The 115,343-nt window shown below is 40.9% G+C and carries 79 protein-coding genes and 1 pseudogene (2 of these 80 only partly in view); 61 read left to right on the top strand and 19 right to left on the bottom strand.

The genetic code is table 11. The features are described from left to right. From VXM68_RS20635 to VXM68_RS20605, 7 genes are all read left to right on the top strand, one after another. On the top strand, positions 1-484 hold the end of the coding sequence (locus VXM68_RS20635) for a glycoside hydrolase N-terminal domain-containing protein (protein WP_367209860.1). The gene continues 1,973 nt to the left of window position 1, outside the view; 484 of the gene's 2,457 nt are visible here — the last part of the coding sequence; its start codon lies beyond the left edge, outside the window; the stop codon is at positions 482-484. 28 nt (positions 485-512) lie between these two features. Further along, positions 513-2,072, top strand: a complete 1,560-nt coding sequence (locus tag VXM68_RS20630; RefSeq protein WP_367209859.1) for a glycoside hydrolase 43 family protein — start codon at positions 513-515, stop codon at positions 2,070-2,072. Positions 2,073-2,078: 6 nt separating this feature from the next. Next, positions 2,079-3,455: a glycoside hydrolase family 43 protein gene (locus VXM68_RS20625; RefSeq protein WP_367209858.1), complete on the top strand. Its 1,377-nt coding sequence runs from the start codon at positions 2,079-2,081 to the stop codon at positions 3,453-3,455. Between the two features lie 132 nt (positions 3,456-3,587). Then, entirely contained in the window at positions 3,588-5,651 is a 2,064-nt protein-coding gene (locus VXM68_RS20620) for a hypothetical protein (protein WP_293954444.1), read from the top strand. Positions 5,652-5,970: 319 nt separating this feature from the next. Continuing rightward, positions 5,971-7,383, top strand: a complete 1,413-nt coding sequence (locus VXM68_RS20615; RefSeq protein WP_367209857.1) for an MFS transporter — start codon at positions 5,971-5,973, stop codon at positions 7,381-7,383. Positions 7,384-7,397: 14 nt separating this feature from the next. Then, positions 7,398-8,549 (top strand): endo-1,4-beta-xylanase, encoded by a 1,152-nt coding sequence (locus tag VXM68_RS20610; RefSeq protein ID WP_367209856.1) that lies wholly within the window; start codon positions 7,398-7,400, stop codon positions 8,547-8,549. A 5-nt stretch (positions 8,550-8,554) separates the two neighbouring features. Beyond that, on the top strand, positions 8,555-9,526 hold the full coding sequence (locus tag VXM68_RS20605; protein ID WP_293954450.1) for a glycoside hydrolase family 43 protein: 972 nt from the start codon (positions 8,555-8,557) through the stop codon (positions 9,524-9,526). 17 nt (positions 9,527-9,543) lie between these two features. Here the strand turns inward: VXM68_RS20605 and VXM68_RS20600 are convergent, their stop codons facing one another. Then, positions 9,544-10,407 carry an AraC family transcriptional regulator gene (locus tag VXM68_RS20600; protein WP_367209855.1) on the bottom strand — a complete coding sequence of 288 codons (864 nt, stop codon included), beginning with the start codon at positions 10,405-10,407 and terminating at the stop codon, positions 9,544-9,546. Positions 10,408-10,801: 394 nt separating this feature from the next. Here VXM68_RS20600 and VXM68_RS20595 point away from each other — a divergent pair, with 394 nt between their 5' ends. Further along, a complete protein-coding gene (locus VXM68_RS20595) occupies positions 10,802-11,818 on the top strand; it encodes a zinc-binding alcohol dehydrogenase family protein (RefSeq protein WP_293954454.1) in 1,017 nt (338 codons plus the stop codon). Between the two features lie 175 nt (positions 11,819-11,993). Here VXM68_RS20595 and VXM68_RS20590 read toward each other — a convergent pair whose 3' ends face one another. Continuing rightward, the gene (locus VXM68_RS20590) at positions 11,994-12,125 is read right to left on the bottom strand and encodes a hypothetical protein (RefSeq protein ID WP_293954456.1); all 132 of its coding nucleotides are present in this window, start codon (positions 12,123-12,125) and stop codon (positions 11,994-11,996) included. A gap of 271 nt (positions 12,126-12,396) precedes the next feature. On the opposite strand from VXM68_RS20590, the gene VXM68_RS20585 reads away from it, so the two are divergent. Continuing rightward, a complete protein-coding gene (locus VXM68_RS20585; RefSeq protein WP_209574955.1) occupies positions 12,397-12,570 on the top strand; it encodes a hypothetical protein in 174 nt (57 codons plus the stop codon). A 41-nt stretch (positions 12,571-12,611) separates the two neighbouring features. Here the strand turns inward: VXM68_RS20585 and VXM68_RS20580 are convergent, their stop codons facing one another. Next, positions 12,612-13,370 carry a TIGR03915 family putative DNA repair protein gene (locus VXM68_RS20580; protein ID WP_367209854.1) on the bottom strand — a complete coding sequence of 253 codons (759 nt, stop codon included), beginning with the start codon at positions 13,368-13,370 and terminating at the stop codon, positions 12,612-12,614. Next, complete coding sequence (locus VXM68_RS20575; protein ID WP_367209853.1) at positions 13,370-14,623, bottom strand: putative DNA modification/repair radical SAM protein; 1,254 nt, start codon at positions 14,621-14,623, stop codon at positions 13,370-13,372. The genes VXM68_RS20580 and VXM68_RS20575 overlap by 1 nt, the downstream gene beginning before the upstream one ends. A 178-nt stretch (positions 14,624-14,801) precedes the next feature. On the opposite strand from VXM68_RS20575, the gene VXM68_RS20570 reads away from it, so the two are divergent. After that, entirely contained in the window at positions 14,802-15,308 is a 507-nt protein-coding gene (locus tag VXM68_RS20570; protein WP_367209852.1) for a pyridoxamine 5'-phosphate oxidase family protein, read from the top strand. A gap of 85 nt (positions 15,309-15,393) precedes the next feature. Here the strand turns inward: VXM68_RS20570 and VXM68_RS20565 are convergent, their stop codons facing one another. Beyond that, the gene (locus VXM68_RS20565; protein WP_112376008.1) at positions 15,394-15,546 is read right to left on the bottom strand and encodes a lmo0937 family membrane protein; all 153 of its coding nucleotides are present in this window, start codon (positions 15,544-15,546) and stop codon (positions 15,394-15,396) included. A 115-nt stretch (positions 15,547-15,661) separates the two neighbouring features. Continuing rightward, a pseudogene (locus VXM68_RS20560) lies at positions 15,662-15,730 on the bottom strand (hypothetical protein); the annotation flags it as partial. Positions 15,731-16,045: 315 nt separating this feature from the next. Here VXM68_RS20560 and VXM68_RS20555 point away from each other — a divergent pair. Further along, the gene (locus VXM68_RS20555) at positions 16,046-16,495 is read left to right on the top strand and encodes a protein-disulfide reductase DsbD domain-containing protein (protein ID WP_367209851.1); all 450 of its coding nucleotides are present in this window, start codon (positions 16,046-16,048) and stop codon (positions 16,493-16,495) included. Between the two features lie 164 nt (positions 16,496-16,659). Then, positions 16,660-17,346: a class I SAM-dependent methyltransferase gene (locus VXM68_RS20550; RefSeq protein WP_367209850.1), complete on the top strand. Its 687-nt coding sequence runs from the start codon at positions 16,660-16,662 to the stop codon at positions 17,344-17,346. A gap of 132 nt (positions 17,347-17,478) precedes the next feature. On the opposite strand, the gene VXM68_RS20545 is transcribed toward VXM68_RS20550, so the two are convergent. Next, entirely contained in the window at positions 17,479-19,770 is a 2,292-nt protein-coding gene (locus tag VXM68_RS20545) for a family 20 glycosylhydrolase (RefSeq protein ID WP_367209849.1), read from the bottom strand. A 338-nt stretch (positions 19,771-20,108) separates the two neighbouring features. On the opposite strand from VXM68_RS20545, the gene VXM68_RS20540 reads away from it, so the two are divergent. The 17 genes from VXM68_RS20540 to VXM68_RS20460 all read left to right on the top strand — a co-directional run bounded on the left by VXM68_RS20540 (position 20,109) and on the right by VXM68_RS20460 (position 51,055). Beyond that, the gene (locus tag VXM68_RS20540; protein WP_367209848.1) at positions 20,109-24,125 is read left to right on the top strand and encodes a two-component regulator propeller domain-containing protein; all 4,017 of its coding nucleotides are present in this window, start codon (positions 20,109-20,111) and stop codon (positions 24,123-24,125) included. 253 nt (positions 24,126-24,378) lie between these two features. Next, positions 24,379-27,471 carry a SusC/RagA family TonB-linked outer membrane protein gene (locus VXM68_RS20535; protein WP_367209847.1) on the top strand — a complete coding sequence of 1,031 codons (3,093 nt, stop codon included), beginning with the start codon at positions 24,379-24,381 and terminating at the stop codon, positions 27,469-27,471. Between the two features lie 15 nt (positions 27,472-27,486). Next, positions 27,487-29,202 (top strand): RagB/SusD family nutrient uptake outer membrane protein, encoded by a 1,716-nt coding sequence (locus VXM68_RS20530; protein WP_293954474.1) that lies wholly within the window; start codon positions 27,487-27,489, stop codon positions 29,200-29,202. A 339-nt stretch (positions 29,203-29,541) separates the two neighbouring features. Next, the gene (locus VXM68_RS20525) at positions 29,542-32,664 is read left to right on the top strand and encodes a TonB-dependent receptor (protein WP_294182886.1); all 3,123 of its coding nucleotides are present in this window, start codon (positions 29,542-29,544) and stop codon (positions 32,662-32,664) included. Position 32,665: 1 nt separating this feature from the next. Next, positions 32,666-34,513: a RagB/SusD family nutrient uptake outer membrane protein gene (locus tag VXM68_RS20520; RefSeq protein WP_367209846.1), complete on the top strand. Its 1,848-nt coding sequence runs from the start codon at positions 32,666-32,668 to the stop codon at positions 34,511-34,513. Between the two features lie 12 nt (positions 34,514-34,525). Continuing rightward, a complete protein-coding gene (locus VXM68_RS20515; RefSeq protein WP_294182882.1) occupies positions 34,526-35,203 on the top strand; it encodes a DUF3823 domain-containing protein in 678 nt (225 codons plus the stop codon). Between the two features lie 120 nt (positions 35,204-35,323). Continuing rightward, on the top strand, positions 35,324-37,237 hold the full coding sequence (locus VXM68_RS20510; RefSeq protein WP_367209845.1) for a family 43 glycosylhydrolase: 1,914 nt from the start codon (positions 35,324-35,326) through the stop codon (positions 37,235-37,237). 29 nt (positions 37,238-37,266) lie between these two features. Further along, positions 37,267-39,765 carry a sugar-binding domain-containing protein gene (locus tag VXM68_RS20505; protein ID WP_367209844.1) on the top strand — a complete coding sequence of 833 codons (2,499 nt, stop codon included), beginning with the start codon at positions 37,267-37,269 and terminating at the stop codon, positions 39,763-39,765. Positions 39,766-40,016: 251 nt separating this feature from the next. Beyond that, positions 40,017-40,808, top strand: a complete 792-nt coding sequence (locus tag VXM68_RS20500; protein WP_367209843.1) for an alpha/beta hydrolase — start codon at positions 40,017-40,019, stop codon at positions 40,806-40,808. A gap of 127 nt (positions 40,809-40,935) precedes the next feature. Next, complete coding sequence (locus tag VXM68_RS20495) at positions 40,936-42,786, top strand: FAD-dependent oxidoreductase (protein WP_367209842.1); 1,851 nt, start codon at positions 40,936-40,938, stop codon at positions 42,784-42,786. A gap of 24 nt (positions 42,787-42,810) precedes the next feature. Next, positions 42,811-44,238 carry a DUF5009 domain-containing protein gene (locus VXM68_RS20490; RefSeq protein ID WP_367209841.1) on the top strand — a complete coding sequence of 476 codons (1,428 nt, stop codon included), beginning with the start codon at positions 42,811-42,813 and terminating at the stop codon, positions 44,236-44,238. Position 44,239: 1 nt separating this feature from the next. After that, the gene (locus tag VXM68_RS20485; RefSeq protein ID WP_294182872.1) at positions 44,240-45,556 is read left to right on the top strand and encodes an MFS transporter; all 1,317 of its coding nucleotides are present in this window, start codon (positions 44,240-44,242) and stop codon (positions 45,554-45,556) included. 145 nt (positions 45,557-45,701) lie between these two features. Continuing rightward, the gene (locus tag VXM68_RS20480) at positions 45,702-46,250 is read left to right on the top strand and encodes a GDSL-type esterase/lipase family protein (protein ID WP_367209840.1); all 549 of its coding nucleotides are present in this window, start codon (positions 45,702-45,704) and stop codon (positions 46,248-46,250) included. Further along, positions 46,247-46,966: a GDSL-type esterase/lipase family protein gene (locus VXM68_RS20475; protein ID WP_294182868.1), complete on the top strand. Its 720-nt coding sequence runs from the start codon at positions 46,247-46,249 to the stop codon at positions 46,964-46,966. Before VXM68_RS20480 ends, VXM68_RS20475 begins: the two co-directional genes overlap by 4 nt. Further along, positions 46,963-47,901 carry a DUF4434 domain-containing protein gene (locus VXM68_RS20470; RefSeq protein WP_294182866.1) on the top strand — a complete coding sequence of 313 codons (939 nt, stop codon included), beginning with the start codon at positions 46,963-46,965 and terminating at the stop codon, positions 47,899-47,901. The genes VXM68_RS20475 and VXM68_RS20470 overlap by 4 nt, the downstream gene beginning before the upstream one ends. Positions 47,902-48,036: 135 nt before the next feature. Next, complete coding sequence (locus tag VXM68_RS20465) at positions 48,037-49,203, top strand: AGE family epimerase/isomerase (RefSeq protein ID WP_294182864.1); 1,167 nt, start codon at positions 48,037-48,039, stop codon at positions 49,201-49,203. Between the two features lie 10 nt (positions 49,204-49,213). Continuing rightward, positions 49,214-51,055, top strand: a complete 1,842-nt coding sequence (locus tag VXM68_RS20460; RefSeq protein ID WP_293954495.1) for a carbon starvation protein A — start codon at positions 49,214-49,216, stop codon at positions 51,053-51,055. Between the two features lie 37 nt (positions 51,056-51,092). On the opposite strand, the gene VXM68_RS20455 is transcribed toward VXM68_RS20460, so the two are convergent. Beyond that, positions 51,093-52,322 carry an ROK family protein gene (locus VXM68_RS20455; RefSeq protein ID WP_367209839.1) on the bottom strand — a complete coding sequence of 410 codons (1,230 nt, stop codon included), beginning with the start codon at positions 52,320-52,322 and terminating at the stop codon, positions 51,093-51,095. Between the two features lie 313 nt (positions 52,323-52,635). Here VXM68_RS20455 and VXM68_RS20450 point away from each other — a divergent pair, with 313 nt between their 5' ends. From VXM68_RS20450 to VXM68_RS20425, 6 genes are all read left to right on the top strand, one after another. Beyond that, on the top strand, positions 52,636-55,845 hold the full coding sequence (locus VXM68_RS20450; RefSeq protein ID WP_367209838.1) for a SusC/RagA family TonB-linked outer membrane protein: 3,210 nt from the start codon (positions 52,636-52,638) through the stop codon (positions 55,843-55,845). Positions 55,846-55,868: 23 nt separating this feature from the next. Continuing rightward, positions 55,869-57,572, top strand: coding sequence for a RagB/SusD family nutrient uptake outer membrane protein (locus tag VXM68_RS20445; protein ID WP_367209837.1), 1,704 nt, complete (start codon positions 55,869-55,871; stop codon positions 57,570-57,572). An 18-nt stretch (positions 57,573-57,590) separates the two neighbouring features. After that, positions 57,591-59,258 (top strand): DUF5018 domain-containing protein, encoded by a 1,668-nt coding sequence (locus tag VXM68_RS20440; RefSeq protein WP_367209836.1) that lies wholly within the window; start codon positions 57,591-57,593, stop codon positions 59,256-59,258. A gap of 71 nt (positions 59,259-59,329) precedes the next feature. Beyond that, on the top strand, positions 59,330-60,520 hold the full coding sequence (locus VXM68_RS20435) for a copper amine oxidase (protein ID WP_293954505.1): 1,191 nt from the start codon (positions 59,330-59,332) through the stop codon (positions 60,518-60,520). Beyond that, a complete protein-coding gene (locus VXM68_RS20430; RefSeq protein ID WP_294182855.1) occupies positions 60,520-61,395 on the top strand; it encodes a hypothetical protein in 876 nt (291 codons plus the stop codon). The genes VXM68_RS20435 and VXM68_RS20430 overlap by 1 nt, the downstream gene beginning before the upstream one ends. A gap of 937 nt (positions 61,396-62,332) precedes the next feature. Next, positions 62,333-63,289 (top strand): hypothetical protein, encoded by a 957-nt coding sequence (locus tag VXM68_RS20425; protein WP_367209835.1) that lies wholly within the window; start codon positions 62,333-62,335, stop codon positions 63,287-63,289. Here VXM68_RS20425 and VXM68_RS20420 read toward each other — a convergent pair. The 5 genes from VXM68_RS20420 to VXM68_RS20400 all read right to left on the bottom strand — a co-directional run bounded on the left by VXM68_RS20420 (position 63,222) and on the right by VXM68_RS20400 (position 69,862). Continuing rightward, positions 63,222-64,220: an alpha/beta hydrolase family protein gene (locus tag VXM68_RS20420; protein WP_367209834.1), complete on the bottom strand. Its 999-nt coding sequence runs from the start codon at positions 64,218-64,220 to the stop codon at positions 63,222-63,224. The two genes, VXM68_RS20425 and VXM68_RS20420, sit on opposite strands and share 68 nt — an antisense overlap. 69 nt (positions 64,221-64,289) lie before the next feature. After that, positions 64,290-65,171 (bottom strand): AraC family transcriptional regulator, encoded by an 882-nt coding sequence (locus tag VXM68_RS20415; RefSeq protein ID WP_293954541.1) that lies wholly within the window; start codon positions 65,169-65,171, stop codon positions 64,290-64,292. 288 nt (positions 65,172-65,459) lie between these two features. Next, complete coding sequence (locus VXM68_RS20410) at positions 65,460-67,991, bottom strand: TonB-dependent receptor (RefSeq protein ID WP_367209833.1); 2,532 nt, start codon at positions 67,989-67,991, stop codon at positions 65,460-65,462. A 151-nt stretch (positions 67,992-68,142) separates the two neighbouring features. Then, on the bottom strand, positions 68,143-68,832 hold the full coding sequence (locus VXM68_RS20405; RefSeq protein WP_367209832.1) for a LytR/AlgR family response regulator transcription factor: 690 nt from the start codon (positions 68,830-68,832) through the stop codon (positions 68,143-68,145). Further along, a complete protein-coding gene (locus VXM68_RS20400; RefSeq protein ID WP_367209831.1) occupies positions 68,822-69,862 on the bottom strand; it encodes a sensor histidine kinase in 1,041 nt (346 codons plus the stop codon). The genes VXM68_RS20405 and VXM68_RS20400 overlap by 11 nt, the downstream gene beginning before the upstream one ends. Before the next feature lie 396 nt (positions 69,863-70,258). Between VXM68_RS20400 and VXM68_RS20395 the strand changes: the two genes are divergently transcribed. Both VXM68_RS20395 and VXM68_RS20390 read left to right on the top strand, forming a co-directional pair. Beyond that, positions 70,259-71,245, top strand: a complete 987-nt coding sequence (locus VXM68_RS20395) for a Gfo/Idh/MocA family protein (RefSeq protein ID WP_367209830.1) — start codon at positions 70,259-70,261, stop codon at positions 71,243-71,245. A 247-nt stretch (positions 71,246-71,492) separates the two neighbouring features. Continuing rightward, entirely contained in the window at positions 71,493-72,776 is a 1,284-nt protein-coding gene (locus tag VXM68_RS20390) for a Gfo/Idh/MocA family protein (protein WP_367209829.1), read from the top strand. A 179-nt stretch (positions 72,777-72,955) separates the two neighbouring features. Here VXM68_RS20390 and VXM68_RS20385 read toward each other — a convergent pair whose 3' ends face one another. Next, positions 72,956-73,822, bottom strand: a complete 867-nt coding sequence (locus tag VXM68_RS20385) for a cold-shock protein (RefSeq protein ID WP_293954557.1) — start codon at positions 73,820-73,822, stop codon at positions 72,956-72,958. A 206-nt stretch (positions 73,823-74,028) separates the two neighbouring features. Here VXM68_RS20385 and VXM68_RS20380 point away from each other — a divergent pair, with 206 nt between their 5' ends. From VXM68_RS20380 to VXM68_RS20340, 9 genes are all read left to right on the top strand, one after another. Then, positions 74,029-74,754, top strand: coding sequence for a response regulator transcription factor (locus tag VXM68_RS20380; RefSeq protein ID WP_293954560.1), 726 nt, complete (start codon positions 74,029-74,031; stop codon positions 74,752-74,754). Positions 74,755-74,764: 10 nt separating this feature from the next. Beyond that, complete coding sequence (locus VXM68_RS20375) at positions 74,765-76,123, top strand: ATP-binding protein (RefSeq protein WP_367209828.1); 1,359 nt, start codon at positions 74,765-74,767, stop codon at positions 76,121-76,123. A gap of 126 nt (positions 76,124-76,249) precedes the next feature. Then, positions 76,250-76,735, top strand: a complete 486-nt coding sequence (locus VXM68_RS20370; protein WP_294182838.1) for a hypothetical protein — start codon at positions 76,250-76,252, stop codon at positions 76,733-76,735. A 67-nt stretch (positions 76,736-76,802) separates the two neighbouring features. Next, positions 76,803-77,804: an ABC transporter transmembrane domain-containing protein gene (locus tag VXM68_RS20365; protein WP_367209827.1), complete on the top strand. Its 1,002-nt coding sequence runs from the start codon at positions 76,803-76,805 to the stop codon at positions 77,802-77,804. After that, positions 77,794-79,155, top strand: coding sequence for an HlyD family efflux transporter periplasmic adaptor subunit (locus VXM68_RS20360; protein WP_294182834.1), 1,362 nt, complete (start codon positions 77,794-77,796; stop codon positions 79,153-79,155). The genes VXM68_RS20365 and VXM68_RS20360 overlap by 11 nt, the downstream gene beginning before the upstream one ends. A gap of 7 nt (positions 79,156-79,162) precedes the next feature. Continuing rightward, positions 79,163-80,593, top strand: a complete 1,431-nt coding sequence (locus VXM68_RS20355) for a TolC family protein (protein ID WP_294182832.1) — start codon at positions 79,163-79,165, stop codon at positions 80,591-80,593. Positions 80,594-80,740: 147 nt separating this feature from the next. Next, positions 80,741-81,259, top strand: a complete 519-nt coding sequence (locus VXM68_RS20350) for a hypothetical protein (RefSeq protein ID WP_293954570.1) — start codon at positions 80,741-80,743, stop codon at positions 81,257-81,259. Then, entirely contained in the window at positions 81,246-81,746 is a 501-nt protein-coding gene (locus tag VXM68_RS20345) for a hypothetical protein (protein WP_293954572.1), read from the top strand. Before VXM68_RS20350 ends, VXM68_RS20345 begins: the two co-directional genes overlap by 14 nt. Then, entirely contained in the window at positions 81,730-82,479 is a 750-nt protein-coding gene (locus tag VXM68_RS20340) for a YoaK family protein (RefSeq protein WP_294182829.1), read from the top strand. Before VXM68_RS20345 ends, VXM68_RS20340 begins: the two co-directional genes overlap by 17 nt. 8 nt (positions 82,480-82,487) lie before the next feature. Here VXM68_RS20340 and VXM68_RS20335 read toward each other — a convergent pair whose 3' ends face one another. Then, positions 82,488-84,998 (bottom strand): kelch repeat-containing protein, encoded by a 2,511-nt coding sequence (locus VXM68_RS20335; RefSeq protein WP_367209826.1) that lies wholly within the window; start codon positions 84,996-84,998, stop codon positions 82,488-82,490. Between the two features lie 363 nt (positions 84,999-85,361). Between VXM68_RS20335 and VXM68_RS20330 the strand changes: the two genes are divergently transcribed. The 5 genes from VXM68_RS20330 (at position 85,362) to VXM68_RS20310 (ending at position 95,576) form a co-directional block, all read left to right on the top strand. Beyond that, a complete protein-coding gene (locus VXM68_RS20330; protein ID WP_367209825.1) occupies positions 85,362-86,819 on the top strand; it encodes a glycoside hydrolase family 76 protein in 1,458 nt (485 codons plus the stop codon). A gap of 125 nt (positions 86,820-86,944) precedes the next feature. After that, positions 86,945-90,124, top strand: coding sequence for a SusC/RagA family TonB-linked outer membrane protein (locus VXM68_RS20325; protein ID WP_367209824.1), 3,180 nt, complete (start codon positions 86,945-86,947; stop codon positions 90,122-90,124). Between the two features lie 105 nt (positions 90,125-90,229). Beyond that, on the top strand, positions 90,230-92,290 hold the full coding sequence (locus VXM68_RS20320) for a RagB/SusD family nutrient uptake outer membrane protein (RefSeq protein ID WP_294182821.1): 2,061 nt from the start codon (positions 90,230-90,232) through the stop codon (positions 92,288-92,290). A gap of 156 nt (positions 92,291-92,446) precedes the next feature. Next, on the top strand, positions 92,447-93,259 hold the full coding sequence (locus VXM68_RS20315) for a DUF3823 domain-containing protein (RefSeq protein ID WP_293954583.1): 813 nt from the start codon (positions 92,447-92,449) through the stop codon (positions 93,257-93,259). A 139-nt stretch (positions 93,260-93,398) separates the two neighbouring features. After that, positions 93,399-95,576: a hypothetical protein gene (locus VXM68_RS20310; protein ID WP_294182819.1), complete on the top strand. Its 2,178-nt coding sequence runs from the start codon at positions 93,399-93,401 to the stop codon at positions 95,574-95,576. 234 nt (positions 95,577-95,810) lie between these two features. Here VXM68_RS20310 and VXM68_RS20305 read toward each other — a convergent pair whose 3' ends face one another. Both VXM68_RS20305 and VXM68_RS20300 read right to left on the bottom strand, forming a co-directional pair. Beyond that, positions 95,811-96,578, bottom strand: a complete 768-nt coding sequence (locus VXM68_RS20305) for a response regulator (protein ID WP_293954587.1) — start codon at positions 96,576-96,578, stop codon at positions 95,811-95,813. Between the two features lie 2 nt (positions 96,579-96,580). Further along, complete coding sequence (locus VXM68_RS20300) at positions 96,581-99,736, bottom strand: two-component regulator propeller domain-containing protein (RefSeq protein ID WP_294182817.1); 3,156 nt, start codon at positions 99,734-99,736, stop codon at positions 96,581-96,583. A 176-nt stretch (positions 99,737-99,912) separates the two neighbouring features. Between VXM68_RS20300 and VXM68_RS20295 the strand changes: the two genes are divergently transcribed. The 5 genes from VXM68_RS20295 to VXM68_RS20275 all read left to right on the top strand — a co-directional run bounded on the left by VXM68_RS20295 (position 99,913) and on the right by VXM68_RS20275 (position 108,909). After that, positions 99,913-101,073: an aldose epimerase family protein gene (locus VXM68_RS20295; protein ID WP_367209823.1), complete on the top strand. Its 1,161-nt coding sequence runs from the start codon at positions 99,913-99,915 to the stop codon at positions 101,071-101,073. A 200-nt stretch (positions 101,074-101,273) separates the two neighbouring features. After that, on the top strand, positions 101,274-103,319 hold the full coding sequence (locus VXM68_RS20290) for a beta-L-arabinofuranosidase domain-containing protein (protein ID WP_367209822.1): 2,046 nt from the start codon (positions 101,274-101,276) through the stop codon (positions 103,317-103,319). A gap of 38 nt (positions 103,320-103,357) precedes the next feature. After that, positions 103,358-105,202 carry a glycoside hydrolase family 2 protein gene (locus VXM68_RS20285; RefSeq protein ID WP_367209821.1) on the top strand — a complete coding sequence of 615 codons (1,845 nt, stop codon included), beginning with the start codon at positions 103,358-103,360 and terminating at the stop codon, positions 105,200-105,202. A 90-nt stretch (positions 105,203-105,292) separates the two neighbouring features. Further along, the gene (locus VXM68_RS20280; protein WP_367209820.1) at positions 105,293-107,767 is read left to right on the top strand and encodes a DUF4965 domain-containing protein; all 2,475 of its coding nucleotides are present in this window, start codon (positions 105,293-105,295) and stop codon (positions 107,765-107,767) included. 41 nt (positions 107,768-107,808) lie between these two features. Continuing rightward, positions 107,809-108,909, top strand: coding sequence for a family 43 glycosylhydrolase (locus tag VXM68_RS20275; RefSeq protein ID WP_367209819.1), 1,101 nt, complete (start codon positions 107,809-107,811; stop codon positions 108,907-108,909). A 147-nt stretch (positions 108,910-109,056) separates the two neighbouring features. Here the strand turns inward: VXM68_RS20275 and VXM68_RS20270 are convergent, their stop codons facing one another. Continuing rightward, on the bottom strand, positions 109,057-109,998 hold the full coding sequence (locus VXM68_RS20270) for an alpha/beta fold hydrolase (protein WP_294182805.1): 942 nt from the start codon (positions 109,996-109,998) through the stop codon (positions 109,057-109,059). A 319-nt stretch (positions 109,999-110,317) separates the two neighbouring features. Between VXM68_RS20270 and VXM68_RS20265 the strand changes: the two genes are divergently transcribed. The 5 genes from VXM68_RS20265 to katG all read left to right on the top strand — a co-directional run bounded on the left by VXM68_RS20265 (position 110,318) and on the right by katG (position 114,866). Continuing rightward, positions 110,318-110,875: an RNA polymerase sigma factor gene (locus tag VXM68_RS20265; protein WP_293954602.1), complete on the top strand. Its 558-nt coding sequence runs from the start codon at positions 110,318-110,320 to the stop codon at positions 110,873-110,875. A 12-nt stretch (positions 110,876-110,887) separates the two neighbouring features. Continuing rightward, positions 110,888-111,226 (top strand): hypothetical protein, encoded by a 339-nt coding sequence (locus tag VXM68_RS20260; RefSeq protein ID WP_075993453.1) that lies wholly within the window; start codon positions 110,888-110,890, stop codon positions 111,224-111,226. Between the two features lie 200 nt (positions 111,227-111,426). Beyond that, positions 111,427-111,750: a hypothetical protein gene (locus tag VXM68_RS20255; RefSeq protein WP_294182801.1), complete on the top strand. Its 324-nt coding sequence runs from the start codon at positions 111,427-111,429 to the stop codon at positions 111,748-111,750. A 79-nt stretch (positions 111,751-111,829) separates the two neighbouring features. Next, positions 111,830-112,285, top strand: coding sequence for an Hsp20/alpha crystallin family protein (locus tag VXM68_RS20250; RefSeq protein ID WP_312330508.1), 456 nt, complete (start codon positions 111,830-111,832; stop codon positions 112,283-112,285). Between the two features lie 301 nt (positions 112,286-112,586). After that, on the top strand, positions 112,587-114,866 hold the full coding sequence (katG, locus tag VXM68_RS20245; RefSeq protein ID WP_367209818.1) for a catalase/peroxidase HPI: 2,280 nt from the start codon (positions 112,587-112,589) through the stop codon (positions 114,864-114,866). 98 nt (positions 114,867-114,964) lie between these two features. On the opposite strand, the gene VXM68_RS20240 is transcribed toward katG, so the two are convergent. Next, on the bottom strand, positions 114,965-115,343 hold the 3' portion of the coding sequence (locus tag VXM68_RS20240) for a DUF1572 family protein (RefSeq protein ID WP_367209817.1). It continues 200 nt past the right edge of the window; 379 of the gene's 579 nt are visible here — the last part of the coding sequence; its start codon lies off the right edge, out of view; the stop codon is at positions 114,965-114,967.

Raw genomic sequence — 115,343 nt, 5'->3', positions numbered from 1 at the left:
TTCTGATGAAAAACATCCAGATGGACGTACCTATCCTAATCTTTTTACAGCACATCCCCCATTTCAGATAGATGGTAATTTTGGGCTAACAGCAGGTGTGGCAGAAATGCTGATCCAAAGTCACGATGGTGCTGTTCATCTTCTGCCAGCGATTCCCGATCGATGGGGCGACGGATGGGTAAAAGGCATAAACGCACGTGGGGGATTTGAAATTGAAATGCAGTGGAAAAAAGGAACGATAAAGGAAGTCAGGATATTTTCTGCTTTAGGTGGCATGTTGCGGCTTCGTACAGCTTCGGCATTGGAAGGGTCTGGAATTCAACTCGCAAAAGGTCATCTGAGCAATGCTCTTCTTGCTTCAATACGAACACCAAAACCTATCCAGTCAGCTGAATCACATCTGAAAGGAATTAAATTACCACACTATTACGAATACGACGTGCTGACCGTACCCGGGGAATACTACACTTTTACGGCTTACTGAATTCCTGTGACCATTTAATTATTTTATTATGTTAAGAATTAAAATTAGTGCTTTTGTCTGTGGCTTTATGATCCTGTTTTTGGATTCATTAGCGCAGCAAGCCCGTAATCCAATCATCTTTGCCGATGTACCCGATATGTCCATGATACGCGTTGGTGATACCTATTACATGAGCAGCACCACCATGCACATGAGCCCTGGGGTTCCGATAATGAAATCCAAAGATCTCGTCAATTGGACTTTGGTTAATTATGTGTATGATCGCCTTGGAGATCAGGATGAACTCAATTTGTCGAATCAGAAGAATGCGTATGGGCACGGTTCTTGGGCAAGCAGTTTACGCTTTCATGATGGACAGTACTATGTAAGTACATTTTCTTCCAATACAGGTAAAACACATGTCTATCGCGCGGCAGATATTGAGGAAGGAAATTGGGTTTCTACCGAGTTTAGTCCAATGATGCATGATCATAGTTTATTCATTGACCAAGGAAAAAATTATATGATCTGGGGTAGCGGACGGATCCATATTGCTGAATTGTCGCCCGACTTTTCAGGCATTAAAGCTGGGACAGAACGCGTGTTAATAGATGATGCTTCTTTACCTGCTAAGCCTAATGAAGGTAAAGTGGGGCTGCCTGCTGAGGGGTCCCAAATGTTTAAGATCAATGGTTTTTATTACCTTTTTAATATTTCATGGCCCGCTGGAGGAATGCGCACGGTCATTGTCCATCGGGCAAGTCAACTGGAAGGTCCGTATGAAGGGAAAGTGGTTTTGCAGGATCAAGGTGTGGCCCAAGGGGGGCTGATTGATATGCCGGACGGCAAATGGTATGCGTATCTGTTTCAGGATTATGGCGCTGTAGGACGTATTCCATTTTTGGTCCCTGTCACATGGGAAGATGGGTGGCCCGTGCTCGGTATCGGCGGAAAAGTGCCGGCTGCCTTAAATCTACCTGTAAATAAAAGTTTAATTCCCGGAATCGTTAACTCCGATGATTTTGACCGGATACCCGGAGATAAGCCTCTTCCTCTGGTGTGGCAGTGGAACCATAATCCAGACAATAATCTATGGTCTGTCACAGCGCGAACGGGTTTTCTGAGAATGCATACTCGCGATCTTACCGATGATTTTCTCTCGGCCAAAAACACCCTTACCCAGCGTACCGTCGGGCCGACTTGCAGTGCCGCTATTGCTATAGAGGTTGCTAACATGAAAGATGGTGATTTTGCAGGCCTATCGCTATTGCAAAAAAATTATGGGTTAGTTGGTGTCCGTATGGAAGGAAATACAAAATCATTGGTGATGATCAATGCGACGACAGGCGTACCGCAAGAGGTGGCTACGGTTGGCCTCAAACAGCAGCGCATCTATCTTAAAGCAAGCTGTGACTTTACAAACAAAAGAGATCTCGCTCAATTTTTTTATAGTACCGATGGGCGCAATTGGAACAGGATAGGCAATGAGTTAAAAATGAGTTATACCATTCCTCATTTTATGGGCTATCGGTTCGGACTATTCAACTATGCGGCTAAAGCCGCTGGTGGCTATGTAGATTTTGATTATTTTCATTTGACGGCAAATTAAGATGATATGATGAAACGTTTTTTTATACAATCCCAATTCGGATTTTTGATCTTATTCTTGGTTATGGTGGGTAAATTAAGGGCACAAAACCCCATTGTTCAGACTGCTTACACTGCGGATCCCGCCCCTCTGGTGTATAACAACCGACTTTATCTGTATACTACACAAGATGAAGAAGAATCCACCTGGTTTAACATGAACAATTGGCGTGTGTATTCAACCGATGATATGGTAAATTGGACCGATCATGGTGCAATTCTTTCTTATACAGATTTTGAATGGGCAAAAGGGGATGCTTGGGCGGCCCAATGTGTTGAAAAAAATGGTAAATTTTATCTTTATGTACCTGTCATTTCCAAAGTGAACAATCGAGGTGCGATTGGCGTTGCTGTCGGAGATAGCCCATTGGGACCATTTTACGATCCTCTTGGAAAACCATTACTGCAAACCGAATGGGGAGATATCGACCCTACAGTGTTTATTGATGATGACGGCCAAGCTCATATGTATTGGGGTAATCCCCAGCTGAAATATGTTAAGCTGAATGAAGATATGATCTCCTATAAAGGTGATATTGTTGAGGTTCCCATGACTGCAGCATCGTTCGGAAAGAGGGAAGGAGACCCGAAACGACCTACGACCTATGAGGAAGGGCCTTGGTTGTATAAAAGAAATAGTTTGTATTATCTTTTTTGGCCGGGAGGTCCTTTGCCTGAATTTATTGGTTATTCCACAAGTGATAAAGCTGAGGGACCTTGGAAGTACGGGGGTATAATCATGCCTGCGGAAGGAAAAGCCTTTACAAATCATCCTGGCGTTGTCGATTTTAAAGGGAAAACCTATTTCTTTTACCATAATGGTGCCTTACCTGGAGGGGGGGGCTTTACCCGATCTGTCGCTGTTCAGGAACTGAATTTTAATCCAGACGGCAGTATAGATCCGATGAAAATGACGAGCGGAATTACTCAAGCGACCGGCAAAGTGAATCCCTATGAACTTCATCAGGCTGAAACGATCGCTTGGTCCGAACACGTTAAATCCTACCAAAATAAAAAGGTGGGTGTTTTTATAAAGGCAAAAAAAGATGGCGCTTTCACCTGTGTGAAGAATGTTGACTTTGGCGCGAAGGGAGCGCGTAATTTTCTTGCACGGGTAGGAACTACTCATAATGGAGGTATCCGTATGGAAGTACGCTCGGGAGCGGTTGATGGAGCGTTGTTAGCTACGATACAGGTGCCCATGACGGGAGGAGATGACAGATGGACTACAGTTGAGACTGCGCTGTCGGATAAAGTATCGGGACTACACGATCTATATTTTGTTTTTAAAGGTAAGGCACCATCGAATATCCTGTTTTTCGATTGCTGGAAATTTGGGAGGTAAGATAGTAACGTGACGCAAAGTAATTTGAGCCAATAGAAAAAATGCAACAGCATACAAGATATCTCAGCGATTTAAAAAAATTAATTTACTCAATTTATGAAGGGACTAAATATTATCTTAAAAAAACGGACAATGGTATTTTTATTATCCGTTACAGGAATTTTATCAGCATCAACAGCACTTGGACAGCAACAAAATCACCTCAACGATCCTAGTAAGGGCTTTGTGCACCAGTCTATAGGAAATCCTTACCTACCGCTATGGGAGCATCTTCCGGATGGCGAACCCCGTGTTTTCGAAGATCCTGACCAGCCCGGGAAATATCGTGCTTACATCATTGGTTCCCATGACTTACGTTTTAGCAGTTATTGTGGGCCTGACATTAGAATGTGGTCAGCTCCTATTGAAAATTTGAGCAGCTGGCGGGATGAGGGTGCTATTTTTACTTACGCGATCGATGGTAAATGGGATGTGATGTACGCGCCAGATCTTGTTGAGGTTAAGCGAAAAGATGGAAAAAAGGATTACTACTTGTTTCCCCATAGCAGGGGTGAGGGTCGTGAAGCAATGGTTGTTAAAGGCGATAGGCCTAATGGACCCTTTAAACCTATCAATCTGACTGAAGATGGCAAGCGTACTTTGCCTGGAAGTATCTTAGGATTTGATCCTGCCATTTATATCGAATACGTTACGGACCCTCAAGATCCTGATTTTGAGATTGGATTCCGGGCATATGGTTTTTGGGGATTCCAACGCTCGATGGCTGCACAATTGGATCAGAAAACAATGTATTCGTTGAGGCCCGGTACAAAGGTGATTAATTATTTATTGCCAGCAAGTGCGCGATATGGCGAATTACGCGATCCAAAAGGAACTTCCTATCCTCATATTTTCGAAGGTGAGGATTTGGGAACCTTTAATTTTTTCGAAGCATCATCCATTCGTAAAGTGGGAAACAAGTATGTTTCGGTATATAGTGGTTACTCCGGCCCGGAATATGGTGTAGGAAGTTCAAATTCAACTTTGCGTTATGCGGTAGCGGACTCACCATTAGGACCATGGAAGAGCGGTGGCGTTTTAGTCGATTCACGCGCGCCAGTGTTAAACAAGGATGGATCTGCTATCGAAACGAGTAATGCCGGTCATAACACACATGGTAGTATCGAACTGATCAATGGACAATGGTATGTATTTTACCATAGACCACCACGCGGATTTGGTTTTGCACGTCAGGCGGTGGTTGAACCTATCAAAGTATCTTGGGATGAGAAAAGTGTCAAAGATGGTGGAATGGTGTCCTTAAGAGCGTTCGATCCTTTTCAAGAAAATTTGACTATTAAAGATAAACAGGGCAAAGAGTATAAAGGTGCAGAGGTGACATCGGAAGGATTTCATTTTTATGGATTAAATCCCTATCAGTATTATTCGGCTGGATATGCTTGCTACCTTTCTGATATCAGTTTGCAACAGGATTCATGGGATGTATGGGATAATCATATGCCGGTGACAAATATGAAAAACGGAAATATTGCAGGTTTTAAATATTTCGGATTTGGAGGTTTAGATCAGGATAAGTTTGGATTGAAAGCTTTTGAGGGGACTAAAATTGGAAATCAAACTGCTTTTAATGTGTTTATTACCCCAAAAACAAAAGCTGCATTTAAGGTCAACGTGTGGTTAGATGGCCCGTGGGATAACGAAACCTGGAAAGGTAAGCGAATTGCCCAAATTTCTGTTCCAGCGAATTCTGTGGCAGAAGTCAAGCAATTCACCGTCGACGTATCCAAATTTGTAGATCAATTGGACGGTAAACACGCGTTATTTTTGGTTGCTGAGGGTGAGGAAGGAAAGCCGCTTTTCGATTTTATAGGCCTCGGATTTAGTTCAAAAGACAAAAAAATTGAACGTCCAATACCACCTTCGGTCACCATTACAGTAAATGGGACCAAACTAGCTTTACCATCCATCCCTGTGCGATCTACGAATGAGAACGGTATTATCGGTTATCATGTTTATGAAGTTTCCTTTCCGATGAAAGCAAAGGGTAAAAACATGCCTCTGGTAAAAGCGACTGCTGATAATCCTGAAGTTAAGATTAAAGTGAACCAAGCCACTTCGTCGACAGGTTACGCTCAAGTTGATTGCGTTTATAGGGGGCAAACCAAAAGCTATGTGGTAAAATATACTGAGAATTAAACAATAAAAGCTAAGCAGCTTAATAGCAAGTGGAAATGGGCTGTCCAAAAAAGTTTGGGCAGCCTATATTTTTCATGTTATCTAATACATTACCCTATCATTGCTGCTATCTGCATATTGACAGTTAGATTTGTTTTTAAGAAAGTTCTTTTTTAGAATAACGACTTAGTAATCACGATGACGATTTCTTTCGGTTTATTCTTTGTTAAGCGTGATTTTTAAACATTTTTATTGGAATATAAAACATTTGTAATGGGTAATGAAAAAAAGCTACTTGTAATTTTACTATTGTAATACAACTAATCGAATAACCAATTATATGGACCAAAATAGGACAGAAGTGAAGCCTTTCAAAGGTTTTTACAAGCTTTCAACGAAGCAGCGCGTAGGGTTTGGTGCTGGGGATCTCGCACAGAATCTCATTTACCAGACTGTTTCAATGTATCTACTGATTTTTTATACCAATGTTTATGGGATCTCTGCAGCTTCTGCGGGAGTGATGTTTCTCATTGTTCGAATTGTCGATGTACTTTGGGATCCCATTGTGGGCGCATTTGTTGATAAAAGAAACCCTCGAATGGGAAAGTATAGGTCTTATTTGGTGCTGGGAGGAATTCCTTTAACAGGATTTGCAATTTTGTGTTTTTGGAATGGCTTTTCGGGATCTTTAACCTATGCTTATATCACCTATGTTGGTTTATCGATGTTGTACACATTGGTGAATGTTCCGTATGGTGCCTTAAATGCCTCCTTGACCAGAGATACGGATGAGGTTACAAAACTAACGTCTACACGTATGTTTATGGCGAACGTGGGGGGGCTGGCCGTTGGATATGGCGTACCACTCGTCGTAAAGTATTTCTCTCCAGATGGAAAGATAAACTCGAAAGATTCTGCCGAAGCCTGGTTTACAACGATGCTGATTTATGCTTTAGTTGGATTAGTGCTTTTAATCTTTTGCTTTTCACAAACAAAAGAACGTGTCATTATGGATGAGAAAGATACAGATAATGTCCAGGTTTCCGACCTGTGGCGAGAATTTAAGCATAATCGCCCTTTGCGTATTTTGGCATTTTTTTTCATTACTGCATTTGCTATGATGGCAATCGGAAACTCGGCAGGATCATACTACATGATTTATAATGTACATGCTCCAGATATGTTACCATATTTTATGGCATTAGGATCTTTGCCTGCTTTTATTTTTATGCCTTTAGTGCCAGCGATCAAACGCGCAATTGGTAAAAAGCAGATGTTCTATGTTTTCCTGACTATTGCAATCCTAGGAATGCTGATGCTATATGTCATTTCATCCAATGAAAGCCTCAAAGGAAATATTGTTTTGGTATTGACTGCTCAGTTTATCAAATCGACTGGAGTAATTGTCGCAACGGGATATATGTGGGCGCTCGTTCCTGAGGTCATTTCCTATGGCGAATATAAAACTGGGAAGCGTATTTCTGGTATTGTCAATGCACTTACCGGTATTTTTTACAAAGCTGGGATGGCTCTTGGGGGTGTGGTACCGGGGCTGGTGTTGGCATATGTTAACTTTGATAAAGATAATGCAACAGTCCAGTCAGCACGTGCTGAAATGGGAATTCTATGGTTGGTAGCCATTATTCCAGCGATACTCTTGCTAGTGGCCATGTATGTTATTTCCAAATACGAACTGGACGATAGGACTATTGATGCGATCAATCAGGACATAGAGTCTAGACATACTTATTAATTAAAAAATAAATCATGAAGATGTTAAAAACTATTGTTGTGGCTGTAGCGGCCTTACTATCAAATCTATCTGCTTCAGCTGCTTTGCAAAAACTGAAGCTGGCACCTGATTCGTTGACTTTGAAGGATGCATTTGAAGGTAAGTTTTTTATAGGAACGGCTTTAAACCTTGATCAAATCTGGGAGCGGGATGCTGCCGCAGTAGCGGTCGTCAAAAAACATTTCAATTCCATTGTAGCGGAAAATTGTATGAAAAGTATGTTCCTGCAGCCGCAGGAAGGCGTGTTCGATTTTAAAGATGCGGATCGTTTCGTATTGTTTGGAGAAAAAAATAAAATGCAGATTATTGGGCATACGCTCATCTGGCATTCCCAAACACCAGATTGGTTTTTTGTGGATAAAAATGGGAAAGAGGTGACCCGAGAGGTACTTATAGCACGCATGCAAAAGCATATTCATACCGTAGTATCACGCTATAAAGGACGGGTGCACGGATGGGATGTGGTGAACGAGGCCATATTGGATAATGGAGAGTGGCGCAAAAGTAAATTTTACGATATTATTGGTCCTCAGTTTATTGAATTGGCATTTAAATTTGCACATGAGGCAGATCCAAATGCGGAGTTATATTATAATGATTATTCAACCGCCGTTCCTGAAAAAAGAAAGGGCATTATTAAAATGATTCGTCAAGTAAAAGCAGCGGGTGGTCGCGTTAGCGGAATTGGTATGCAAGAGCACAATGCACTGGATAATCCACCTATTGATGAGGTCGAAAAAACTATACTCGGATTTGCGGGACTTGATGCGAAAGTAATGGTTACTGAAATGGATATTTCGGTTTTGCCGCATGCTCGACCTAATATGGGCGCCGAAATTGGAGAGCAATATGCTTATACCAAGGAGATGAATCCATACGAAAAAGGGCTGCCGGCAGCGAAAATGGATGAGTTGGGGAGGCGATACGTAGCGTTCTTTAAATTATACCTCAAACATAAGGATAAAATATCGCGTGTGACGTTGTGGGGTGTTGGTGACGGAGATTCATGGAAGAATGGTTGGCCTATTCCGGGACGTACAGACTATCCATTATTATTTGACCGGAATTATCAGCCTAAGCCCTTTTTAAAAGATATCACTTCATTAACACAAAAAAAAAAGAAATAGTAAGCATGAATAAGAGCAAGTATTTGTATCCCAAAGATTATATGGCTGATCCATCAGCACATGTTTTTGAAAATAAAATTTACATTTATCCCTCTCATGATCGAGAAAGTGGAATACCGGAAAATGACAATGGAGACCATTTCGATATGCAGGATTACCACGTATTTTCTCTGGAGGATATTCAGGGGGATGTGGTTGATCATGGTAAGGTGTTAGATGTAAAAGACATTCCTTGGGCTGGTCGTCAGCTTTGGGATTCAGATGTGACGGAGAAAAACGGAAAGTACTATATGTATTTTTCCATGAAGGATAAAAATGATGTTTTCAGGCTTGGTGTCGCTGTTGCAAGTCAGCCCTATGGGCCATTTGTTCCACAGGAGCATCCAATTAAGGGTAGTTATAGTATTGATCCTTGTGCATTTAAAGATACTACCGGAGCGTATTATCTATATTTTGGTGGTATTTGGGGGGGGCAGCTCCAATTCTATCGAAATAATAAGATTATATCACCCAATGAATTGCCTCAAGATCACGAAGATGCTTTGTCTCCAAAAGTTGTGAAGCTGTCTGCTGATATGCTTGAATTTTCGGAAGAGCCAAAGGATCTTGTTATTTTGGATAAAAATGGCATCCCATTGAAACATGGTGATACGGAAAAGCGATTTTTTGAAGCTTCTTGGATGCACAAATATCGAGGGAAATACTATTTTTCCTACTCTACTGGAGATAGTCATTTAATCTGTTATGCCACTGGAGACAATCCATATGGTCCATTTACCTATCAGGGTGTAATTCTATCACCAGTGGTCGGTTGGACCACGCATCATAGTATCTTGGAATTCAAAGGTAAATGGTATCTATTTTATCATGATTCAGTTCCCTCAGGAGGAAAGACCTGGTTGAGAAGCATGAAAGTTATTGAGTTAACATATGATGAGAACGGTCACATGATAACAATTGATGGATTGTCGTCGTAGATGATTTGAAGCACGATTTATCTACCTATTCGGCGTTTGTAACTCATGGGTGTTTCACCTGTGAATTTTTTAAATAGTCGATTGAAGTAAGAGATATTTTCGAAACCTAATTTAAAGCACAATTGTTGGATATTATCTTCATCGATTAACATCATCAATTGTGCTTTTTCTATTTTCTTTTGATTGATGTAATGTACAGGTGTGGCATTCATGTGTTTCTTGAAGAGTCGGATAAGGTGATCTTTGGATATAAAAATCAGATTGGCAAGTTGTTCTATAGCGATCGGATGATGGATATTTTCGTCGATGTAATCAAGTACACGCAAAAGCCGTTTTTCCACCTGTGGTATTTTGTTCGATGCTTCGGCCAGAAATCGGCTCATTAATAAATGAATGATCGCTTGGTTTTCGGCTGCTCTGGCGATAGGTGACGCCGTTTGCAGCGCCATGTTTTTCATTAATTCTGTTGAATTATCATACCCTTTCGGATCATACATTTTTAACTCACGACCTGGATTTAACTCGTAGAGATGCTGAATGACTGTAGCTAACAGCTGATCTGATTTGATTTCCTTCGGGAAAGAGTAGCGGTCGAAAATACTCGATCTTAGCGCTGGATTTTCATAGATATGGATATAGTAGAGTGATAGTTTAGCGGAACAAGCGTAGCTATGTTGGATATATGCAGGTGTGAGATAGAGATGTCCCGGCCGAAGTTTGATGGTTTCGTCCGCTAAAATTATGGATGCTTCTCCTTCACACACATAATGTATCCGCGCAAACGGACTCTGAATATCTTTGAAATTCCAATTCGCCTGATGTTCCGCATAGCCAATGTTCAATAGTGTAAAATCAAGTTTATTATTTTCGTTATTTATCATCACCCGAAGAAGAAATAGTTAGCTACAATATTAGTCGTTTTCTTAAAAAGAATAGCGTTTTTAAAGTGAAAATATTGATAATGTTATAGTTCATTTATCTGTATATGAAGTTTTTTTTCATATTTATTTTTTAAAAATAGCATTTAAGTGTTTGATATCTAGCTTGCAAATTTTTTACATTCTCTGCTAATAGTACGCTAGTGAATCCTTGCGCTTGGATCGATATTGTGTCATTTTTTATCGTTAATGGAGTTTCTTTATCCGTTCTATATAATTATTTTTGGCTATATCATAGTATCAAAGATCTCAAGACAGTAAATCTCTTCAGTTTGATCTTGAGCTTTGTTGTGATAAATAACAATAGCAATGCTATTTAAATTGATGCCATTTATAAATGAAAGCTATAAAAATAGTAAAAGAGGGATCTGTGGAAATCACGGAAATTCCTCAGCCTTCCCTTAAGGATGGACATGTCCTTTTAAAAATAGATTATGTTGGTTTCTGCGGCTCTGATCTGAATACATTTCGGGGTTTAAATCCATTAGTTCAGCTACCAGTTATACCTGGACATGAAATTGGGGCAACGGTAGTTGAATTGGGGACGAATGTTGGAACTGATATTAAGATTGGTACTAGAGTTACGGTAAATCCGTATTCGAACTGCGGTATTTGTACTGCATGTAAAAATAATAGACCTAATGCCTGCCGCTACAATGAAACGATGGGCGTACAGCGCGACGGTGCCATGACAGAATACCTTGTCGTGCCCATTCAAAAGGTCATTGTGGGTGGCCAACTATCGTCAAAAGAATTGGCCTTGGTGGAACCTATGAGCGTAGGCTTCCACGCCGTAGATCGGGCCGATGTCACCGACAGCGATGTCGTATTGGTGTTGGGATGTGGCATGATCGGAGTTGGGGCGATTGTTCGGTCTGCTTTACGGGGTGCCACCGTTATAGCAGTTGACGTGAGTAAAGAAAAACTTGAGTTGGCTAAAAGTCTCGGAGCGACATTTACCATCAATAGCGCTGAGGAAGACTTGGCGGCTAGTTTGGATAAATTGACGCACGCCATGGGGGCTGACGTAGTTATTGAAGCCGTAGGACGCAAGGAAACCTATTTAGCGGCGATTGATGCCGCTGCGTATACAGGCCGGGTTATCTATATCGGTTATGCAAAAGAAGCTATTCCTTTTGATACACAGTTTTTTGTCAAAAAAGAATTGGATATCAGAGGTTCACGTAATGCTACAGCAAAAGATTTTGCAGCGGTAATGCATTATTTGAAAATGAAAAAGTGCCCAATAGAGCAACTTATAACAGGAGTGTATCGCGTAGAAGATGCGCAGTTAGCTTTAACATCATGGCTAAGCGATCCTGGACGTGTTTTTAGGCTTTTAATTGAATTTTAAAATTCATATACGTTATTGTCAATGACCGAACAATAGTACGACTCATCATGGCTATGCCCAAAAATGGAGCAATAATTACTTTATAAAAAATGCGAAAAGCCTTTTTCATATCGCTGGAAAAGGCTTTGACTTAAATCTCTTATCCGTTCATAACTGATGCGGGGGAGATCCAAACTTATTTTTTCTTTCTGGATTTTTTTTCTTCTTCAGCAGGCAAATCTAAAATAGCCATCAATAGTAGATAATAGCCTTTTTCTAATCCCATTTTTTGTGCTTTTTGGTCGATAGTGTCCATATCTTTATTCAATTATTGTTTCTTAACTAATTTCTATTTTATTAATTAGAATCAAACGCTGTACCCAAAATCCGTTATCCATATGCTATCCGTATTTTTAAGGGGTAAATTGCGTAAAGTTTTCACTTTTTAACAAAAAAATACGTGTAATGTGGGTATTAAATTCAATCAAATTATAAGTTAGACCCGAGTTTGCGGTAATAATAACCCGAACATGTTTGCTGTAAAACATTTTCATGTGAATATTGTCTTTAATACAGATTAATAATTAAAACAGATATTTATGAAAAAGATAATTCCATTTGCGCTGATGTCAAGTTTATTGGTGCTCGTATCAAGTTGTGCAGCGATTGAAGGTATATTTAAAGCCGGCGTATGGTCTGGTATTCTATTGGTTGTCGTAGTTGTTGCTCTTGTAATCTGGTTGGTAAGCAAATTGTTTGGTGGATCAAGATAATGATGATTATTTGATCTCTAATCCTTTACTTGCTTAGAAAGCTATGTCTTTTCTACTAAATATTTCCAGTAGCGTTTCGGAACATGCCTTAAATGAAGTTTCAGATTTTTACGTGATTCAATGGTTGTACTCTTAAAGTAGGTTTTCCAAAGATGCTGATAAGCCTTTTCTTGAGGATCGAGATCCACTTCTATCTGATATGGATCTCGAATTTCATCATTTTCATTTGGAGATACTTCGACGATAGTATTTCCATCATAGTGAAAGCCATAATTTCGTTTTAAATCATAAATTAACCAACATTGGTTTGCGAATCGATTTTTAAAGAATTGTACAACAAGTGGAATCACATTGAAATCGGGCTCTACAACGGCAGTATACAGATGGTCATTAGATTTGACAAACCGTATAAATGCTTTCATACGGTGCCGTTCCCGATTGATTTTCTTAATTGATTGATGCAAACGAAGTATAGGGGGATAACCATAATTATGTATATCCAATTGTTTTTTGCGAAATAGTTCTACTATCAGCCGAAATCCATTGAGCCATTCGATATCATTATCGGACAGGAAATTATGGTAGAAAAAAATCGTACTTTGCTTTCCAATTATTTTTTCCATCCCTGTGAGAATGCGTATCGCTTTCTTATTATCTGTTGGAATCAGCCGTTTTTCCGAAAAAAGAACAATTTCCGTCGCTTTTCCTGTTTTAGGAACACTATCAAACTCTTTCCTTTCAAACGCCTCAAATACACAACACAGATAACCGGAATAACTGCCGTCAAAAATATAGTCCATTAGAATAAAGTTAATTGGCTATTCGGACCTTTTATTTGCGATTGGGGAATATGTTCCAGAATGCATTTTCTGATCTTTTCCGGATAGTGAAAGCCCGCAGTGATCAATGTGTCCTGACATAGCATAAAATATTTCGCTCGATTATAAGCTATTCCAATTTTTTGAACTTGATATTCTTTTAATTTGCCAAATTTCCGTGCCTGTATTATTTTTCTAGCGGATTGTCTTCCTATCCCCGGAATTCTTATGATCCAGCTATATGTAGCGGTGTTTATGTCGATAGGGAAGAATTGAGGGTTGCGAAGAGCCCAAGCAAGTTTAGGATCTATTTCCAGATCGAGGTCCTGATGTTTACTATTAAGGATTTCATGAAGCGAAAAGCCATAAAATCTAATTAACCAATCTGTTTGATAAAGTCTATTTTCACGAACCAGAGGTGGAGCTGTACCAATTTGAGGAAGGTTGGAGTCCGTTGCGTTAATAGGAATGTAACCCGAATAATACACCCTTTTCAGGTTATAATCTTTATAGAATGTATTTGCAGCCTCCATAATTTGGAAATCACTTTCTGGTGTTGCTCCAATAACCATTTGAGTACTTTGTCCTGCCGGTACAAATAAAGGTATTTTTTTATTGGTTTTTCTGTCCTGCTGAACATTTTGGATTTCATTTTTAATTATTGTCAGCGGTTCGCGAACAGATTGATGATCCTTCTCGGGAGCGACAAGTTTTAGTCCTGCTTCAGTAGGTATTTCGAGATTTACACTCATACGGTCAACATAAAGACCTGCTTCCTTTAACAAAGATTCACTTGCTCCAGGAATAGCCTTCAGATGAATATAACCATTAAACCGCTCTTCAGTTCGAAGCTTCTTGACCACTAACATTAAGCGTTCCATGGTATAATCTGCAGATTTAAAAATACCAGAACTTAAAAAAAGTCCCTCAATATAATTTCGACGGTAGAAATTCATCGTCAATTCGACAACTTCCTTGACCGAAAATGCTGCTCGCTGTACATCATTGCTACGCCGACTCACACAAAAGGAGCAATCGTAAATGCAAAAGTTAGTCATTAAGATTTTTAGAAGGGAAACACAGCGTCCATCTTCAGTATACGTATGGCAGATGCCACTTGCTGACGAATCACCTAAACCACCATTATTTTTTCGCTTACTTCCACTTGAGCTGCAGCTGACATCATATTTAGCTGCATCCGCTAGTATTTGTAGTTTATCGTCAAATCCAAACATAATCAATCCATCCTTTTTACATCTGTAAAAATACTAATATTATTAGTAAAATAGCCGCGTAGAAGTACGTGTTTTAATTTAAAAATATCCTACCCTTTTAGTTAAGATATATTGCTTGAATTTGGTTAAATCGAAAACGATTTAGGGGGGCATGTTGTTCTTTATTAAAAATAATATTATGGCAGAGAATAATTTAAGCGATAAAGACGCTTTAGCAAAGCTAAAAGAAATCGTTGATAAGATTGACGTAGGTACAGTATGCTCTTTTCCACAAGATTCGGACTATCCACATGGTGTCCCTATGAGTAGACAAGAGGTTGATGAAGAAGGTAACATTTGGTACATCTGTTCAGCAGAAAGCGAAACATTTACAAATCTTTCACAAGATTCAAGAGTTTCTTTGTTTTATGCAGATCCTGGGAATTATACCTTTCTCAGTATAAATGGCGATGCGAGTCTTTCCCGGGATCAAGAAAGGATAGATCGTTATTGGAATAAGATGATGGAGGGATGGTTTGAGAAAGGGAAAGAGGATCCAAATATTCAATTGTTTAAAGTTACTCCTCAAGAAGCTCATTACTGGGATTCAAATTCAAATATGATTGTTAACCTGTTCAAAATGCTTAAAGCGAAAGTAACAGGCGAGACAGAAGATATAGGTAAAGAGGGAGATCTCAATCTATAGTGTGCTCATATCAAATGTATAAAAAGGCTCCTCAATATTGAATTTTGAGGAGCCTTTTCTGTGACTTGAGCAACGTCCCAACCCGTTACGCATTTCCTTTAATAACACGAAGGAGAACTGCTATGATAGCAATGACCAATAGTATATGGATTAGTCCCCCGCCAACAAAGCCGCCGAAAAAGCTGATCGCCCATATGAGTACCAAAATAACTGCAATAGTATATAATAAATTTCCCATAGTAATAAATATATATGTTTATTGAATAACAATATTTATCGAACGATGGTTTACTATATTTAATCTTTTTAATCGTTAACTGCATCCTACTATTTGTTATTTATTTGTGTTTTTTTCATTTACGGATTTTTTCGGTTGCATTTTGATATGGCGAAGCGGTATTAAATTGTATCAAGCGGAATAAGGTCCATTTGCGCTACCACATTACTCCTTAGAGTGTCCTGATCGGCAAAGCGTATGATCTAGCCTGAGCTATTGTTTGATGCATATTGTTTTTTTGAACTTATTATTGAAATTGAGAAAATTGCACGGTTATAAATGAAAATAATGCGGTATATAGCGTTATTTTTTGAAAAATTTATCGCTTAAATGAGATATGGTTGTGTTTTATTCTGTTTATAACGAATATTGATGTGCGTATTTAGGTTCAGGCTCTTGTAGTGAGTATACTGGACAGATGTACTGCCAATGAAATAATAAACTTAAAAATTCATAAAAGATGAAAAAGATTTTAATTTTAGTAGCCCTGGTTATGTTTTCCGTTACGGGTGCTTTTGCTCAGATTCATAAATCCGTTAAATGGACTGTGGCCAGTAAAAAACTCAATAACAAGGAAGCAATTATTTACGTTAAGGCGACTATCCAAAATGGTTGGCACATCTATTCCCAACATGTGAAAGATGGCGGTCCGATACCAACTTCCTTTAATTTCAGTAAAGCTACTGATTATGCGCTAGTCGGAAATACAGCTGAACCAAAACCCAAGATCAAACATGAAGAGGTTTTCAAAATGGATGTAGGGTATTTTACCAATGAAGTTATCTTTCAACAAAAAGTTTCTCTTATTAAAGGAGCTGCGACAGTAAAAGTTACTGTGGAATGGCAAGCTTGTGATGCTTCACAATGCCTTCCTCCAGATGAATACGCTTTTGCTGTAACGGTCAAATAGCCTAAAGCAATTCAAATTTAAAGCAATTGCATGCTTCACCTACCACTATGGATGACTATGAGTAAATATTATTTAGAATTATTTTAAATAGTTATCTTTGCTTCTATTGAAACAAGATAGGGTATATCTCTACTTATGTAAGTTAAACGATTATTTTTATTATCATGAATACAATAGAACTGTTTGAAAATGAACGTGCAAGTGGCTATGATCAATTTGTTGAAACCTGGATCCCCAATTACCATTATTTTTTAGATCAGCTGCCTAAGCTCCTCCGAGAAACCGAAAATAAGGATTTATTGGTGGTCGGATGTGGCACAGGAAATGAAATAGAACGTTTTGTTGACACAGCAGAATCTTGGACAATAACGGGGGTAGATCCGTCACCGGAGATGATTAGTCAGGCTCTGGAAAAATTTGAAGCGGACGAAAATGTTCATCTTGTCGAAGGTGTGGTAGGTGATTTGGACGAAGAGAAGCAATATGGTGCTGCGACACTTTTACTTGTATTACACTTTTTAGAAGACAATGGCCAAAAATTGGCTATGCTCCAAGATATTTCCAAGAGAATGATGTCACAAGCACCCTTGTTATTATTAGATATTACGGGCAATAAGGAGCAGATTCAACAAAACTTGCGAATGTTGAGACTTCTTCTGCCCGGTGGGATAGATGAAACACAGGTCGCTCAAAGATTGCGAAGAATCGAGCATGAATTGTCGCATGTCTCGGAAGAACGATTAGCCGAGCTCTGTGAAGAAGCTGGATTTGAACCTCCTGTTCGATTCTTTCAATCGTCAATTTATATGGGGTGGATAATCCGAAAAAAAGATATTATTTCCTTTTCGTAGCAAAGGGATTGAAGGAAAGCCCCGCATTCATATAAAATGAAGGTTCGGGGCTTGCTTCTTATACATAAAAAAATCCCCAGTGCTATTAACTTCACTGGGGATAATGCTACTTTAAATTGTATATCGATTTTACTAATCTTTCTGATGGAAAAAGGATGCTTTGGGAATATCGATCACCGGTGAATCTTTCACGCTATATTGAAGTTTTAAGGTGAATCCTCCGCCTGCTTCGATGAAATCTACAGCAATTGGATGGTAGCCGGCTTCTAACGCAATCTGTCCACTTTTCATAATTGGTGCATGCTGTCCATCATTATCAACGACAAGCTGATCATGTATCCGCAGGACACCACCATCATCACAAGTGAAGTAGAAATTATAGATTCCTTTTTCTTTGACATAAAGGTATCCTCTTATTTTTGCACCAAAAGAAGGTATTTTGATGGTATCGCTTAGTGCTACATTGCTGATTACTTCGTGGCGTACTTCGGGACCGGCAATAGCAGATGTATTAGCAAAAGTTCCATTAAAAAAAGTTGCTTTAAGGCCTGGTATCAATGTTGTTTCATCCACTCTCACACTTTTTTTCCAGGTATCATACTTAAAATTAATTTGGTAGAGTTCACTTTTTGCTCCTGAAGACGAGATTGTTGCAAATCGAATCGGACCTTCTTTTTTTACAACGAGCGAATCTTTCAGTGCGGGGCTCTGCTGGGTCGGAAGACTACCGTCGGTGGTATAGTGTATCGGATTTTGAGGAAGTTCATTCGCGACCTTTAATATAGATTGTCCGTCAACAATCACCTGTGTTTCGGCAAAACCTTCGAGGTCTGGCATGCGATAGCGCAAACCCATTTTGTCCCAGAGTCCAAAGTGGGAAATTACACGATTTCTATAGCTATCGTATAAAGGTTTGTTGGTCCATACGCGTTCAGATAGCGCACTTAAACGCGGGAGAATCATAAACTCTAATCGCGCAGTGGAGGGGATCATTTCTGTCCATATATTGGCCTGAGCACCTTGTATTAAATGTGCTTTTTGGTTGGATATATCCGAAGGAACCACACTCATATTGTACACAGCATCTAGGCTGCTACTATTTGGAAGATAATCAAAATAGAGCGGATTGGTGGGCGTCATAATAACCCTGTGCCCACGGTTCACAGCCTCCTTAGGTGCATTTTTTTCCCAGCCACGCCAGTACATAACCATCATGCTAGTGTCTGAGCTGCCGTCCAATATTTCATCCCAGCCGATGCTCTGTTTATTTTTTGAACGGATAAAATTGTTTACCCGTTTGACGAAATAGCTCTGAAGATCATGTAAATTGGCAATTTGTTTTTCTTCCATAAAAGCTTTAGCAGCAGCCGATTTTGCCCAAGAATCTTTCTCTACTTCATCGGCACCGATATGAATGTAAGGGGAGGGGAATAGTTCAATGATTTCACTGAGCACATGTTCAACAAAAGTATAACTGCTTTCTTTCCAGGGGCTGATCGGTACGGAGAATTGTTTTCCCCAGCCGGCGGTTTGGCTGTCTAACAGCAGTTCGGGATAGGCTTTTGTAGCCACCATCATATGCCCTGGCATATCTATTTCGGGAATGATTTCTATTTGTCTGCGCTGCGCATAAGCGACAATGTCTCTGATGTCCTGTTGGGTATAAAATCCCCCATACTCTTCTTTTCCGTTTCTTGTGCGGATCAATTCCTTGGGCAAATTAAAGTCTGGATTTTCTTTGGCCTTTGCAAAGCAGGCAGAATCTTGGTTGTTATACGTTCTCCAGGCACCATCTTCGGTAAGTTTAGGGTACTTCTTAATTTCGATCCGCCAACCCTGATCGTCCGTCAAGTGCAGATGGAATTTGTTGAACTTGTAGCTTGCAATTAGATCGATAAATTTATATAGATACTCTTTTGGAAAAAAATGGCGGGCAACATCGAGTTCGACTCCGCGCCATTGAAACGCAGGCTGATCTTTCACTGTAATATATGGAAGAGCCAATTTAGCTGTTGTGCCCGAAAGTAAATATAATTGCTGAATGGTCTGTAAGCCGTAAAATGCTCCTTTTTCCGAAGCAGCAATGATCTGAATACCTTTTTGATCTATTTTCAATTCATAGGCCTCATCGGAGAGTCCTTGACCTTTGATCAATTGCAGCGAAGCGCTAGCCTGCTTAACGCTTTTTTTATTCAATTTCCCGAATAGCGCATGGTCGATCCATCCTGATAAAGATTGAGAAGATAAAGCTGGATCGATGTAGTAACCCAATTCTTGCCCCTTTAGCTGAAAAAGACCAGGATTGGATGCTAATTGTTGAGGAAATGGAATGAGTTGCGGAACAGTAGTTTTGTTTTGCGCAAAGTTTGTCGTCGGCAAGTATAGGGCGCAGGACATTAGAATGGTTGATAGAATTTTATTCATAAATTGTAATCTTTTGTAATCCACAAGTATGTTAGAATGAGCTGCAATATACCAATATTTCAGGTATTCGATCGCAAAACGCTTCTTTTACTGCTGCGAATTCAATTCATTTGTATTTATAAATGTTTAACCGACATTTATGAATAATATAGTATATTTAGCGCTGAAATAACCTTTGGACGAGGAAATATTGTGTAATACACCTTATTTTTGATATTTTAACCTGTTTGCTAATTTGATAATGAGCTGTTTGCTGTCTGGGCGCAGTGTATCTCAATTGAAAGTAAACTGTGGTTAAATGTGGAGTTAGATTTTATGGTGTTGTGAATGTTGTATCTATGAAAAATTTGCTAGTTGTCGTTATTTTTCTGTGGCACTTGAGCCAAGTTTTTGCGCAGCCTAGTCGCGCCCATTTTTTTTCTATTCAAGATGGTCTGACCAATCAACAGGTATTGGACCTTGCTCATGATGATGAAGGATTTATGTGGATAGCGACAGAGCTTGGCTTAAATCGATTTGCGGGCAAAGCATTTAGGAGCTATTACGCTTCGGAGAAACCAGATGGATTGTCTGTCAATAGTAATGAAATCAATACCTTACTGTACGATAATAAAAAAGTTTTTATAGGTACGCGTGCCAATGGGCTCAATGTCCTCGATCTGAAGACCAATAAATTCAGTTATTATACACACGATTCGAATAATCCGAAGTCTATCGCTACCAACGATATTACCGATATGATCAAAGGTTCGGACGGCAATCTATGGCTGGCAACTTACCATCAGGGATTACAGCATTTTGACATCACAAAGAAAGAATTTCGCTGTTTCAATAAAAAGAGCTTCCCTGGTCTTCCCGAAAATAGTATTTGGTCATTGGCTGAAGATAGAAAAAGGATACTCTATATTGGTCATGTAAATGAAGGGGTCACCATATTTAATCCTATTAATCAATTTTCCAAAAGATTGACTGTTCAAAATACCAAAGGGCAACTGCCCGACAACGAAGTGAAAGCCCTGTTTTGTGATCGTTTCGATAACATTTGGATAGGCACCCGAAGAGGCCTTGCTGTCTATTGTCCTTCAACAGGTGAAACTATGCATATACCATTGGCAGGAGCATCAAAAAATGGAAATGAACCATTTGTATATACGATTGAGGAAATTGGAAATACAATTTGGATCGGCGCCGAATCATCTCAGCTTTTTCTTTTTCAACCAGCATATGGTTTTGATCAGCAAATCTCGGGCGTTAAAGAGTTGAAAACTATCGATTTGGGAAAGGGTAATAATGCAATGGTCCAACGTATTGCAGCAGATCGATTTGGGAATGTTTGGCTGGGCTTGTATGGCGGCGGTGTCGGCGTTATAAATCACATTCACCCTTTTTTTAATGTATTCCCCGAAGAAAATATGCTGCCTGATCGTCTAGCAACAGTAAGTAATATAATCGTTCGCAATAGCCAAACAATTTGGTTGACAACAGAAGGATCGGGTATCATTGAGATGGGTACAGATGGTCGTTTGAACAAACAGATAACGCATAAGGACGGCAGTCCGGACGATTATATATTGACTGCTTTTAGCGATCACAATGAACATGTTTGGGCAGGTTTACGCAAAGGTGGAGTAGCTGTTAGATATGCTGGCTCGTCCACATGGCATGAAATTGATCTTGGAGAGCGCGTGACAGAAGTCCGTGCAATTTACGAAGATCACCGCGGAGGAATTTGGATTGCTGGATATCAAGGTATATTTATATATGATCCAATAAAACATACTGTAGAAAAAGTGCTGATTAATAACCCAATGTTAGGTGACTATGCCCCTAGGGCGCTAGTCGAGGACGGGCAGCATAATATGTGGGTAGGTACCTATGGACAAGGCCTCTATATCTACAACAGCAATCATCAATTAATTCGAAGAATGGATAGTGAGCATGGGTTACGAAATAATACCATCAACTATCTCTTGCGTGATAGGAATAATAACATTTGGGTGGCAACAAACCAAGGTTTGGCATTACAGGAGTCTCAGAAAAAAATTGGAGACTTAAAAATATTGTCCGTTCCTGGCGGCAATGCCTGGCTGTTTGTCAATGGCCTAGCGGAGGATCAGAATGGTCACATCTGGTGTTCGACGAAGTCTGGAATGCTCAGGTTCTTACCTTTAGAAAATCGCTTTCTACAATATGATCAGTCATTTGGCCTACCACTTGGCGGGTTTATTAATGGTAGCGTGGGAAAAGATTTGAAGAATAGGCTGTTCTTTGGAATGCAAGACGGAATATGTTATTTTGATCCGAATGAGATCCCCTCAAATCTTCCGTTATCGCCTGTCCGGGTAAGCCGATTTATTGTTTTTCGATCCGGTGAGTCGAATACCCAACAAGACGAGTATCCCTCGCCTAAAAATGAGATTAACCTCAACTATAAGGAGAATAGCTTTCGTGTCGAACTTGCCGTAATGGATGTCGCATTGGATGGATTGGTTGAATTCAGTTATCAACTGCAAGGACTCAATAATGATTGGATCTTCCTTGGGAATGAAACGAATCTAGATTTTCGGAATATTCCATATGGGGATCATGAATTGTTGATCCGGACACGGATGAAGAATGGGCAATGGTCCAAGACATACCAGCGACTGCTTATTAAGATTGCACCGCCGATATATTTAAGTTTAGGCGCTAAAATCGTTTATTTAATTCTGATACTGCTTATCGTTTATACACTCATTTTCTTTTACTTCAAAAGAATGAAAGCAGAAACCGAATTGAAACTCAAAGAGAGGCAGCATCAACAGGATGAGCAGCTGCACTCGGAGCGGATGAATTTTTATACGCGAATTACCCATGAGCTCCGCACACCATTGACACTTATTTTAGGGCCGTTGGATGATTTATCACAGGAAGGGGGACTGTCCGCAAAAAATAAAAGTTTGGTTCAGACTGTACAGAAAAGTGCGAATAGACTTTTTACGTTGGTTAACCAGCTGCTGGAGTTTCGCAAAGTGGAATCACAATTTAAACCTTTGGTACTCGAATCCGGATCTTTACGTGACTTGCTCAACGACATTATTCATAAATATAAAACACTAAACAATAAGCCGCAGCTCCAAATATTATCGGATTTTCCAGAAGTTGAAACTCGTACGCTGTTTGATGCCGAAATTATGCAATTGATTATCGATAATCTTTTATCAAACGCCTATAAATATACAGATTCAGGTTATATCAGATTGAGTCTAATATATGAGGAAACCAATCTTGCCAACTGGGCGGTATTAACGGTAGAAGATACTGGTTGTGGTATTCCTGCTAAGGATATTGAACGAATTTTTGAAAAATTTTATCAAATCTCCAAGGTTGGAGTTCAAGGTACAGGAATAGGTTTAGCTTTAGTTAAGGAGTTAACAGCAATCCACCAAGGAAAGATAGGCGTAGTCAGTAAGGAAGGTGTCGGAACAACAGTGTCAGTTCGATTTTTATTAAATCGAGTGGTCGCCAAAAAATCTGAAGAGCCGGCGTCAAATGTGGAAGAAAGTCGTCCGTCGCTTGATCCTATTCGTCCGCTTATACTCTTGGTTGAGGATGATGTGGATTTGAGCGAGTACCTGGTGAAGGTGTTAAGCAATCATTATGATGTACAGACGGCCGAGAATGGGGCTACAGGTTTTGAGCGTGCTCAAGCTGTCGTTCCTGATTTAGTGTTAAGTGATGTCATGATGCCCGATATGGACGGGTTTGTTTTGGCAGAAAAGCTCAAAGCAGAGCGGGTGACAAGTCATATCCCAATTATTTTATTAACTGCAAGAGATACCGATGTGGATAGACAACGTGGTTATGAGCTTGGGATTGATTCTTATCTGACTAAGCCCATTGGGAGTATGTTATTGTTGAAACGTATTGAAAATCTTCTGCAGAAGCAAAAAACAATGAATGCCGTTGTATTGCAAAAGTTAAAATCGGATAATCCGTCGGAATTAAAAGGGGAAATGATTGAGAAAGATGATTTATGGCGTGAGAATACATTCGTTCAGGATTTTATCACTATTGTAGAAGAGCATATGCAGGATGAAGTTTTGGACGCCGCTACGCTAGCAGAACGGATGCATATGAGCCAGTCCACACTGTATCGGAAACTTAAAGGGATTACAGGGAAAAATATCAATCAACTGGTACGTAAGATCCGGATACATAAGGCAGCCGAACTGCTTCGTTCCGGAAATCACAATGTGACTGAAGTTTCCTTCTTGGTCGGTATCAATAGCGCTATTTATTTTCGTCAATGTTTTAAAGAAGAATTTGGTAAACTTCCGTCCGAATACCAAAAATCAGATGGAAAGGGGAAATAACTTCCATTAGCCAAAAAATACGCTCTTGGTGATTTTAATCAGCGATTTTGACCGAATATTATATGTTTTTTGACGGATTTATATATGTTTTGGTGCGGTAAAACTCGCTAAGTTTGGCTTATAATTCAATTATAAATCTTGGGAGGAAGGGCAGCGATGCCGCTGATATAACCACTATAAACCATGGTGTGACATCTTTTTGTCTTTTCTAACCTGATTATATTTTTTACTGTTTAATTAGCATAATTACTTTATGAACAACCTAAAAATTGTTTCTCTTTATACCTTGTTGAGCGTTGCGCCAACATTGGTATATGCACAGCAAGGGAAAATTACGGGGCAGGTTTTGAACAAATCAAACGAACCGATTCTTGGCGCAAGTGTTATCGTTGAAGGGGCGGGTAAAGGGACCAAGACAGACATGTCCGGTAAGTTTGAACTCAATGCCAATAAAGGTATTCTCGTCGTATCATTTGTCGGGTATAAAACTTTAAAAATTCCATTGGATGGAAAATCAACTTTAACTATTCAGTTAGAACGTGATGAACATGTATTGGAAGATGTCGTCGTTGTAGGTTACGGTACGCAACGAAAGGCCACGTTAACGGGCTCCATTTCAGAAGTAAAGGGAAAAGATCTCGTAAAAAGTCCCCAGCCAAATCTGTCCAACTCATTAGCCGGAAGATTTTCGGGAGTGGTGATCAACAATCGTAGTGGAGAGCCTGGATATGATGGTTCATCAATCACGGTGCGGGGCCAAGCGACAACGGGTAGTAATGATGTGCTGGTTGTTGTTGACGGAGTGCCGGGGCAGATCGGAGGTCTGGAGCGCCTAGACCCAAACGATATCGAAAGTATTTCGGTGCTAAAAGATGCTTCCGCTGCAATATACGGTAATAGGGCTGCTAACGGAGTAATTTTAGTAACCACCAAACGCGGAAAGAGTGGTAAGCCATCCATCACCTATAGCGGAAACCTTGGATTTAGTTCGCCAACGAGATTGCCCAAAATGGCGGATGCCGCAACATATGCGCTATTGCGGAACGAAATCGCTTATGGTAACAGCTCTTCAGGTGGAATGAACCAAATCTATTCAGACGAGCAGATTCAAAAATTTAGGGATGGATCGGATCCTTTATTGTATCCGAATACCAACTGGGCTGATGTCGCGCTGAAAAATACCGCCTTACAAAGTCAACAAAATCTATCTATTGCTGGAGGGACGGAGGATGTCCGCTATTTTATGTCCTTAGGCTCGGTCTATCAAGACGGGATCTACAAAAAAGGTGTCACGAAATATAAGCAATATAATTTTAGAACAAATCTGGAGGCCAATATAACCGATCGATTTAAGGTTGGCCTATCGCTTTCGGGCAGACAAGAAGACCGCAAATTCCCGATTGCGTCGGCTGGAGATATTTTCCGTTCGATCTACCGTGCTTACCCTACAGTTAGTGCATATTATCCGAATGGCTTGCCTACACGGGGCATCGAAGGCTCTAATCCAGCTTTAATGGTGACAGATATAGGTGGCACCGTGGTCAATCCCAAGCAGGTGTTTAACGGTATCCTCAAAGCGAGTTATCAACTTCCTTGGGTAGAAGGATTATCTGTAGATGGTTTTCTTTCAGTAGATAAATCCACTAATTTCAGTAAGAATTTTAGTGTTCCGTATGTTTTAAATAATTACAATCAAGAGAAAAATAGCTATGAGGAGTCGATTGTTGGCGGAAACAACAATAAAGCTACACTAACTGAGTCGCATACGAACGAGTCGTTGATTACAAGTAATATTAAGTTGAATTTTGAACGGAAATTCGGAGATCACGCCATAAGTGCCTTTGTGGGATATGAGCAGAGTAAACGACATTTGGAGTATTTTGACGCACAGCGTTTCAATTATCTGTCTACGCAATTGCCCGAATTATCCCAAGGTGGAGCTGCTGCTACAGATTATCTCAACTCGGGATATAGCAACAATTACACTCGTCAAAGTGTTATTAGCCGTATAGCGTATAATTATAGCGAAAAGTATTTGTTTGAGGGACAGCTCAGGGCTGATGGTTCGTCAATTTTTCCTTCAAACAAGCGTTGGGGTTACTTCCCTTCCGTATCCGCTGGATGGCGAATCAGCAAAGAAGATTGGTTTTCCGACAAGATTGGATTCTTAGATGACTTAAAACTGAGAGCTTCCTACGGTAGCCTTGGAAACGATAATGTGGATGCATTCCAATATTTTGATAATTATACACTCGTAGGAAATGGCCTAGTCGCTCTTTTAGATGAGAAAAGCCAGATCGAGCCGAATGTTAAATTAGCGAAATTAGCCAATCCTGATATCACTTGGGAAGTATCGAAGAAACTTGACGTTGGACTAAATGCACAATTTCTTAAAAATTTCACACTAGAGGCCATCTATTTCAAACAAAAGAGATCAGATATTCTGACCGAACGAAATGCATCGATTCCGGGAGTTTCAGGTATTGTCAATCCCTATAAAGAGAGCAGTTCCAAACCATTAGTCCCTTCGGAGAATATTGGCAAGGTGAATAGCGAAGGATTTGAAGGAACTTTGTCTTATCAAAAACCGGGAGAATTTAGCTGGGGAATGTCGGGTAATTTTACCTTTGCTAAGAGTAAAATTATCTTCATTGACGAGGCAAGCGGAACGTTAGATTACCAACGTCAGACAGGACGACCTTTGGGAACTTATCTGCTCTATAATGCGATTGGATTAAATAGAACTGAGGCGGATCTTAAAGGATCTCCGCAAGCTCCCGGTGCGCAAATAGGCGATTTAATTTTCGAGGATTATAATCAGGACGGTAAGATCACCGCAGATGATATGCTGCGGACAAAGTATGGAAATATACCACAGATCACCTATGGTTTTAGCTTAAATGCGGCTTATAAAAACTTTGATGCAGCAGTATTATTTTCTGGACAGGCCAGGGTTAGCCAACATGTACTTCCCGAATCTGGTACGGTAGGGAACTTCTACAGCAGTTGGGCCGACAATCGATTTAATCCATTTAATAACCCGAATGGCACATATCCAATGGTTCCCGAACGTGCTTCTTCGGCGGTCAGCGGAGGCTTGTATGGAAATAACTTTTGGTTGAATAATGCTTCCTTCCTACGCTTAAAAAATGTCGAAATAGGATATACCCTGCCACATGAGGTTCTTTCTCGATGGAAACTGGGTGGACTGCGCTTCTACGCGAATGGATTCAATCTGTTGACTTGGACAAAAGTGAAGGATTATGATCCTGAGGGAAGTAGCGGAAGCGGACAATTTTATCCGCAGCAACGAATTATTAATGTAGGTGTAAATTTAAAATTCTAAGGAGGAACACAACAGATGAAATCTTTAAGTAAATATTTTCTGCCCTTGGCTTTGGGAACGACTATCTTTTCAGCTTGCAACAAAAATTTGTTGGACGTTACAGCAACTGATCGTATTTCTACAGAAGCGATTGAAACAGATACAGCCGTTTTAGAAGCTTTTGTCATCAATAGATATATTGGTGAGAAAATAATATCCAATGAGGCAGATGGTACTAATCCGGGCTTCGGTCGCGGATTTGAATATGCCCTGTGGTCTTCCCTGACCGACGAATCCATGTATACGAATGATGATAATACCTGGCTTATTACCCGAGGACAATTGTCTCCAGAAAATTTGGGTGCTGCCGGATCGCTTTGGGGGCGTAGCTACCGAAGTATCCGTGAGTGCAATTACGCTAAAAAAGTCTTGGCTAATATACAGATGAGTACATTGCATAAGCGCCAATTGGAAGGTGAGATCCAATTTATAAGAGCATTTAGGTACCATGATCTCATTCGAAATTTTGGACGCGTTGTGTTGGTGGGAGATACAGTATATGGATTGAAGGATGATCTGACCAAAGCAAGTCTTTTTGAAAGAAAATCCATGCAAGAAGGTATGGATTATGTAATCAAGGAATTGAATGAAGCGATTGAAAAGCTGCCTGCTGAAAATAACGACAAAACCTGGGTCACTGGGCGGGCCACAAAGGCTGCAGCTATGGCTTTAAAAGCGAGATTACTTTTGTATGCTGCAAGTCCATTGTATAATGTAGGAACCTGGGCAGCCGCTGCCCAGGCAGCGCAGGAGGTGATCGCCCTTAATAAGTACAAGCTATACACGGGCGGATACCAATCGTTGTTTTTAACAGATCGAAATCCAGAAACTATTTTTGCAAGATACTACACCAAAAATGCCAATCACGTGCACCTCGAAATTGCCAACGGACCGAATGGCTATGGCGGATGGGGCGGAAATACACCATACCAAAACTTGGTCGATGCCTATGAGATGAAAAATGGAAAAGCCCCTTTCAATGAGGACGGCAGCGTAAACTCGGCTTCAGGTTACGATCCGAAAAATCCTTATGTTAACCGCGACCCCCGTTTTGACGCGACTATTTTATACAATGGCGCTTTATACAGGGGTAGAGCCGTGGAAACATTTATACCAAAAGGGCAAGATAGTCCGCAAGGAACTGACAATTGGAATACTTCTAAAACAGGGTACTATCTGCGGAAATTTATGAACGATGCTTATCCGCTTCAAAATCCTTGGGGTAATGCGGGATTTCAACCTTGGAATTACTTCCGCTATGCGGAAGTCCTTTTGAATTTTGCAGAAGCAGCAAATGAAGCTTATGGTCCAGATGTGTTGCCTGCTGGTGGTAGCTTAACAGCGAGACAGGCTTTAAATTTGGTTAGAACACGGCCATCTGTCGATATGCCCGAAATTCCTATAGGTCAGTCAAAAGATGAATTTAGAAAGCAAGTGCGTTACGAGCGCAGAGTAGAGTTAGCGTTTGAAGAGCATCGTTTTTACGATGTCAGAAGATGGAAGATTGCGATGGTAACAGAAAATATCCCCGCTTATGGCGTTACTATAGATAAAAATAGTGAGGGTTTTACGTATACGCGCAAGGAAGCGCTTTCAGGACGCCGATTTGAAGAAAAGCACTATTGGCTACCGATTCCACGGTCTGAGATATTATCGTCAAATGGACAATTGGAGCAAAATCCTGGCTATTAATTATTTGTTTCAGTAAGTTAATCATCCTCTTGGTTCTGTAAGAAGAATCAAGAGGATATTTTTTATATATATTATAACAAGATTAGCTTTTTCAAAATAGAAAATATGCATTAGGTGGATTACGAAGTTGGTTTTGACCGAAAATTATATGTTTTTTGACGGATTTGTATATGATGTTGTACTGAAAAGTCGGCTAAGTTTGAACTATAAATCCAATTATAAATCTAGATAAGGGTGGCAACGATGCAAAGGAAATAACCAAAGTAAACTGTAGTTTACCATCATTTTGTCTTGTCTGACTAGATTGTATTATTTACTGTTTAATTCGTATTTAAATTTATGAAAAACTTAAAGATTGCTTCTTTTTACACCATGTTGAGCGTGATGCCGACATTGCTGTATGCGCAGGAGAAGGTTACAGGACAAGTTTTCAACAAAGCAAACGAGCCTATCGTTGGCGCCAGCGTACTCATTCTTGAGGGGGGGAAAGGTACCTCAACAGACAAATCGGGGAAATTTGAGCTGAATGCTAACAAAGGAACGCTCGTAGTGTCATTTGTTGGATATAAAACTCGTCGAGTTCCATTGGATGGAACAACAAATTTAAAAATCCAGCTTGAGGCAGATGAAAATGTATTGGAGGATGTTGTCGTTGTAGGCTATGGTAAACAGTCCAAGCGTAATATTACGGGGGCGGTAAGCAACATTAAATCGGAGGATATTGTACGTTCATCATCGACAACAACTGCAGGGGCTCTGGCGGGAAAGGTGCAGGGGATCTCAGTGCGCGCCAAAGACGCGCGTCCCGGTCGTGGTGCAGCGATCGAAATCCGAAATATGGGCTCGCCTTTATATGTAATTGATGGGGTTGCTTATGGAGGTCAGGAAGGTACTGATTGGGTTGGTACACAGAATGGCTCCGGAGCAGACATCTTTAACTCGCTAAATCTCGAAGATATTGAGAGTATTTCCATTTTGAAAGATGCCGCGGCAGCGGTATATGGATTCCGTGCTTCTAAAGGTGTTGTATTGATTACGACCAAAAAAGGAGCAAAAGGAGAAAGTGCAAAAATCAATATTAACGGCTACCAAGGCTGGCAAAATTTGACACGTTTTCCCACTATGGCAAACGCGAAACAATACACACGTGGATTGGTTGAGGCCGCACAGAATGAAAACCGCGACCCGAAGACGATTTATACACCCGAGGAGTTAGCAAAATGGCAGGCAGGGACAGAGCCTGGTTACCAAGGCTATGATTACTATGACATGGTGATCCGTAAGAATATTCCACAGCGATACATCAATGCCAATGTAACCGGTGGAAGTGAAAAATCAAATTATTTCCTGTCATTGGGCCACCTCAATCAGGATGCAATGATCAAGGATTTCAATTATAAGCGGACCAATTTCCAGGCCAATATGGAAGCTGAGGTACTCAAAGGACTTACAGTAGGGACGCAGATTTCAGGACGACATGAAGGAACACAGGATGTAGGCTTACCAGGGGGCGATGGATATTTTTCGTCTATTCTGGCCATAATGAAAAATAGACCGACTGTAGGCCCCTATGCAAATGACAATCCGGAGTATATCAATCATACCAATGATTTTCCCTATAATCCGGCGCTCTTTAGCCGCGATATTGCCGGTTATAAGGACAATAAATACCTTGCTGGAAATGTAAATCTCTTTGCAGCCTATAAGACAAATTTTGGTTTGTCGGCAAAAGGAACTGTTTCTTACAATTATACCAACAATAAATTTGAAGGCTTCCAATATACCTATGATGTATATCGGTACGAAAATAATGCCTATAAGCGTACTGGTGGAAGTGATGCTGGCTGGCGTTACGATACCACGAGGGAGATTGTTTCCCGTTTTGCGCAGTTCCAGATCGATTACAACAAGCAGATCGGCGATCACACTTTTGCAGGAATGCTGGGCTATGAGCGTTCAGATTGGGACCGGACATATAAGGCATTGGGCGCAAATCCTTCAAACAATTATATTCCGTTGTTAAGATTGTCGGAGCTCAATAGTTTGGCCGATGAATGGGCTTACGAGGCTCGGGCTGGATATATTGGCCGTATTAACTACAACTACAAGGGCAAGTATCTTTTGGAAGTCCTGGGCCGTTATGATGGGTCCTTTAAATATTATGAAGGTAAACGCTGGGGATTGTTTCCAGGCGCATCGGTAGGTTGGCGTATCTCGGATGAAGGATTCTTTAAACCCTTAAAATCCGTCGTTAGTGACCTTAAAATCCGTGGTTCGATCGGACAAACAGGATTAGAAGAGGGGGTGGGGATGCATGATTACCTTGCCGGATATAATTGGGCGGCTGGAAGTGCTGTCTTAGACGGAGCCTATGTGCCCGGGGTACAGCCCAGAGGTTTGCCAGTTCGTAACCTCTCTTGGGTTAAAAACACCAATTATAACATGGGTATAGATGCGACGCTGCTGAAAAATAAGCTAACATTGACGGCAGATATCTTTAAAATTATCCGTACTGGTTATCCTGGCAAACGATACGATGTCCTATTACCAGCTGAAATCGGTTATGATCTTCCTAATGAAAACCTCGGCAAGAACGGTTATTATGGCGCAGAGGGTATCATTACCTATACCGATAAGATCGGTGAGCTTAATTATACTGTCAGTGGAAACATGACTTATTCACGTTATCGTGACCTAGAAACCTATAAACCCCGTTTCAGTAATTCGTGGAATGAATACCGTAACTCGATCGAAGACCGCTGGGGTGGAGTATGGTGGGGATATCAGGTCGTCGGAAGATTTCAATCAGAAGAAGAGATCCGCAACCATCCGATCAATAATGATGGTCAGAACAATAGGACACAGCTCCCCGGTGATTTAATTTATAAAGATGTGAACGGTGATGGTATTATCAATGCTATGGATCAACGTCCAATCGGGTATCCGACGGGGTGGGCACCGATGATGAGTTTTGGTGGGCACATTGGCCTCGACTGGAAAGGCATCAACTTGAATATTGATCTGGCCGGTGGTGCGATGCAATCTTGGTTTCAGGATTATGAATTACGTAATGCCTTCCACGGTGGGGGGAACTCTCCAGCCTACCTCCTGGAAGACAGATGGCATCGCAAAGATCCTTATGATCCGAATAGCGAGTGGATTCCAGGGCGCTATCCTGCGATTCGTAACGGCAACTCGGGTCCCAATAGTGAAAATAGTGATTTTTGGTTGACCAATGTTCGTTATCTGCGTGTCCGCAACCTGGAGGTTGGATACAATCTGCCAAAGGCATGGATTCAAAAGGTAAAGGCCGAAAAAATACGGTTCTATATCAACGCTTCAAATTTGATTTCGTTTGACAATGTCAAGGACTACCAGATTGATCCTGAGATCGAAGCGAGGGCAGCAGTAGTATATCCACAGCAAAGGGTATTTATGGTTGGATTTAATATGACTTTTTAACATGAAACTACGATTTAAACTTACATATATAGGCATTGCTTTATTTACTTTGTGCTCGTTGAATAGCTGTAAGCATGACGATTGGTTCGATAGGGATTCAAAGTCATTGATTACAGATGCACAGCTTTGGAATGATCCGAAGCTGTTAAATTCACTTGTGGCCAATTATTACGACAGAATGCCGACTTTGCATGGTGTCTTTAATACGGGAGGAATGACTGAGTTGGACGATGCGATGTGGTCGGGACATCGCGATCAAAACTGGCGTAATGATTCCCAATTTGGCGACGACTATGGTCGGTATTGGGATTATGGACTGATTCGTGATCTGAATCTTTCCCTAGAAAATATCGATCAGTTCAGTACACAATTGTCTGATGCACAACGCAAGCAGTATAAAGCCGAAATACGCTTTATCCGCGCCTTTGTTTACTTCGAACTCGTCAAACGCATGGGTGGAGTTCCGATTGTCACTACACAACTTATCTATGATTTTAGCGGTGACCCTACGCCGTTACAGGTGGCGCGTGCCAAAGAACATGAAGTGTACGATTTCATTTATAAAGAACTGGAAGAGATTAAGGATGATCTTGATGCTTTTAAAGACAGCAGGACTCGAGCTAACAGGTATACACTACTGGCGCTGGAAAGCCGTGCGATGCTCTATGCCGGATCGATTGCGAAATACAACAATCTGATGGCCTCACCGATCACGACAGCCGGAGGAGAAATAGGTATTCCGGCTAATATGGCTACGGAGTATTATACCAAGTCGCTGAAAGCTTCCAAGGAACTTATGAGTGGTCCGTTTGCACTATATAACGACAATCCGGACAAAGGGGCCAATTTTTACGATATGCTCAATAAAAAAACTGGTAAAGAAGTCATCTTTGCTAAAGACTTTGCAGTGAGCTTAAAAGTTCACCGTTTTGCCTATGACAATATTGTTAGAAGTTTGACCGAAGATAATGAATCATCATCGACAATTTCGCCTTCATTGAGCTTAGTAGAAAGCTTTAATTACTTAGATGGCAGCAAAGGTACACTTCACGATAAAACTGCTGGAGGAGCTTATATTGCCTATCAAAATATCAGTGATATTTTTGCAAATAAAGATGCCCGTTTATATGGCACAGTGATTTATCCGGGAACGTCTTTCAAAAGCCGCGATGTCAGTATTCAAGCAGGCGTGGCCGTTTGGGAAAATGGCGCTTACCAATTTACGACATCCCCTGTACTGGGAAAAAATTATGAAACTGGAGGTTTATGGACTGGATTTGACGGTCCGCTTTATGATGCACAGGATGTAAGTAATACAGGTTTCTATATTCGGAAATTTGTCAGTGATGCGCCGGCGGCCAGCACACGCGGTACGTCCGCTGCTAACTGGTGGCCATGGTTTCGTCTTGGTGAAATTTATCTCAATGCATCAGAAGCTGCATTTGAGCTAGGGCAAACAGGTGATGCAACAACTTATGTCAATAAACTGCGCGAGCGTGCAGGATTTGCAGCGAATAGTGTTAGTAATCTGACCATGGATATTATCCGTAATGAACGCCGCGTTGAACTTGCTTTCGAAGATCATCGTTACTATGATCTCAAAAGGTGGCGTATGGCACATTTAGTTTGGGACGGATCTGAAAATGATCGCAACGCTGTTGTGTATGGACTTTATGCTTATCGTGTAGTGCGTCCAGGGCATCCAGATGACGGTAAATATATCTATGAGCGGGTAAGACCAGCTCGGTTCAGAAAGGCACGCTTTTTCCGTATGGCTAATTATTATGCTTCCATTAGTCAGGATGTCATTAATAAAAATCCCAAAATTGTTAGAAATCCATTCCATTAATCTACTTGTATCATGAAAATAAATTTTTTAAGCTTATTGGTCGCTTTTGCATGCCTAGTCATTGTGGGATGCGAATATGACAATTTTGAAGCACCCAAGTCAACACTTTCAGGCCGTGTTGTTTACGAAGGCAAAGCGATTGGTGTTCGAAATAATGGACCTCAATTGGAATTATGGCAAGATGGATATCCACTCCGGTCTAAGATAAATGTCTACTTCGATCAGGATGGAACTTTTTCTGCGAGTTTATTTGATGGAACTTACAAATTGGTCCGAATGGGAGATTCTCCTTGGTTACAACAAGCAACAGATACAATCATCGTACAGGTGAAAGGCAATACAACAATAGATCTGCCCGTAACACCTTATTTCACGGTGATAAACGAATCATATCAAAAACATAGTAACAGAATTACTGCTAACTTTACAATTAACAGAATCGTTGGGACGGCAAATTTGGGTGCTGTATGTCTCTACTTAGGGAAATCGGTATTAACGGATCAAGTGCGACAAGAACTTCGGGTAGAGGCTAACTTGGCTAACGTCACTTTTGATCAACCAATAAGTATCGTCGGAGAGTTGCCGGACAATTTGAAAAACCTCGATTATGTGTTTGCTAGAATCGGTGTCAAGTCGACAGTGTCCGGAGAATACTATTATACTGCAGTTCAAAAGATACCTTTAAAATAGGTGCTGATGATAGGTCAGATCGTGATTACGAAGCCATGGGATAAATTCCCATGGCATTTAGAGGTACAAAAATACAGAGACGCACAATAGGTTAATGCTTATATATTCAACTAAACTTTCATGAAAAAAAACAAAATTTCAATCTTAGTTATCTTATTTTTTATACATGCTGCATGCGGTGTTTTTGCACAGACTTATCGGGGCGGCCCAGCAGAAAAAGATTTTGCGGGTTACCTCTTCGCTTATTTTAAAGGGAACGCTGTAGCTGATGAGGCTGTGTGTTTTGCCATTAGCACTGATGGCTATACGTATCGAGCTCTAAACGATAATCAACCCATCTTAGATTCAAAGCTTATTAGCAAAACTGGTGGTGTACGAGACCCACATATTCTTCGTTGCCACGATGGAAAAACATTTTATATGGTACTGACTGACATGACTTCCTCCAAAGGCTGGGATTCCAACCGCGGAATGGTCTTGTTAAAGTCCCAAGACCTCGTGCATTGGTCGCATCAAATAATCGATATTCAGCAGCGCTTTAAAGGCCAGGAAGCCTTGAAAAGGGTTTGGGCACCACAGACAATATTTGATCCTTCGGTAGGGAAATATATGGTGTATTGGTCTATGCAATATGGAAACGATCCCGATATCATTTATTACGCTTACGCAAATAAGGAATTTACCGATTTTGAGTCCGATCCAAAAGTACTTTTTCTGCCGAAAAACGGTAAATCTTGTATTGACGGCGATATTATTGAAAAGAATGGTCTCTTCTACCTCTTTTACAAAACCGAAGGACATGGCAATGGTATCAAACTGGCGATAACAGATTCACTTACGTCAGGAAGATGGATTGAACAGCCAGGATATAAACAGCAGACAAACGATGCTGTGGAAGGATCTAGTGTCTTTAAGATCAATCAGTCAGATAAATACATCCTGATGTATGATGTATATGGCAAAGGAAAATATCAATTTTGTATCTCTGATGATTTGGATCGTTTTAAAGTGATTGATCATGAAATTGATATGGATTTCCATCCAAGACATGGTACCATTATCCCTGTTTCCAGGCAAGAACTGCTTGATCTGACTAGCAAATGGGGGAAACCAAAAGACATTCAATTCACTTTTAGAAAGAATCCGGTTTTGGATGGTTTTTATGCCGATCCAGATGTACTTTATTCCAATAAAACCAAAAAATACTACATTTACCCGACAAGCGATGGTTTTGACGGTTGGGGCGGCTATTATTTTAAGACCTTTTCGTCCCCAGACCTCAGCAAGTGGAAAGACGAGGGGGTGATTTTGGACTTGAAAAAAGATGTTGCCTGGGGCCCTAGAAATGCCTGGGCGCCAACGATTACAGAAAAGAAAGTTAAGAACGACTATAAATACTATTATTATTTCACGGCGGCGCAAAAGATAGGCGTTGCGGTAGCAGATTTGCCGACAGGGCCTTTTAAGGATTCGGGAAGGCCATTGATAGATTTTAAACCTGAAGGTGTAAAAGGTGGTCAGGAGATAGATCCCGCAGCGTTTAACGATCCAAAATCTGGTAAAAGCTATTTATATTGGGGAAATGGCTATCTAGCGGTAGCTGAGCTCAACAAGGATATGGTTAGCATCAAGAAAAACACGCTAAAAGTCATAACTCCCGATAAGACGTTTCGCGAAGGTGCATATGTAGTCTACCGTAAAGGTCGCTATTATTTCTTTTGGTCAGAAGACGATACTCGGAGTGAAAATTATCGGGTACGTTATGGAACCGCCTCTTCCCCCGATGGGCCAATCACTGTTCCCGAAAATAATCTAGTCTTACAAAAAGATCCCGCAAAGGGGATATATGGAACTGGACATAATTCTATTCTGCAGATTCCAGGGAAAGATGAATGGTATATTGTTTACCATCGTTTTAATTATCCCAAGGGTATCGATATGGGTGACGCTGCAGGATTTAATCGCGAGGTGTGTATGGATCGGTTGTATTTTGACGATGAGGGCCATGTAATACCAGTAGTTCCCACACTTTAATCACTAAACCTAATGTAAATATAAATAAAATGAAAAGAATAATAAGAAAGTTGGCTGTCTTAGCAATCTCCAGTTATATAGGTCTCCATACCCTATATGCACAGCCGGGGTTTGGCATCGCCGAACGTGTAAACTCAGACTGGCGCTTCCATTTGGGAGATATGGAGATAAAAGCGGGAACGGAAATGGATCGCGCTGGATGGCAGCAGGTGAGTTTGCCGCATGATTGGAGTGTGAAATACCCGTTAAGTCCTAATTTAGCCAGCGCAACAGGATATTTGCCCGGCGGCATAGGATGGTACCGAAAACAATTGACGATACCCGCAGAAGATCAGGGTAAAAAGATTTTTATCTATTTTGAGGGAGTGTACAACCGAAGTGAAGTTTTTGTCAATGGTAAATCTGTTGGCAAAAGGCCCAATGGTTATGTGTCCTTTTCTTACGATATTACGCCATACATTGAATTTGGCAAAGAAAATACCATAGCCGTTAGGGTAGACCATAGCCAAAGCGCCGATTCGCGGTGGTATACAGGGTCTGGGATCTATCGGGATGTATGGATTGTTAAGGCCAATCCGATGCATATCGACCAATGGGGCGTGTACGCCTATCCAGAAATAAAAGGTGAAAAGGGAATTTTAAATACCGAAGTAACTGTGGTCAATAGCGCTTCCGCATCTTCTGCAATTGCAGTCGAGCAGCAGTTGGTTGACATGACAGGGCGTATTGTCGCAAAAAAAACACAGAAAGTACAAATCGGAGCCAGTGATAAGGCAACCGTACAACAGCAGTTGACCGTGTCGAACCCCAAACTATGGAGTTTGGATCAACCCCAACAATATACTTTACGGACAATTGTGACGCAAAATGGCCAGCAGATCGATCAGTCGGAGGTGAAGACCGGTTTCAGAGCATTCACGTTCGATGCGAACAAAGGGTTTGCTTTAAATGGAGAGTGGATGAAGGTAAAAGGAGTGTGTTTGCACCACGACGCAGGCGTATTGGGCGCTGAAGTGTATCCAGAAGTATGGCGTCGACGTCTCCTAACCTTAAAATCACTGGGAGTCAATGCTATTCGTACAAGCCATAATCCGCAGGCATCTTCGTTGTATGCACTATGTGACGAGCTTGGTCTTTTGGTGATGGACGAAGCGTTTGACGAATGGGAATTTCCAAAAAGAAAATGGTTGCAGGGGTGGAATTTTGGTACGCCCGGCTTTCAAGGATCATACGATTTTTTTGAATCTTGGGGAGAGCAGGATCTTGCCGACATGGTCAAAAGAGATCGGAATCACCTTTCAATTTTTGCGTGGAGTATAGGCAATGAAGTGGATTATCCAAATGATCCTTATTCACATCCTATTCTTAACGGAGAAAAGAAAGAGGGTGGCTTTACACAAGCTTCGTATGGGGGCTACAAAAAGGATGCACCCGATGCGATGCGGTTGGGTGATATTGCCAAACGCTTGGTCGCGGTTGTAAAAAAATACGATAAAAGTAGAGCGGTTACGGCAGGGCTTGCAGGTGTAGCAATGTCTAACGAAACCGCCTATCCAGGTGCACTTGACATCGCTGGATACAATTATACAGAAAGCCGCTATCAACTGGATCACAAACGCTTTCCCGAACGCGTCATTTTCGGCAGCGAAAATAGGCATGATCTTTCTGCTTGGTTAGCAGTACGTGACAATGCGCATATTTTTGGTCAATTTCTATGGACTGGGATCGATTATCTCGGCGAATCTGGACGTTGGCCTTCCCGTGGATTCTATTCAGGACTGCTAGATTTTGCGGGATTTGTCAAACCGAGAGGTTATTATCGCCAATCGCTGTGGTCGGACAAACCCATGGCTTACTTAGGTACTTATCCATTGAAGGGAGGGGCAGGAGCAACCGATGTGTGGTCGGCATTGGAGTCGGAGGAAGGACAGCGAAAGAATGAAGCCCCTTCTATGGACGCTTGGCCAATTTGGAATTATCAAGAGGGACAACAAATTCGCGTCGTTTGCTACACCAATAGTGCGCAGGCACGATTAGAACTCAATGGTAAGCTTGTTGGCGAAGAAAAGAAATATGATGAGAAAACAGGTATTATCTTTTGGGATATTCCCTATACTTCGGGCAAATTGGAAGTTGTGGGTTTCGACAATCATAAAAAGGAGATCATCCGTCATGCAATACAGTCAACTCAACGGCCAACGGCGATTCATGCCACCGTACTAGGAGAGCAAGACATAAAATCGGGCGCAATCATTCAAATTGCCTTACAGTTGGTAGATGCCAACGATGATCCCGTAATACTATCAGAAGATGAAATAACCTGCGACCTCATTGGAAATGCACGATTGCTGGGAATGGAAGCAGGAAATAATGCCGACATGGGCGATTATACAGATAACAAACAGCGGGTATATCATGGTAAAATGATTGCTTATGTTCAAGCATTGGGTCAATCTGGCGATAAAGTCGATATAAGGTTCACATCACCGTGGTTAAAAACGGCAACTATACAGTGTCTGATAAAATAAGGATATAATAAATAACTAGAAATGTGAATTTGAGCTATTTTAATTAGCTTTTCAAATCTTAAATAAAAAGAGAGCATTGGAAATTTTTCCAATGCTCTTTTTATTTAACCTGAATTGATAAATGGACTTCGTTATAAAATAGCGTAATATGATAATATTAAATAAAAAAAATTATTAAATACTTTTTTTATTGTAAATTTTATTATTAATTTAGCTTCACTATAAATCTAAAGACTGACTCAATTATATCCATGCGTTTAATCATATGCCTTTTATGTGTCGTTGGTACAATGTTGGCCAAAGGACAAGAGCTTTATACGTTACAGTCTGCTCATCTTTTTGGAGTAGATTCCGGCTACGTCTATATACCAAAGATGAAGCCGGACAACCGTGCCTTACCTGTTGTATATGTGCTGCACAGTCATGGGGCAAATTATAAAAGTCTTTCAAAATTTTTCGATTTTCAGGCATTGAGCGATCAATATGGCTTTGTGGTGGTATGCCCTGACGGTCTTCGGACGAGCTGGTTCTTAGACAGTCCACAAAAAGGCGGAGCACAATTTGGTCGGTTCCTGACAGGGGAATTAATGCCTTACATACAGGGCAAATATCATACGGATCGGGACAACTCATTTATTACGGGTGTGAGTATGGGGGGGCATGGTGCACTTTGGCTCTTTTTTAACTATCCATCATTTTTTAAAAGTGCTGGTAGCAGTTCGGGAGTTGTCAATCTGAGACATTCGGCTTTCAAGAAGACAAGTCTAGCCCAACATTTAGGTCAATACAGCGATCAAAATCCATTATTCGATCGTTTTAGTGTCATCCATAATGTCCATAAGATCGCTGGGAGTGAAAAGACATTTATTTTTGATTGTGGTACTGAAGATTATCTATATGGGGCCAATAAGTCCCTTCGGGATAGTTGTGATGTACTCAAGATCAAAGCGACTTATATTGCGCAACCCGGCGCTCATACCTCTGGCTACTGGGCCAAAACCATTCCGGTTCATTTCGCTTATTTTAATCGTCTGATCCATTAATCGATAACCTATATGTTTCATTCACCTTATACTGATCCTTTAGTCCGACAACAAAATAATGTATCTCTGGTCCTTAAACCGGTATTTGGTGCGTATTTTTTAAATTATTTACTGCAATTAACTTCATATGAATTGGTTTAAATCTTTTTTTTCTATTTTATTGATTTCTGTCACACTCTCCTCGCAGGGGCAGGCTGTTGCTTCATACGATGTCTTGATTGTGGGAGGGGGAGCAAGTGGTGTTTCTGCGGCTTTGCAAGCTGCCCGTTTGGGAAGTAAGGTCCTTATGGTGGAAGAGACAAGCTGGTTGGGTGGTATGCTCACTGCCGCTGGGGTCTCCGCTATTGATGGTAACCATCGTATGCCTTCGGGAATATGGGGCGAATTTAGGGCAGAACTTTATGCTTATTATGGTGGTCCAAAGGCAGTGGAAACAGGCTGGGTAAGCAATACGCTATTTGAGCCTTCGGTCGGTAATCGCTTGTTAAAAAAGATGGTTGGAGCCGAAAAAAATATTGCCGTTTGGTATAAAAGTACCCTCTTAGACCTGAAAAAACAGCCTAAAGGCTGGACCGTTGCCATTGAACAGGAAGGGAAAAAGAAAACCGTAAACGCTTCTATTCTAGTCGATGCGACGGAATTGGGGGATCTCTTGCCGCGTGCGGGTGTTGCTTACAGCATCGGTATGGATAGCCGCTACGATACGAAAGAAGAATTTGCTCCCGAAAAGGCCAATTCAATAATTCAAGACCTTACTTATGTCGCTATCCTGAAAGACTATGGTGCCGATCCAAAGAGATTGCTAAAGAAACCTCAAGGTTATGATCCTAAAGAGTTTGAACATGCCTGTGATGTTAAAGATCCTGCTTCACACAGCAATACGCCTATCATCAATTGTGATCAAATGATTACCTATGGCAAATTGCCAAATGGAAAATACATGATAAACTGGCCTAAAGACGGAAATGATATCTACCTGAATATTATCGAGATGTCGCCAAAGGCGAGGGCGGTGGAATTGCAAAAGGCGAAAGATCATACCTTACGATTTGTATATCATCTTCAAAGTCAGCTGGGTTTTAAAAACTTGGGGCTTGCCGATGATGAATATGATACGGCCGATAAACTTCCCTTTATTGCTTATCATCGCGAGTCTAGACGTGCTAAAGGCTTGGTGCAGCTTACATTGCCTTATGTGCAGAGTCCTTATCAGCAGGAGCTGCCTTTGTACCGCACAGGTGGGATAGTAGGCGATTATACCATCGATCATCATCACCTGAAGAACCCGGATGCACCCAAAATTGATTTTGTTAAGATTCGGGTACCATCCTACAATGTACCCCTTGGAAGTTTGATTCCTGAGAAAATAGCGGATTTTATTGTTGCTGAAAAAAGCATCAGTGTGAGCAATATTGTGGCTGGGGCCACCCGCCTTCAGCCAGTTGTATTGGGTATTGGTCAAGCTGCTGGAGTGCTGGCGGCGCTGTCTGCAAAACAAGGTGTTACGCCCAAAGATCTTTCATTAAGGGAGGTCCAGCAAGTACTTTTGGACCATCATGCCTATCTCATGCCCTTTATCGATGTTGATCCAAAAGATAGTCGTTTTCAGGCAATCCAACGTGTTGGAGCAACCGGGATTCTTAAAGGAAAAGGGGTGCCCTACAAATGGGCCAATCAGACTTGGTTCTATCCCGAACACCGCATAAGCGAAGTAGACCTGATCGTCGGTATGCGTAGTTATTATCCATCGGCCGATAAAGTCGCTGGCTCGGGTGCCGATGTCACAGCAGAATTTTTTGCGGCTCTATTGCTCCAGGTCGACCCCACTTTGAATAAAGATAAAATCTGGTCCGTCATTGCAGCAAAAGAAAATCAAGTGTTAACACGGGCTCAAGTGGCGGTTGTGTTGGATCATATCCTAAAGCCGTTTGAACGGCCGGTGGATTTTACCGGCCAATTTATAGCAACAAAAAATTGATTTCCGAACGCATAGAAAAACGAGATGATACCAATTTTACCAAATTCTACAACGACTCCACAGCAGCGAAACGATAGTTTGGATGTTCTGCGGGGAATTGCTATCCTTTTAATGGTGCTTTCATCGAGCATTTCATTTGGAAACCTTCCTGCTTGGATGTACCATGCACAGGTGCCCCCGCCCAAACATGTATTTGATCCCAGTATAGCAGGTATAACCTGGGTAGATCTGGTTTTTCCGATTTTCCTTTTTACGATGGGGGCGGCCATCCCATTGGCTATGCGGAAAAAAGTGGCTAACCTAAACGCTTTGCCTATCGCGGGTACAATTTTTAAGCGTTTTGTTGCTTTATTCTTTTTCGCCTTATTTTCTTTTTATATGCGCGCTTGGGTTATGAGTGGAGAGCCTGCTGCGTCACAGTATATCTTGTCAATCGTGGGGTTTGTCCTGCTCTTTACACTCTATGCCGATTTAAAGTCGTATTTACCGATGCGGACCGCGAGACTTGTTCACATAGTGGCCCTGTTGCTATCTGTAGGGATGCTATATCTGTTGTATGCACAAACGGATAGATTTACCCTCCAGAAGACAGATATTATTATTCTGGTACTGGCCAATATGGCTTTGTTTGGAACGCTGTGGTGGTGGCTGACGGCAAAATCCATCTGGTTACGTATGGCGATTTTACCATTTATTATGGGCGTTTTTTTGGGATCCAAAGAAGTCGGTAGTATCAACGAATTTATCTACAAACTCAGCCCTGCGACTTGGCTTTATCAATTTTATTACCTCAAATACCTCTTTATTATCCTTCCGGCTACAGTTGTCGGCGAGTGGATTATTGCTGATACGTCGTTGGCCGACAAACCCAGGATGCAGCGGTCTCAACTGGCATTACAAGGCTTGCTCTGTGCACTTCTAATTGGGCTGAATGTCTTCAATCTATACATGCGCTATCTCGATATCAATATGGGAGTTACCCTGATGTTGATCTTTTCGCTATGCTTCTGTTCAGGTGTTTTTCGGAAGGCCGAAGTACTGACACTGCAGGCAAAAATGGCTGTGCTCGGAAGCTATCTGCTTTTTTTAGGACTGATCTTCGAAGCGTATGAGGGGGGGATAAAAAAGGATTATTCCACATACAGCTATTATTTTGTCTGTACGGGCTTAGCCTGTTATGCGCTAACAATGCTGTGTTGTATCGAGAAACTTGCTTTTGGAAAATCGCTGTTTCGAGGTATAGCACTGGTTGGTAGAAATCCGATGGTCGCCTATACCGCAGGAAATCTATTGTTGATCCCACTATTGGCGCTTACGGGACTACAGAGCGCTCTTGATCAGATGGGGGCACAGGGTGTTTTTGGGGGAGTGATGCGCGGTGTATTATTCACTGGAATCGTGGCGCTGTTGACGATCTTCAGCAGCCGGTTAAAACTTTATTGGAAGTCATAAAATGAATGAATTATTAGAACAAACGGTGGAGCTTCGCAAAGGGCGTAAGGCACTTCCGCCTATTTTTTGGATCTCCACAACGTGGTTTGCCATGGGGCTACCTTTTGTTGCCCTTTCGGGTGCGAGCTCCATTATGTATAAAAATTTGGGGGTATCGGACGCACAGATTGCTTTTTGGACCTCATTGATTATGCTGCCCTGGACAATAAAACCCTTATGGGGCCCTTTTTTGGAGCTGTATAAGACCAAGAAATTTTTTGTCTATACCACGCAGATACTCACGGGGCTACTCTTTGGTCTGCTTGGTCTTACGCTACAGTTGGATCATTTCTTTAGCTTCTCCATTGCCTTATTGACACTGATCGCATTCAGTGGCTCCACACATGATACCGCAGCCGACGGGGTATATTTGAATGAACTGAATGCAAAACAACAGGCAAAATATGTCGGCTGGCAAGGTGCCTTCTATAATGTGGCCAAAGTTTTTTCTGGCGGCGTACTCGTTTATTTGGCGGGGCAATTGGAGCAGGAAATCGGCATTAAATCCGCGTGGATGGTGGTGATGTTTGCTTATGGATTTATTATGTTGGGGATAGGACTGTACAGCATACGTGCTTTACCTGCTCACGATGAAGCCCCCAAATCCACTTCTTTAAAGGAGGGAACGGATACGCTTAAAGACGTTATCATAACTTTTTTTCAGAAAAAGAATATTTGGTTTAGTTTGCTTTTTATTGTCTTTTATCGTTTTGCTGAAGGGCAGGCCATTAAGATCACCCCCTTATTTTTTAAAGCGCAACGTACCGAAGGTGGCCTTGGCCTGAGTACTTCGGAAATTGGATTGCTTTATGGTGTATTTGGTGCCATAGCTTTTGTGTTGGGGTCGATTGTCGCAGGGCACTTTGTATCCAAAAAGGGCTTAGACCGGAGGACACTTATGATCCTTTGTGCCTTCTTTAATGTTCCATTTGTAGCTTATGCATTTCTTGCCATCACATTGCCGACGAACCTTTATCTCATAGCTGCTGCTGTCGCCATCGAGTACTTTGGATATGGTTTTGGCTTTATCGGAATTATTCTTTTTATCATGCAAAATATTGCCCCAGGCAAATATAAGATGGCACACTACGCTTTCGGAAGTGGACTTGTTAATCTGGGGTTTATGATTCCTTCGATGATCAGCGGCTGGCTGAGTGATCATTTGGGCTATAAAGAATTTTTTATCTGGGTGTTGATTTCTACTATTCCAGCCTTTTTGGTTTCCTGGTGGGTGCCATTGCGAAAACCCGAAAAAGAGCATACCGACGAAAATAATTAATGCATATGAACAGACTTTCTTATAGGAACTGGAAGGCCCTATTGTTGCCTTTTTTTTACCGGCATTGACTTTAGCGCAATCAAAGGGTATTGATTCTACGTTTGATAATCAGCATTATCGCGCAAGGCTTGAGTTTTTTAAAGCGATGCCCAATCAGAAGGACGAAATCGTTTTCCTTGGCAATAGCATTACCGAAGGTGGAAAATGGCAAGAAATCCTCCAGCGGAAGCATGTGATCAATCGTGGGATTAGCGGCGATGTGACTTACGGTATTTTAGCACGACTAGACGAGATATTAGCGTCCAGACCACGAAAAATATTTCTGCTCTGTGGGGTGAACGACATGAAAAGAGGAATACCACTTTCCATTATTTCAACGAATATAGAGCGGATAATAAAGCAGGTTAAAAAGCAGTCGCCAAATACAGCGCTTTTTGTGCAGGGACTTCTACCTGTGAATGAATCTTTACTGCCAAAAATCTATGAAGAGGTTCGGAATGACAAGATCGTGCTATTGAACAAAGCTTTGAAAGAATTGTGTACGGCACATCAAGTTCGTTTTGTAGACTTACAGCCGATATTGGTAGATGGTAAAGGGGAACTAAAAGCTGAGCTAACAATTGATGGCTTACATCTGAAGCAAGCCACCTATTTAATTTGGGCCAATTATTTAAAACAGCAAAAACTATTATGAGATCATTGGAATTTTTTAAGCGGTATCGTGTTTTCCAAGGTTGCTTCCTCATTGGAATATGTCTATTGGTATTTTCCCAGTCCCTCTCAGCTCAGGAGACTAAAATAGATAGCAGTTACGCCAACTGGTATTATCAACAACGAATGGCCTATTTCGAACAAAGTCCAACAATTAAAGGAGCAATCGTGTTTTTGGGAAATAGTATTACTGAACGGGCAGAATGGCAGGAATTGCTTGCAGATTCAAGATATCCTGTACTGAACAGGGGGATAGGCGGAGATAATTCGTTTGGGATTCTTGCGCGTATAGATGAGGTGTTGCGCGGACGTCCACGGGCAATTTTTCTGATGGATGGCATTAATGACCAATTCCGAAAGCTTCCGCAGGAAGTGTCGGTCAATAACTACAAGCGTATCATTAAACGAATAAAAAAGATCTCACCAAAGACCCTTATCTATCTTCAGAGTGCTTTACCGATCAATGAAGAACGAACAAAAGAGCCTTATACAAAAGGTAGAAATGTGTTGGTTCCGATCTTAAATGAAAAACTAAGACAGCTTGCAGCAGATGAAAATATCCCATTTGTTGATCTCTGCCCACTTTTTCAGGACAATGAGGGAAAACTTAACGCAATTTACTCAGCTGATGGTGTGCATCTGATACCCAGTGCCTATATAAAATGGGTACAATTATTAAAAGAAAAGAAATATTTATGAGAATTACAGGAACATTTATTGACGAGATTTCCCACGATATTCCGCACCAGAATTGGGGTCCGGAAGAGTGGGATCGGGATTTTGCATATATGAAGGCAATTGGTATAGACACTGTTATTATGATTCGCAGTGGCTATCGTAAATTTATAACCTATCCATCGGCTTATCTGATGGACAAATATGGCTGTTTTAAACCATCGTTGGATCTTGTAGAGCTTTATCTGCAGCTTGCAGACAAGTACGACATGAAATTCTATTTTGGACTTTATGACAGCGGTATTTATTGGGATACAGGAGATCTGAGTCACGAAATCGATGCCAATCAATATGTAATTGAAGAGGTTTGGGCTAAATATGGGCATTATAAAAGCTTCGGTGGATGGTATATCAGTACGGAAATCAGCCGTAAAACGAAAGGGGCTGTTCATGCTTTTCGTACACTTGGGTTACAGTGCAAGGCCGTCAGTGGGGGCTTGCCGACATTTATATCGCCCTGGATTGATGGGAAAAAAGCTGTGCTTGCCGCTTCTCCCGAGCTTAGTAAAGCCGATGCAGTTTCGGTATTGGAACACGAACGGGAATGGGGCGAAATTTTTGAAGGTATACAAGGAGCTGTCGATGCAGTGGCCTTTCAGGATGGACACATTGATTACGATGAGCTTCCCGATTTCTTTGAGGTCAATAAGAAATTGGCTGATAAATATGGTATGGCCTGTTGGACGAATGCCGAATCTTTTGACCGGGATATGCCGATCAAATTTTTGCCGATCAAGTTTGATAAACTAAGACTAAAACTTGAGGCTGCAGCAAAGGCGGGTTATGATAAGGCTATTACTTTCGAATTTGCTCACTTTATGAGTCCACAGTCCGCTTATTTACAGGCAGGACACCTTTACAATCGGTATCGGGAATATGCCTTGAACCACAATTGGTGATAGGGATCGCGTGTTTACAGCACGCGAAATGACGACAAAAGCAATCTCGAAGAAGTCAGAGAACAAGAAATAGCATTATTGATAAGAGTAGGCCAGAGATTTTAAATGGCCTTTAAAGAGCAAATTCATTTATACATGAATCATTATAGTACAATTTATAAAGACGAATTATTTAATCATATTCTTCCTTTCTGGACGGAGCATTCGCTCGATAGGGAGTATGGGGGCTATTTTACCTGTCTGGATAGAAGAGGTGGAGTTTTTGATACGGATAAGTTTATGTGGCTGCAGGGGCGGCAAGTTTGGCTCTTTTCGAGTATTTACAACAAAATTGAAACACGGTCATCCTGGTTGGATATTGCAGTTCATGGTGCCAGCTTTATGGAAAAACATGGACGTGACGAAGAGGGAAACTGGTATTTTTCGCTTGATCGACAAGGGAAGGCACTTGTGCGGCCCTATAATATTTTTTCCGATTGCTTTGCTGCAATGGGATTTGGTGCCCTGTATACAGCAACCCAGGAGCAGCGTTACGCGGAAATTGCGCAAGACACCTTTCATAATATATTGAAACGTCGAACACATACCAAGGGCATATACGATAAGGCTGTTCCAGGGACACGTCCATCAAAGAACTTTGCTTTGCCTATGATCTTGAGCAATCTCTCCATCGAACTGGAGCATTTATTGGAACCTAACCTGGTGCAGGAATTGATTGAGGATATCGTGGTGGAGGTAATGCATGTATTTTATAAAGAGGAGCAGGGGCTTGTCTTTGAAAATGTAAGTCCCAATGGTTCATTGCTGGATAGTTTTGAAGGAAGATTGCTCAATCCGGGACATGCGATAGAGGCCATGTGGTTTATGATGGATCTGGGAGAAAGATTGCAGCGACCAGCGTTGATTGAAAAAGCCATGCGTATTGGTCTTCGTATGTTGGAGCATGGATGGGATGAGAAATATGGAGGTATATTCTACTTTATGGATGCGCAGGGTAAACCGACCCAGCAGTTGGAATGGGACCAGAAGTTATGGTGGGTGCACTGTGAAACACTGGTATGTATGGCGAAAGCTTGGGTACTAACGGGAAATGAAGAGGCTAAACGTTGGTTCGAACGGGTTCATGAATATACCTGGACGCATTTTAGGGACCCCGAACATGGCGAATGGTTTGGCTACCTCAATCGAAGAGGTGAGGTATTGCTCGATCTCAAAGGCGGAAAATGGAAGGGATGCTTTCATGTACCTCGTGCCTTATGGAAGGTATATGAGGTGTTTGAAAAAGCAAAAATAATCGTGTAACTTAACTGGTATGGATGCTCTCAATGGAATAAATGCGTTGACCTTAGTTTTCGCAGCGATATTGATCTTTGCGATCGCGTATCGTTTTTATGGCTTGTTTTTAGCAAATAAGCTGCTCAGGTTGAATGGAAGTCGCCAGACACCGGCGGTGGAGTTTGCTGATGGCCATGATTATGTGAAAACCGATAAAAAAGTGTTGTTTGGCCATCATTTCGCTGCGATAGCTGCGGCAGGACCACTAGTTGGTCCAGTTCTCGCGGCACAGTTTGGTTATCTGCCGGGCGCTCTGTGGATATTAATTGGTTGTGTATTAGGTGGCGGTGTGCACGATATGGTCGTGCTTTTCGCTTCTGTACGACATAAAGGCGAAAGTTTGGCAACCATTGCCTCCAAGGAGGTCAGTAAACCTATTGGCACTATTGCTGGTATCGCCGTACTTTTTATTTTGATCCTAACGTTGGCCGGATTATCGCTGGCCTGTATCAGTGCAATGCACGAGGCACCATGGTCTTTATTTACGATTGTACTGACAATGCCCATTGCTATTTTAATGGGCTTGATGATGCGCTATCGGGAGGGCTCGGTGACCTTGGCGAGTATCATTGGTGGTATCTTGCTTATTGCAGGTATTATAGCCGGTCATCACCTGATGCAGGTTCCAACTTTTCACGCACTTTTCAACTGGGATGTGAAAACGATCTCTATCGGTATTGCTGTATATGGTTTCTTCGCTTCAGTATTGCCCATCTGGCTATTATTGGTTCCGAGAGATTACCTGTCGACCTATCTCAAAATAGGTACAATTATTATGCTGACGGTAGGAATATTTTTTGTTGCACCAACAATTCAGATGCCCGCTTTGACCTCATTTATCCATGGTGGCGGACCTGTAATTTCAGGACCTGTCTTGCCCTTTATCTTTATTGTGATTGCCTGTGGAGCCATATCAGGGTTCCACGCTATTATCGCAACCGGGACGACGCCCAAAATGATCGGTAATGAACGTGAGATCTTGTTTGTGGGGTATGGCGCCATGCTTGTTGAGGGCTTTGTTGCCTTGATGGCCTTGATTGCAGCTTGTACGTTGATGCCTGGTGATTATTTTGCAATCAATACGCCGGTAGCCGATTATGCACAGTTTCTAGCGCAGCACCCCCATCTTTCAGCTGTGGATTTACCACATTTTATAGACAGAATAGGTGTAGATCTGCACGGTAGGACGGGCGGGGCAGTGTCGTTGGCTGTAGGGATGGCTCATATCTTCGATAAGGTTCCTTTTATGAACGATATAATGGCCTATTGGTATAATTTCGCTATCATGTTTGAAGCTGTTTTTATTCTTACGGCGATTGATGCAGGTACCAGGGTGGGACGTTTTTTTCTACAGGAAATGCTTGGAACTGTTTTTCCTAAATTTAGCGATAAAAACTGGAAACCAGGTGTATGGATTTGCAGTGCCCTGTTTACGTTTTCCTGGGGATATTTGGTTTATACCGGTAACGTAAGTAGCATTTGGCCATTATTTGGTATTAGCAATCAGCTCTTGGCAGCCTGTGGTCTGATTGTATGTACAACGATGCTCATCCGGATGAATAGACGAAAATATGTCTTGTTTGCAGCCGTTCCCGGTGTCTTTATGGCCGTGATTACATTTTGGGCCGGCTATCTTCAGGTGGTACAAGGATATGTGCCTAAAGGACAGTACCTACTGGCGGGTTTGGCCGTAGCAGCGATGTCATTGATGGCGATTGTATTTATCGGAACGTTTAAGAAGTGGATATACCTTGCACAAAGGAAAGAGCAGGTGAAAGATCAATATGGAGAGGTTGTGAAGGAGATTGTAGAAAGATAAAGTAGCGTGGATTTCAGTGAAATCCACGCCTTATGTCTTAATCGATAATAGAAAGCAGACGGTCCCGAATGAGAAGGCAAGCTCCAAAGGCCGCAAGTTTTTCCCCATTATTTGAATAAGCAAGTTTGGTGTCCTTGTTGACAATGGATAATGAAAACTTATTGACTGCATTTTTCAGCGGTAACATCAGGTATTCCTCACTCTTGGCTAAAATACCACCTACGATGATGATTTCTGGATTGAAAATATTGATCAATGTAGCAAGTCCACGACCTAATTTTTCCCCAAGTTCATTGATCAACTCAATAGCGAGATTGTCATCTTTTTTTGCAGCAGCGATAATATCGCTGAGCCGGATATCTTCCAGATCATTGAATTTTTTTGTTAGGATGCTCGTTGCGCCATTTTGCAGTGCTGCTATTACACGGTTTCTAAGTGCAAAACCAGATGCTTCCGTTTCGAGGCAACCCTTTTTTCCGCAGCGACAGATGATATCGTTGTCAAAAATGGGAATATGTCCAAATTCACCCGAGAAACCCGATTTCCCATAATAGATCTTTCCGTTGATTAAAATACCCAATCCGATACCGTTGTCTACATTGACAAAGAGTGCATCTTTCTCGTCCTTTAAAATTCCACTCGAAAACTCGCCATACGCAAGCGCCTTGCTGTCGTTTTCAAGATAGGTGCGCAATTGCAGCTCCTGCTCAAAATATTTCGATAGGGGATCTTCATAAAAATTAAAATAACTGTAGGAATAACCTGTTCGGTAGTTAATGCGACCAGATAAGTTGATGCCGACACCCAATATTTTATCTTTTTGAATATGATGTGTGGCAATAAACTGGTTGATCTCTCGACAAATATTTTGAAGTGATTCCTGATTATTTTCCAAACGATGGGAAATTTCCTCTTGTGTGGCAATAATGTCTTTCTTCATATCCATTACCACGATACTAAGATGATCATGGCTTACCTGAACGCCAACAAAAAAAGCTGCATTTGCAAGTAAGCCGTAAGAATTTGGTTTCCTACCAATTCCCGAAGTCGACTTTCCATTATCCTGGACCAGCGCATCTTCTATAAGTTCATTAATAGATTCATTAATTTTTGGAATACTGATGTTAAATTCCTTGCTCAATTCAGGAATAGTTGAAGGCCCCTTAGTCGCAAAAAAGGTCAAAATCTCCTTTTTAAGCAAAATATTTTTATAGGCTACACCGCTATAGCTTGCATCATGTAAGTCACTCAAGAATTTTATACTCATAACTGTGTTACGTTAACTTCTGGGTAAATATAGTAAATATATCATCACGTTAAATTAAGTTTGTGTTTTTTCTTCTTTATTAGCCTCTAATTAATAAAAAAAATTAGAAATAATTTGAATATTTAAAATTTTATTTCTTATTTAGCGTTGTATAAATAATATACCTAATTATTGTAAACCAAAATATGTTGCCTTGCCCCGTGTCAGAACGTTGTGTGTTTTATCCAAAGAAAAACGTCTGATCATGGTTTAGGTAACCGAGTGACCATAAATACTATTTTTTAACATAACACTATTTTTTCATTCCTAAATTATGAAACCAACACATGTAAAACGCAGGTATCTTTTTAAGGCATTGGGATTACTTATTGTTTTTATGCAATCCGCAATAAGCTTTGCTCAATCCATTGTAAATGGTACCATACGAAATCGCGATGAACAGCCTATTTCTGGGGCGACGGTTAAAGTAGTGGGCACTTCTGTAACAACACGTACAGATCAAAAAGGGAGTTTTACCGTGCAGGTAGACCAACTTCCGGCTGAACTTCAGGTTAGTTATATCGGCTATTTGTCGCAGTCGCGGAAGATCACAGTTGCCGGTACACAAAGTTTTGTTTTGCAGTCCGATGAACGTCAGATTGACGAGGTCGTTGTTGTGGCTTATGGTACGCAAAAGAAGAACAACGTTGTTGGTTCTGTCGTACAGATCGGAGGTGATCAGCTCAAGAAAGCCCCGTCGATGAATTTGACCAATGCACTTGTCGGACGTGTTCCCGGATTGACAGCATTACAACAATCAGGACGCCCGGGGGCAGATAATGCGACCTTGTATCTGCGCGGAGTTGGAACTTACGGCGGTAATCGAAGTCCTTTGGTGATTGTCGATGATATCGAAAGACCGCTTTCTACCTTGGCTTATCTGGACCCAAGTGAGATAGAAACGATTTCCTTTTTAAAGGATGCAGTTTCCACGGCCGCTTATGGTGTACAGGCCGCCAATGGTATTATATTGGTTAAAACAAAAAATGGGCGAAAGGAACAGACCAAAGTAACCTATGACTTTGGATACAGCATTGGCCAAAATACCCGCTTTCCAAAATTCCTCAATGGACCGGATTATATGAACTGGTATAATAAAGGAACAGAACTGGACAATGATTTTCTCCGCAATACGAAGCAAACTGAATCACCTTACATCTACACGCAGGAACTCATCGATGCTGTGGCAAATGGAACTAATACCAATCCGTTATTTGGGAATACAGACTGGATTGGCCTATTGGCAGATAATAATAGCTATTCGCAACATCATGCTGCTACAATTTCTGGTGGAGCGAGCAAAACGCAGTATTTTGCTTCGGTCAGCCACATGAACCAGGACGGGGTGATCGACAATACCAATTTTAAACGCTACAATATCCGTACAAACCTTAAAAGTGAACTTAATGAATACCTGACGGTTGGTTTGAACATTGGTTTGCGTAATCAAAATACCAATTTACCCGGTATTTCACCCGATAACTCGGCCTATATGAATCCATTTTACCAAGCTGTTCGGATGCTGCCAAATTTGCCTATGTATGCCCCAAATGGACTCCCGGTAGCATATCAGGCCGGAGCAGGATGGGTCAACCCAATTGCTTCGGTTGCAAATTCAGGATACCAGAAGCTCAAAAGCAATATCTTTCAGGGAACAGCAAACATTGATTTTAAAGTTCCGGGAGTAAAAGGTTTGCTGGCAAAAGTTCAGGGCGCATACGACTATAATTCGGATGAATCCAAATCTTGGCTGACACCGTATCCGACGATGGGAAGACAGCGGGACCAGGTTGCAGGCGACTTTGTGGCCATGACCACTTTGCCTGGAATCACGAAGACTTCTCTTCGTCAGAGCTTTGCTGCAAGCTATCGCAGCACCTGGCAGGCCAGTTTAAATTACAACCGCACTTTTGGTGATCATAGCATCGGTGTATTAGGTTTATATGAATATGCAAAAACTCATGGTAATCAATTTGGTGCCGGCGCAAGTAATTTTCCAATCAGTATTATTCAGGAAATAAACTATGGTTCGGCTTCCCAGGAAGACATTATCAAGTCTACAGGTTCCAGTGATGCAGAATCTGCACGGGCGGGATTTGTGACACGGCTGAATTATGCTTTCCGCGATCGTTATTTGGTGGAGTTGGTGTCGCGTTGGGACGCCTCCGCTAACTTTGCCAAGGAAAACCGCTGGAAATCTTTTCCGGCCATTGGATTGGGCTGGGTTGTCTCAAATGAGTCCTTCTTTAAGGAAGCTGTCCCTTTTGCAGATTTCCTTAAAGTAAAAGGGTCTATTGGGCGTACGGGCAACGATCGTGCACAAGTGGGTAGTTTCCCTTACATTAATACCCTTTCGCAAAATACAACACCAGTCATTGTCATAGACGGCAAACCGGTCAAAGCCTTATATACCAATGCACCTCAAAACCCACTATTGAAATGGGAAGAATCCACCACATCCAATGTTGGATTTGAATCACGGTTTTTAAATGGAAAATTTGGTTTTGATTTCGAATGGTTCTACCGTTATACTTCCGGTATTCTGGGACAGGTAGGAAACCTTTATCCAGCGTCGATGGGTGGTTATTTTCCGAGTTTGGCCAATATCGGCGAAGTTGATAATCGCGGTTTTGATGCTCAATTGCGTTATAACGACCGTTTTGGTGAATTCAAACTGGGCGTAACCGGCAATATTAACTGGGCGAAAAACAGGTATCTGAAACTGGATGAAGCGAACGGTATCCCTTCTTGGCAGAGTCTCATTGGCAAACCTATCGGAACAAAAATTGGATTTGTCAAAGAGGGGATGGTACAGACCTGGGAGGAAGCACGCAATACACCTTCACCAAGTTCGGGATTTATGGCGCCCGGTTTTTTCAAATTTAAAGATTTGAATGGCGACGGCCGGATTACCCGAACAGATGATATGACCTATATCGGACGCTCCAATGTACCTGAATTAACATTCGGTTTGAATTTCGATATGGCTTATAAAGGCTTCGACTTTTCAGCATTGTTGCAAGGTGCTGCACGTGTTGATGTTACCCTAGCAGGAGCTTACGAAGGATCGTCAGGAACTTCAGGGGTAGAGGATAATACACCTTTTACGCGACCTTTTTATAATTATGGAAACTCCCCTTATTTCTTGGTTGAAAACTCATGGCGCGAAGACAATCCGAATGGCGAATTTCCACGTATGAGTGCCTATAAAGCAACAGGTATGTCGACGAACAATGCAAATGCCAATTCAGGATGGATCAGAAAAGGAGATTATCTGCGGCTTAAATCCGTGCAGTTGGGCTACACTTTCCCGAAAGGATTGCTGAATGCAGCGAAGATTGAATATGTACGCGTGTTTGCTTCGGGCTCAAACCTTTTCACATGGGATTACTTGAAATACCTCGATCCCGAAATGCCAAATGTCAATAATGGATTTTATCCGCAGCAACGGATTTTTGAATTTGGTTTAAGCGTTACTTTTTAATCTCCTAAAAATTATTATTACAGATGAAAACAACTCTATATACCAGCTGTCGGCAGCTTTCATTTTTAGGCCTGTTGTTTATGGCGTTGCAAGGTTGTTCTGTCGATCTAATTCCACAGGACCGGATCGCAGAAGAGAAAGTATGGGCTGACCCCAATTCGGCCGAACTATATGTGTCGGGTATCTATGCTGAATTTAAAAAATTCCAGTTTGGTCAATTTCCCAATTTAGGCTATGACAATGCAATGGATGCTTTAGCCGATGGAATGAAATTTACCTCAAATACGGCTGGGAATGGTACCGTCAATATTCTTGTATCCAACTCAAACCAGTTTTCTTCCGCAAGTGTGGGCCTGAATTATTGGGCGAGCGGATATGAACGTATCCGTCGTATCAATGAAATGATCAATGGGATTAACACCAAGTCCAGCCTTTCCGATGCTCAAAAACAGGTTTATGAGGCTGAGGGCAGGTTCGTGAGAGCATATGCTTATTTCTGGCTGGTAAAGATCCATGGAAGCGTGATTCTATTCAAGAGTATGGATCAGTATACTGAAAAAGATCACGAACGCTCGAGTGAGGAAGCCGTTTATGATTTTATCCTGGAGGATCTCCAATATGCGGTGGATCATCTTCCGCTCAACAATCTTGCTGGCCGGGCTACCCAGGGCGCGGCCTATACCTTGATGGCACGTGTAGGACTGTATGCAGGCTCTATTGCTAAATATGATCTCAAGCAGTTCAATCAGGATCCTTTGACGGGCATTTCACAGGCGAGGAGCGCGGAGTATTTTAAAAAATCAGCCGATGCAGCGCAAAAAGTCATCGATATGGCTAATGGGGGACTCTATGCCTTGGACGATAATTTTGCAAGCATTTTTACCAATAAAAATACAAAGGAAGCAATCTTTCGAATAGATTTTGCAGCACCTGATGTCACGCATCAATACGACCTGGGCTATGCCCCACCTCGAGATGCTCCGGGTAATACATTGGTTTATGGTGTGCCAACGGCTGAATTGGTCAATGAATTTGAAATGGCTGACGGATCCAAATTCTCCTGGCAGAATGCTGCGCAGGCAGTGGCTCCCTATACAAATCGTGAACCTCGTTTCTATGCGACGATCTTGTACAATGGTGCAACCTGGAAAGGAAGAACACTGAATACGTCGACGACCGATGCGATAGAAGGATTTACAACATTTGGCGCGAGTGGCGACCCCAAACGTACCGTTACGGGATACTATGTACGCAAAATGCTTGATCCTACAAATACCACATTCGTTCAAAATAAGAGTACACAAAGCTGGATCGAAATGCGCTATGCAGAGGTCTTGTTGATTATGGCGGAAGCGAAAGCGCAATTGGGCGATTTTGCGACTGCAACTACCTACATCAATCAGCTTCGCCAGAAGCGTGGACTTAATGCCCTTAGTCTTGCCAACAATAATCAGGCAATGGCTGCAGTGGAGCACGAGCGCAAAGTTGAACTGGCTTTTGAGGGACATCGTTTCTGGGATTTGCGCCGTTGGAGAAAAGCTCACCTCCTGTTGGATAATGTGAAGTTTACAGGGCATAAGATCAGTCCGAACGCAACAGGATTAACGTATGAAGTTGTCTCAGCAGACGCAACCGAAAGAAGTTTCAGTACAAAATTATATTATCTGCCCATACCTGAAAATGAAGTGCAGCTGAACAGCGCTTTGACTCAAATTAAAGGTTGGTAAAAACATGAAAGACTAGCAATGGACAAAATAAAATTTTACAGTTTATGGGCCTGTGCGATCCTTTTGGGAGGATGTCAAAAACCTAATTATCTGGAGCGGAATGTGAAAAATCAATTGATGGATTTTTACGCTACGATTGATGGGAAAGGGCAAGATCGGCTCTTCTTGAGTACGATCAGCAATGATACGGTGTATTTGCACGTAGATTATTATTATCCGATCGATTCGGACAATGAAGTAGATCTTTCGCGACTGATGTTACGCGCTTCCGTTCCGGCTGATGCCCAGGTGACGCCGGGATTAAATGGATTTACAGACTTGACGGCACCCAAGAAAATTACTGTCACCGCGGGAAACGGTGACGCAAAGGATTATGTGGTTATTGCCGAGAAGAAAGGCAATACAGATATTTCAGGAATCAAAATTACATTTAAAGATAGCGAACAAAAGGAAAATGAGGTTGAGGGGATCTTAAATGGGAATACGGTGACGTTTTATGTGGTGCCGGGTATGGATCTTTCACAATCTACGCTGAGTTACGTTATTAATAAACATTCCAGTGGTTCTATAGCAAGCGGAGCTCAGGTCAATTTAGCAAACGGTGCAGAAGTACCACTGACGATTTCTGGAGCCGGAAATATCAAGCGGCAGCTCAAATTGGTTGTCAAAGAACCTGTCAAACTTGAAAAAGGGGTGGGCATTAACCGGCGCTTGTTCCTGAAGAAAGCGGCAGACTTGGGCTTCACTGCAAATAGTGAAACGTCCTGTTTTGTGAGTGGCGACTACTTGGTGATTGTGAGCCGGACTTCACCATCTGTATTTAAGGTATACAACCGTTTCACAGGAGCTTATTCCCATAACCTAACAAATCCTTTCCCGGCAGGTCGTTTGATCTTCCAAGGCGTGAGCGATGAAAAAGGACGATTTATGTTAGGAACTTATACGCCGAATGGACAGAGCTTTGTGCTGTACAAATACAGAGATGTTTTTGATACCAGTCCTGCCAAGCTATTGGATCTACCTTATAGCAAACCTGCTGCGGTAGCTGCCGGCGATGGCAATATCGGTCGTAAACTTAACTGGGTAGGGGATTTGGACGGAAACGGTCAGTTACTCGCTTCGGTTGCAACCAGTCGTTACCTCCTGCGTTGGACAGTCGAAAATGGCCAGATAAAATCTACCGCTGCCGATGTCCTGGAATATAAGGATGGTGCGACATCATTGGGCTTCCTTCCGGAATATCTTCCTTTAGGGGTCGGCGCTAACGCCGAACTGATCGCGAGCACTAACGCCGAACTTGCTTATGTTTCGGGAAGTACCTGGGGGCGGCTAGCAGCATTCCCGGCAATTACCGGTACTGCTATGAATGGTGGTATCGCCTTTCAGCGTTTTAACAACGCAGATATTTTGGCTCAGGTCAAATTGTTCGGAAGCAATGAGATTGGTCAGATGTATGTTTATGATATTAGCGATCGAGCCCGCATTGGTACCACACTGAGTTCACCGACCTATAACCAATTACGTGTTTATGAGTCCGAGCTGTTTACTGGCGGTACCAATGGTAATGCAACCAGCGACATCTGTATGGGAACTTCAGAAAATGGACAAAGGCTTCAGGTGTATATGTTGACGACCTTTGGTTATCTCGTTGCGCAGGAGTTTACAATTTATGCCGATTCAAATTAAAATAATCGTTCCTTCACGCAGCTTGTGTTGCAGTGGAGGAACATTGTATTCATTCGTAAAAAAATAAAATTATGAACAAGCACATCAAAACAAGCTTATTGTTGATGTTAGGTTTAGTTTCGTGTAAAGTTGGATTTGCACAAAAAAATGATTTAAGTAGCGTGTCCAAAAAGATTGTAAGCGCAAATAAAGGCGATATCGTCTTATTGGAGGATTTTCTAAAAACGGACTTTCCCAAGTTGCCTTACACAAAGACCGTATTACCGGGGCCGCAGTATATCATATCTGATGATCCCGAGTATATCCGTGTTCCGGAAGCCATTGCACTACAGGAGACGGTTGATCCCGGAGCAGTTAGGTTGTATGTCTATAACGTCAATGGTGTTAAAGAACCTCAAAAAATGCCCCGTAAGATTTCGGCGGTCATAAAAAACCTGGGGCATGAAAATATGCATTTTCGCATGTTGAAGTATGCTTCACAAAAACCGAGTTCAAACTATTTTGAAATTGGAAAGAAAGGGCTTGAGGACTACTTTTTATCTGCTGTAAACAATCAGGTGAAAGTGCTTAAACCGGGGGAAGTGATGGCTATCGATGAAAAACTGGAAAAACAGCTGGTACAATACGATGAACTTGTCCATGGATTCTATGAATTTGTGGTAGACCAGCCGGCGCAGATTGCTGTCATACAATTTGCTCCAAATGAGTCTGGCCCAAAAGTGTTTCCGCGGATAAAGACGTTGATTCCACATAGTCACGCAAACGCTGGGCGTGGTATTTTTCCAATTTCCAATTATCAGATTAATCCGAAAGATACGCTTGATACCAAAAAAGGAGCAGTGCAGCTGATTGTTGCCGACGGACAGGGCGATCCATGGATCACGGGAACGATTGGTGCGAAAAAGGAATTTGCCAAGAATGCCGGAAACTACGGTGTGCTGTATAAAACAAAGATTAAATGGAAGAGTACAGACGGAAAAGGATTGGCTTTGGTCAGCTGGAACAGTCGATCTGGTGACAACCAATGGTGTGGTGGTATGGGGCTGACAATGGAACTTGTGGGGCAAGATGGTCAAAAGACAGTGATGCAATATCCCAAAAATGCGCTGATTACAAAAGGTTATCCAGAGGCAATTCTCATCGAAACTTATTGGCCCGACCCGAAGAAGGAAATACAGGAAATAGAATTTACCTATTCTCCTCCGGGAGCTTCCTGCCTACCGACCCCATTAATTTTTGTACCTATTGATCCGAAGAAATAATGAAACACATACTCTTACTTTTTTTACTAGGCCTGACCGCCTGCAGTGCAAAAAATGAATTTGTTAAACCAGAATTTCCGGTCGTAGGTGATGATGGAAATGAGTATCTCAAAAATGAGGTGCGTCCGGCTTCTTCAAAAGCTTGTTTTCAAGGAGCCTACTATCGAAAAGTCGTTTCCAGTACAGATGTTTGGGTCGGCATTAAGGCCGAAGTTACCTTACCAAAGATGGAATTTGATCCGGCGCGGTTGAACCCGAGCAAACCCAAGCAATACTTGGATAATCCCTCCGTTTATATGGGCGGTAACATGGGGGGACAGGAAACGGATATTGGTCTTACCTGGGAAGTTATTAAAGATGAAAAAGGAAATGTGACTGAAGATAGACGGGCTTTCAGACCATTTTTACGAAGAGCTGCACATGGCTCTGGCCAGGCAAGTCTTTATCAAAATGCACCCGCACAGGACGAATATTATTGGTATCCTGGAGAAAAGGTGCTGATGACATTGGAAATTGTTGGTCCGGGTATGTTAAAATTTGCTATACAGGGTAACGGCAAGAAATATGAAGCTACGTTTGAAAGTGCTGGATATACCCTGGGTGGATTGGGTGAGTTTAAGCGGGTGAACGCTATCGATCAGGTGGCCAATGAAGGCAAACCTGTACAGGCAACAAAAACGAAAGTATTGGAAGCAATTTGGTCCTACACCACTTTACTCCGCTATGATGCAAAGCAAGTGATTGAAGTGCCTATGCATGCGGGACGGATGACGCAGATGGCCTGCCCAGCGGCACAATATTTTAAAATCCAACAGGATGCAGCTAACCTCAAAAAAGGAGGGGAGAATGTGTTGATTAATGGGGGCGGTTTTTAAAATTGTTTAAGAAAAAGTATATAGGGTTAAAAGCCAGTTGTAAACAGCTGGCTTTTAACATTTCTAACGACGATTTGTTTTTTTCTATTGGTGTTCCTAACGTCTTGTTTAACCGATTTAGTACCTGATAAAAAATGCTTTTTTTAAAGTTTTATTTTGTTTATAAAAAGTTATTTTCTACTTTAGTGTTGCCCATTCAAGGGCACTTTTCATAAAATAGGTTAATAATATGGCTAAAACACCCGGGGTACCCCATGCTTTCGGGTGTTTTTTTATTAATTATTCTCTTCTATTAGATCAAAAAAAATGATCGGGTCATACAGAAATTTTTTCATCAGTATTTTTTATTTCGATACAGCATCTACATTTTGTTACATAAGCGTAGTTTTTTACCTTTTTTTCTTCAATTTTTAGCAAAATTACCTTATGACCAAATAGCAACCAAATTTTACGTTATCACAGTGCTTGTTCAGTGATCGTTCAGTGCTTGTTCAGTGATGATTCAGTAAGCACTGAACAAGCACTGAACGACTACTGTATTAAAGGTGAATGAAAATTGTTATTACCCACAATTTGGTATTTGGTTGTTTCAGATTTAATCATTATATTGGATATTTATAGTTTTTTGGTTGTGGCAATCATTAAAAAGATCATCGATGCCATAAGAATGAACAAAGTTTCGTGTTATAGATGATCCTTCTCTACGTATTAATAGTTTATCTTATTTTTAATTTTTTAGGTGCGTAGGCTTCCTTAGCATTGTATCGTGTTGTTCTTCTTATTTTTATGTATGTCGGGTTAGGAATTTTGTATATATTTGAGAAGAATCTAAAGGCCATTGTCCGACGGGTAGATGAGTTAAGTGCTTCAGCAGAAGTGACTATCAATTTTTTAAATTATGAAATATCTGTTCCTGTTTTTGTTAAGCATTTGTTTTTTGTCAAGTTGTGACAAAGAGGATGCTGATATTGACGCTACAGAGATTGATGGGATAGTAATGGGCAAAAGGTATCAGTTTGAAGGACGTTCTGTTGGATTTTCTGTTAGTCAGTTTTATGTAGATGGTACGGTAGATAAGAATTTCTATTTGGGCACGGTCTGGGGTTTGAAAGACACGACGCCGCAGCTAAAGTTAACCGCTCTTCGCTCTTATTATAAACCTTTTAAAAACGCAGTTTCATCTACGCAGCCAACTTTACCTTCGATTCGTATCATCCCAAGTTATGATGCTATTCGAGTTTTTGCAAAGAAAAGCAGAGGGGAACCAGCTGTTTTGGAGCAATCTTCTGTAGGTGCTTTTTTCGACTATAGAGCGATACGTTATCATCTCAATAATAGCCCTGACGTAGATAGTGTGCTAAAGTTGGTTCGCCATCGTGATTCAACCACAATAAAGAGGGCAAACAGCTTGCTATTGCGTCGGGAGCATATTGCATTTAGCCTTCAAGTTGATCTAGCGGATGATGTAAAGGGTTTTAACAAGGAGGAAGTTGAAAAATTAAAAAATAGCGGATATAATCCTTATTATGTTTCATCCGCAAATTACGGTACACATTCCATTGTAATGGGAGAAAGCGATTTTCCGCGTGGTGATCTGAAAAATGTCCTGGAGAAATTACTTTACAACCAAGAACTGACCGAACTGGATAAAGCAATATTAAATGGTTCAGACGTATTAATATATCTGCGCGGCGGACGACAAAAAGGCTTTATCAGACGTGCAACAGGTCTCAACCCAATTAAAAAACTTGTTGCGGATTATAAAAATGAACTTGAATTGCAACAGCATAGCTATGATTATCCTATTAGCTATAGTCTAAGTGATCTCAATTCTTATGGACACCTAAAATTTTGGTATTCTTATGATTTTCTTGTTCGAGAGGAGAAGGAGTGAATTTGCGTTTAGTCCTGCTCTTAATCCATTGAAGTGCAATGTCGCTTGGTTCAGCCGATGCTGAAAGACTAGTGTTGTGATCTAATGTAGGGAATAGGCAATACTCGAAAGGTTTTCCCTGAGCTTTCAATGCATTGAGGCGTTCTATCGATAAGCCTACCGGTATTTGGATATCTTGCGACCCGAACAGCCAAAGTCCTGGTACAGCTGTCGTTTTTAGTGATGTGACTGGATCGGTATTGATAAATTGATAACGGTCTGGATCATTCATCACATGATGACGAGCCTCAGTCTCCGTATGTTTATCCCAAAAGTCTTTTCTTCCATTTGTAAAGAACTGAAATCGGAGCTGTTCACGCGCAGGAATTACTGCACCACTATACAAGACAAAAAAGTCGACCAATGGATTTTTGTTGGCCGTCAATGGAATGATCCAGCCCGCTTGACTAAATCCTAGCAGTCCGATTGGAATATTCGGGTTGTGTAGTTGTTGATGGAACGTTTTTACAGCTGCTTGTGCATCTTTTGCAAGCAGATTGAGGTTAGCGGAGTCAATATTATTTGTACCAACCTCAGGGCCGGCATAAATTCCCTTCGATTTTCCTACCCCACGTTTGTCATAGGTAAATACAGCAATACCATTTCGAGCTAAAAATGAGGCGAAATCCGTCATCCTTTTCTCTTGACCGGAACCGTGAACGAGGACAATGGCCGCACGGGGATGTGTTGGCTGAAGTATGGAACCTGCCAATTGAATGTCCTCACTCTTAAATAGGATATCTTTTGTTAGCCAATCTGAATTTTGGGCTTTCGCAATCTGTGAATAGGTCACAACATATAGAAACATCAACGATAGCAGCACATAGAATGTGATCCGTTTTATCGAAATGAGCTTCGGCGGAAAATAGTCTAATAAATGGATCTTAGGCATAAGAATTTCTCGGTTATATTTATCGAAGTTAATCATTTGAACTTTAAATAATTTGTTTTTTTAATCATTTTAAGAATTTTTAGACGGGAAGAATAGTTGTTGATATGCTGATGGAGACATTTTTTTTTGTTTCTTGAAAAAATGCGAGAATGTAGACAAGTCTTGAAACCCGAGTTCAATCATAGTCGTCTTGATCGGATTGGGCGCAGTGCTTAGGAGATGCATAGCTTCTTTTAATAAGCGCCGGTGTATCAATTTAAGTGGCGCAACACTCATATGGTATTTAGTGAGCTTCCTAAGTGCGTTTTCAGTCATATTAAGCGCATCTGCATAATAGGCAACATCATGTTGCTCCTTGTAATGTAGCTCGATCAACTCCAGGAATTTATTTAAAGTTACTGAAAGGGATGTCGATTGGGGATATCCCATCCGATCCATCAGAATACGACTAATTTCCTCTAAGCTAATTGATGCACGCTTCCCTAAAAGTGGAAATAGCGGTTGAATTCGAGAAAGTTCCGATCCTATTTGTTGTAAATCGGTACGTAGTTTTTCAAATTGATATTCTGTGATGTCTATTATAGGGTTATGCCTTAGTAACGTCATATTGATAGGAAGGCTAAGACATAGCTTTTCGAAATTTTGTCTAGAGAGTTTAAACTGATAAGCAGTAGTCTCTTCCATACAAGAAAAGGAACTTGACTGTCCTGGAAAAATTAAATGAATTTGATAGCTTTCTAACGGATACTTTTTCTGGTCAATGAGATGAATACCACCTTTTGATTGCAATAACGTAAATACAAATTTTTCATTATTCTTAACTTGAATGGTATAATTTGTAACTCTCCATAATTTGAATAAAAAGCCTTGCTGTTCTACGTGTGAACCGCAAACTTTTACATTTCCTGCACAGAATGTAATCCATTTTAATGCGAGATGATAATTTAGCACTTTTTTTAACTATTTTTTAATTTTTGCAGGCGTATTTGGCGGATGTCTCCACTTTCTATGCACACGTGAAAAAAAATCATTGATGTATTTGGCGCAGTCGACGCTCAAACATTCTTGGTTGAAAAACTTTTTGATTAATGTTTCTATTATTCAAGTTAATATTTTTTTTTGAGATCCGAAATTTTTATTGAAAAATAATCGATAAAATAATAAAATTCTTCTTTGGGCTATTCAAAAAAAAACGGGTATTTTCGTTAAAAAATACCCGTTTTTATAATAAAATGTTCGCTACTGCATTTGTATGCCTTCCATGGCATTCGTATTTTTATTTTTCTTAAACATGTTCATATCCATTTTTCCAAAGCGGTAGGAAAGATTCAATTTGATCAATTGTGGATTTGAAAGACGGTAATAGGTTTGGGAAAACCCTTCTCCGGAGGAAACGATTGTATTGCCTCGTGTTCTGAAGATATCATTGATTGCCAGAGTTGCTGAGGCAGCCTGATTCTTTAAGAAACTTTTTTTGATGGCAAAGTCGATACCATAGAATGGTTTGATATACCCTTGTGAAGAGCTTTGCGCTTGGTTCATGGGTGGGCCAAATGTTTGAGCCTGCGTTACTGGCATATTTGTTTTGCCCTGATATTCAAACGCAAGCTGCAGATTCCAGTTTTTCTGCAAATTGAACGTATTGTTCAATTTTCCAAATACGGTCCACATACCTTCCGATGGTGTTTGTTCGTCGACTTCAATTTTAGAATTGTAGAAGTTAAGGTCTGCCGTCAGATCCCACCATTTTTTAAGCGTATTGGTGTACGTGAATTCTGCGCCATAATTTTTGCTGGAGTTGGCATTGATATAGGTGTTAATGAAGTCCATTTTGTTTGTGACCGGATTCAGCTCCTGCGTCAGATAGCGGGTAATTAGGTTATTTGTACGCTTATAATATACCGTTGCCAAAAATGTACCTTTTCCATGTGTACGACTATAGGACAATTCGCCCGATGTAGTAAATTCAGGTACAAGATCCGGGTTACCTCTCGTAATATTCAAGCTATCCGTGTAGTCAACAAAAGGGATGAGCTGAAAGAAGTTCGGACGGTTGACACGACGGGTTACGCTCATCTGTATTTGGTCTTTTTCGGTTAGCTTTTTGCTCAAGAACAAAGAAGGAAATAAGCTCAGGGGATACTTGTTGTGGAACTTTTCGTTTGTATTCAAAAGTTCACCGTCGTACGTTGAGCTTTCTGCGCGCAGCCCAACTTTATAGGATACCCAGTCCTTGAGGTTTCCTCCAAGTGAGGCATAGGCTGCATAGACGCTGTTCTTATTGTTATAGTTCGCTGAAGCTGCGGTGATATTCTCAAAATCATCTTTGTCCACGGCTTTTAAGGAATTATTATTGAGATTTTTGAGTTTATTGATCTGTGCACGTACACCAGTTTCGAGTTTCATGCCATTTTTGAATGGTTTGACATAATCTGCCTGCACAGTCATGAACTTATTATCACCGGAACCGATGTTTTTTTGGATTTGAGTTCCGCTGATTTCCCTGCTTCCATTGCGGTAATTGGTGGTGTATAAACCATTGGATGTGTTGTTACCGCCAAAATAATTGAAATCCACAGATAATTCCTCGCCTTCAGTTTTGAATTTTTGGACGAGACCAGCTTGCAATCCACGTGGCTTAAAGCTTCTTTCAGATTCGGAAATCCGATCGCTGAGTGATTTGTTATTGCCAGAGGTGGTTGAGATCGACGAGTTCTCATTCGGCTTAAATTTACCCTGAACCAATACGCCGGCTACAGATAGCGTTGTTTTGGGACTTAAGTCGTAATCTACGCCGAGCCGGCCAAAGGTAATCATACCTTTTGTTTTGCCTTCAATATCTTGATCTACTGTTGATTCTATACCATTAATTGTACTGGTACGGTGGCTGTCGCCCTCGGTGTTGGTCCGCATGCGCATATTCATTCCCGTCAGTGAGATATTGAATTTATTTTGACGCAGATTTAAACTACCCATAAAGTTGGTCCCACCAAAGCGGTCTCCACCTAAGGTGACCATACCATTGTATCCAGCTTTCTTATTTTTCTTCAGAATAATGTTGAGGATACCGGCCATACTTCCAGAAGCGTCGTATTTGGCAGATGGATTTGTGATAATTTCGATTTTGTCGATCACGTCGGCCGGAATCTGTTCGGGAGTGAGTGTAGTCGGTTTTCCATCGACAAAAATGGTAGGAGCTGCATTTCTCAATTTTACGTTTCCGTCAATATCGACTTGTACCGAAGGCATATTTCGGAGTACATCAATTGCTGTTCCACCAGCGGCAACAATATTTTTCTCTACATTAAATACTTTTTTGTCAATGTCCATTTCGAGAAGTGCCTTACGGCCAGTGACGGTAACTTCATCGAGCTTACGGTTGTCATTTTCCAATTTGATCGCACCCAGATCTTTACTTGATGTTTTATTGTCGCTATAATCTACCGAAAGATCTATTGGAGCGTATCCGACAGAGCTGATTTTAATCTTCCATTTGTCTTTTGCCGAAATGGCGGAGAAATTGAACTTTCCGTTTTCCGATGAACTGGTGCTTTTTACAAGAATTTCCCTTTCCTTACCTGTCGTTTGGTCTATAATGACCTTCAATAGATTAACCGAAGCTTGCGAAATAGGTTTCCCTTCATTGTCTACAATTTGGCCCGAGATCTGGCCTTCAGACACTGCGAAAGCAGGTCGTCCTCCTGCGGGTGCTTGAGCGTGTACGGCGGCAACTGTGGTTGCCATTAATGCTATTGCTATCAATCTTTTCATTTTTTTTCTTTGCTATGCTATCTTTTATGCGGATTAGGCTACATCATAGTACACAAATTTGAAAAGGATTTTTTAGCTATGCAACCATCTGTAGACCGAAGGAGCGAATGTGTAGACGAATGGATCATTATCATGATGCAATCCGGCGATATTAGGTAAACTGTTCAATATTTTTGATGTATTTTTTACCAATAGGAAGGGCAGCTTCGGGCAAGATTAATCTATTTTGGAAGATCTGCTCAATACGGTTTTTGTTGACAATAAAGGAATTATGTACGCGGAGAAAGTCTGTAGTAGGTAATATTTTTTCCATCCCGCGTAAGTTACTACGCGTAAGAAGTGGCGATTCTCGGTCTACAAGATAAATCTTTACATAGTCTTTCAAACCTTCAATGTAACTGATCTCATGGAGTGATATTCTTGTCTTTTTGTATTCTACATTGACCATAATGTGATCTTGTACAGCAGGTTTTTTCGAACGGAGCAGCATGCTTTCTTCCGCTTTTTGGACTGCGGCGGCAAGTCGGGTCTTTGAAATCGGTTTAAGGAGATAATCTAGGGCATTTAGCTCGAAACCTTCGACTGCATATTGGTGGTAGGCCGTGGTAAAGATAACCAGCGGGCGAGGAGTGAGTTCCCGAATAAATTGCGTGCCCAATTGATCGGGCATTTCGATATCAAGAAAAATCAAGTCGATATGGTGATCTTTTAAATATTCTTTAGCTTCGGCCGTGGCATTAAATTTACCGGCGACCTCAATATGTTCAAAATTTAATAAGTCGTCTTCAAGAATATTGAGCGCGAAGGGTTCATCATCAATCAATATACATTTAATCTTCATCAGTCATCAGTTTGAGTGTTACTTCAAAATCTCCATCGTCGGTCTTTATAATCGTAAGATCATGACGATTGGGATATAGTAATTGCAATCTTCTATGTACATTCATCAGTCCTATACCTTCATTTGGACGTGTTTCTGTATGTTTTAAGATTCTATTGCGGGATGTGAAGACAATTCCACCTTCGATTTCCTTAAATTGAAATTGTATCTGGGGTGCAGTTTTACTGTCCACACCGTACTTGAAAGCATTTTCTACAAAATGTATGAACAGAAGAGGGGGGATGAGCCTGTTTTTGACGGTATCTTCAATAGCTAGGCTTACATTTCCTTCAATCGGAAGACGAAGAGTTTGTAAATCAATGAAGTTGCGCATATGATCGATTTCTTTAAACAGCTCGACTTTGGGACCATCTACTTCATAAAGGATATACCGAAGCATTTCGGATAGCTTAACAATAGTCCCTTCGGAATCGGGAGACTGTTTGCGGATAAGCCAACGGATATTGTTGAGTGTATTGAACAGAAAATGTGGGCTGATCTGAAGTTTTAACATGGTTAGTTCTGCCGTCGTTTTTTCCAGTGCAATCTGTTTATTGAGTTCTTTTTGTCTAGCCTGTTCGTCATACAGAAAGATCATGGAAGAAGTAATCATGCAGAGGGAGTAAATAATACCTGGACCGATCACCAGGCGGACAAATAGAATATTCTCCTTCGTCAGATGAGCAAGTTCTCCAGCTGGATTAAAATAGACTATGCTATAATTCAGGGCTACATAAGTGGCGAATCCCAGTGCTATCAATAGTACAAAGATCTTTCTACGGCCGAAAAAATAGGTCGGTGCGACAATGTAGCAATGTAAATAAAAATGGGTAGCTAGGAATATGATATTTACTAAATGCGAGAATGCTGAATAGGGCTTAAAATCTGCGATCTTATCGGGTTGGTAAAGATAGGTAATAAAGGGTAAGAGCAATAGTATTGTCCAGATGACAATATGTAAATAGAATTTTCTGAAAAATCTGCCGATCATGTGATGCCTAATTAAACCCTTTATTTTTGGATAACCCCAAACTTAGATAAAATGCTAATTATATGCAATATAAATACCTTTCGAAGCAAAAAAAATATTCATTAAAGCCTGTTGTAAATTCATCTGCCTTTGCTGCTAATCGATATAATGTACATGCGAATCGATTGAATCCTATGAAAGCGGAAAATAAGCTGAACCGTTGGGAATAGTTTTGTATTTTGCAGGTATAAACTTTAGCATGAAGCAATAAGTCCAAACCGATGGCAGAACATGAATTTGACATTTAATCCGTATTGCGGAAAAAAATCTGTAACCGCTTTGAGTTTTGGTATCACTCAATTGGTCTTAGGTTAGGGAATAATGTGGAGTACTTTAGCAATAATTTGAACAGATCTTATGGAAAGTCATAAAGTTGTATGGGGCATCATCGGATGTGGTGATGTCACGGAAAAAAAAAGCGGACCTGCGCTCAATCTTGTTGATAATAGTCGGCTTATGGCTGTCATGCGAAGGGATGTGGCCAAAGCTGCTGACTATGCTGAGAGACATCAAGTCCCTTTGTGGTATTCACAGGCAGAAGATTTACTTGACAATAGCGATATCAATGCGATTTATATTGCAACACCGCCGTCGTCTCATCTTGGGTATGCACTGGCTGCTTTACGTAAAGGAAAACATGTTTATGTAGAAAAGCCTGTCACTTTAAATTCACTCGAAGCTGAATCTTTACTGGAGGAAGTGAGAGCCAGGGGTGGAAAGTTGGTTGTCGCGCATTATCGAAGAGCATTGCCTCTTTTTTTAAAAGTTAAGGAACTTATTGACCAAAGTGCAATCGGCGAGTTAAGAACCGTACAACTACGTTTGTGGCAAAGCAGAACACCAGATTTGGTGACGCAGGGTGCCGGCGATTGGCGTACTGATCCTTCCATTTCCGGAGGAGGTTATTTTTTTGATTTAGCGCCTCATCAGCTGGATTTGATGCTTTATCTTTTTGGGATGCCTGTATCCTATGATGGTTTTAGTTTAATTCAGGGTGAAAAGAGTGCTGTTGCGGATCAAACGACAGGGACCATTTTGTTTGAAAACCAACTTGTTTTTCAAGGAAGTTGGTGCTTCAATGTTGCCAAAGAAAATCAGATAGACAGGTGTGAAATTATTGGAAGCCTTGGTCGCATTACTTTTTCCATTTTTGGAAATACTGTTGCTATTCATACCAAATCAGAAGAGAAGGAATTTACATTTGACCATCCTGAAAATATTCAATTGCCGATGATTTCGCGTACAGTTGAATATTTCAGGGGTACCGGGCCAAATCCATCTCCGATTGAAGAAGCATTGGTTTTGATGAAGATTATAGATAATTTTTCGGTAATAAGATCATAATACATGACGCTGTTGATACACAGGTGCCTGCTGGAGTATATGTGTCAGTTACTATTGATCGTCTTATGTACCCTTATTTGTTGGGGAGTCCTCTCAGTCATTCAAAGGACTTTAGCTGAGGTTGTTTGTGTAAATTAATATTCTTTATACTAAAGACTAAATGTTATATTAGTGCTATTACTGGGGAGATGCCAAGCTAATCATCTTCTTGGTATTGAGTATAATATCAATATAAACCAATTAAACAATGGAGAGAAAAGAATTTATCCGAAGCACGAGCCTATTGGCGGCATCAGCATTTTTCGCCCAGTCTAAAGTATTCGGTTTTCAAGCCGATACAGTCCGTGTGGGGCTGATTGGTACCAATGGTATGGGCTGGTCAAATTTGAATGCGATCTTGCATATACCAGGAGTGGAGTGCACAGCATTATGTGATGTCGATGAAAATGTGTTGCGGAATCGAGTAGAGGAATTAAAGAAGCGCCAGATAAATGTAAAAGCTTACGTCGATTATAAAGATCTGCTGAGAGCAAAAGACGTCGATGTTGTTATTATCGCTACGCCAGATCATTGGCATTGCCTACAAATGGTTGATGCTGTTGCTGCGGGGAAAGATGTATACGTCGAAAAACCAATTGGTAACTCCATTCGCGAATGTGAAATTATGGTTGCAGCTGCTAAAAAGCATAAACGTGTTGTTCAGGTCGGGCAATGGCAACGAAGTCAGCAGCACTTCCGAGATGCTATGGATTTTGTCCACAGCGGAAAACTTGGAAAGATACGTCTTGTTAAGGCTTGGGCGTATCAGGGCTGGATGAAGAGTGTTCCAGTCCAAGCAGATGCTTCTGTTCCAGAAGGAGTGCATTACGATAAATGGCTAGGACCTGCTCCTAAGCGAGCGTTTAATCCCAATCGTTTTCATTTCAATTTTAGATGGTATTGGGACTACGCGGGTGGCCTGATGACTGATTGGGGGGTACATATGCTGGATTACGCTTTGATTGGCATGAAGGTGTCGGATCCGGTGTCTGTAATGGCTGCAGGAGGTAAATTCGCTTATCCAGAAGACGCTGCTGAAACACCAGATAGCTTAACTACGGTCTACGAGTTTGAGGGATTCAATGTGCAATGGGAGCAGGCAACAGGGATAGATTTAGGACCTTACCAGAAGAATCACGGCGTATCATTTATTGGTAATAATGGCACCCTTGTGGTAAATCGCGAGGGATGGGAAGTTATTCCAGAAAAAGGGCGAATGGATGCTGTGTCTTTTCAACGTTCACAGGATAACGGATTGGACAAGCATATGGTAAATTTTGTTGAAGCCGTTAGAAAGAGGTCAGCAGAAGGTTTAAATGCTCCGATAGAGGCCGGTGCGCATATAGCCATTTTCTCGCAGATGGGAAACATAGCGTATAGGTCTAAGAAGAAATTATTTTGGGATAAACAAAAGCGCAGTTTTAACGATAAAGATGCAGACCAATACTTGGCAAAAGTGTATCATAATGGCTATAATTTGCCCAAGGTATAAGACCTGCAAACAACCTTGGTCTATGTGATCTTAGCAGAATGAATTACTAACCTGTCTTCTGTACGATAGCAGATCAGGACTGAGGATATCTACAAAAGTAAGGCAGACGATTCATCCGTCTGCACCATGTATAGCTGCAATGGTTTGAATATCGATTTTCAAGACGTAATCCATTGCAGCTACTCTTGCAAAAGCGTATGTATTTTTTCAATAGACGTCTCGTTCTCCAAAAATTCAATATAAGGTAACAAAGGTTCGAGGTCGCTCTTATCCATCGTTTCTACGTCGTCAAATAAAGCATTTACAAAATCAGTGCAGAAGGATTTTCCAAAACTGTAGGTACTAATTCGGGTAAGATCCTCATAATTGATTTCTGTAGCATTCAAATTAAATACAAGTTCAGGAATTTCGTAATCACCTTCCGACGGATAGCCGATATACTTAAACATGCTTTCTTTCCATACACGAAATAAAATCTGATGCGAAACATGTTTTCCGAAGTATTCAAATACCTTGGAAAGTATATCGCCAGCAATTTCCCGTTCAAATATACCGGTAATGCTTTTGTCAATGATTTCGGCATAGGGAATAAAAATTGAGCTATCAAAATTAACATCAAAATTAGCCGTAAGCATTTTGGGAATAAGGTCTTTGGGCTGGATTCTTAAAAGTTGTCTTGCTGTTAAGGAGGTTAAATTGTGCTTTTGTTCTCGACCATGGCTGTCGGGGAGGTGTACTGTATGTTCTTTATCGAGGAGCGAGATGACGAATTTCCAATCTTCGGGCCTTTTGAGAATCCTGCAGTTATGAGCGAGATAGCCGCTCCTCTTGGGGTCGGCCTTCTTATCACCGACGATAACTTCTCCAGGCTGAATAATATGTTCTGGAGGAATTTTAAACCTACGTATATGTACAAAGAGTTCTTCTCCGGCAGGTAATGCAATCGTACCAAATCCTTTGTTATTGTCGAACCATTTGACTGCGCCGATAAACATGGCTGGGGTTGAGTTTTGTTTCAATAGCATAAAGATAAGTAATAAATGCATTTATTACCTATTGAAAATGAAAAATTTATTCTATAGCACACGTTGCTTGAGCATTTGCTCGCTCGTTCTAACGAATTAAACGTGATGTGTAAAAATAGCAAGTATATTCTTTGATTCGTCTTCAGCAAAAATGGGATTTGTGTCTCTTGAGTCAAAACGTTATTTTTATGGTTTGGATGGGAGTTCATTAATTAGAGCTAAACGTAATGACGAATATAGAGAAGCAAAAAATTATTTTGGTTGAGGACGAGCAGGACGTCGCTGATTTGATTGTACAAGGCTTAGGCGAGGATGGTTATCGAGTCATTCATCTGGCGCGTTCGGAAGGTTTGGAGCAGCTTTTGGCGAAGCAAGATGTCTCTCTTGTGCTATTGGATATTCTTTTGCCGGGAACTAACGGCCTCGATATCTGTAAACAAATCAGGCAATGGGGGTATACGGATCTTCCAGTAATGATGCTCACAGCCTTGGGAACGCCCGAAAATGTGGTTTTAGGGCTTGATAATGGAGCTGATGATTATCTTTCAAAGCCATTTAAACTTATCGAGCTTAAAGCGCGAATTCGATCATTGATTCGTCGGCAACAGTCGATTGTCCAGGCCACACAGCGTGAGCTTCAACCGTCAAAAGACACCTATAGTTATGGTTTTTTAAGTATCGATGATTATAAAAAAACAGCGTATTGCGACGGTCAGGAACTTAATTTAACAAGTACTGAATATCGTTTGCTCTTATTGTTTATTCAAAGGCCGAAAAAGGTATTTGAGCGAACGGAACTTTTAGACAAAATATGGGGAATTAATTTTGATATTGGATCAAATGTTGTCGATGTTTATGTGAATTATCTGAGAAAAAAGATTGAAAAAGTAACAAGAAAGAAGGCCATCCATACGGTTATTGGTATGGGATATGTACTAAAAATTGAAGACTGAATATTTCAAAATGCACAACTATAATCGTAAGCTTATCTACCTTATTGCAATCCTAATCATATATGTGAGTTGTTTTGTTGGCTTTATCTTTTATTCCGTTACGAATTTTGCTTTTACTGATTTTTATAAGCGGCTGGACCTCCGACGAAATATTGCCGCTGAAAAGTTTCTGAACAGTAAATCTGCTTCCCAAGCAGATCAGTGGAGCCTTGATTTTATTGAAAATCTCAATAATCAACATGAATTTTTGGTTGAATTTGATGGCAAGGATTCTATTTTAAGAAGCCAGGGATTCCACCATGAACTTTGGGATAAGATTAGTAAAAGGGGAACGTCAAATTTCAAGTCGGGCAAGCAATTTTATTCAACTAAATATTTCTCGCAAAACGGTCGTCACTATATTGTTGGGGCATCTGCGGAAAATTATTTTTATACCCATCATCTGGCTTACCTCCGGAACTTGCTCATTATAAGCCTGATTTTAGGTATCCTCTTTATTTTTGTTGTTTCGGTTTTCATGAAACGCTCATTCTTAAAGCCCATATTGACCATGATGAAGGAGGTACAGGCCATTGGTTCCGAAAATCTTTATAAGCGATTGGATGAGGATAAATATAAAGGTGAACTTCATGGTCTTGCACAGACATTTAACCGAATGTTGACGCGGTTAGAGACCTCTTTTGAAACTCAAAAAAACTTTATCAGCAATGCGTCCCATGAACTGAACACGCCATTAACTTCCATTATCGGGCAGGCAGATCTTGCCTTATCCAAAGAACGCAGCAATGAGGAGTACCAACGCACATTATCGAAAATTATTGAATCTGCAGAGCATCTGGAGAAAAAAACGAAAGCACTCTTATTGTTGGCGCGTACAGGTTTTGTAAACAATGCGACAACGTTCAATCCAGTTCGTATTGATCAGATCGTAATGGATGCCGAGCTGACAGTTAAGGCTATCAACGATAAATTTAAGATTATAACAGATTTTAGCCTATTACCAGATGATAGCATGCGACTTAAGGTGAATGGAAATGAAATTTTGCTCCAGCTTGCGCTGTCTAATATTATCAGTAATGCCTGTAAATATTCATCCGATAGAACCGCTTACATCGCATTAGGTGCATTGGACAACAAAGTTTTTATCCTTATCAAAGACAAGGGGATAGGAATACCATCCCGAGAATTAGATCATATTTACGATCCTTATTTTAGAGCTTCCAATACAAGTGGTATCGATGGTTATGGAATTGGCTTACCTTTGGCAAGAAATATCATTAAGCTGCATGGCGGTTCGTTGAAAGTCAACTCTATTGTAGGGGAAGGCACAACTGTTGAAGTGGAATTACCGACTTATCTGCGATTTTAATCCAGTTTTAATTTCAGTACAGTTTTTAATCCAGTTTTAATACTGTTGTCAACTTTCTAATCGAAAGCTAATTTTAGATTCATACCATTGCCATAACTGCGTTTTAACTTTGCTTAAAAAAATAGTATGGCTAAAACAACGCGCATATTAATTCCCAGCGATTTTACGGTTGATTCGCTTGATTTTGTCCAGCAGAGTATAGAAGAATCGGTGGCCGAGCAAATTGATATCATTCTGGTATACGGTAATAAAAGCAGTAGTTCAGCAAGTGAATTGCTCGGTATCGGATTGGATGATCAGCTCGATATGCTCCAATCTGAATCTTTCTTAAATGCTTGTCGTGTACTGTATCAGCGTTATCAAGACCGCCACCTCAATATCTTTGCCGATATTTTATGTACAGACAATAAAAACTATCTCCGACATTACCTCCGTGGGCAAGCTGTTGACGAAATTAGAATTCCTCGCAATTATAACTATAAAAAGAAGACACGTCATTTTTTTAATGTTGCTGAAGCGCTCCGAAATGTCGGGGGCCAAATTCGTTCGATCGTACTGTTTAGCGACAAGGGAGATCCTTCTCATCATAAAATGGCACTGACGAATGGGTAATCAGCAGAAATTGTCCAACTGTCATTGGATTAAAACATAATATTCAAATTATCTATTTTTTATTTTTATGGCGAAATTACACGGCGGACCATCTCCTTTGCAGCGTCTGGTTAGTCTCCTACATCCAGAACGTAAAACAATCAATTTTATATTTATTTATGCTATCGTCATTGGTATGTTTAGCCTGACAATTCCAATAGGGATTACAGCGATATTTAATTTTTTAAGCAACGGAGCAATGTATAGCTCTACTTATATTTTAATTGGTTTTGTGCTGTTTGGCGTGGTCATGGCCGGCACGTTACTGATCGGACAACTCACGCTGGTTGAATATTTAGAACAGAAAATCTTTCTAAAATCAGCAATAGAATTTTCGTATCGCCTTCCGCGAATTGATCCCAAGGAATTGTTAGGGGAAAATCTTGTGGAATTGGTGAATCGATTTTTTGATGTGATCATTATTCAAAAAGGAATTATTAAACTTTTGATCGATATCATCGCTGCAGTTGTAACCATCTTCTTTAGCGTGGTGTTATTGTCCTTTTACCATCCTGTGTTTTTGGCTTTTGGGTTGGTTGTGATCTGTGTTGTTATCATTATATTGGCGCTATATTATAAAAGGGGATTACGGACGAGCATTGAAGAATCCGAATACAAATATAAGACGGTGGCCTATTTAGAATCTGTTGCGGAGAATATAGCGCTTTATCGCGGGGACAAAGCAAAAATGCAGGCAGTGACAGACAATACAGATCATATTGTCGGTAAATATTTAGGAGCTCGCAATGATCATTTTAAGGTCTTAAAAAGGTTTTTCATAGGCTCTGTCATGCTTCGTACTCTACTGTTTGGGGCGATGCTTTTACTGGGATCTTATTATGTTGTTGAGCGACAAATGACTTTTGGGCAATTTGTGGCTGCCGAAGTCGTCATCGTTCAAATCGGTTATGCTATCGAGAAACTGATGACCAATCTAAATACGATTTTTGATATGCTGACAGGAGTAGTCAAGTTAGCGGCGATAACGGATCTTGCGTTGGAGGAGGACGCTGCTAATTATGTGGATTAACAAGGATGATAAGAGCGAAAAAACAGTTTCGTGGAGAGATCTCTCCCAGGATGCAGTATCTAAACTATTGAAAGAACGTGGATCACTCGTTTTGGGACGCCTTTTGGTATGCTCTGCGGTTATCTTTGCGCTTGCATTATTTCTGCCTTGGAGGCAGACAATTGCTGGAATAGGCACGGTAACCGCGCTTCGGCCCGAAGATAGACCACAGACGATACAAAATCAAATTGGCGGTCGTATCGAGTATTGGGCAGTTACTGAGGGACAGGAAGTGAAGAAAGGTGACACAATTTTGGTGCTTTCGGAAACTGCCCAATCTTATTTTGATCCAATGCTACCCTTGCGTTTAAAAGAGCAATTGCATGCTAAACAAAGCGGTGAGGATGCCGCAGATCAAAAAATGAAAGCCACCGAAGCGCAGATTGTAGCTTTACGTAACGGTTTGGAATTTCAACTCGAGTCTGCAAAAAATAAGGTGATACAGTCTCAAAATCTCGTGAAAATTGATAGTGCTGAACTCGTTGCGGTTGTGAGCTTTTTCGAGACCAGTGAAAAACGGCTTAAGCGCTACGAAGAGGGGTATCGAGATGGGCTGTTTTCTCTGACAGATATTGAAACAAGACGTCTAAATCTACAGAATGACCGAGCTAAAGTTGTTAGTGCCGAAAATAAGCTTTCCAATTCAAGGCAATCTTTAACCAATGCACAAATAGAATTAAATAACATTCGTGCAAAATATAACGAGTCATTAGCGAAAGCACAATCGGATTTAAGTTCTGCTTTTTCCTCTAAAGCTTCTGTGCAAGGTGATATTGCTAAACTCAAAAATGAAATTTCCAATATTGATGTGAGAAGAGGACTGTATATTGTTAGGGCGCCACAGGACGGATTTATTGTCAAGACTTTCAAAGCTGGAATAGGTGAAAATATGAAAGAGGGAGAGTCTGTGGCGACATTGCAGCCTAAAACCCCCTTGCTTGCCGTTGAACTGTATGTCAATGCGATGGATGTGCCATTGATAGCACCGGAAAGCGATGTACGGCTACAATTTGATGGGTGGCCATCGATACAGTTTTCAGGTTGGCCTTCAGTGGCAGTTGGTACTTTTGCAGGAAAAGTGTCGGTTATCGATAAAGTGAGCAGTACCAATGGTCAATTTAGGATCTTGGTGCGCGCAACAGCGCCGGTCCCTGAAGGGGATGAACCCTGGCCGGTCCAGTTAAATCAAGGGTCAGGGGTATTCGGAAGAGTTATTTTAAATAAAGTCCCTTTATGGTACGAGATATGGCGACAGTTAAATGGATTTCCGCCGAGTTTGGAGCGTGAACCTAAGGATAGTGGAAAAAAGTGATTATGCTATGAGCAAATTGAATCTCATTTTTATTGTATTGTATGTTTTTCTATGCCATTTGCTTCCCGCGCAGGAAAAGGAGAATACGGCGAGAAAAACGTTCACTTTGGGCGACATGGAGGCACTTTTGATGGCTAACCATCCGATTGTAAAACAAGTCAATCTATTGAGCGAGACGGCTAAAGCGCAGGTGATGCAGGGATTAGGTAAGTTTGATCCGACTATCAATGCAAGTTTTAAAAATAAATACTTCGGCAATAAGGAATACTACAACGCGTGGAATAGTGAGCTGAAAATTCCACTTTGGTTGGCTGGAGCCGACCTTAAAATTGCTTACGATAGGAATGTCGGTGACTATACCAACCCTCAATCCAGGACGAACAGCGCTGGCCTGTCTGCCGTAGGCTTAAGTATACCACTTGGACAAGGATTAATTATTGATAGCAGAAGAAATACGTTACAGCAGGCAAAAGCAATGGTACGCTATTTAGAAGGCGAAAAGATAAAGCAAATCAATAGCATTTGGTTCCAGGCAGTCTCAGATTACTGGAATTGGTATTTTGCCTATCAGCAATATCAGTTTTTACTGGAGGGTGTAAAATTAGCAGATCAACGTTTTAAGGCCATCAGTGAGCAAACCGTCTTGGGTGATAAACCTGCGATTGATTCGATTGAGGCCTCTGTCGTGGTCAAAGAAAGGTGGATAGAGCTTTCGAAGTATGAAGCCGAGTTAAAAAATGCCCGAATTATGTTATCTAATCACCTTTGGAATGATCAGCAATTTCCAGTGGAACTTCCAGATTACGCAGTTCCTCATAAGGCAGCTGGCGAAATTCTCTTGCCGGACAACAAAGTGATCCATGCGCTTCTTGATTCAGCCAAAATTGCCCATCCTGAATTGATCAAATTGGCGAGTAAAAATCAACAGCTCGAATTTGAGGAACGCTACCGTAAGGAAATGCTCAAACCAAAATTTACGGTTTCAGGAACACTGATATCAAGCCGCCGCAGTTTCAATGATTTTATACCACCACAGTATGATTTCAACTGGCAGAATTATAAACTGGGGTTTGAATTTGCATTTCCCCTATTTATCCGCAGCGAAAGGGGTAAATTAAAAGAGGTAAGAATTAAGTTAGATCAATTGCACTACGAACAGGCGGTTACGGAGCGCAACATTTACAATGATGTTATTAGAAAATACAACGAATTAACAGCATATAGCACGCAATTCGAACTTCATGCGTTGAATGTGAGTAACCAAGAACGTTTACTTAAGGGAGAGTTAAACAAGTTTGAACTAGGTGAATCAACCTTGTTTGTGGTCAATAGCAGAGAAAGCAAACTGATCGAAATGCGCATAAAGCAAGAAAAGCTTTTTACGGATTTTCGGAAGGCACTGGCAGAATTATACTACAAGGCCGGAACCAAATTTTAATCTACGTATTCTTTTTAATCTGATTTTAATCTGCGCATTCTTTTTAATCTCATTTTAATATCGATTTGAACATTCTAATAGAAAGTTAATTCCAGATTCATTCGATTGCCATGGTGGCCTATTAATTTTATATAAAAATAATTGGATATGGCAAAGGCAACGCGGGTATTAATTCCAAGTGATTTTACAATTGATTCGCTATTTTTTGTTATTCATAGCATCGAACAATCGACGGCAGAAGAGCTTGATATCATTCTAGTTTATGGGAATAAGAGTAGTACTTCGATCAGTGAATTATTAGGAATCACGTTGGAAGACCAACTTAGCAATCTTCAATCCGAAGATTTCTTGAAAGCCTGTCAAATGATCTGTCATCGGTATGAAAATCGTAAGCTAACAATCTATACCGATATCCTCAGCTCGGACAATCTCAATTATTTAAAGCATTATTTGCGTGGAGCTCGGATTGATGAAGTCAAAGTTCCAACAGATTATCAATTTGAAAAAAGAACACGGCACTTTTTTGACGTGGGACAGGCTTTGCTTCATTTGAACAGAAGTAAACAGAAAAATGTGAGGATCGTCGAAAAACCTGGAACAAACAAAACAGGGAGAAATGTGTTAGCGGATTTATTTTTTAACAAAAAATGGGATGTTAATTATTAAGAGAAAAATACTGGCAAAATTCAACTTTGTATTGTTGACTTTTCTGCTTTTGGGAGCGAGTTCAATGGTTGTTTTTTATGAAAACCCTGAGCGTCTTTTAGAAGGCGAATGGGAAGAGCAAGGTTGGTACTTTGAGAAAGTGGAGAAGTCGCCTATGTTTAAGAAGCAGACTGTTATTCATGAAGGAATAAAAGATGCCGCAATAGCTCATCTTCCGCCTTTGCAGGATGGGTTATGGCATTTTGAGAGGATGGGTGATAAAAATTTTATTGCCCATCATGAGGATCAACAATACAACTGGTTTTTGAAGGGGAGGGGGCACATCCTTGAGCTTCGAAAGAATGATGAGCTTATTGAAAGCTTTGTTATTCAGAAGCTCAACAAAAACCAATTGGTGCTGCACCTTAATTTGGATATGCAGACAAAAGGTATAGCGCGTATCGTGTTGAAAAAAGGAGGAAAGGAAAAATATGCTGAGAAAATATAGCAATCATAGGACCATCGAAGATAATATCAAGTTGGGCGGGATTACCGCTTTTTCGGCGGGAATGGTCAATGTCGCTTCCGTTATCGTCTTCTTCTCGTTTACATCCAATGTAACCGGTTACTATGCTGTTTTTGCCCAGGAGATAGCGAAAGGGAATTGGTATCAAGGGGCAGTGGTGTTGTTTTGGATATTACTTTTTTTGACGGGAAGTATGATTTCGAATCTTATCATTATCCATGGTAAAGGACGCTTTAGTTCCTACCTGACTCATTCTATTCCCTTGGCATTGGAAATACTGAGTATATTGTTTGTAGGCATATATCTGGATGTCTTTTATGAGGACTCTTTAAAAGAAACAGAGATACTTGTTGGCGCATTATTGTTTGCGATGGGATTACAAAATGGTTTAACCGCGAGCATATCAAATTTTGTCGTAAAAACGACACATTTAACCGGCTTGACGACAGATCTTGCCATATTAATTTCGATGTTTACAAAAGAATCAAACCGAAATAATAAGGCATTGGTGGATAAATTTCATTTGCTCTTGAGCATTGTGTCAGCTTATGTACTTGGTGGGCTCTTAAGTGGTATTTCTTTTACCTACTTATCGAACAAAACTTTTTACATCGTCTGTTTTGTTCTTCTAATTATCGGCTTGTACGATCATTACAAATTGTATATGCTGAAAAAGCAATTTGTAAATCGTCATCGTGAGGGGGCGGCGACCTAAAATGGGGGCTATATAATTTTATCCAGTTGGTATGGGAAATCTTCGTTCATCAGCTGTTTATAATTGAGGCAGAATTGTTGAAATTTTATACGGGCATCCTCTTGCTGATGTAAGGCAAACATCGCTCTTACTTGAGAGAATATAGCCTGCTCATTCAAGGGATCTAATAACAGTATGGCATGTGCTAACGCAATGCTTTTTTTATGTTGATGTTCGAGATCCGCTTGCTGAAGTTTCGCTAGAAAAATAGGAAGCAAACTTTGTTCAACTTCAGTTTTTAGGGTATCAAATACAGGGTGATCCAATCCCTGTAAGAACTTTCCCCGCTGAATGACTTGAGTTAATCTGCTTTCATTGATGCACGATGGATCAACCATTAACTGGATACATGCTACATAATCACAATAGAATTCTTCTGTTGTTTCAATAATAAATCGGCCCTTCTTATGCACAAGTTCTATTCCTGTAAATTCGTTTAGTACTTTTCTTAAATGGTTGATCGTGACTCCTCGCGAGTTCTTGACCTTATCTTCTGATTTGTCAGGCCACATCATCTGGCTGAAGTATGGAGAACTTATACCCGATCGGTGGGATAGAATGAGGCAAAATGCCTGCTTAAGCTTTGTGCTAAATAAATAGGAGACATCCCGTTTGTTTCGATCAAACGCACGAAACTCACCGAATAGAAAAATTGCATTCGGACGAACAAAATCGTCTTTTTTTGGCAATTCAGCGGTCACTGCTATTGGGTGTGTGATAAGTGCCGTCTCTTCTAGTAGATCAGTTAATTGTCTTTTTCCTTTTCTTTGCCTCCAAATAAAGTAGATACTCAATCCAACTATCCCCAATATCATCAAGAATAGAAATATCTTGCGGTGAGAACCATATCTAGGAAAGCTGTTTAGCTCAGACAGACTTATAGGAATCATGTTTAATGAATAAACCTTTAATGTCGATTGGATATCATCCTTTGATTCCTGAACCAACACTAGGAGTCTGCCTAACTGCTTATCCATATAAAGTTGGGCATGCGTACTTATTTTATCCGAGTAGATCGGGACGGAGTCGCCTACTATGGCAAAACTTCCGTCTAGAATCGAAAAGCGATAAAGTTGAATATTGGATTTTGTTAGATACTCTGGATAGCATAGAGCATAAAAGTGTGCCTCATCTGGAAAGACCAAACCTCGGGCTGGCACGATATGCTTGTCTTTCCACATGATGTCCCATTTTTTAATGATTTTCTTACTGTTCAAATTAATCTGATAAAAATCATACAGATATTTTCGCCCAACAATATGTTCTCCCGATTCATTTCCCATACCTCCGAATATATAGGCGGTATGATCTTCGGTACCTTTTCCAGCGGTAAGAAAATAACGCGGGAAGATTTTATCACCTGACCATCCCTCTAAGGTTTGCCATTTGTTGGAGTCGACATCGTAACGTCTAAATTCATCACTGTATGTCATATTGCCATAGCCCCCGAAAATATAGAACTGCCGATTTCTTTCGTCATAAAAAGAGCCATGATGATTTAGCTCCTTCTTGATCAGGTCGTAACTCTCGACTTTCCATTCGAAATTTTTAAGATCAAGACTGGCGACTGTAGGACCTAAATAAGATTGCGTATAAAAAAGTTCATAAACATAGAGTTTATTTGTCGTAGAGTCGATGAAATTGTTTCCTAAAACCAGTTTAACAGGACAGGGGTTTTGAAACGCCAGCTTATTCGTTTGATTGGTTTTTACATTGTATATGGTTATGGAATCCTGATTAAAATAATAAATCTCTTTCGTTCGCTGATTGTAACATGAGCCAGCTTGTGACGGTGAACTGTTCGAAAAAATATTTTTCCATCTGTAAGAATCTAGCATTAGCCATGTTGGATTGGAAACACTCCCGTAAGCATTGCCATCTTCATCGTGGACAATATGTCCCGCATTCTCCTTTAGCGGAAAGAAGTACTGATGCGTTGCATTTCCAATACGTACATTTTTGATCGACATCATGGGTACATCAATCAGATAATCACTTTTTCCAAAAACAATTCGGGGACTGTATACTCGCGGTAGCTTGACCTTTGGCGATTCAAACGCCTGATCCTGGATCTTAAGCTTAAAGACTTGCTCTTCAAGATCAAAGGTCAACTGAATGTTTATCCATTCCTCCTTAAATAGTCGCTGCTGATTTATTTTTGCGATGATCAGACTAGTCTTACCTTCTTCATTCAGGCGGAAAATACAGTTTTCTCCCTCTTCATCATAAAACAGATTATATATCGTGTTGTTGTCCTTATTCTTGACACGGAAAATATTACCTAAAGAGTTTGATGCGTAAATGGATAATTGAAATGCTAAGGTAAACTGCTTCTCGAATGAAATCTCCTTTTTATTAAATAATTCGTAGGAGGTCCGTTTATCTATAGGTTCATGGCCGGCGCTAAACTTGAGCCCCTGAGATAGGGAGAGTATCGGAATTAAAAGTAAAAAAAGAATATATAGTGTACAGCGTGGCATAGCACAATCAAAAACTTAAACCAATTAGTCGTCGACAATGAGCTGCTTATGTTACCTGTTGTCTCTTGTCGGCTTTTAATGAAATCGTAATGGTTAGGATATCCCTTACCAATATATCTAACAGCGTTAAAAGTATGCAAAAAAATGCGGCCAATAAAATAAAACCTATGTTACAATCACCAAGTTGTATTTGTATCATTGATGATAATATAAAAAAACGTGGGGGCTAGGGTTATCGTTTTATTTTTACGTTTTAACCCAAATTTAACCCAAAAAATAATCAGTCAATACTACCTTGCGTTCGAATTCCTACAGGTATTTCCGGTAGAAACTCGAACTAATTATAAATCGAAAATATCACTTATGAAAGTCTTTAAAAAGCTGCAATTTGTTATTGTTGCTTCTATATCCATGATGATTGTTCCTTATGGGTATGTCGAGGCACAAAAATCTTTTCCCGCTGCCGATAGCAATAACAGCCGCACTGTTCAAGAGCAAAACTTACGCCGTTCGATGGAACTTTTTGACCGGTCAATGGAAGTTTATTTCTCGGCCGATCGACAAGTTATGTATCGTTTTTATAACCCGGATACAAAGGTGCGCTCCCAAGAAAAAGCAAGTGTATGGATGTATTCCGCTTCGATAGAAGCTGTCAATGCCATTTTAGGGGGGCTTAAGTCGCAGAAAGAAAAGGGGAACTATCGTTTATTCGATCAAAACTATAAACGCTATGTTAATCTTTTGGCGGAGCTCCATGGTAATGCAGCCTATTATTTAGGTTCCTTCAACTTTACATCCTTTACACAGACAAAGGACTGGACAGTGTACGCTGTGGATCGTGTCGGGGAAAAAGGCAAAGCCAATGTAACCGGCGTACTCAATGTTTATGACGATCAGATGTGGATGATACGGGAGTTGATAGAGGGGTACCGGCTGACTGGTAAAGATACTTATCTAAAGGAAGCCGAGTATCTGACTGCTTATGTTCTGGATGGATGGGACTGCACACGCGATAATCGGGGGCATGAAAATGGTGGAATACCTTGGGGACCGGGCTATGTCACAAAACACGCCTGTAGCAATGCACCAATGGTTAGCCCGCTGGTTTGGTTACACGAAATTTATAAAACCAAGAAGGACCTAATAACATATCGATATATTGATATAGAAGACAAACAATCCCGCCGTTCGAAAACGATTCGGAAGAGCAAGTATTATTTGGATTTTGCTAAAAGGATTTATGCTTGGCAAAAGGATCATCTATTGAACGATAAAGGTGTATATGATGATATGCTGGGCGAATGTTATCCAGATTGCAGTGTTGCCTACGAAATTGTGGATGGTATAAAGTACCGAAAAAATACCCAATTGAGGAGAGCTGTTGGGACCTCTTTTTCGTATAACAGCGGTACAATGATTTCTGGAGCTGCCGATCTGTATCGGGCGACTCAATCAAAAATCTATTTGGAAGACGGAGAGCAGTTGACCGATGCGAGTTTCCAATATTTTGCTACACCGGGTTCGCAGGTTCCTACACACTATACTTATGCGTCGGATGGGTTTAATAACTGGTTTAATGGAGTATTGCTTCGAGGATTTCTTCAGATTTCTCCAGTTTTCAAAAAAGCTGGCAGCTATAAGAAATCCTTTCAACAGAATTTAGACTATGGATATACATACTTTTTGCGTTCAGGCTTATTGCCGCAAGATCTTCTCGGGGGGTGGCACGCAGACACAGGTAAAAACAACCTAGAGGGGATGTTCATGTTTGCCTATGCGGCACAGTACGCCATGCTATCTCAGGATCATGACGGGAAATAACCGGATGAGGTAGAAGATCAACGGAAGCAAGATTTATTTTAGTAACAGATATCAACAAAACCGAGCCTAAACGCTCATGAAATACTTCAAATAGCACAATCACTAGTTAAAACCAATTTATTAAGATGAAAAAGGATATAGGGAAATCGAGGCGGCGAATCAGCACACTGCTTGTGCTGATGGCGCTGGGTATTCCGTCCATCGGATGGGCCCAACAACGGAATGTCAGGGGAAAAGTATTGGATAGTAACAATAAGCCGATTGCTGGAGTGACGATATCGGTTCAGAACGCAGATAGTCGTATAGAGACAACGACTAACGCGGACGGAAGCTATTCTATTAGTGTTCCTGAAGGTAAAAAACTATTATTTAAATCCCTCGGCTTCAGTGCAAAGGAGGAGGTTACAGACGGGAAGTCTACGATTAATGTCGTATTGCAAAGTGATGACATGCAGCTGGAAACAGTTGTCGTAGTCGGTTACGGTACGCAGCGTAAACAATCCCTGACCGGTGCCATTGCATCTGTCAAGGGGACAGAAATGAGGCAGACGAAAAACGAAAATCCACAGAATATGCTAACTGGTCGCGTGGCCGGTGTACGTGTTTGGCAGAAGAGTGCAGAGCCAGGAGCTTATAGTGCTAATTTTGATATACGTGGTATGGGAGCTCCCTTAGTCGTAATTGACGGGGTACCCCGTACAAGTGAAGACTTTCAGCGTCTGAATCCAAGTGATATTGAAGACGTTTCGGTACTGAAGGATGCATCGGCTGCTATTTATGGGGTGAGGTCGGCAAATGGTGTTGTACTGGTAACGACAAAAAAGGGAAAGGAAGGGAAGACGATCGTCAATTATAATGGATCTTATACTTTTCAAAGGCCTTCGGGACTGCCTGTATTGGCTGATGCAATCAGTGCCATGACGGTCTATAATGAGAAATCCATGAACAATATCAATGGTGGTAGTCCCATATATACCGAGAAGGATTTTGAAGATTTTAGAAATGGTACTCGACGTTCGTCCGATTGGACAGGTCTGATTTTTTCAAAATATGCGCCGCAGACTCAACACGATGTTAGCTTTTCTGGTGGAAGTAATAAAGTTCAATATTATATTGGGGGAGGTTATTCCTACCAGCAAGGCTTTTTTAAATCAGGTGATCTCAATTATAATAAATACAATTTACGGTCTAATATTTCGGCAGAATTAGCTAAGGGATTGAAACTTGACTTAAATATCAGTGGCATGGCCGATCAGCAAAATAATCCTTACAACAGTGCTGTTGATATCATTCGGAATTATTGGCGTCAGGGTGTATTGTTTCCTGCATACGCAGATCCCAACAATACCTTGTTAAATTATGAGGGACTAGATTTAGAACAAAATACAGTCGCGATGATGGATGCATCTATTTCCGGCTATCGCAAATTCAAAAAGAAGACCTTTCAATCTTCCGCCGCATTGAATTATGAGCTGAGTAATTTATCTCCTTTTCTTCAAGGATTTTCGGCAAAGGCATTAATTAGTTACGATTACCGTGCAGATAACAATTCCCTATTCAGAAAAGAATATTATCAGTATGCGTTGAATAAAACAACGGGTAAATATGATCAGAAACTCTATAACTTGAGTAGTCCAAATCAAATGAAGCGGGAGTTTTATGATAAGCAACAGGTATTGGGGCAATTTATTTTGAATTATGATCGAACTTTTGGAAATCAACATAAGCTAGCTGCACTTGTCGGCTGGGAATCACAAAAAAACGATGGCGATAACTTCTATGGATTGAAAAATCTTGCTTTCGGTTCAGATCAATTGCTCGCTGGTGTAGAAGATGGACAAATGACTTCCATGTATGGTGGGATCGGTGACTATTATAATGAAGCGAAGTCTGCACTATTTGGACGTGTTAACTATGATTTTGCTGGACGTTATATTGCCGAATTCCAGTTTCGCTATGATGGATCTTCCCGTTTTGCAAAAGGGCATCAATGGGGATTTTTCCCTTCCGCTTCTGTAGGCTGGCGTATCTCTGAAGAGCCGTTTTTTAAATCGATCGACGCCCTCTCTTTTGTTAATCAACTGAAATTACGAGGTAGTTATGGTGTGCTGGGCGATGATTTGTCAGACTCATGGGATTTTGGTTGGGTACCGGGTTATGTTTATCCTGCAACCAGCGGAAATGCTGAAAATGGATACAACAATCAATATGCACCAGGCTACATTTTCGGTGATAAATACATTACGGGTGTAAGTCGAAAGGCTATCGCCAACGAGTTAATTACTTGGTATAAAGCGAAAACATTTAATGTAGGTTTAGATTTTGAAGGCTGGAACGGATTGTTCGGTTTTACCTTGGACTATTTTGAACGCACGCGATCAGGATTATTTCAACGGCGTACAAGTGAATTCCCTACAGTAATTGGGGCCATAGCCCCGATGGAAAATGCCAATAGTGATCGTCACATGGGATTAGAGTTGGAATTGAAACACCGTAATAAAATCAACGATTTCTCCTATAATATTCGCGCGATTGCCACGGTGACTAGAAATAAATATCTCACAGCTGTTCAAAATGGCCCATATAAAAACTCGTACGACCGTTGGCGTAATGACAACTTCAACAACCGGTATCAAGGGATACAATTTGGCTATGAATCGGCAGGACGGTTTGAAAATTGGGACGATATCTGGAGTTATCCAATTTACAAGGAACGTGATGTATTGCCTGGAGATTATAAATACCTAGATTGGAACGGGGATGGTGAAATCAACGATCAGGATGAACATCCATTTGCCTTTGATCAGACGCCTTGGGTCAATTATAGTTTGAACCTCGAAACAGCGTATAAAAATTTCGATATGAACCTCTTATTTCAAGGCTCAGCTTTGGGTTCAATGGAATATAAGGAACCACTTTATGCAATATGGGGAACAAATGGAGGCGGAACCCTTGAACAATATCTTGACCGCTGGCACCCTGTTAATCCATTGGCAGATCCTTATGATCCCGCAACTGAATGGGTTCGGGGCTATTATGGTTTCACCGGACGATATCCAAAATCCAATTCTGAATTTAATCGGGTGAGTACAGCTTATTTACGTCTTAAAAGCATCGAATTGGGGTACACCTTTTCGAATTTAAAAACATCCTCATCAATGCGATTACGTGTTTATGCAAATGCTTACAATTTATTTACGATCACAGGCGTACGATATGTGGATCCCGAACATCCAGACGATAATTTAGGTCGGATGTATCCATTGAATAAAACCTATTCATTAGGCTTATCGCTTACTTTTTAGCAAGCAAAAAAAATGTTCCAATGAAACCATCATAATTTATTCAATCTTATTGGGGAATGAATAAATCGGATAGCTTCATCACAATTGAAAAGCAAATTTATACAGATGAAAAAATTACTCATTATATTATCATTAGCTGGCTCCATCGGATTTGTAGGTTGTGCCGATCTGGATATCACGCCCAAAAATATTGTCACAGATCAAGATCTATTGAATACCCCAGCCGGTATGGATATCTACATGGCTCGGATGTACAGTCTAATGCCATTTGAAGATTTTAAATATATGGCACAATGGGGGATAGAGTTCAATGGTTGGCTGGCTGCGATTGGCATTGAAGGGACGGGCGAAGCTGTGACCAGGGATGGAATCAGTACTTCGTTTACGGGCGAGCGGACAGCGTATTGGGAAAGAGCGTTCGAATTACTTCGGGATGCCAATCATCTCATTGAAACTCTACCCAATTACAAGGATAAATTTTCTGAAGAACTTTATAATCATTACTTAGGTGAGGGATACTATGTTCGGGCAACCGTGTTTTACGCCATGGCACGACGCTTCGGGGGAATTCCTTTGGTGACGAAAGAACTTCAATATCCGAACACATTGGATAATCTGGAAATACCTCGTTCCAGTGAAGAAGATACGTGGAACCAAATCCTTAAAGACTACGATGAGGCGATTAAATTGCTTATGGCGAAGAGTCCTAAAACAGGTTATTCCAACAAGTTTGTAGCACTGTCTTTTAAGTCCGAAGCTATGCTTTATGCTGGAAGTGTGGCCAAATATAATGAAACTGTTTCTGGTCGCTTGACTGGTCTTGGAAGGAAAACTGGTGTACGGGTGATTGGTTTCGATGCCACCACAGCAAGAGCCGCATCACAAAAGTACTTTGAAGAAGCTTACGCCGCAGCTCGACAGGTAATAGTAGGTGGGGGCTATTCGCTGTATAAAAAGAAATGGGCAGCGAACGATAAAGATGCTCAGTATCAAAATATGGTGGACATGTTTAGTGACCTCAGTAGTCCGGAAAATATATACGTTAAACAATATGTTTATCCGACATTGACACATAGTTTTGATGCATTTAGTTCGCCCTTCACTTTTCGATCGCCACTTTCTGCGGGTACTTGTCCAACGGTAGATTTTATGGAACTGTTTGATGGATTTGACAAATACGCCGACGGAACAGTTAAAGTAACGACCGGACAAAGCAGCAAGGAGGGGGAATATAGACTTTACGACAAACCGATGGACTTCTTTAAGAATGCGGAACCTCGCTTGCGTGCTTATGTTATCTTTCCCGATGATATCTTCAAGGATCGAAAAATGGAAATACGGGCAGGCATATACACCGGTTCAGCACCCATAAAGCCATTGTTCATGGATTATTCTTATGCAAACGCGGATACACGTTATCAACAGCTGGATGCTTACACAGGCTCACCCAAGATGCTTTACCTGAGTCCAAGAGATGGTAGTGGTCAGCAAACTGTTGATTATAATGGACAAAAAATGAATGCTGCCGGAAACGAAGGGCCATTCTTCGATAATGGTGAAGCCACATTAACTGGTTTTTATGTACGTAAATGGCTGAATACAAATCCTGCAAAAGAAGTGGGGGAAGGGAAGTCTGATCAGCCTTTCATTTTAATGCGTTACGCTGAAGTTTTATTAAATGCAGCTGAAGCAGCTGTCGAACTCAAAATGCTAGGTGCTAATCCTGCTGATGGAAGCGACCCTTTACAGATAGCAACCAGTGCTGTCAATGAGATTCGCTCGCGGGCGGGAGCAGATTTGCTAACAGGTGCGATTTCCGGAGATAATACAGGAAGAGATATTGTACGAAGAGAGCGTCGCAAGGAACTTGCATTTGAACATAAAGCAAAATGGGATTTGCGTCGATGGCGTGTGCTGCATTTTGAAGGCCGGAATGGATTTTGGGGAACACAAAAGGATAAAAATCTATATAGCAACAATGAAAATTTTAGGTTCAGGGGTTTATATCCATTTTTTTCCACCTCAACGGGTAAATACTTCTTTGATGCACGATTTCAATGGGTGAGTACCAAAACATTCCGGTATACACCTATAGACTATTATTTTGAAATTCCCGGAGGAGAGGTAGCGAAAAGTCCAGTGATTGACCAGCAACCTAACCGATAAACAAGTATGCTGTGTTGAGCGCTTCGAGGGGCCCGGCGCAGGTCACTTGTAAGGCCTGAAATTCTAATAACAAAGTGAATTACTGGTGGAGCAGCGTTCCGGAAAATAGCAGGCAACTAAATTCGGAACATTCAAACCATCACTAAACGTAAAGAGATGAAAAAAAGTATTTTCGGCGCGATAGGCATCATGTGTATGCTAAGTTCGTGCAGCCTTTTTGAGGCAGATAATTATGAAGCTCCTTCGGTGGCATTAAAAGGTATTGTGGTCGACGCATCGACCGGAGAACCCATATTGACCGATCAGGGAAGTGAGGGTATCCGTGTTCGATTAACAGAGCTGAGTTGGGGTGACAATGTGGAGCACAACCCTGATTTCTATTGCATGCCCGACGGGACGTTTCAAAATACGAAATTGTTTAAAGGTAATTATAATATCACTGTTGATGGGCCTTTTATTCCATTGGTACGTACCGATGGCGATGGGAAGGTGCTGTCAGATGACAGCAAAAACATGGAGCTGAATGGCTCTCATGAAATTAAGATGGAGGTGCATCCTTTTCTTAAAGTCGAATGGGTCGGAAATCCAGTTGTGGAAAACGGAAAGGTAAAAGCTAAGGTAAAAGTTACACGCGCCGTAACCGAACAGTTTTTTCGGGATATAATTGAACCTCTAGGAAATTACAATGTGGATTTTTTAAATGTGACAGATATACAATTCTTTGTCAGCTATTCCTCCACGGTAGGGTATAGAGCGCGAGATGAACGTTGGTCTAGCAAAATTGAGTATGGTGGCAATAGCTTTAACTCAAAATTGGGGCAGGTTATTGATCTCGAATCTGTGGGCGAAATCCCAAAAGGGCGGACGGTTTTTATTCGGGCAGCCTCGCGGATTAATTACGACACGCCTCGGGGGACGGGAACGCGAAGATGGAATTACAACGAAGCCAAAAGGGTCGATATTCAATAATCACATCTTTATCCATGTTGAGCGAGTCTGTTAAAATCATAGGCTCGCTCCTCATCTGCTAGATCTTATGGGTTAAACCTGTTGAATTGTAAGGGGAATATAGGCGTAAACTGTGCGTAGTAGAAATAGATAATAAATTATGATAAAAACGAACATACTTTCGCTAATGATGCTGGCGGCGCTGACGACGGTCGCTCAAAAGAAAGATCCGATAAAGACAACATTTCAAAGCTCCAGGGAGTGGCGTCCAACAATTGATAACCGGGCGGATGCGGTAATGGTCTATGGAACAGGAGGGAACCCTTCCGACAAATCCAGAAAGTTACCCTTTGAAGATCGTGTGAAATCTTGGCGTGATAAGGGGTATATTGCTCATTTTATGACGGGGATTGCCTGGGGCGAGTACCAAGATTACTTTACAGGGAAATGGGATGGGAAGATGCACCTGGATGAGGGACAGGTCGATGTCAAAGGCGACACCATCTGGCATGGTCATATGGTTCCATATATCGTTCCTAGTGAAAATTATTTAAAGTATATTAAGGAGATGCATATCAAAAGGGTCATTGATGCTGGCATCGACGCCATATTTATGGAAGAACCCGAATTTTGGGCACGTGCCGGATACAGTGAATCGTTTAAAAATGAATGGAAAAGGTACTATGGTTTTGATTGGCGACCGCAACACGAATCGCCCGAAAACACTTACTTGTCGAATAAATTGAAGTATGCTTTATATCTTCATGCGCTGAATGAAGTCTTTACTTATGCTAAATCTTATGGTAAAACCAAAGGGATGGACGTAAAATGTTATGTGCCGACACACTCTTTAATCAACTATTCGCAGTGGATGATCATTAGTCCCGAAGCGAGTTTGGCTTCTCTTCCCTGTGTGGATGGTTACATAGCGCAGGTATGGACAGGAACTTCACGTGAGCCTAATTATTTTAATGGCGTCGCAAAAGAAAGGGTTTTCGAAACGGCATTTTTGGAATATGGTGCAATGGAATCCATGACTGCACCAACTGGACGGAAGATGTTTTTTTTGACAGATCCGATCGAAGATTGGCCTCGGGATTGGGCCGACTACAAGAAAAACTATCAGGCGACATTCACAGCACAGCTTTTATATCCGAATATCGCCGACTATGAGGTGATGCCCTGGCCTGAACGTATTTATGAGGGACTGTATAAAACAAGTCCTAATAGTGATCAAAAAGAAAAAATACCAAGACACTATTCGACCCAAATGCAGGTGATGATCAATAGCCTGAACAGTATGCCCAAATCAACCAGCAAAGTCTCTGGGTCGACAGGGATCAGTGTGCTCTTGGCAAATTCACTGATGTTCCAGCGTTTTCCTACACATGAAGGATATGATGATCCACAATTAGCCAACTTTTATGGGCTCGCCCTTCCTTTCCTAAAACGCGGGGTACCTATAAAAACAGTTCATTTGGAGAATTTAGCGGTCAAGAATGCACTCGCGGACACGAGAGTCCTGCTCATGTCTTATTCCAATATGAAGCCTTTAGCCCCTGAAGCACATCATCACCTCGCGGATTGGGTGAGAAATGGTGGCGTCTTGATTTACTGTGGAACGGATCTCGATCCTTTTCAATCGGTACAGGAATGGTGGAATAGCAATGGTAGACAGTATCAAAGGCCATCCGATCATCTATTTGAGCAGATGGGACTGAAGGACGAAATGGCAAAAGAGGGAAAATACAGGTATGGGAAAGGTACTTTGTACGTCTTACGATCCGATCCTAAGGAATTTGTGATTAAACCTGATAACAATCAGAAACTGCTGGATGTGACCAAGAATCTTTATGAAAGTATTGGTCGAGGGAAAAAGCTGCAATTTAAAAATTATTTTACACTGACGCGAGGCAATTACGATCTGGTCGCTGTATTGGATGAGAGTGTGAGCAATCAACCTTATCAGGTTAACGGAAACCTAATCGATCTTTACGATCCGGCTTTGCCTATTATCACGTCTAAAAGTATACAGCCGAATGAGCAGTGTTTGTTTGTGAATATCGATCACATAAAGAATAAACAACAACCACAGGTGTTGGCATCCGCAAGTCGTATCTACAGCGAAGTAACGGCTAATGATCGGTATTCATTTATTGCGAAAAGCCCGATTAACACGACGAACGTTTCGCGTATATTATTGCCTAATAAGCCAAAGCGTGTTTTGGTAGGGAAACGCGATGTGTTTTCGGAAGTAAATTGGGATACGAGAACAAACACCTATCTACTGGGATTTGAAAATAGTCCTGATGGTGTGCAAGTTGATATTGAATTGTAACATCCATGTCAAGATAAAAAATACCGATATGTATCACGAAAACATGCGCTGAAGTATGCTTTAATCGACAGATCCGATGCTAAAAAAAGGACCAGATTCCTAGCGAATCTGGTTCTCTTTTTATTTCAAATAGAAGAGTAATTTGAATTTAATTTCGAACAGATGTATTTGAAATCTTACATGTTTACCTAAGTTTAATATGTCTAGAATGGATGTTGTGGCTCAAGTAATAGGTCACTTCGATTGTGATTCCTGAAATTCAGTTGGGCTTTGGCCAAACTGTTTTTGAAAATTACGCGAAAAATGTGTTGCGGAACTGTAACCTAGTAAATTTGAAATTTCGTAAACTTTATGCTGTTTTTGAATAAGCAGTTCTGCTGCTTTTCGAAGCCTGGTCAAATTAATCAATTCATTAGGGGAGAGGCTCGATACAACATTGATTTTGCGGTAGAGTGTAGGTCTACTCATACAAAGTATGTCGGCCATTCGGTCGACATTGAACTGTGGATCATCGAGGTGCTGCATAATAATTTCTTCAATTTTCAGCAGGAACTCCTGTTCACTTTGATTTTGGCCGATCTGTTGTATCTGGGACATTGGATTTTTGATAAAAAACTCCTTAACCTTTATCCGGTTTTTTAACAAACTAGCTATCTGCGCCCTCAAAAAAGCAGGCGAAAACGGTTTTTCGATGTAAGCATCAGCACCAAATTCCAGCCCTTGAATTTTTGATTCAATACTATTTTTTGCAGTCAAAAGGATAACTGGAATGTGTGCATACGCGATGTTTTCCTTGATTCTTTGACAAAGCTCAAAACCATCCATTTCCGGCATCATTACATCGCTTACAATCAGATCGAAATATTCAGAAGCTAGTAAATCCAACGCTTGTTTTCCATTAGAACTCGTCGTTATCTGATAATCTTCATTGAGATCATCTGCGATGAATTCGAGTAGTTCGGTATGGTCATCTACTAGTAATAAATTGGATTTGGCATTCATAATTATGGATTTGTATTGTGATTCAAAGGTAACGTCAAAGTGAATACGTTCAATTGAAGGTCATTTATAGTATATAACAAGGTGCCTCGATGTTTCAACGTTAGGGATCTTGTCAATGCCAAGCCCAGACCACTTCCAGGAACATTCTTATTTTGTTTTAAGCGATTGAATGGTTCAAAAATTCTTTCCCTTTCTTCTGAAGGAATTAAAGCGCCGTCGTTTTTCACGGTCAATATAAAGATATTTTTCTGTTTATCCATATTCAAATTTACCTCAATAAAAGATAAGGAATATTTAAGAGCGTTATTCAATAGGTTATAACATATCTTGTCAAATGCGTCCGCATCGATTTGACCGATAATATCAGGCATAATTTGCGATACAATCTGTTTCCCCTGCGACTGTAAAGTCACTGTAAAATTTCCGATGATTTCCTGAACCATCAAGCTGATGTTTTCCGATTCAAAGTGTAATTTAAACCCTTCCGTTTCGACTTTCCTAAAATCCAGCAATTGGTTGCTTAGGGCAATTAGTTTCTCCGTGTTGTTTTGCATGGTCAATAATAGTTTGTCGGTGACGGGATTATGATCTACCTTATCCATAAGTTTTTCTAGGGGCGCTTTGATCAAGGTCAATGGTGTTCGTATCTCATGCGCAACATCGGTATAGAAATTGATTTTTGAACGATAGAGTTCTTGTTCGCGTAGGTTCTGTACGCTTAAAAGATGTTGTCGATTGCGTTGTTTGATCTTTTCATTAAAATGATAAATAATAAATATAATCAATGCAGCGGCTATTAATGCATAGCAAATAAAGGCTGGTAAGCTTGCCCATATAGGTGGAAGAATAGCGATTTTAAGACTAGCAAAAGTAGGGATTGTATTACCATTGGGGTCTTCTGCTTTTACTGTAAAAATATATTTTCCGGGAGAAAGTTTGGTAAAATATGCACGTTGATTACTTGTAATGTCTATCCATTTGTCGTCAAGACCCTCCATCTTATAACTATAATGAATAGAATGGGGGGCTTGGTAATGTAAAGCTGCAAAATCAAGGCTGAAGGATGATTCGTCGTGTTTTAGTTTTATATTCTTAGTGAATAATATTGATTTGGATAGAATCTTGGGATCGGTATATTGATTGATCGCTCTGTTGTTGATGTAAAAATTAGTGATATAAATCGGTATTTGATTCTTATAGTTAATTTGGTTTAGCTTTTCGGGATTAAAACGAATAAGCCCATTGATGGTACCAAAATAGAAGTTTCCGTTGTCGTCATTAAAAGATGAATTGTAATTGAACTGGATAGTCGGGAGGCCTGACTCCAAGTTGAAAATCCGTTTTCTACCATTGGGAAGGTGGTAGCGTACCAACCCCTTAGAGGTACTCACCCAAAGATTCTTTTGTTTATCTTCTAAGAAAGCTAGCGTCACATTACTCGGCATTCCTTCTGCTAGACCAATGTTTTGAAAGCCCTCTTGATTTAATTTTTTCTTGGCCATTCCGCCTTCTGTGGCTATCCAAATCTGCTGTTGAGAATCTTCAAATAGGCTATTGATTCTATTATTTGGCAAGGAGCTAGGGTCGTTCTGCCGATGGGTGTAATGTTTGAAGTAACGCGTCGTCGGGTGATAACAAAATAGGCCATCTCGCCACGTGCCTACCCAGATGTTACCCTTTTTATCTTCTAAAATACTTGTGTAAAACATGTATTCTGGAACATTGTTGATGAGGTGGAATGATTTTTTATCAAAATCAAAGCGGTATAATCCACGGGTTGAAGCCACTAGGATATCCCCCCGACGAGTTTTATAGAGATAAAAAAGAAAATTACTTTGGAGATCGGATGATGGGGTATTACTGTTACGGTCGATGTGATAGATAACTTTTTTAAGCTTGGGTGAAAAAATATCGAGACCATTGACGAAAGTGCCTATCAGCAATTTGTCGCCAATAGGAAGAATACCATGGATGTTGTTATTTGCCAGATTGCCTTGTTTGTCCGAGAAGTTTTGAATCTTACCCGATATGGGGTCGAGTTTTGATAATCCACCGTTTTCAGTGCCTATCCAGATATTATGGTCGATATCCTTTTTTATAATGCGTACGGCAGACCCTTTTAAGCTCCCCGGGCGGTCCTGTGGTAGGAATTTTTCGATTATACTGTTGTTTTTATGATAGTAGTTGATTCCACCAAAATACGTTCCCAACCAGATACCTTCGTCTTTATCCTGTAGGATGTTATAAATAGCATTGTCGGATATGCCCCAGGGATTTTCTTGCTCTTTTTGAATATTGATGAATTGTTGAGTAGCTATTTGATAAATAAAGAGACCAGATTCTGTTGCGAACCAATATTCATGATCGTTTGGCTGTAAAATATCTCTTACATAGAGAAATTGCTTCAATTGTTCGGGGCCTAGTATGGGTTTAAGCGATTTGTCTTTAAATCGATAGCTGTATACCCCAGTTTTGGAAGTACCAATCAATAAGTCTCCTTGGTGATTTTCTTTTATTTTCTCAATACTAAACCAATCTTTAGCACCATATTTTGCTTGAAAGTCGAGCATAAGCACAGGGGTTCCCGAAGCATCTATTTGGAAAATCTTCCCTTCAGGTGTGCCGAAAAACACAGTTCCGTTTTTCGTGCAGTTGATGGATGTGATGTACAGGTCTGATTTAGTCAGTTGTCGGATTTCCTGACTGATCAAATCATGGAAATAGAGCATTCCGTTGGATATAAACCAAATCTTTTTGCGTTGATCGGTAATGATAACAGGGACATCTGCATTTTCAAATTGTTTGCTCAAGAGTCTAAATTCTTCATCCACAGGATCGTAGCAATAGATTCCCTGATCTGTACCAATCCATATTCTTTTTCGAAAGTCTTCTGTTAACGAAATGATGTTGTTGCCACCCAGGTTGTTTTTCCCAACGCTAGCGGCATTAAAATGTTTGAAATTATTGCCATCAAAGCGATTTAGCCCATCTTTCGTGCCGAACCAAAGAAAGCCCTGACTATCCTGCATACTACAGATGACTGCATTGTTTGACAATCCTTCATTAATTTGATAATGATTAAAATAATAGGGCTGTGCATAGAGCAAGCGCGGAAGCAGCAGAAACAATACAACGCGTAGAAACCTCAGGTTGATCATGATTATTTGGTTATTGATACAAAATAGTGCTAAAATGAAACAATTTAATCTTAAAGTATCTCAAAAAAATTAAGACTTTAGCCTATGTATTGTAATCGCTAAAATTATAAAAAAATCTAGAAATGGACACAAGTTCTATCTAAGTGAAGATTATAAACCATTTTAAAATACGACGAATGAAAGGAAAAATGACCTTGCTTGGTCTTTCTGCAATGCTCGCTTTTTGTGTGTCTTGTCAGCAATCGACTGGCTCCAAATCTGCTAAAGCAGATTCTTTATCGGCCTTCATGGATACCGCACAGTTCAGCGGAACTATTGATCAAAAACAGGCTTATCTATATGAACTGAGCAATAAAAATGGCGTACAAGCTTATTTTACCAATTTTGGCGCTCGTTTAGTCGGATTATGGGTGCCTGACAATAAGGGTAAGTTGTGCGATGTTGTTTTGGGTTTTTCTAAAGCGGCTGATTATAATAATCCCAAAGAACCATTTTTCGGTACTATTGTAGGGCCTTTTGGTAATCGGATTGCTAAGGGAAAGTTTAAGTTGGATGATAAAACCTATGCATTGGCGGTAAATAACGGTCCTAATACACTGCATGGTGGTTTTAAAGGTGTGCATTTCGCCCATTGGACATTAAAATCGTCAGATAAATCGTCTCTTACTTTTGCTTACACCTTACCTGATGGACACGAGGGTTTTCCAGGAAACATCCAGATGGAAGTGACTTATACGCTTAACGATAATAATGAATTGATGATTGCCTATCGTGCTACTTCCGATAAAAAGACGGTGATCAATTTGACCAACCATGCTTACTTTAATTTAAATGGTGAAGGAAGCGGTACAATACTGGATCATCAGCTTCAATTGTTTGCGAATGAATACACACCAGTGGATAGTACACTCATACCAACAGGACAATTAGCATCGGTAAAGGGAACCCCTTTTGATTTCACGAATTTAAAGTCGATTGGAAAGGATATCAATGCCAATGATCAGCAACTGAGCTTTGGAAAGGGCTACGATCATAATTTTGTATTGAGTAGAGAAAAGGAAGGAGACTGGTATAAAGCGGCCCATGTGATTGGAGATAAATCAGGTATTGTTATGGATATTCTGACTGCAGAACCTGGAATACAATTTTATAGCGGTAATTTTATGAACGAACAAGTGCAATTGAAGAATGGAAAAAAAGATTCCTTTCGTACGGCCTTTTGCCTCGAACCGCAGCATTTTCCGGATGCCCCAAATCAGCCTAATTTTCCAACAACTGTGCTTAACCCTGGGCAAGTTTATCAGACAAAATCCCTGTATCGTTTTTCGGTAAAGTAATACATATTTAATAGTGATTGGTTTGGAAGTGCACCGCTGTGAAGTGGTGCGCTTTCTTCATTTTATAGGCTTAAAAGGATTTTTCAATTGCGTTTTATTGATTTGATACAAATAGGCAGTTTTTTGAGAAAAATCAAACATCCAACTCATTCATTAAACCTTATTTTTGGATAATCTGTTATAAACTAATCAAGCCAACAATGACGAAAAAAATCGGTTTATTATCTTATTTGATTGGAATTTGTTTTCTAAGTTCAGCGCAAAGCAATGTCGTAATTACTGTTGATCATCTGCCGGCGGAGGGAAAAAATTTAAGCTATATTAATAACCGATTGCCTTTAAAACAAAATGCCTTGCTAAAATTACCCGTGGGTAGTATCGTGCCAGAAGGCTGGTTAGGGAAGTACCTCGAGTTGCAAAAAGATGGTCTTACAGGCCATTTGGGAGAAATTAGTGCCTGGTTGTCCAAAAAAAATAATGCGTGGTTAAGTACGGATGGGAAAGGAGATTATGGCTGGGAAGAAGTTCCTTATTGGTTAAAAGGCTACGCTAATTTGGGCTACATCTTGAAAGACCCTAAGATAATAGCAGAGTCAAAAATCTGGTTAGAGGCCGCGCTAAAAAGCCAGCGTCCTGATGGATACTTTGGCCCATTGATCCTGCGTAATAACAAACCCGATCTTTGGGGGAATATGTTGATGTTATGGTGTTTGCAGTCCTATTATGAATATAGCGGTGACCAGCGTGTCATAACGTTGATGATCAATTATTTTAAATGGCAGGCCAATTTGCCAGATAGTTTTTTTCTCAAGGATTATTGGGAGAACAGTCGTGGTGGTGATAATTTGCTATCCGTATATTGGCTTTATAACAGAACACAGGGTAATGAATGGTTGATGGATTTAGCAGATAAAATTCATCGGAATACAGCCAATTGGCGGCAGAAGGATGATCTGCCCAATTGGCACAATGTTAACGTAGCGCAGTGTTTTAGAGAGCCAGCAACCTATTATCTGAAAAGCCAGTCGACTGCAGATCTTAACGCAACCTACGATAATTTTCATTTTGTCAGACAAGTATTTGGTCAGGTTCCGGGCGGCATGTTCGGGGCCGATGAAAATGCACGTCCGGGATATACCGATCCCCGTCAGGGAGTGGAAACCTGTGGAATGGTGGAGCAGATGGCTTCCAATGAAATCCTTCTCGGGATAACAGGCGATCCTTTTTGGGCGGATCACGCGGAAGAAGTTGCTTTTAATACTTACCCAGCCGCTGTGACAGCCGATTTTAAAGCATTACGCTATATCACGAGCCCTAATATGACTATCAGCGATAGCCATAATCATGCTCCCGGGATTGATAATAATGGACCATTTTTAATGATGAACCCCTTCAGTTCACGTTGTTGTCAACATAATCACAGTCAGGGCTGGCCATATTATGCGGAGCATCTGTATATGGCAACAAATGATAATGGTGTTGCGGCAGTACTTTATGCCGCATCAAAAGCTGAAGTCAAAGTCGGAAACAATCAATCCATTCAGATCAGACAAGAATCCAATTATCCGTTTGAAGAATCGCTGCGATTTGAAATAGGAACACAGGGTAAAACGGTTGATTTCCCCTTTTATCTCCGTATACCTGCCTGGGCGAAGCAAGCCAAAGTGACGGTTAATGGTAAAAGTCAGGCTGTAGAAGCTGGAGCAAAATATATTCGGATTGAACGGAAATGGAAAGACGGCGACAAGGTCGAACTCTCCTTACCGATGACCATAGATCTGAAAACATGGACGGCCAATAAAAACTCAGTGAGTATCCAGCGTGGACCATTGACCTATGCACTCAAAATCAAAGAGAATTATGTGAAAAAGGATAGTAAGGCTTCGGCAATTGGGGATTCTAAATGGCAGGAGACTGCAGATCCATCAAAATGGCCATCTTATGAAATCCTTCCTGCAAGTGACTGGAATTACGGACTTGTACAGAATCAGCTACAAGCTGTTGACCAACTAAAAGTGGTCAAACGACCATGGTCTAAAGATGCATTTCCTTTTGACGCAGAAGCGGTACCTATTTCGATTCTTGTGAAAGCGAAACGTATTGATGGATGGAAAATTGATGAAAATGGACTAACGGGCGTATTGCCCCTGAGTCCGGTGGAAAGCAAGGGTGCGGTGCAGGAAGTTGAACTGATTCCCATGGGAGCAGCACGTTTGCGCATTGCTGCTTTTCCAACTGTAAAATAGTATAAATACGATATAAATAAATGACTTAACGATTTTTTATGATGAAGAAAACCTTACTTTTTGCCAGTTTGATGATGGCAGCACAATTGAACTTTGCTCAGGATTGGAAACCCGCAGGGTCACATATATTAACCCCTTGGGGCGAGAAAGTAACGGCACAAAAGCCACATCCTGAATATCCAAGACCACAAATAACCAGAACCAATAACTGGCAGAATTTAAATGGGCTATGGAAATATGCTGTCACTCCAGTAGGTACTAAAGAGATTCCTCGTCAATGGGACGGAAATATCCTTGTTCCTTTTGCTATTGAATCGGCATTGTCCGGTGTTGGTAAAGAGGTCGGGAAAGATAAAGCCTTATGGTATAATAATACTATAACATTGGACAAATCTGTCCATAAAAATAAGGTCCTGTTGCATTTCGGTGCCGTAGATTGGCAATGTGATGTGTATGTAAATAACCAATTGGTCGGAAGACATGAAGGTGGATTTGATCCATTTTCGATGGATGTGACAAGCTTCCTAAAGAAAGGAGCGAAACAGGAAATAGCCATTCGGGTATGGGATCCGACTGATGATGGTCCACAACCACGGGGTAAACAGGTGAACAAGCCGAATGGTATATGGTATACACCAGTGACAGGAATTTGGCAGACCGTTTGGTTAGAAAGTGTCCCCCAAACGTACATCGTGCGTACCAAACAGACGCCGCGTCTGGACGATGGAGTCTTGGCCTTTCAGGCTTCGGTAGAAGGAAGTCAAGTCGGTGACGAAATAAAGGTGCGTGCATTGGATGGCGGAAAGGTTATTAAAGAACAAACCGGACAACCGAATACATCTTTCGATCTTTCGGTACCTAATCTGGAGCCATGGTCGCCAAGTAACCCGAAGCTCTATGATCTAGAAATTCAGCTGATTCGAAAAGGAAAAGTCGTAGATCAGGCGAAAAGCTATTTTGCCATGCGGAAAATAGCCATGCAGAAAGACGAAAATGGCGTTCAACGTTTAATGTTAAACAATAAGTTTACCTTCCAATATGGTCCATTGGATCAAGGCTGGTGGCCAGATGGTCTACATACAGCGCCAACGGATGAAGCGCTGAAGTTTGATGTTGTCAAAACAAAGGAAATGGGATTCAATATGATCCGTAAACATATCAAAGTAGAACCGGCGCGCTGGTACCGTTACTGTGATAGTATAGGTATGCTGGTCTGGCAAGATATGCCTAGTGGTGATCTTGGCGGAAACCATTGGGATATGCAACCGGGAAAGATTTCTGGCGGTAATCGGGATAAAGTACGTTCGCAGGAATCTGAGGGGTACTACAGAAAAGAATGGAAAACCATTATGGAAGTGTTGCATAACTACCCAAGTATTGTCATCTGGGTGCCGTTTAATGAGGCTTGGGGGCAATTCAAAACGAAGGAAATAACGGAATGGACAATGGCCAATGACCCTTCAAGACTCGTCAATAGTGCCAGCGGTGGTAATTTTATGGAAACTGGACATATCTTGGATATCCATAATTATCCCGATGCAGCCATGCCTGATCCAAATTTATTCGGCGCCAAACAAGTGCTTGCTTTGGGTGAATTTGGTGGCCTGGGATTACCGATCGATGGGCACTCCTGGCAGCAGAAAGACAACTGGGGATACCAAAGTTTTAAAAATAAAACGGAATTATTGGAGCGCTATAAACGCCTGATCCATGACTTGACACGTCTAATTCCTATGGGATTGTCTGCCGCTGTTTATACACAGACAACAGATGTGGAAGTAGAAACAAATGGTTTGATGACCTATGATCGTAAAGTTGTCAAAATGCCTGAAGCAGAATTGAACGCTGCACATCAGGCGCTTTATCATGCACCAACCAAATAATTGATAGCGATATGGTCGCAACTCGGGTTGCGGCCTAAATTTATCGCTGAAAATATACCTGTCAACCTAAACCTATTTTATACAAAATCAATGAAATTAAAATTACTAATTGCAACGGCTATTGTATGTCAATCGGTATCGTCGTTTGCACAAAAACAAGTCTTTAAGAATGATCTTCGCGCGCCTGCCTATCCTTTAGTAACAATTGACCCCAATACAAGTGCCTGGTCCTATAGCAACGAATTGAATGCGGATGTTGTACGCCATTGGACCGGAAAATCCTTCCCCTTATTGGGCGTCCTTAAAGTGGATGGGAAATCCTATCGCTTCTTGGGTAAAGAAGAAGCTGAACTCTTGCCTTTGGCACGGCTGGGTGAACATGCGGCTTGGACCGGAAGTTATGTTGTCAATGAACCCGCCCCGGACTGGATGAAACCTTCATTTGATGCACGGCAATGGAAGACGGGGGCAGCGCCATTCGGTACCAAGGATAAAGAACCCAATGTGGAGACTGATTGGCAGGAACCTAAAATTTGGGTTAGAAGGGAAGTTGAACTGAGTGAGGATCTTACGGGCAAATCCGTATATATCGAATTTACACATGACGATGACGCTATTTTGTACGTCAACGGGATTGAGGTTGTTAATACAGGCAATTCGACAGGTAAAAATAGTCGGGTCAAGCTGCCCGATCATGTCGTAAAAACATTAAAGAAAGGAAAAAATATACTCGCGGGTTATTGCTATAATAGGGTAGCGAATGGATATTTTGATTTTGGACTCTTTACAGAAAAAGAAGGTAGTATTCAATTTGACAATGAAGCGAAGCAGATCGCTTCCAATGTGCAGGCAACACAAACACATTATTCGTTTAATTGCGGGCCGGTCGATTTAAATATTACATTTACTGCACCGATGTTTCTGGATAAATTGGACTTAATGGCTAGACCCGTAAATTATCTTTCCTATACGGTCCATGCGAAGGATGGCAAGAAACACCAGGTGCAACTTTATTTGGAGGCAGCACCAAATTGGGCACTGAATTCTCCACTTCAAGATGCTGCAAGCAGTTCCTTTGTTTCAGGAAATCTCCAGTTTGTAAAGACAGGAAGCAAAAGCCAGCAGGTTCTAGGAAGGAAAGGTGACGATCTACGGATAGATTGGGGGTATTTCTATATGGCTGGTGCAAAATCAAAGACAAAGTCCGCGGTCGGAAGTAGCCATCAATTACGGTCTAATTTTCTGAAGAGTGAAAATAGCTCTTCTTCAAATGGAGGACAACAATTGGCACTGATGCAAACTTTTGATGTCTCATCAAGCTACCAGGATAAGATCTTGTTGGGGTATGATGACCTATATTCCATCCAATATTTTGGACAAAATTTACGACCTTATTGGAATACCAATGGAAATAGTTCCATTGAGAAACAATTTGAACTGGCCGACAAAGAATATACGGCTCTCAAAAAGGCTGCTGATAAATTTGATGCCGAATTATGGGGTACAGCTTTGCGTAACGGAGGTGAGGACTATGCTGCATTATGTGCCTTGGCCTATAGACAGGCAATCGCCGCCCATAAACTTGTAAAAGCACCCAATGGCGACCTGCTTTTACTGTCAAAAGAAAATGATAGCAATGGGTCAATAGGAACTGTTGATGTAACCTATCCTTCGGCTCCGATTTTCCTTTACTATAATCCGGAACTGGCAAAAGCACTAATGAATGCCATTTTTTATTACAGTGAAAGCAATAAGTGGACAAAACCTTTTGCTGCGCATGATGTTGGGACCTATCCTTTGGCGAATGGCCAAACTTACGGTGGGGATATGCCTGTCGAAGAATCGGGAAATATGTTGATATTAACTTATGCTTTAGCGAAGGTCGAAGGAAATGCAGCTTATGCCAAAAAACATTGGAAAGTGTTGTCCATCTGGGTAGATTATTTAGTAGATAAAGGTCTTGACCCTGAAAATCAGTTGTGCACAGATGATTTCGCGGGCCATTTTGCACATAATGCCAATTTATCAATTAAAGCTATTTTAGGTATTGCATCTTACGGTTATCTAGCCCAAATGCTTGGTGAAGAGGCTACAGCGAAAAAGTATCTGACCGAAGCAAAAGCAATGGCTATGAAATGGAAAGAGATGGCTGAAGATGGGGATCACTATAAGCTGACTTTTGATAAAACCGGAACCTGGAGCCAAAAGTATAATATGGTCTGGGATAAATTGCTTAAGATGGAGATTTTTGACCCCTCTATTCGTGAAACTGAAATTAAATACTATCTCGGCAAACAAAATAAATACGGACTTCCCCTGGACAATCGTCAGCCTTATACCAAAACCGATTGGATTATTTGGACGGCGACCATGGCAAATGACAAGCCTACCTTTGAGGCATTTTTAAAGCCAGTCTACCATTTTATGAATGAAACAACAGACCGTGTTCCCATGTCGGATTGGACGTATACAGATCGTCTTAAGAGAGCTGGATTTAAAGCAAGATCCGTTGTTGGGGGCTATTTTATCAAAATGTTGGAAGAGAAATTGGGAAAAGCAAATTAGCTTTTCCTGTGATGAAGAAAATAATATAAAAAAATAATAAGATGTTGAATGCAATGTTGTTCAGATATTGGATCGGCGGAGTTGTCGTACTGAACTTGTTGAGCTCCTGCGGAAGCTCTCCAGGTTCAGTCAAGCAGTCTGGGCAAATGACAAATGCTACGGCTCAGTATAAGAGCTACAGCAATCCGGTTTTTGAGCCTATACTTGCTGATCCTACAGTCGTTAGAGATCCTCAGAGCAAAATGTTCTATGCATACGGGACAGCCGACAATTGGGGTGACGGAAAGGGACAGCGTTTGGTGTCTATTCTACAATCGGCTGATCTTGCTCATTGGACCTGGATTGGCACGGCCTTCAGCTCAAAACCGAGCTGGAAAGCCGAGGGGGGAATCTGGGCACCAGATGTGGTGAGGTTAAATGGAAAGTATATCTTATATTATGCTTATTCAACATGGGGAGACCCCAACCCCGGTATCGGTGTAGCCCTAGCAGATAGACCGGAAGGCCCCTTTATCGATCAAGGTAAACTTTTTGATAGCAAGGAGATCGATGTACCGAATTCAATAGACCCTTATTTTTTTACAGAAAATGGGCAGAATTATCTGTTCTGGGGTAGTTTTAGTGATGCGAATACGCAGGGTACATATGGTGTTGAACTCGATGAAAATGGGACCGCGGTACCCGATTTAAATAAAAAATTTAAAGTTGCTGCTGGGGATTTTGAAGCTGTCGTGATCCATAAACGTAAGGGATATTACTACTTTATCGGATCCAAAGGTTCCTGTTGCGAAGGAGAAAAAAGCAGTTATCATGTTCTTGTAGGGCGCTCCCGCAAGCTGAAGGGACCTTATATCGATCAAGAGGGCCGTAATCTTGCACAGCGGGGGAGTGGAACGTTGTTATTAAAGGGAAATGATCAATTTGTGGGGACAGGTCATACTTCGCGCATTATTACAGACGATAAGGGAAAAGATTGGATACTCTATCATGGCATGGACCCAAAGCGGCCTCGCGTGGCTACAGGGGGAAATCGCCGGATGCTATTTTTGGATCAGATTATCTGGGATAAGGACTGGCCCAAAATTGAAGGGGCAACCAGCAGTGTTGCAGCGCAACGTCCCCCAACGTTTAATTTTAAATAGAATTTTCAATAGCTAGCATCTGATCGCCCAGCGTTGTGCAACGGAATAGGGGCGGGTATGGTGATTAGTTTGCTAGTGTTGATTTTTTTAGCTTAATTGGTCTTTAAATAGTTAGATGAGCCTATTCGAAAATATTACAGCCGGAAACTAAACTAAATGGCGATGAAGCCAGGTACTGATGAACTGGAATACCTCCATTTTGCAGTCTTCATTTAAAATTTCATGCCGCATGCCTGCATATAATTTAATGGTTATATCGGTCTGCCCCTGTGCACTTAACTGCGCTACGCTCTTTTCAACGCCCATTCCAAAATCTCCAATTGGATCATTCTGTCCGCTGATAAATACAATTGGTAGATTTTTGGGGATATTCTTGGTAGCTTCGATATCTGTCGCTTGCAAGGAAAGTTCCAGCACGGTATGAAATCCATTGTTGGTAAACAATCCCCCACAAAGTGGATCTTCCAAAAATGAAATACGGTTTGTCTTGCTTACGCTTAACCAATTGCTGTTATTTTGGTTGGGCTCGTTCTTGAAGCGAGCATTGTTGCGTTTGTCAAAAATACGGTTAATCAATTTGCTTCTTCTTTTGGGGGCAATACTATTGAGCAGCGTGAGTAAAAGGCGAAAAGCTGTTGAACCTTTTTGACGTTGGCCTGAACCCACGATAATGGCCCCCTTAAATTGTATTCCTTTTTTCTGTAACACGCAACGTGTAACAAAAGATCCCATGGAATGCCCTAAAATAAATTGAGGCAGTTGCGGATATGTTTCTCGCAAGAAATTACTCATTGTAATGGCGTCATTAATGAGTTGCTCCTTAGCCCTATGCTGTTGAAAATACCCCAATTGATCCGCATCTAGAGCTGTCTTTCCATGGCCCAATTGATCGTAGGTTAAAATCGCAAAATGCTGTGTAGCCAGATAATTGGCCAATTCTTGATACCGACCGCTATGCTCTTGCATACCGTGGACGATAAGAATCGTAGCCACTACAGGAGGATCTGTAGGCTCGTAAAAGTTATACGAAATTTTATACTTATTTTCTGCCGTATGAATGGCATAAAAACCTGACGATAACCTATTCATGATGCGTTTTGTTATTTATTTTAAACTAAGACAAATTAATGGAATTTGCAAGGTCAGTATCTCTTTATAGCTCTCAAGAACATTACGCATATTGCCTAAAGCTGAGACAAAAAGAGTAACGCGATTAATTTTGTGGTTTATACATATTTTTTTAGATTTTACTTAATTTAGACTATACAAAGTGTATACGAAACAAGAAGATAAAACTGACATGTTGTTCATGATGCGGAGTGAGCGGGAAGAGATTGATGTAAATAATTTAAAGTAAAAGTTTTGCTGGTTCGTCTAGGCTGCTATGGACATTGCATACCAAAATCATATGGCAGAGAAAAATTCCAGATCATTTACGGATACCGTTAAGACTTATGGGAGTCAGCTGCTGCGTTTTGTTAAGGGGAAAGTAAAGAAAACTGAGGATGCAGAGGATATCTTACAGGAAGTTTGGTATCAATTTAGCCGTTTGACCAATATGGATGAACTGGAGAATGCTGGGGCCTGGCTTTATGCCGTTACACGCAATAAAATTACCGACAGCTATCGAAAAAAGAAAAGTGAATCACTTGATGATCTGATCGCAGGCGACGATGATAGTGAGCGTTCATTTCCTATCCGTCAGTTTCTTTTAGCTGATGACTCCAACAATCCCGAGCTAAAATTATTTAAGGATATTTTTTGGGATGAACTGATGAAAGCATTGGACGAACTGCCAGAAAAACAAAGACGGGTTTTTATGTTGAATGAATTGGAAGACAAAACGCTTCAAGAAATTGCCGTGATGGAAAATGAGCATTTAAAGACCATCATTAGTCGCAAAGGGTATGCAGTGAAGCATCTGAGAGTACGGTTGCGGAGTTTGTATGAAGAATTAAAATTTTAAAAGGATTAAGCTATGAATGGAAGAATGAATAGACAGCGAAAGGGTAAATTCGCTTTTATGTTTGTCGCTATTATCATTGGTGTTTTTTTGTTGGTAGCCTTACTACAATATTTATGGAATACATTAATGGTTGATATTTTCAATTTAAAAACAATTACCTATTGGCAGGCATTAGGACTCTTTGTTTTGTCAAGAATTCTGTTCGGCAGGGGTTTTGGTAAACCTGGAGGGGGGAGATTTCGAAAAGGTTTTCCGCGTCAGATGGAAAAAGGAGAAGATCTTTCCGATGAGGAAAGGGAGCGGTTGCGGGAAGAATGGAAGCGTCGTTTTGGAGGACGATGTGGATTCTAAAAAAAGAATAAAAATTTTAAAGTAAAAACTGTTGTTGGGCGTCTTCTTCTATAAAGGCGCCTTTTTTTATGTCGGTATCCTGATGCTAAGGAAATAGCAGAACGCGATGTTCTGTCAGAATGGATGTTGGCTACAATAATTAATTACAAATATGAAGGTCAAGAAGAAGTACAATTTCAGACAGATAAAGATGTGTACTGATGGAAACCTTTAAAAAAATATGTATTCAAATGAAAAATAAACTTCAATTTATATTGCCGCGCCTGATCGTGCTTACGGCAATAGCCGGATTAGCAACGCTAATTATTGGGACGATCTTTAAACTCTTGTTGTTTGGAACAGTGCTGTTTGGTATAGTAACCTTTGCCGCAGCAAGAATGCGCCGGAGAGATCGGCGGGCTTTCCAACTGGACGCCGCCCCAGTACGCCCGAATGTTCAGCGTCACTATGATACAGTCGTAGCGATCGTGCCGTTAAATGCAAAAAGACGTTCCAAGAAATCAACAATAGTTCCTGTTTATTAATAGTTGCAGTATCGCAATTGCCAATGCAATCCTGCGATCATCAATTTACATTTAGTATTCAAAATTAAAAATTAAAGATATGTTTAAAAGAGATAATTACAGCAGCGGATATTCAAATCATGATAAATTTTGTGGAAAGCATTTTAAGGACCGTTTTGAAAAATTTCAGCAGCATTTTTTTGATGACGAACCCCTGCAAAGCGCACGGAGACAGCAGTTTTTTCCTGTAAATATTGTTGAGAATCAAGAATTCTTTGAAGTACAGCTTTTTGCTGCTGGTCGCAAGAAAGAACAATTCCAAGTCACCATACAAGAAGGAGTGCTTAAAATTTCATGTACAGCGAATATACAAGACAATTCCGTAGATTATATTTATAAAGAGGAAGATGGATTAGCATTTGAGCGTGAATTCCAATTAAATGAACAGGTGCTTACAGATAATGTACATGCCAGTTTTGAGGATGGGGTGTTGACGGTCATTCTCCCAAAAGATCTCGAAAAGGTAGCGAGACCACAAGAGGTTGTTATTGATTAATAACAATAGTAAACGTAAATCAGTATTTGAGCTGATTTTGAAAAAGGGCAGCATATAGAAATTGGCTGTCCTTTTTTATTTCTCCAAATGTTTACCATACCACTTTCCATTATACGAAGCTTAAAAAGTTGAAAAGCTATTATCATTCATGCAGATAGTGTTTTTGTTGTAATATAAATTTTATCTATAGTTTATCAAATCATTCGATGGAGCGGTTCGACTGCATTTATGTACTTTTATGAAAGTTGAAATCAAACAATTTGATCAATTAGGGTATTATATAAAAAAACTTTCTTTTAATATGGACAATAACGAAAAAGACATTAGCAAATGCCCATTTCACAATGGTACGATGCGCAATTCGGTCGCAGGAGGTGGAACTCAAAATCAAGATTGGTGGCCAGATAGATTACGTGTAGACCTGTTGAGACAACATGCGAGCAAGTCAAACCCGATGGACGTAGACTTTGATTATGCAGAAGCGTTTAAACAACTAGACTTGGAAGCTGTAAAAAAAGATTTACATGCATTGATGACTGATTCTCAGGAATGGTGGCCGGCAGATTTTGGACATTATGGTCCATTATTCATCCGGATGGCATGGCATAGTGCAGGAACTTACCGGGTAAGCGATGGTAGGGGCGGCGCAGGATCTGGTCAACAGCGCTTTGCACCTCTAAATAGCTGGCCAGATAATGTGAGTCTAGATAAAGCGCGTCGCCTGTTGTGGCCTATCAAACAAAAATATGGTAAGAATATTTCTTGGGCAGATTTAATGATATTAACGGGTAATGTTGCGCTAGAGTCTATGGGCTTCAAAACTTTCGGTTATTCCGGTGGGCGCGTCGATTCTTTTGAACCAGAATTGGATGTATATTGGGGGTCTGAGACCACATGGTTGGGCGGAGATATCCGTTATGCCGATGGTTCGGAAGGCGTAATGAAGTCGCATGGTGTGCTCTCGGCCGATGACGATGCAGACGGTAAATTACACACCCGCAATCTTGAAAAACCATTGGCAGCGGTACAAATGGGATTGATTTATGTGAATCCGGAAGGACCGGATGGAAATCCTGATCCGATTGCTGCAGCAAAAGACATAAGGGATACTTTTGGTCGGATGGCTATGAATGATGAGGAAACTGTGGCTTTGATTGCTGGAGGACATACTTTTGGGAAAACTCACGGCGCAGGGCCTGCCGACAATGTTGGAAAAGAACCAGAAGCTGCTGGAATAGAACAACAAAGCCTTGGTTGGAAAAGCACTTATGGCAGTGGGGTGGGAGCTGATGCTATTACCAGCGGACTGGAGGTCATTTGGACACAAAAACCGACAGAGTGGACCAATCTCTTCTTTAAAAATCTGTTTGAGCATGAATGGGAATTGACAAAAAGCCCTGCAGGAGCACACCAATGGGTCGCGAAAGGAGCCGATTCGACTATTCCCGATCCTTTTGATCCCAATAAAAAGCGCAGACCAACGATGCTGACCACAGATTTATCGTTGCGTTTTGATCCAATCTATGAAAAGATCTCGCGTAAATTTTACGAAGATCAAGATGCGTTTGCTGATGCATTTTCTCGCGCCTGGTTTAAATTAACACACCGTGATTTGGGACCAAGAGAGCGTTATTTGGGGGCCGAAGTTCCTGCTGAGGAATTATTGTGGCAAGATCCTATTCCTGCTGTCGATCATGTTTTGGTCGATGCGGATGACATTAGTATATTGAAATCCGCCCTATTGAACGCGGGACTTAGCACTGCCGAGCTCGTAACGACAGCCTGGGCTTCAGCGTCTACCTTCCGTGGGTCGGATATGAGAGGTGGTGCAAATGGCGCTAGAATACGTTTGGCTCCGCAGCGGTATTGGCAAGTTAATAATCCGGCGCAACTGCAAAAAGTTCTTACTGCGCTGGAGCAGATTCAGCAAGATTTTAATGGAAAACAACAGGGCGATAAAAAAATTTCATTGGCAGACTTAATTGTCTTGGGCGGTGTAGCCGCGATAGAGCAGGCAGCTCGTGCTGCAGGGCATAATATCAAAGTACCGTTTCATCCTGGGCGTATGGATGCGACGCAGGAGCAAACGGATGTGGAATCCATGGGTTATCTTGAGCCAATTGCGGATGGATTTAGAAACTATCGCAAAGGCGCTTATACCGTGTCTACGGAGTCGTTATTGATTGATCGGGCGCAGTTGTTAACCTTATCTGTTCCTGAATTGACTGTTCTTATTGGCGGGATGCGTGCTCTTCAAGCCAATTTTGATGGTTCTCAACTAGGCGTAATGACTGACCGACCTGGCCAACTGACCAATGACTTTTTTGTTAATCTATTGGATATGGGAACAGCTTGGAAAGCAATCTCTCCAGATCGGGAAGTTTTTGAAGGATCAGATCGTAAAACTGGTATAAAAAAATGGGAAGCAGGAAGAGCAGACCTTGTTTTTGGTTCGAATGCTGAATTAAGAGCCGTTGCCGAGATATATGGCAGTGCCGATGCAAACGAAAAATTTGTACAAGATTTTGTGAAGGCATGGAATAAAGTGATGGAGTTGGATCGTTTTGATTTACATCGCTAATACGACTTAACAATTTAATCGATCATCGTATTTTAAGATTTCAATTACTTTACAATCAGGGCCGGTAAAAACATACCAGTCCTGATTATATCTTAATATTAAGGTGTAGTGTTCCGGTCTTCCTGCAGAAATTCGGAGGTGAAATGCTGCTGTTGCTTTTTCTGTCTGAATTTCTCCTCATTATAGGAAAGGGAGTGCCCTTTAGGTATCGATAATGAGGACCATTTATCAACCAAACATATTTTCCCGATATAGAGAATCTTCCCGATGTGGTAAGGATAATGTGCGAGTTGCCGCAAGATCGCTTCCAGGACGGTATGTCCTTGATTACGGATATAGATGATTTTAGCGAGATCTTCTTCTCCGAGCGATTCAATTGCTTGGAATAGACACGCCCATCCAGCATTCCAATAGGTAATAAGCTCATCGCGATCTGTCCAGGTGTTCTCAAATTCCTGATCCCGGTTCCTATTTTCT

Source organism: Sphingobacterium sp. R2 (genome assembly GCF_040760075.1).
Taxonomy (GTDB): domain Bacteria; phylum Bacteroidota; class Bacteroidia; order Sphingobacteriales; family Sphingobacteriaceae; genus Sphingobacterium.
Note: the sequence above shows the minus strand (reverse complement) of the source record. Positions and strands in the feature narration are given on the sequence as shown.

Coding starts and splice junctions, on each gene's coding strand:
- VXM68_RS20630 (WP_367209859.1), top strand. CDS start 513: ATGTTAAGAATTAAAATTAGTGCTTTTGTCTGTGGCTTTATGATCCTG.
- VXM68_RS20625 (WP_367209858.1), top strand. CDS start 2,079: ATGATGAAACGTTTTTTTATACAATCCCAATTCGGATTTTTGATCTTA.
- VXM68_RS20620 (WP_293954444.1), top strand. CDS start 3,588: ATGGTATTTTTATTATCCGTTACAGGAATTTTATCAGCATCAACAGCA.
- VXM68_RS20615 (WP_367209857.1), top strand. CDS start 5,971: ATGGACCAAAATAGGACAGAAGTGAAGCCTTTCAAAGGTTTTTACAAG.
- VXM68_RS20610 (WP_367209856.1), top strand. CDS start 7,398: ATGAAGATGTTAAAAACTATTGTTGTGGCTGTAGCGGCCTTACTATCA.
- VXM68_RS20605 (WP_293954450.1), top strand. CDS start 8,555: ATGAATAAGAGCAAGTATTTGTATCCCAAAGATTATATGGCTGATCCA.
- VXM68_RS20600 (WP_367209855.1), bottom strand. CDS start 10,407: ATGATAAATAACGAAAATAATAAACTTGATTTTACACTATTGAACATT.
- VXM68_RS20595 (WP_293954454.1), top strand. CDS start 10,802: ATGAAAGCTATAAAAATAGTAAAAGAGGGATCTGTGGAAATCACGGAA.
- VXM68_RS20585 (WP_209574955.1), top strand. CDS start 12,397: ATGAAAAAGATAATTCCATTTGCGCTGATGTCAAGTTTATTGGTGCTC.
- VXM68_RS20580 (WP_367209854.1), bottom strand. CDS start 13,370: ATGGACTATATTTTTGACGGCAGTTATTCCGGTTATCTGTGTTGTGTA.
- VXM68_RS20575 (WP_367209853.1), bottom strand. CDS start 14,623: ATGTTTGGATTTGACGATAAACTACAAATACTAGCGGATGCAGCTAAA.
- VXM68_RS20570 (WP_367209852.1), top strand. CDS start 14,802: ATGGCAGAGAATAATTTAAGCGATAAAGACGCTTTAGCAAAGCTAAAA.
- VXM68_RS20565 (WP_112376008.1), bottom strand. CDS start 15,546: ATGGGAAATTTATTATATACTATTGCAGTTATTTTGGTACTCATATGG.
- VXM68_RS20555 (WP_367209851.1), top strand. CDS start 16,046: ATGAAAAAGATTTTAATTTTAGTAGCCCTGGTTATGTTTTCCGTTACG.
- VXM68_RS20550 (WP_367209850.1), top strand. CDS start 16,660: ATGAATACAATAGAACTGTTTGAAAATGAACGTGCAAGTGGCTATGAT.
- VXM68_RS20545 (WP_367209849.1), bottom strand. CDS start 19,770: ATGAATAAAATTCTATCAACCATTCTAATGTCCTGCGCCCTATACTTG.
- VXM68_RS20540 (WP_367209848.1), top strand. CDS start 20,109: ATGAAAAATTTGCTAGTTGTCGTTATTTTTCTGTGGCACTTGAGCCAA.
- VXM68_RS20535 (WP_367209847.1), top strand. CDS start 24,379: ATGAACAACCTAAAAATTGTTTCTCTTTATACCTTGTTGAGCGTTGCG.
- VXM68_RS20530 (WP_293954474.1), top strand. CDS start 27,487: ATGAAATCTTTAAGTAAATATTTTCTGCCCTTGGCTTTGGGAACGACT.
- VXM68_RS20525 (WP_294182886.1), top strand. CDS start 29,542: ATGAAAAACTTAAAGATTGCTTCTTTTTACACCATGTTGAGCGTGATG.
- VXM68_RS20520 (WP_367209846.1), top strand. CDS start 32,666: ATGAAACTACGATTTAAACTTACATATATAGGCATTGCTTTATTTACT.
- VXM68_RS20515 (WP_294182882.1), top strand. CDS start 34,526: ATGAAAATAAATTTTTTAAGCTTATTGGTCGCTTTTGCATGCCTAGTC.
- VXM68_RS20510 (WP_367209845.1), top strand. CDS start 35,324: ATGAAAAAAAACAAAATTTCAATCTTAGTTATCTTATTTTTTATACAT.
- VXM68_RS20505 (WP_367209844.1), top strand. CDS start 37,267: ATGAAAAGAATAATAAGAAAGTTGGCTGTCTTAGCAATCTCCAGTTAT.
- VXM68_RS20500 (WP_367209843.1), top strand. CDS start 40,017: ATGCGTTTAATCATATGCCTTTTATGTGTCGTTGGTACAATGTTGGCC.
- VXM68_RS20495 (WP_367209842.1), top strand. CDS start 40,936: ATGAATTGGTTTAAATCTTTTTTTTCTATTTTATTGATTTCTGTCACA.
- VXM68_RS20490 (WP_367209841.1), top strand. CDS start 42,811: ATGATACCAATTTTACCAAATTCTACAACGACTCCACAGCAGCGAAAC.
- VXM68_RS20485 (WP_294182872.1), top strand. CDS start 44,240: ATGAATGAATTATTAGAACAAACGGTGGAGCTTCGCAAAGGGCGTAAG.
- VXM68_RS20480 (WP_367209840.1), top strand. CDS start 45,702: ATGCCCAATCAGAAGGACGAAATCGTTTTCCTTGGCAATAGCATTACC.
- VXM68_RS20475 (WP_294182868.1), top strand. CDS start 46,247: ATGAGATCATTGGAATTTTTTAAGCGGTATCGTGTTTTCCAAGGTTGC.
- VXM68_RS20470 (WP_294182866.1), top strand. CDS start 46,963: ATGAGAATTACAGGAACATTTATTGACGAGATTTCCCACGATATTCCG.
- VXM68_RS20465 (WP_294182864.1), top strand. CDS start 48,037: ATGAATCATTATAGTACAATTTATAAAGACGAATTATTTAATCATATT.
- VXM68_RS20460 (WP_293954495.1), top strand. CDS start 49,214: ATGGATGCTCTCAATGGAATAAATGCGTTGACCTTAGTTTTCGCAGCG.
- VXM68_RS20455 (WP_367209839.1), bottom strand. CDS start 52,322: ATGAGTATAAAATTCTTGAGTGACTTACATGATGCAAGCTATAGCGGT.
- VXM68_RS20450 (WP_367209838.1), top strand. CDS start 52,636: ATGAAACCAACACATGTAAAACGCAGGTATCTTTTTAAGGCATTGGGA.
- VXM68_RS20445 (WP_367209837.1), top strand. CDS start 55,869: ATGAAAACAACTCTATATACCAGCTGTCGGCAGCTTTCATTTTTAGGC.
- VXM68_RS20440 (WP_367209836.1), top strand. CDS start 57,591: ATGGACAAAATAAAATTTTACAGTTTATGGGCCTGTGCGATCCTTTTG.
- VXM68_RS20435 (WP_293954505.1), top strand. CDS start 59,330: ATGAACAAGCACATCAAAACAAGCTTATTGTTGATGTTAGGTTTAGTT.
- VXM68_RS20430 (WP_294182855.1), top strand. CDS start 60,520: ATGAAACACATACTCTTACTTTTTTTACTAGGCCTGACCGCCTGCAGT.
- VXM68_RS20420 (WP_367209834.1), bottom strand. CDS start 64,220: ATGCCTAAGATCCATTTATTAGACTATTTTCCGCCGAAGCTCATTTCG.
- VXM68_RS20410 (WP_367209833.1), bottom strand. CDS start 67,991: ATGAAAAGATTGATAGCAATAGCATTAATGGCAACCACAGTTGCCGCC.
- VXM68_RS20405 (WP_367209832.1), bottom strand. CDS start 68,832: ATGAAGATTAAATGTATATTGATTGATGATGAACCCTTCGCGCTCAAT.
- VXM68_RS20400 (WP_367209831.1), bottom strand. CDS start 69,862: ATGATCGGCAGATTTTTCAGAAAATTCTATTTACATATTGTCATCTGG.
- VXM68_RS20395 (WP_367209830.1), top strand. CDS start 70,259: ATGGAAAGTCATAAAGTTGTATGGGGCATCATCGGATGTGGTGATGTC.
- VXM68_RS20390 (WP_367209829.1), top strand. CDS start 71,493: ATGGAGAGAAAAGAATTTATCCGAAGCACGAGCCTATTGGCGGCATCA.
- VXM68_RS20385 (WP_293954557.1), bottom strand. CDS start 73,822: ATGCATTTATTACTTATCTTTATGCTATTGAAACAAAACTCAACCCCA.
- VXM68_RS20380 (WP_293954560.1), top strand. CDS start 74,029: ATGACGAATATAGAGAAGCAAAAAATTATTTTGGTTGAGGACGAGCAG.
- VXM68_RS20375 (WP_367209828.1), top strand. CDS start 74,765: ATGCACAACTATAATCGTAAGCTTATCTACCTTATTGCAATCCTAATC.
- VXM68_RS20370 (WP_294182838.1), top strand. CDS start 76,250: ATGGCTAAAACAACGCGCATATTAATTCCCAGCGATTTTACGGTTGAT.
- VXM68_RS20365 (WP_367209827.1), top strand. CDS start 76,803: ATGGCGAAATTACACGGCGGACCATCTCCTTTGCAGCGTCTGGTTAGT.
- VXM68_RS20360 (WP_294182834.1), top strand. CDS start 77,794: ATGTGGATTAACAAGGATGATAAGAGCGAAAAAACAGTTTCGTGGAGA.
- VXM68_RS20355 (WP_294182832.1), top strand. CDS start 79,163: ATGAGCAAATTGAATCTCATTTTTATTGTATTGTATGTTTTTCTATGC.
- VXM68_RS20350 (WP_293954570.1), top strand. CDS start 80,741: ATGGCAAAGGCAACGCGGGTATTAATTCCAAGTGATTTTACAATTGAT.
- VXM68_RS20345 (WP_293954572.1), top strand. CDS start 81,246: ATGTTAATTATTAAGAGAAAAATACTGGCAAAATTCAACTTTGTATTG.
- VXM68_RS20340 (WP_294182829.1), top strand. CDS start 81,730: ATGCTGAGAAAATATAGCAATCATAGGACCATCGAAGATAATATCAAG.
- VXM68_RS20335 (WP_367209826.1), bottom strand. CDS start 84,998: ATGCCACGCTGTACACTATATATTCTTTTTTTACTTTTAATTCCGATA.
- VXM68_RS20330 (WP_367209825.1), top strand. CDS start 85,362: ATGAAAGTCTTTAAAAAGCTGCAATTTGTTATTGTTGCTTCTATATCC.
- VXM68_RS20325 (WP_367209824.1), top strand. CDS start 86,945: ATGAAAAAGGATATAGGGAAATCGAGGCGGCGAATCAGCACACTGCTT.
- VXM68_RS20320 (WP_294182821.1), top strand. CDS start 90,230: ATGAAAAAATTACTCATTATATTATCATTAGCTGGCTCCATCGGATTT.
- VXM68_RS20315 (WP_293954583.1), top strand. CDS start 92,447: ATGAAAAAAAGTATTTTCGGCGCGATAGGCATCATGTGTATGCTAAGT.
- VXM68_RS20310 (WP_294182819.1), top strand. CDS start 93,399: ATGATAAAAACGAACATACTTTCGCTAATGATGCTGGCGGCGCTGACG.
- VXM68_RS20305 (WP_293954587.1), bottom strand. CDS start 96,578: ATGAATGCCAAATCCAATTTATTACTAGTAGATGACCATACCGAACTA.
- VXM68_RS20300 (WP_294182817.1), bottom strand. CDS start 99,736: ATGATCAACCTGAGGTTTCTACGCGTTGTATTGTTTCTGCTGCTTCCG.
- VXM68_RS20295 (WP_367209823.1), top strand. CDS start 99,913: ATGAAAGGAAAAATGACCTTGCTTGGTCTTTCTGCAATGCTCGCTTTT.
- VXM68_RS20290 (WP_367209822.1), top strand. CDS start 101,274: ATGACGAAAAAAATCGGTTTATTATCTTATTTGATTGGAATTTGTTTT.
- VXM68_RS20285 (WP_367209821.1), top strand. CDS start 103,358: ATGATGAAGAAAACCTTACTTTTTGCCAGTTTGATGATGGCAGCACAA.
- VXM68_RS20280 (WP_367209820.1), top strand. CDS start 105,293: ATGAAATTAAAATTACTAATTGCAACGGCTATTGTATGTCAATCGGTA.
- VXM68_RS20275 (WP_367209819.1), top strand. CDS start 107,809: ATGTTGAATGCAATGTTGTTCAGATATTGGATCGGCGGAGTTGTCGTA.
- VXM68_RS20270 (WP_294182805.1), bottom strand. CDS start 109,998: ATGAATAGGTTATCGTCAGGTTTTTATGCCATTCATACGGCAGAAAAT.
- VXM68_RS20265 (WP_293954602.1), top strand. CDS start 110,318: ATGGCAGAGAAAAATTCCAGATCATTTACGGATACCGTTAAGACTTAT.
- VXM68_RS20260 (WP_075993453.1), top strand. CDS start 110,888: ATGAATGGAAGAATGAATAGACAGCGAAAGGGTAAATTCGCTTTTATG.
- VXM68_RS20255 (WP_294182801.1), top strand. CDS start 111,427: ATGGAAACCTTTAAAAAAATATGTATTCAAATGAAAAATAAACTTCAA.
- VXM68_RS20250 (WP_312330508.1), top strand. CDS start 111,830: ATGTTTAAAAGAGATAATTACAGCAGCGGATATTCAAATCATGATAAA.
- katG (WP_367209818.1), top strand. CDS start 112,587: ATGGACAATAACGAAAAAGACATTAGCAAATGCCCATTTCACAATGGT.